The sequence below is a fragment of the Pseudomonas sp. PDM04 genome (genome assembly GCF_014851765.1).
GTDB lineage: Bacteria > Pseudomonadota > Gammaproteobacteria > Pseudomonadales > Pseudomonadaceae > Aquipseudomonas.
Window position 1 is genome coordinate 965,783 of the sequence record NZ_JACVAI010000002.1, and the last position, 115,343, is coordinate 1,081,125.

Below are 115,343 nucleotides of genomic sequence, written 5' to 3' on the forward strand. Positions count from 1 at the left end.
GTTACTACCAGGTGGGCAACACGACCCAGGGACTGGGCTGGGAGTTCTACCCGTACCCGGTCAGGCTCGACACCCTGCTGGCGGGCAACTCGGCGCAGATGGCCTATGAGCCGAACACGGTGCAATGGCTCACGCCAGCGCAAGCGCCTCGCCCGGATGCATTGTTCAACAAGACCGGCTCAACCAGCGGCTTCGGTGCGTATGTGGCGTATGTCCCGGGAAAACGGATCGGCATCGTGATCCTGGCCAACCGCAATTATCCGAATGCGGAGCGCGTCAGGATTGCTCATGCGGTGTTGGGTGCGTTGAGCCACTAGTCGGACACCGTGGGAACGCTCGCGATGGCCATGACAGTCGACCTGGTCGCGGCCTGTCACGCCACCATCGCCAGCAAGTCGGTGGCTCTCCCTCGGTAGCGCTGCGGCTCAATCGTCCGGCTGCTCGGGTGGCTTGGCCGGTTTCGCCGGCTTGGCGGGTTTGGCATTCTTGGCGCCCTTGGCCGGGGCGGGCTCGGCGGCTGGAGGTGCCGGTGGTGCGGCAGCCGCCGCTTCCTTCTCGGCCATTGGCATGGCGTCGATGGTGGCGAAGATTTTCTGCAGGTCCAGCGCCCTTGATTCTTCGCCCGAGCTTTCGAGTTTCTTCTCTCCGTCCTTGCCCACCAGAATCACTTTGGGCAACGGCCCTGCCCCCAGCTTCAGGGCACGGATCAGGGCCATCGTGTCCTGTTGGCCGATGTCCTTGCCATCCAGCTGGCCCGACATGTTCAGCACGCTGTACACCTTGATGTTGCGGTCGGCGATCCCTTGCTTGTTGGCCGGGTCTTCCAGCGATTTCTTCAGGCTGACCCACGTTGGGTCCACAGTGCTTTGGGCGATGACAATCAGCGGGCGGGCCAGGCCTTTGAAGACATCCAATGGCGAATCACCATCAGCGGCGAACAGGGGACCGGTGAAGGCCAGCAGGGTTGTCAGGGTCAGTGACCTGATGAGCATGCGCATCTCCTTTTGATATCCACGCTCTAATGATTGCGCATCGCGGCGATCGTTCCGGGTGACGCACCGCAATTGTGTTTCGCCATGTCCCAAGCTTAGGTCAGGGCAGTCAATGCGCAACAGGCTGGCGATACTGACAATCGGTGATTGCCCCACTGGCCTCTCCGATTTCATAATCGCCGTTCTTTCCGCTTCGCTTGAGGTGTTCGTCCGATGCGCAATTGATGCCGCCGTCCTTTTTGACGGTCCCGTCTTCATTTTTTCCCACGCCGTGGGGAAATGATCATTGGCATCCATTGAGAACACCCATGCCCCATTACTGCCTGACGCTGGACAGCGTTGCCTTTTCCCTGCCCGATGGCCGGGCCGTCTTCTCCGACCTTTGCATTGAATTCGATCAGCAAGCCACCGGCCTGGTAGGCCGCAACGGGGTCGGCAAGAGCCTGCTGGCACAGGTGCTGGCCGGTAAGCTCAAGCCCACCAGCGGCCGATGTTTGCGCGAAGGCTCTGTCCACTACCTGGCGCAGCAGATCGATCATCCGTCCGCCCTCAGCGTCGCCGGCCTGGCGGGTGTGGAACCGGTGCTGCAGGCACTGCAACGCATCGAAGCGGGCAGCATCGAGCCTGCGGACTTCGACCTCGTCGGTGATCGCTGGGATATCCGCCGGCGCCTGCAAGCCGAGCTGCAGGCCCATGGCCTTGGCCATCTCTCGCTGGAACAGCCCGTCCGTCATCTCAGTGGCGGCGAAGCCATGCGCGTGGCGCTGGTTGGTGCGTGGGTCGCCGACCCCGACCTGCTGATTCTCGATGAACCGACCAACCACCTCGATCATGCCAGTCGCCAGGCGTTCATGGCGCAATTGAGCCAATGGCCCAAAGGGTTGCTGGTGATCAGTCATGATCGGGCATTGCTGCGAAAGATGTCGCGCATCGTCGAACTGTCGACACTCGGCTTGCAGAGCTATGGCGGCAACTATGATTTTTATCGGCAGTGCAAGGCGCAGGAAAGTGAAAACGCCCTGCGGCAATTGCAACAGTGCAAGCACGAGCGCAAGCGTGGCGAGCGCGAGCTTGCCCAGCAGCGCGAACGACTGGAGCGTCGCCAGGCCCAGGGCAACCGAAACGCGCGCGAGGCCAATCAGGCGCCCATCCTGCTGGGCCGCCGCAAAGAGCAGAGCGAGCTCAGCCTGGGCAAATCCCGGGCCCAGGAGGCCGCCGCCCGCGAACAGATGAACCTGCGCGTGCGCCAGGCGGCGCAACAGGTCGAGCGCGACGCGGCCATTCGTTTGCATTCGCCCCGGGACCCCGCCTCAAATCGACGTCAGGTCGCCAGACTCGATGCGCTACGCCTGCCCTTCCGGCCCGCGGGCGTTGGTGCGATCAAGCTGACGATTGGCGGCGGACAGCGTATCGGCCTGGTCGGCGATAACGGCACTGGCAAATCCACCTTGCTGAAAGTTCTGGCCGGTCTGTTACCACCGCTGTCGGGCGCCTGTTCGGTGCAGGTGCCCTTCGCCTATCTGGATCAACAGTGCGCAACCCTGGACCCGCACAGATCGGTGCTCGAACAGATGCTCGACAGCAACCGCAGCCTCAGCGAAGGCGAATGGCGCACTCGCCTGGCGCACCTCGATCTGGACGCTGCAAAACTGCAACAACCCAGCGGCCTGCTCAGCGGTGGCGAACGCCTCAAGGCCGCCATGGCCTGTGTGCTGTACGCCGACGAACCGGCGCAATTGTTGCTGCTGGACGAACCCGGCAACCATCTGGACCTGGCTTCGCTGGACGCACTGGAAGCCATGCTCGGGCAATTCCAGGGCACGCTGATGATCGCTTCCCACGATGGTGACTTTCTCGAACGCTTGAAGCTCACCCATTACCTGCATCTACGCACCGACGGATGGGAATGGCAGCCCCTGTAGGTGCGGGCTTGCTCGCGAAAAACGCTCGGCCGATGCGGGCATCCGACAGCCCGCATCATCGTTGACGACCCTCGTCGGAACGCCGCCCGGAGCAGGTGCGCTCCCACCGGGAGCGACACCATCGTGTAATGTCCTGCCTGCGCCCCCCGTGCTGTCATGGTTGGGCGGGCAGTCGGACCTGTGACCCTACATGGCCGCGTCCCCAGGATGTCCCACGCTCCGAATGGAGCCATCGATTTGCGAGGCTAAAATGCTATTACCTCTGTCAACCTGGTCCGAGATCGAGCAATTTCTCGAACGCTCGCGCACCATCGTCATTCCCATCGGCTCGAATGAGCAGCACGGCCCGATCGGTTTGCTGGGCACCGACTGGATGTGCCCGGAGATCATCGCCCACCAGGCCCAGAGATCGGCGGATATTCTCATCGCCCCGACCTTCAATATCGGCATGGCCCAGCACCACCTCGGCTTCCCCGGGACCATTACCCTGCGCCCCTCGACCTTCATCGCCGCCATTGGCGACTGGACGCGCTCGCTGGTTGCCCACGGTTTCGAGAAAATCTTTTTCCTCAACGGCCATGGCGGCAACATTGCCTCGATCGAGGCCGCGTTCTCGGAGCTTTATGCCGAAGCCAGTTTCGCTCGCCGCCCGGCAGGGTTCTCGTTGAAGCTGTGTAACTGGTGGGACCTCGAAGGCGTTGCCGCGCTGGCCAACCAACAGTTCCCGACCGGCCACGGCATCCATGCCACCCCCTCCGAAATTGCCGTCACCCAGTGGGCCTACCCGGACTCGATCAAGTCGGCGCAGTACTCACCGCAGATTGCCAACTCCGGTCCGATCCGCGAAGCCCATGATTTCCGCGCACGCTTCCCCGATGGCCGGATGGGCTCGGACCCGGCCCAGGCGACGCCGGAAAAAGGCGGCCAACTGGTCATGCTGGCGGCACAAAGCCTGATTCGGGAACTGGATGCGTTCAGTCGTGAGCAACTTGCGCGCTAACGTCGACTGCACTGATCGGCGCCAGCTAACAAGCGCTAACACCGCATAACTGGTGATCCCGGCACTGAGGCATCACTCTTGAGCCTGACCACTGCACGCATGGCCACTGCGGCTTCCTGCCGTTGACCATGACCAGTTGAACCGATGGCTCAAGAGGGATCCGATCATGGCCAAACACTATTGCGGCAGCTGCCTGGACGGAGTCCACCGCCCGGGAAATGACGAACTGCGTGCATTGATGGCCGATGTCTTCGAAAATGACACGCCGGCATCCCTGCAACTGATCGCCACGGTGACGCCCTTGTTGCAGGCGTTTTTCGAGGGGCAGGTCCAGGCCGCCCGGGTCGGGCGCGACAGTGTCGAGCCCCTGGTTCAACAAGCGTTCATGGCGCTGCATCGACGCCGCGCCGACTACGATTCGAACACGCCCTTTCGCGCATGGCTGATTGAAAACGCCCGCGACACCCTGCTTGAGCACTTGCGCAGCCAGCGCGGCGAACAAGCCACCCCGCCTCTGGCCAGCCCACCTTCACTCGAACGTCATCCAGCCCCGCGGGCCATTTGAAGCCCCCCCGAATGCCATCCGCGCCTGCCAGGAAATGTCCATGATCCGCATCGAAAAGGTCCTCTACACCGGCCACACCCATACGACCGGGGGCCGTGAAGGGAGAGGACGCAGCCAGGACGGTCGTCTGGACCTCAAGCTGTCCGCGCCCGGAGCACCTGGCCAGGGCACGAATCCGGAACAGCTGTTTGCGGTTGGCTGGTCGGCCTGTTTTCTGGGGTCCTTGCGTCACGCTTGCAACGCTCGAAAAATACGCTTTCCGGTAAACGCCGCCGTCGATGCACAGATTGATCTGGTGCACGGTGAACAGGGGTTTTTCCTGCAAGCACGCCTGGCCGTCTCACTGCCTGACATAGCACCGGATATCGCCCGACAGCTTATCGATGCGGCCCACCAGAACTGCCCTTATTCCAAAGCCACCCGCAGCAACATCGACGTCGACATCGCCCTCGCCCTCGCCTGATCTTCCGCCGCGCCCCCCGCCCGCGCCATGCTCCGATCCGTCACGCCCGCCTGACGGTATTGGAGCACTTGAACGTTGAATCAAAACACCTATCATGCAGACTTGCGCGCGCCTTCTTTTGCAGCGAAAACACAGACCCTTTCAGAGAGCGTTCCTTGTGGAGTCCGTCCCAGACGATTTGCATGAATCCCTGAACCTGCAACTCGCCTTCGGGCCCTTCTGCGTCACACCGGGCAAGCGCCTGCTCACCAAAAACGGCAGCGCGGTGGACATTGGCGGGCGGGCCCTGGACTTGCTGATTGCGCTGCTCGAGCGCCCCGGTCGAGTGCTGTCCAAGCACGAGCTGATCAAACAGGTCTGGCCCAACATCGTGGTCTCCGAAGGCAGCCTGCGTTTTCACATGACCGGCTTGCGCAAGATCCTCGGCGATGGAGAAGACGGGGCGCGCTACATCTCCACGCAGGTAGGCGTCGGCTACGCCTTCGTCGCCCCTATCGAACGCCTGCAGTCCGATCCGCGCCTGACCACCCGCCCGGTTCTCCCGCACCGGGAACCAGGCAAGCGCCCGGTCAGTGGCGTCGGTGACCTGCCGGTGCGGGCCCGACTGGTCGGTCGCGACGAGGACGCGCAAATGCTCGTCGATCGTCTGCAGGAACCCAAGCTTTTCACCGTCGTCGGCCCCGGCGGGGTCGGCAAGACCAGCCTGGCGATCGAGGTCGGCCACCGGATCTGTGCCGGGCACGATGAACGCGTGCGCTTCATCGACCTCGCCCAGGTCGAAGACGCCACCCTGGTGACCTCGTCGCTGGCCGCTGCGCTGGGTATTTCCGTGCAGGCCGAAGATCCGCTGCACGTGCTGCTGGCGCATCTGCGGGAACGCAAGCGGGTATTGATCATCGACAACTGCGAGCACCTCATCGATGCCGTTTCGGCACTCGTCGAGCGGATCCGGGAGGCGGCGCCCGACGTCGCGCTGCTGGCCACCAGCCGCGAACCCCTGCGTGCCTTGGGCGAACATGTGCATTGGCTCAGTCCGCTGGGCTTTCCCGGTGAGTCACAGACGCTGGACGCCGACGAGTTGCTGGCGTTCCCGGCGGTGAAGCTGTTCGTCGAACGCGCCTCGTCGGGCAATGCGTCACTGCTGCTGGAACCCGGCGATGCGCAGCGGGTTGCCGACATGTGTCGACGTCTCGAGGGCATGGCGCTGCCAATCGAACTGGCGGCCATGCGTGTCGCCACGCACGGGGTACAAGCCACCCACGCACTGCTTGGAGAGCGGTTTTCCCTGGGCTGGTCAGGGCGGCGAACGGCGTTGCCACGCCACCAGACACTGCGCGCGATGCTCGACTGGAGCTACGCCCTGCTGTGCGCCAGCGAGCACCTCGTGTTTGATCGGCTGGCGATTTTCGTCGGGCCGTTTTCGCTTGAAGCCGCCTCACAGATTCTCGCTGACGGACACATCGACTCGGTCAGCGCCGCCGCAGCGCTGGATGAATTGGCGGCAAAGGGGCTGGTCGCCGTCGATCACAGCGACGCCATGGCGACCTATCGCCTGCTGGAGATGACCCGCGCCTATGCCCGGGAAAAACTCGCCGAACGCGGCGAGGCCGAGGCACATGCCCTGGCCTTCCGGCACGCCGCTTATTTCACCGGGCTGCTCGATCATCTGGGCACGACGCCCAGGGAGATTTATGAGCGCTGTTCGCGCCTCGCCAGCCAGCTGGGCAATATCAGGAGTGCGCTGGAGTGGAGTTTCGGCCCCCAGGGCGATCCGGGACTCGCGCTGCCATTGGCCGCAGCCAGTGCTCCCCTGTTCCTGCATTTCTCATTGATGGTCGAATGCCGGGCCTGGTGTTCCCGGGCAACCGAACTGCTGGAGCTGGGTTACTTCGGCACGCCGACTGAAATGGAATTGCAGGCCGCCCTGGGGTTGGTGCTGATGTTCACCCGTGGCAACAGCGAAGCCGCGCAAACAGCATTGCTGAGGGCGCTGGACATTGCCCAGGCACTTGGCGATCACTGGTCGCAACTGCGGGTGCTCGGGCGACTGCAGATATTTTCCGAACGCATTGGCGACTTCCCCTCGTCGCTGACCTGGGCCGAGAAAGCCGTGGACGTGAGCAACGAGATCGGCAAGCCCGAGGCCATCGCCGTGGCCGCCTCGTTGGCCGGCATTTGCCACCACCTGCTCGGCAATCAGCGTCTCGCTCGCCAGGAGCTGGAAAGATCTCTGCGCCACAGCTTGCCGTCCGAACGCAGCAGCACCGTTCATTACGGTTTCGACCATCGTAACCGCACCGGCCTGGCGCTGGCGCGCACGCTGTGGCTGCTGGGCTTTCCCGATCAGGCCCGGCAGTGGGCCGAGCAGGTCGAGGCCGAGGCTGCCGCACTGGATCACTCGGTGACCTATTGCATCGCCCTGGTCTGGACACTGTGCATCTACATCTGGACCGGCGATCTGGACAAGGCCGCGGCGAGTCTCGACACGTTCAGCAAAATTGCCGAGGCGAATGCCCTGGCGCCCTATGTCGCGGCAACCCTGGGCGTGCAAGGGGCCATTGCGATCCGCGCCGGGCAGCCAGGCAACGCGGTGGCCTTGCTCGAGGAAAGCCTGGCGCGCCTCCAGGGCATGCGTTACGAACTGCTGACCACCTCCTTCGAAATGTCACTGATCGAAGGCCTGGTGTTGAACGGCCAGCACGAAAAAGCGCTTGGGCAGGCCGAGCGCACCATCCACCATTGCCGCCAGAGTGGCGACGCTTATGCGCTCCCCGAACTGCTGCGCATCAAGGCGAACATTCTCAGGACCCTGGAGCCTGCCAACCCCGTCGTGAGCGAGAACATGCTCATGGAGTCGATCACGCTGAGCCGCCAGCAGGGCGCCCGATCCTGGGAACTGAGAACCTCGATGGACCTCGCTCGTCTGTGGCTGGAACAGGAAAAAACCGCGCAGGCCAGGGAGCTGCTGAGCGCCTGTCGCGAGCAGATGTGCGAGGGCCATGACAGCCTCGACAGGCGGCAGCTGGAAATACTCTGGCACAGCGTGCCGAAGTGATCGGCACGCCGACTCAATCGGCCTGAGGCGAAAGCTGCGCGACCTTTTTCACCAGGTCGGCCAGGGAGCGCGCCTTCATCTTGCGCATGACCTTGCCGCGATGGGCCTTGACCGTGATTTCGCTGATGCCCAGGTCCGAGGCGATGACCTTGTTCATGCACCCCGCCACGACCATGCCCAGGACCTCCTGCTCACGGGGGGTCAAGGTCGCGTGGGCCTCGCGCAAGACACGCAGGTCGCCCTCCCGGTCCAGTGCGACACGACTGCTCTGCAAGGCATCGGCGATGGCGGTGAGCAGGACTTCATCGTCGAACGGCTTGGTCAGGAACTCCACCGCCCCGGCCTTCATGGCCCGTACCGAGCGCGGCACATCGCCGTAACCGGTGATGAAGATGATCGGTATTCTCGGGCGGTCACCGGCGATCGCGTTCTGCAGGTCCAGCCCGTTGAAATCCGGCAGGTTGATATCGAGCACCAGGCAACTGGGCACCGGTGGTCGGGGGTGGGCGAGGAAAGCCTGTGCGGAGTCGAACAATTGCGCTCGCCACTGGGCGTGGCCGATCAGCAGTTCCAGCGACTCGCGCACGGAAACATCGTCGTCGACCACGAACACGATGGGCGTGCCTTGCGTCGCGGTGCTGGCCTGATCCGGGGCTGACAGGTTATTGGCATTCAACAGAGCAGTCTCCTCGTGGATTTGATCAGCGCTCAACTGACCGGCAACGCGGCGCTAAGGGCCTTGAGCAGTTCCGCCTCGCTGAACGGCTTCAGCAGGCAGTCCACCGCGCCCTGGCTCATCAGGAACGGGCGCTGCCCGGCATCGCCCAGCGCGGTGATGAAGATGATCGGGATCGTGTAACGCTGCGAGGCGAGCACCTTTTGCAACTCCGGACCGGACATGCCAGGCATGGCGACGTCCAGGATCAGGCACCGTGTCAGTTCAAGATACTCGGACGCCAGAAAGGCCTGTGCCGACGAAAAGGCCTGCACCGCAAAACCGAATTCCCTGAGCAGATCGGGCAACGCCTCGCGTACGGACTCGTCGTCGTCAACCACTGCTATGAGCAAAGGCTTGTCCATCAAAAACCCTCTCTGGTGTGATCACGGTCGCTTCCCGCGTCCGGCCTTGGGGTGTCGTTCATGCCGACGGCCTGTTCATGTCCCGGACGAAACGGGATCGAAAAACGAAAGGTCGCGCCGGGGCCGATCTCGTTGGCACGAGCCCACAGGCGACCGTCATGCCTATCGATGATCGAATGGCTGACCGACAACCCGATGCCCATGCCTGAGCGCTTGGTCGTATAGAACGCGTTGAACAGGCGCTCGGCGTCCTGTGGATCGAAACCGGCCCCGTTATCCCTCACTTCGAGAAAAACCTGATGGCCCTGTTGGCCGGTACTGACTTGCAGGTGCCGTGATCGGTCGGTGTTCGTATTCATCGCCTCGTTGGCATTGAGGATCAGGTTGAGGATGACCTGCTGCAACTGCACGCGATCGCCCCTGACCGTCGGCAGCCCGTCAGCGAATACAGGGTTGAGGATCACCCTGCCGCGCTGCAATTCGCCGAGCAACAGCGCAATCACCTCGCGCGCCGCTTCATTGAGGTCGACATCTTCCAGCGTGATGCTGTTCTTGGAGAACAACACCCGCAGGCGCTTGATGACATCGGCGGCACGGTTGCCGTCGCGAATGGTCCGCCGCGCCGTTTCCAGGGCACCCTCGACGTTCGGCGGGCTGGCACCGAGCATGCGCAGGCAAGTGCTGGCATTGGTGATGATACCGGCCAGGGGCTGATTGACCTCGTGGGCGATGGAAGCGGTCAATGCCCCCAGGCTCGCGACCCGCGCCAGGTGCGTCAGCTCCGAGCGAACCTCGCCGAGCGCGGTTTCGGAAAGACGTCGCTGGGTCACGTCCTGCAAGGCGGCGATGTACTCCAGGCCGCCGTCCTCATCCGGTATCGCGTGGGCCACCAGGTGCACATGCTTGATCGTGCCGTCCGGCAGTAGCAGGCGGTGTTCGTGCTCGAAGTCGCGACCTTTCTTGCGCTGGCTGCGGATCATCTCCTTGTAACTGGAGAGATCGTCCGGATGGATGCGGGTGTACAGCAGGTCGAACGTGGGCCTCACGCCGGGGTCCAGGTCGAGTATCCGATAGACTTCCTCGGACCAGGTGATGCCGTCCGAACCCACACGCCACGAAAACGTCCCGGTGGAGCTCAGCCGTTGGGCCTTGGCCAGGAACGCCTCGCTCTGGCGCAGCGCCGCCTCGCCGTGCGCCCGGTCGATGGCGATGCTGGCGAGGTGGGTGAACTGGGCAATCAGGTTTTGCTGCAAGGCATTGGGTACGCCCGGCTCGCGAAACAGCACGCAAAGGACGCCGGTCACATGGCCGTTGATGGAGGTCACGGGGGTTGACCAACTGGCCCGCAGGCCATGGGCCAATGCGCTGGCGCGCCAACGCGGCCAGCGCTGCTCACGGGTCAGGTCCTGGCAAATCACCTGTTCGTTGCGAATCGCCACCAGGGCGTTGGGACATCCGGCCGCGTCCACGGGGTGACCGTCGGGAGCGGGTATCAGGTCGGGCGGCAGATTCGGCGCTGCACCCGGCAGCAGGCGGGGCACGGCTTTGGGCACCCGATAGGAACCATTGGGGTCGACCTGCACGATGCTGCACACGCCGCCGTCGAAGCTCGCTTCAACCAGCCCGCACAGGGCTTCGAGTATGAGCCTGAGCGGGGTGCCACCGGCGATCAGTCCCAGCAGGTGTTTTTCTCCCCCCAGCAGCATCTCGGCACGCTTGCGATCTTCGATATCGGTGTTTTCCCCGTACCAGCGCACCACCCGCCCCCACTCGTCGTGCTGCGGTACCGCACGGACCAGGAACCAGCGGAAGACGCCATCGAAGCGGCGCAGGCGGGCCTCGAACTCTCCGGGCTGACCCGACGCCAGCACCCGCCGATAGGACGCCAGCACGTCGTGGTCATCCGGATGAATAGAGGCCATCCAGCCATCGCCGCAGGCCTCCTGCAGGGCGATGCCGGTGTAGTCGCACCAACGCTGGTTGAGAAAACTGACCTGCCCATCCGGCGCGGCACTCCAGACAAAACCGGGAACGGCGTTGATCAGGCTGCGAAAACGCGCTTCCGAGGCACTGATCTCGACCAGCGCCTGGGCGATCAATGCCTTGTCGCGTTTGTGTTCGTCGATGTCGACCGTGATCACCCACCAGCGGGCGATGCGACCACTGTCGTCGCGCATCGGAATGCCATTGGCAGCGAACCAGTGATAGGCACCGTCCGCACGGCGGATCCGCTGCTCCTCGTGAAACGGCTCGCCGGTTGTCACCGAATGCGTCCAGCTTTGCATGACCCGGGGCTTGTCGTCGGGGTGGATGATGTCACTGGTGGTCCAGCCCCTCAGCTCCTCGAGTGTGGTGCCCATGTATTGGAGGTTGTGATTGTTCACGTACTCCAGCTCTCCGTCGGGCGTCATCAGCGAAACCAGCGCGGGAATGCTGTCGATGAGCGTGCGCAGGTCGGGTTCGAGCGCAGGTGTGGCCGGGGTAGCGAGGCAGTGATCCTCGATGTCGGTGCACAGTCCACACCACTTGCCGCCCGCAGCGCCCGTCAGTGGGCTCACACGCAGGACGAAGCGACGATAGACGCCATCGGCGCGGCGCAAGCGCGCGCAGATGTCGCGGGGCTCGCCACTGGCGAGGATGGCGTGCCAGCGCTCTGACACCTGGGGACGGTCGTCGGGATGGAGGAATGACTGCCAGCCCGCGTCCATGGCCTCTTCGCGGGCACGCCCGGTGTAGCGGCACCAGTACTGGTTCACGTAGTCGACACGACCATCGGCGAGTGCGGTCCACGCCACACCCGGCAGCACATCGATGACGTGGTCGAGCTCGTTGTCCATACCGATCCTGTGTGTGCGGTCGCCATTTCGCGAGGATGCCCCCGCCGGCCATACGCCGCCTATCATACCTTGGTGTCGCATGCCGGCATCAGTGTAGCGGCGGGTGCGCACGTCGCCGGGACCGTCAGGGCAAGGCCCACTAACACCTTCGTGCAATTGAGACCGCGACGGACGATTTGGTGAGATGAAATTTCATCGAACATCCAAAAAGGAAATCGCCATGCCTGCTCCGACCGCCCCCGAGAATGTGCTCTACACCGCCAACGTCCATACCACCGGTGGCCGCGACGGTCACGCCCGCAGCCATGACGGACGTCTTGACATCTCGCTCTCCAGCCCAGGCTCTTCAGGGGCCGGCACCAACCCGGAGCAACTGTTCGCCGCCGGTTGGTCCGCCTGCTTCGAAGGCGCACTGCGCCTGGCCGCACGGCGCATGAGCATCAACCTGCCGCAGCCCGTCGCCATCGATGCACAAGTGGACCTGTGCTCGGCCGAGGGCAGTTACTTCCTGCAGGCGCGCCTGAATGTCAGCGTGCCGGGTGTGGATCGCGAATCCGCCCAGGCCCTGGTCGATGCCGCCCATGAAACCTGCCCGTATTCGAAGCTGTCGCGCAACAACATTGCCGTGCAGATCACCCTCGCCTGAGTGGCTGCAACCCATCCGAACCGGGCGGCCCGCGCCTGATCGCCCGGTACCGCCCCATGACCGTAGGGACCTGATGATGACCAAGCTGACAACCGCCGCCGGAGCCCCGGTGGTCGACAACAACAATTCACAAACGGCGGGCCCCAGGGGCCCGGTGTTACTGCAGGACGTGTGGCTGCTGGAAAAGCTCGCGCATTTTGACCGCGAAGTGATTCCAGAGCGACGCATGCATGCCAAGGGCTCGGGGGCCCACGGCACCTTCACCGTGACCCAAGACATCACCCGTTACACCAAGGCCAGACTGTTTTCCCACGTCGGCAAGACCACCGATATCTTTGTCCGGTTCTCGACCGTGGCGGGCGAACGTGGCGCCGCCGACGCCGAACGTGACATTCGCGGGTTTGCCATCAAGTTCTACACCGAGCAAGGCAACTGGGACCTGGTGGGCAACAACACGCCAGTGTTCTTCCTGCGCGACCCGCTGAAGTTTCCCGACCTCAATCACGCGGTCAAGCGCGACCCACGCACCAACCTGCGCAGCGCCAACAACAACTGGGACTTCTGGACCTTGCTGCCCGAAGCCCTGCATCAGGTCACCATCGTCATGAGTGACCGTGGCCTGCCGCAGTCCTATCGGCACATGCACGGCTTCGGCAGCCATACGTTCAGTTTCATCAGCCCGGACAACCAACGCTCGTGGGTCAAGTTCACCTGGAAAACCGAACAGGGCATCGCCAACCTCAGCGACGCCGAGGCCGGCGCCGTGATCGCTTGCGACCGGGAAAGCGCGCAACGGGACCTGTATGAAAGCATCGAGCAGGGAAATTTCCCACGCTGGAAACTGTTCGTGCAGGTGATGCCAGAGACGGACGCCGCCACGTACCCGATCAACCCGTTCGACCTGACGAAAGTCTGGCCCCATGCCGACTACCCGTTGATCGAAGTGGGCGTGCTGGAGCTCAACCGCAACCCCGACAACTACTTCGCCGACGTTGAGCAAGCGGCGTTCAATCCGGCCAACGTAGTGCCCGGCATCAGCTTCTCTCCGGACAAGATGTTGCAGGCGCGGCTGTTTTCCTATGGCGATGCCCAGCGCTATCGCGTCGGGGTCAACCATCACCAGATTCCGGTGAACGCGGCCCGCTGCCCGGTGCACAGCTACCATCGCGACGGGCAGATGCGCATCAATGCCAATGCCGGCAGTACCCTCGGGTACGAACCCAACAGTTACCAGGAATGGGTGGAACAACCGGACTTCCGTGAGCCGCCACTGGCCTTGCAGGGCAGCGCCGATCACTGGAATCACCGCGAAGACGACGACTATTTTTCCCAGCCGGGGGCGTTGTTCCGGTTGATGGACGCGGCGCAGAAACAGGTGCTGTTCGACAACACCGCACGCTCGATCCAGGGCGCCTCGGCACAGGTCAAGCAGCGCCATATCGACAACTGCACGGCGGCCGATCCGGAATATGGATCGGGTGTCGCGCGGGCCATCGAAGCGTTGGGCTGATACCAGACCGGTGCAACGAGCCTGCTCACGATGAAGACACTGCAGACACTTCACGGTGACTGTCGGATTGCATTCGCGAGCAGGCTCGCTCCCACAGTGGTTTTCGGGGCAAACACGGCGCTGCATCCGCCTTGACCTGTGTGGGTGCGTCAGTCGCGCGCCATGAACTCCCGGGGCGACTCGCCCATCAGGCGCCGGAACATGGCGCTGAAGGCGCTCTGGCTGCCATAGCCCAGGTCTCGGGCGATGCGGCTGATGGCGTGTCCCTTGTCGAGCCGGTCAATCGCCGTCGCCAGACGGACTTGCTGGACCCAATGACGAAAATTCAAGCCGGTCTCGTTTTGAAAAAGCCGGATCAGCGTGCGTGAACTGGCACCGACCCGGTCCGCCCAGTAATCCACCGAATGGGCTTGTTCGGGGTTCTCCAGGATGGCGCTGCAGACCGTGAGCAGCCGGCGATCCCGGGGCCATGGAATCTGCAGGGGCAGGGTTCGTGCGACGTCGAGTTCGCTGAGGATCAGGGCCACGACGTGAGCATTGCGCCCCTCCGACGGGTACTCGATCGACTGATCCGCCAGGGCCAGGATCAATTCACGCAGCAAGGGCGAGATTTCCACCACCTTGCAGCGATCACCGAAACGCTGCGCGGCCTCGGGTTCGATGTAGACCGAGCGCATCTTCACCGGGCTGAGCATGAGCTGGTCATGGACGATTTGCGCTGGAATCCACAACGCCCGTTTCGGCGGCAATACCCACAGCCCGGTCGGCGTCGCCACCCGCATCACCCCGCTCGACGCATACAGCAACTGCCCGTGCCGATGGGTATGCGGTTCGTTGTACTCGCCAGTGTGCTGATCGCGCACCAGCACGGTCATCAGGCGCGGCACGTTCTGGTAATCCAGGTAATTTTCGCTGCGCGGTGCCCGTGTTTCACCGTCGACAACGCGTCGTTCTGCTCGCTTCACTGGCGGGGCCTCCCGATGTCACTTTTGCGACAACACATGGCATATACCATTGATCTGCCGTTGTTAGCCTTGTTCCTGTTATTCCTGACGAGGCCGCACACATGGCACATTCCCCTGATTCTCCAGGCAACACACACAGCATGGCCGCGGTGATCGGCCTGCTGGTGCTGTCCCTCGCATTGCGCCCAGCGATCATATCGGTGGGACCGATTCTGCTGCTGATCCAGCAACACTTCCAGTTGAGCTACACCCAGGCCGCGCTGCTGACCTCCATTCCCGATGTCTGCATGGGACTCTTCGCCCTGATGGTGCCGGGGCTGGCCCGGCGCTTCGGCATCGACCGTTGCGTGGTGGTCGCGTTGTTGCTGCTGGGCATCGCCACCCTGTTGCGGGCGCTGTCACCCAATGCGGTTTTCCTGCTGGGCAGTACCTTCGTTGCCAGCGTCGGCATCGCCATCGCCGGCGCGATGACCGGAGGCTGGATCAAGACCCATTTCCCCCACCGGGCCGCGTTGTTCATGGGCATCTATGCCGCCGGACTGAGCGTCGGCGCCACGCTTGCCGCGGTCTTCAGTGCACCGATTGCCGAGCTGGCGCAGAGCTGGCGTGTCAGTGCCGGGTTCTGGAGCGTGCCGTGCCTGACCGCCGTGGCCAGCTGGATGTGGATGACCAGGACCTTCGCCACGCCCTCGCCGCTCTCGCCCTCACGCCCCCGTCCGGCGGCCCGCCTGCCATGGCGCCACCCGCAAGCCTGGTGGGTGGCGTTGAACTTCGGCGCCGGTCAATTCGTGGTCTACGCACTCTTCGCCTGGATGGCACCGGCCTCGACAGAAGCGGCCGTGTCGACATGGTCCCCTGGCACCTTGCTCGGGGTTTTCACCGCCGTGTTCGCCGTAGCCAGTGTCTGTGCCGGCATGCTTCCCGGCAAGGCGCATGATCGCCGAGGCCTGCTGGGGCTCTCGACATTGCTGGCGACACTGGGCGTCGCCGGGATGGCCTTCTTCCCCACAGGGCTGCCGATTCTTTACGTCGTCCTGGCAGCCATCGGCCTGGGCATGGGCTTTACCGTCGCCATGACCTTGCCGCTGGATAACGCCGCCAACGCGGAACAGGCCGGCTTGTGGACCGTGTTCATGTTGTTCGTTGGCTACCTGGTCGCAGCGCTTGGCCCGCTGCTGTTCGGTGCCTTGCGTGACTACAGCGGCCACTTCGGCCCGGCCTACACGCTGTTGTTTGGCGTATTGATCCTGATGCTGTGCATCACCCCGCTGCTCAAGCCAGCGGTCGAGCACACGCCTCAGGTCGCTGCGGCCTGAAACCTCTGACACCGCTGTGGGCAGGCAGCGAACCGGCCCACAGCGGCTGAACACGAGGACGATCAGGCCAGGTAGCCCCCATCGACCGTCAGGCTCGCACCGGTGACGAACGAAGCCTCCTCGCTGGCCAGGTAAGCGGCCATGCCGGCGATCTCGTCGGCATGACCCAGACGTCCCAGCGGCACCAGGCTGATGACGTGCTCCAGATAGGGCGCGTCAGCCGGGTTCATGTCGGTAGCGGTAGGACCGGGCTGAATGTTGTTGACCGTGATGCCCCGCGCGGCGAAGTCCAGGGCCAGGCCGCGGACCAGACCGGTCATCGCGGACTTGCTCATGGAGTAGCCGCTGGTGCCGGGGAAACCGGAACGCTCGCCGGCGACACTGCCGATCGTGATAATCCGGTCGCCACGGTTCATGACCTTGGAACAGGCCCGCGCGGCGATGTACGTGGCACGCACGTTGACAGCGTACAGCTCGTCGAGTGCCTCGACGGTGAAATCATCGACCGCGCCCAGCGCGAGTATGCCGGCGTTGTTCACCAGAATGTTCAACGCGCCCAGCTTCTGCACGGTAAAGCTGACGGCATGCTCGATGTCCTGGGCGAATTTGCTGTCGGCCCTGATGGCCAACGCCTTGCCCCCCTCGCCTTCGATGCTGGCGACCAGCGCCTGGGCTTTCTCTTCGGATGCCGAGTACGTGAAGGCGACGGCGGCGCCTTCCCTGGCCAGGCGGCGGACGATGGCGGCACCGATGCCGCGCGAACCGCCCGTGACCAATGCCGTCTTGCCGGTTAGACGCTGTGTGAGTGTGGACATATTCAATACCTGTGTGTGTATGGAAGGGAGGATCAATCCGGGCGGATTACAGGGAGGCGGAAGCCGCAGCGGCTTTTTCGATCATCCGGGCGACGGGCTCGGGGTTGGAAACCATCACCACGTGCGAGGCGCCATTGACCACTTCCACCCCTTTGGCCCCGGCGCGACGGGCCATGAAGGCCATGGCCTGCGGTGGAATGTTCTTGTCCTGGTCACCGTAGATGAACCAGGAAGACACCTTCTTCCATGCCGGTTCGCCGGACTTCTCATTCAATGCCGCGTCGGTGACCGGACGCTGGGTCGCCGCCATCAAGGCCGCCTCCGGTGCCGGCACATCGGCGGCGAACTGGTCGTGGAACTTGTCCTGCTGGATGTACAGGTCCTTGCCGCCATCGGCCAGGGTGACCGGCGCGGCAAGGGTCGGGCCAAGGGTGCTGCCGGGGAATTTTCCGGCCAGGCCGGCGACGGTTTCACCCGCCTCCGGCGCGAAGGCACTGACGTAGACCAGTGCCTTCACCGTGGGATGGCCGTTCGCCGCCGCGCTGATGACATTGCCGCCATAGGAATGGCCGACCAGTACCACCGGCGACTGGATGCTCGATAACAACGCGGAGACCGCCTCGCCATCGCTTTTCACGCTGCGCAGCGGGTTGGCGGCGGCCACCACGGTGAAGCCATCCTGCTCGAGGATCTTCACCACGCCGTTCCAGCTCGAGGCGTCGGCAAAGGCGCCGTGCACGAGCACGACGGTGGGCTTTTCAGGCTGGGCGACGGCGTGGGTGCCGACGATCAGGCTGGCGGTGATCGCCAGTGCGGTCATGACGCTTTTCATGGGTGAACCCCTTCGTCGTATGGTTTAGAAAGCCAGGCGGGTGAAGACGTAATCGTGGTTCTGCACGCGTGCCTGATGGCAGGCGAAGCAGGTCTGGTGCTGTGCCTCATCGGCCGGTTGGCCATTGACGAAGCGTCCGAACCCCCAGCCGCCGGTCGATGCGTATTTTTTCGAGTCCTTGACCATCACCTGAACGGTGGTCGCCGCACCGGGGATCGAGGCGGGCTCGAACTCCGCAGACTGCACGCGCTTCCAGGCCAGCTTGACCAGCACCGTGCCGTCGGGAAACGGCAGCGTCGACGCTTGATAAGCCTTGATCGCCTGCTCGTTGCCGAGCACCGCCCGCAGTTCTTCCAGGGGAGCGCCTTCCAGCGCCGGAGCGACCAATGGCCACTGGCGATAACCGTCGGGAAGTTTCACGCCGTAGATCGGTGAGGCGTCGCCGCTGTCGCCCAGGGCAACGCCGGTCGCGACCAGTGCCGCCGAGGCAATGGCGGTGGACAACACGGCCAGATAAGTGAGTTTCATCAGGGTTCTCCCTTGCGTCGCCGATCAGAGATGGTCGGCGTCGATGACGGCCTGGGCGAAGGCTTGCGGGGCCTCCTGCGGCAAGTTGTGACCTATGCCGCCTTCGATCAGGCGGTGCTCGTACTTGCCCGTGAAGCGTTTGGCATAGGCTTCGGCCGGTGGATGAGGCGCACCATTGGCATCGCCCTCCATCGTGATGGTCGGGACACCGATGGACGGGGCCTGGGCCAGTTTTTTCTCCAGCGCGTCGTACCGGGCCTCACCCTTGATCAGGCCCAGGCGCCAGCGATAGTTGAAGATCGACACGGCCACGTGATCGGGGTTTTGCAAAGCGGCGGCGCTACGGTCGTAGGTCGCGTCGTCGAACGCCCACTTGGGCGAAGCCAGTGTCCAGATCAGCCTGGCGAAATCGTGGGTGTTTTTTTCGTACCCCTGGCGACCGCGCTCGGTCGCGAAGTAGAACTGGTACCACCACTGCAATTCGGCAGCGGGCGGCAGGGGGGCCTTGCCGGCCTCCTGGCTGCCGATCAGGTAACCGCTGACCGCCACCAGCGCCTTGACCCGCTCCGGCCACAAGGCCGCCACGATGTCGGCGGTGCGTGCGCCCCAGTCATAGCCACCGAACACGGCCTGCTTGATGTGCAGCGCGTCCATGAAATCGATGACGTCCGTGGCCAGCGCCGCCGGCTGGCCGTTGCGAACGGTTTTGGCGGACAGGAACTGCGTGTCGCCGTAACCCCGCGCGTAGGGCACCAGAACCCGATAGCCCCGCTCTGCCAGAGCCGGCGCGACATCAGCGTAACTGTGGATATCGTAGGGCCAGCCATGCAGCAGGATGACCACCGGCCCGTCGGCCGGGCCCAGGTCGGCGTAGGCGACATCCAGCAGGCCGGCCTTGACATGCTTGAGCGGGCCGAGGGACGTGTGAGCGCCCGGCGTCAGGGTGCCGAGGGTGCCGGCGGCCACCTCGGCGGCATGGGCGGACGACGAGGTCAGCGTCAGGGCCCCGAGTTGCATGAAGGCCGCCGTCAGAACCGTGCAGGCAAAAAAACGCAGATGACGCGGGACAGCTTGAGGATTCAGCAGGATGCTCATGGTCATTCTCCGGGCGACGGCCCCATGGCCGTCGCGTGATCGATTGGTCATGCAGGGGCTTACGGGGCGGTGTTCGCGACCGCTTTGTTCGCTGCCGTGCGCAAAGGCCGGAACGCGGCACGCAGTTCTTCACTGAACAATTGCGGCTGTTCCCATGACGCGAAATGGCCGCCCTTGCTGACTTCGTTGAAATAGGCAAGCGAGGGATAGGCACGTTGTGCCCAGCTTTTCGGGGCACGGTAGATTTCGTGCGGGAACACCGTGATCGCCACCGGGACTTTGATCTCGGCGGTTTTCTGCGCCGCAGCGCTGAAGTTATTGTTGTTGTTCTCCCAGTAGAAACGGGAGGACAACGCGCCGGCGTTGGTCAGCCAGTACAGGCTGATGTCGTCGAGTATTTCGTCGCGGGTCAGGACGCGCTCGGGCTTGCCGTCGCTGTCGGTCCAGGCGGCGATCTTCTCGTACATCCACGCCGCCGTGCCGGCCGGAGAATCGGCCAGCAGATAACCAATGGTCTGCGGTCGAGTGACCATCATCGCGCCGTAGGCAGCGTTGCGCCCGAAGAAGGTGCTCAGCGAGTTGAAGGCGGTGCGTTCCGGATCGCCCAGTCCGCTCGGCGCCGGATCGCCGCTGAAGATCGGCTTGACCAGCTCCGGCGGTATGGTGGCCGGCATGTTCAGGTGGATGCCCAGTAATCCCGGCGGTGCCAGGCGGCCCAACGCATCGGAAACCACCGAACCATGATCGCCACCCTGGGAGACGTAATGGCTGTAGCCCAGGCGTTTCATCAACACATCCCAGGCCTTGGCCACCCGGTCCGGTCCCCACCCGAGCTCGGTCGGTTTACCGGAGAACCCATGGCCGGGAATCGACGGAATCACCACGTCGAAGGAATCTTCGATGCGACCGCCGTAAGCGGTGGGATCGGTCAACGGCCCGATGGTCTTGAGGAACTCGAATTGCGAACCCGGCCAGCCGTGAGTGAGGATCAGCGGCATGGCGTTGGGATTGCGCGAACGGACGTGGATGAACTGGATGTCGACGCCGTCAATCGTGGTCACGAACTCGGGCAAGGCATTGAGTTTCGCCTCGGCCTTGCGCCAGTCGTAGTCGCTGCCCCAATACTTCACCAGCGCCTGCACCTGGGCCAGTTGCACACCCTGGCTGACGTCGCTGACGGTCTCCTTGTCGGGCCAGCGGGTATCGGCGATGCGCTTGCGCAGGTCGGTCAGTTGCGCTTCATCGACGTGGATACGGTAGGGCCGAATGGCCTCCGATTGTGCCGATGCCGCATTGGCGGCCCATGCGCCACTGCTGCCGGCGAGCAGGGCAAGACCGAGCAGATGCAACCTGGCGGATGAAGCCAGGCAGCGGCGCCAGGTGAGAACGGACGAAACTGCAAGCATGTTCAATCTCCTTTGAGTAAGTGGCCTACAGGCGCAGCGCGAATGGCTGGAGCGGCTACCGGGCCGTGGCCACGGTCATTGCCTCACTCCAGCGCTCGCAGGCTTGATAAGACCACCCGCTTGCCCTCGGGACGATTGCACGTAGGTGTCGGTCGATACCTAAGTATCACTTGCCAGCCAATACCCCTGAATGGTGTCGTCAGCAGCGCGGAACGCGCCCGGGAGGGTGCGAGGTTGAACGTATCGACGTACAGGACAGCACTGGATGGATGGCCAATGAGTGGGGGCACGCTGTACGAGGGGATAAACGAAACGGCGCTGGCGGCCACTCGCTGGGCAGTGGTCGGCCTGTGCATGCTCTTCAACGTGGTCGATGGCATGAACGCTATGGTCATGGCCTTCACCGCAGCCAGCGTTTCGGCGCAATGGGGTTTGAACGGGGTCGAACTGGGGATGCTGCTCAGTGCCAGTCTGATCGGGATGGCCGGCGGCTCGCTGTTCGCCGCGCCGATGGCGGACCGCTACGGGCGTCGCCCCTTGCTGCTGGCCGGCCTGTCATTCAGCGGCCTGTGCATGCTGCTGTCCTTCTGGAGCCAGGGCCTGAGCGCGTTGATGCTGCTGCGCACCTTGACGGGCATTGGCCTGGGGGCGGTGCTGGTGGGGGCCAACGTGTTGACCCATGAGCATGCCAGTGCGCATCGACGCGGCCTGGCAATCGCCCTGCAATCACTGGCCTTCGCCCTCGGCGTAAGCCTGGGGGGCGTGCTGGCACACCTGTTCAATGAAAGCCTCGGCTGGCGCTACGTCTTTCTCGCAGGGGGGTTGATCACGTTCATCGTGACCTGCGCCGGCGTGCTGTGGCTGAGCGAATCGCAGGCGTTCCTGACGCTGCAGCAAGGGCGCCGCGACGCGCGACTGGCAGACGCCAGCCCCATACGTGAAAAGGAATTCGGGCAGTTGTTTGCGTCTGGTCAGTGGCGCCAGACCACGTCGCTGGCGCTGGCCTTCTTCCTCATCATGTTCTGTTTCTACTTCGTGATGAGCTGGACCCCGACACTGATGGTGCAGAACGGCTTTTCGCAGGAGCAAGGCGCAGCGGGCGGGATTCTGCTGAGCCTGGGCGGCATGCTCGGCGCCCTGTTGATGGGCCTGGGGGCGCATCGTTTCGGCGGCAATCGGCTGTTGCTGGGGTTTGTGCTGCTCAACAGCGTGCTGATGACGTTGCTGGTGCCGGCCACTGCCGTGCAAAGCCTGGCGGTGGCCATCGGTTTCAGCAGCGGGTTGTTGCTCAATGGCGCCATCGCCGCGCTGTTTACATTGGCGCCGCAGGCTTTCGCCGCGTCCATCCGCGGCCGTGGCGTCGGTCTGGTACTGGCAGGGGGGCGTTGCGGCGCGATCCTGTCGCCGCCCGTCGCCGGCCTGCTGTTGGATGCTCAGTGGAGCCCGCTGGGCCTGTTCAGCTTTTTTGCCGGCAGCCAAGTGTTGGCGGCACTGTTGATCTGGCGCGGCGCCCGGCCGAGCTCGACGAAACGAACCTAGAACGCCAGCTTGTACCCGATCAGCACCAGCATGGTCGCCAGGCACGGGCGCAGCCAGTCATCGGAGATGCGCCCGGTCAAGTGGCTGCCCAGGTAAATGCCCGGCAGCGAGCCCACCAGCAGGAAACCCAGCACCTGCCAGTCCATGTTGCCCATGCTGGCGTGACCAAGGCCTGCCACCAGGGTCAGCGGTACGGCGTGTGCGATTTCAGTGCCCACCAGGCGGCGGGTTGGCAACAGCGGGTAGAGGATGAACAACGCCACCGTGCCCAGGGCGCCGGCGCCAATCGAGGTCAGCGCCACCATGGTGCCGAGGACCAGGCCGGTGATCACGGTCAGTGCGTTCAAGCGCTGACCGCTGGGGTTGTAGTGGCCGCCGGCGCGTTTATGGGCGAAATCGAGCAGGCGTTTCTTGAAGAAAATCGCCAGCGCCGTGGCAAACAACACGAAGCCCAGCGCCTGCTTGATGACGGCGTTCATCGCCTCGGGCGAGGTTTGCAAGGTGCTGAGGAACCACAGGGTCAGCGCCACGGCCGGCACGCTGCCGAGGGTCAGCCAACCGGTAATGGCCCAGTCGATGTTCTTGTTCTTGCGATGAACCAGCACGCCACTGGATTTGGTAATCGCCGCGTACAACAAATCCGTGCCCACCGCCGTGGCCGGGTTGACGCCGAACCACAACAGGATCGGCGTCATCAGCGAACCACCCCCCACGCCGGTCATGCCGACGATGAAACCCACCACCAGGCCTGCCACGATTAAGCCGAAATCACCGAATTCCATCAAAACGCCCACGAAGCAGGAAAAAACTGGCCCGCAGGATAGCGATTTTTCTTATAACCACTTATATCGATGCGATCTATGTTTATTCCATAAACAATTTCCTGCGGGGTGATCACTGCACCGGCAGGAAATTCAGGAACAACAGGCTTTGCGCGTAGTTCAGGCCGATCCGCCGGTAACGTTCGTCCAGCATCTGGGTCAGCAGGTCGAGGCGCGCGACGATCTTGCCGAATTCCACGGCAAAACTCAGGTTGCTGCCCTCCTCCGAGATTTCGTTGGAAAACAACAAAGGCTGGCCATCGGCCGTTTGCCGCTGGCTCAGGATCCAGGTGGCTTTCTCGATGTTGCGCGCGGCGTTGTTGACGAAGGTCGGGTTGATCGCATCGGTCATGTAGAACTCCAGCCGGTTGCCGTGCGCGGTGACCAGCATGCTGCCGATGGCGTAGATGAAGGCGCCCACCCGGTCGCCGAGAAACTCCGGACTCATGGCATAACTCAGTGCCGCCAGGTCTTTCCTGCCACCCAGGGTCGGCAACGGTTGTTGCTGTTCGATGGCCAGGCGCACCTGTTTCCCGGCCGTACGGGCGTCGAGAAAACCGGATTTTTTCAGTTCCTGCGGGTTGCGCAGGTAGAGCTTGCCCATCAACAGATAGAGGCTCTCGAGGTTGTCGCGCATGGCCAGGGTGGCCATGCGGTCGACGCTGGTCTGGAGAAATTCCTGGGGCCTGCCCTCGCGGAACTGGCTGACGATGTCACGCCCTTGCTGCTGGCTGCACCCGGAAGTGAACAGCATCGACAGCAGGGCCAGCAGCAGGCAATGGCGGCGGGTAGGCACAACGCTGAGGGGTAAAACTCGGGCCATGGGGACGTGGACTTGGGCATGGGCCGGCGGTGGGGATCGCCGCAGGCTGGCCAAGGATAGAGCCGGGAATTACGAAAAAGTGCAGTGCCGGCAATTCACTCACTCAACCCTGAAAACACAATAGTCATACTTTATTAGTGCAAAACCATCAAAACCCGCTATAAATCCCCACACGTCGAATTTCCAATCGACTACTAGTATGACTACTTATCCAAAAACAACAAAAAGGAAGCTTGACCATGCTTCAATCCCGCTCTCCATTGTGCCTCCTTGGACTGTCACTGATGATCGCCACCCTCTCCGCCCAGGCTGCCGGCCTGTCCAGCGAACACAAAAACTTCGGTAAAACCCGCGACGGCACGCCCGTCGAGCAATACGTGCTGCGCAACAGCCACGGCATGCAGGCCACCGTGATCACTTACGGTGCGACCCTGCAGGCGCTGGAGGTGCCGGACAAGCACGGCAAGGTTGAAGACGTGGTGCTCGGTTTCGATGATGTGCGGGGTTATGAGACCGGCAAAGCGTACTTCGGCGCGACCATCGGACGCTTCGGCAATCGCCTGGCCAACGGCGCCTTCGAACTCGACGGCAAACGCTATCAGGTGCCGCAAAACGATGGTTCCAATGCGCTGCACGGCGGTCCGCAGGGTTTTGACAAGCATGTCTGGAAAGCCAGGCCGACCCAGGGCAAGGACTCGGTGGGTGTGACCCTGACGTACCGCTCGGCAGACGGTGAAATGGGTTTCCCCGGCAACCTGGAAACCGAGGTCACCTACAGCCTCAATGATCGCAACGAACTGCGCATCGATTACAAGGCTTCCACCGATAAACCCACGGTGCTCAACCTGACCAACCATAGCTACTTCAACCTGGCGGGTGCGGGCAACGGCGACGTGTTGCAACAGCTCGCGACCCTGCACGCCAGCCGTTACACCCCGGTCAACGGCACGTTGATCCCGACCGGCGAACTGGCACCGGTGGCCGGTACGCCGATGGATTTCACAAAGCCCACCGCCATCGGCAAGAACATCAAGGCCAACCATCCGCAACTGAAATTCGCCGAGCCGAAACAAGGCGGTTTCGACTTCAACTGGGTGCTGGATGCCAAGGGCGACCTGGGCAAGCTCGCCGCCGACGTCAGCGATCCGCAGTCCGGGCGCCGCCTGCAGCTCTATACCACCGAGCCCGGCGTGCAGTTCTACACCAGCAACTTCCTCGACGGTTCGGTCAAGGGCAAGGCGGGCAAGACCTACGCACACTGGAGCGCGTTCACCCTGGAAACCCAACATTATCCGGACGCGCCCAATCAGCCGGGTTTCCCGTCCACCCGCCTGGACCCAGGCAAGACCTATACCCAGAACACCGTGCTTAAATTCAGCGCCCAATAAGTCCGCCCGCCGCCAGCCCCTTCCGGGCCGGCGGCTAACGGCAAAGGGAACCCGTGGGCTATTCTGCTGCCAACTGGAATAGTCCTGGTGTTCAGTGGAGGTTTGCATGCGGGTTCTCGAATTGGCGGGCGTCAAGGTTCCCGTGATTGGCCAGGGCACCTGGCGCATGGGCGAAGATCCGGCCCGACACGCCGAAGAAGTCGCTGCATTGCGCCTTGGCATCGAACTGGGCATGACCCTGATCGACACCGCCGAGATGTACGCCGAAGGGGGCGCCGAGGAAGTGGTCGGCGAAGCGATTGCCGGGCGGCGCGACCAGGTGTTCCTCGTCAGCAAGGTCTACCCGCACAATGCCAGCCGCCGGGGTGTGCCCCAGGCCTGCGAACGCAGCCTGCGCCGGTTGAACACCGATTACCTTGACCTGTACCTGCTGCACTGGCGCGGCCAGTATCCCCTCGAAGAAACCGTCGAGGCCTTCGAACGTCTGCGCGAAGACGGCCGGATCGGCGCCTGGGGCGTGTCCAATTTCGACGTGGATGACTTGCAGGCACTCAACGCCCCGGCGTGCGCCACCAACCAGGTGCTGTACAACCTGGAGGAACGCGGCATCGAATTTGACCTGTTGCCAGCGTGCCAGCAGCATCGCCAGCCATTGATGGCATACTGTCCAATAGGCCAGGGCGGGCAATTGCTGGCCCACCCGACGCTGGCCCAAGTGGCCGCCCGTCACGCGGCGACCCCGGCGCAGGTAGCGCTGGCATGGATTCTGCGACAGGATGGCGTAATTGCCATCCCCAAGGCGGTTCGGCCCGAACACGTGCACCTGAATGCACAGGCCGCGCAATTGCAACTTGAGATCGGGGATCTGGAGGCGCTGGACCAAGCGTTTCGCGCGCCACAACGCAAACAGCGACTGGCCATGGTCTGAGCCATCGCGGTTCTGTCGGAGGGCTTCTCATGAGAAGCACCGATCAGCTCGATGCCTTCAATCTGCAGCGCTTTGTCCTGGCGCAGAACCCTGTGTTGCAGCGCGTGCACAACGAACTCGGCGCCGGCCACAAACGCAGTCACTGGATGTGGTTCATCTTTCCGCAGCTCGCCGGGTTGGGCGACAGCGAAATGTCCCGACGCTTCGCCATTCGCTCCAGCGATGAAGCCACGGCCTACCTCGACCATGCCCTGCTGGGTCCTCGGCTGCTGACCTGCACGCAACTCGTGCTGGATATCCGGGAACGTTCGATTGCCGAGGTGTTCGGTCATCCTGACGACCTGAAATTCCATTCATCGATGACCCTGTTCGCCCAGTTCACCCCGCAGGGCAGCCTGTACCACCAAGCGCTGGAGCGTTACTTCCATGGCATTCCGGATGAATGGACGCTGACACTGCTGGATTCAAAACAGGCCCAGTTGCCCCCCAACCAGGGTTGAGAAATCATCGTCGACAAAGGGCAGGATCGCGTCGGCCACCGGTTGCAATTGGCGCGTGACGTAGTGATCGTAGTCGATGGGCGCGTTGCGGATTTCCAGCGGCTCGGGGCCGGCAACGGTGATCACGTAGCTGATCCAGCCGCCATGCTGGTATTGCCGCGGCCGACCCTGTCGATCGTTGAAGTCGTCGGCGATCCGCGCCGCGCGAACATGCGGCGGCACATTGCGTTCATAGTCATCCAGGGTCCGGCGCAGACGCTTGCGGTAGACCAGCCGATCATCGAACTCGCCGGCCAGGGTCTTGCGCACATACTCGCGCACGTAGTCCCGATGGGGCTTGCGATGAAAGATCAGCGAGTACAGCTCCTGCTGGAACTGTCGGGCCAACAATGACCAGTCGGTGCGTACGGTTTCCAGCCCCTTGTAGACCATTTCGTCGCGGCCGTCGTCGCGCGTCACCAACCCGGCATAACGTTTCTTGCTGCCCTCCTCCGCCCCGCGGATGGTGGGCATCAGAAAGCGTTTGTAGTGGGTTTCGAACTGCAGTTCCAGGGCGCTGTGCAACCCGTATTGCTGCTGCACATGCTCGCGCCACCACTGGTTGACGTGATCGACCAGGGCGTGGCCGATCTGCGCCGCTTCCTGTTGGCCGTGGGCGCGGCGCAGCCAGACGAACGTCGAGTCGGTGTCGCCGTAGATCACCGTATGCCCCTGGGCTTCGATCAGTTGCCGGGTGCGCAACATGATTTCGTGCCCACGCAAAGTGATAGACGAGGCCAGCCGCGTGTCGAAGAAGCGGCAGCCGCTGGAACCGAGCACGCCGTAGAAGGCATTCATGATGATCTTCAGGGCCTGGGACAACGGCGCATTGTGCTCGCGCTTGGCGGTTTCGCGACCCTCGGCGACTCGCGCGACAATGGCCGGCAGGCAATGGCGGGTCCGGGAGAAACGCGCGCCGCGAAAGCCCGGCACCGACTCGCTGTCTTCGGGGTGCCTGAGCCCCTCGATCAATCCCACCGGGTCGATGAGGAACGTGCGGATGATCGACGGATAGAGGCTTTTGTAATCGAGGACCAGCACCGATTCGTACAGGCCCGGTTGCGAGTCCATGACAAACCCGCCGGGACTGGCCTGGGCCGGTTTGCTGCCCAGGTTCGGTGCCACGAACCCCTGGCGGTGCATCAGCGGCATGTACAGGTGAGTGAACGCCGCCACCGAGCCGCCGCTGCGATCGGCCGGCAGACCGGTGACACTGGCCCGCTCCAGCAGGAACGTGAGCAACTGGGTCTTGGCGAAAATCCGCGTGACCAGTTCGCAGTCCTTGAGGTTGTAGGTGGCCAGGGCCGGCTTGTCCTCGGCGAACATGCGATTGATTTCATCCATGCGCTGGTACGGCGTGCTGATCGCCTTGCCTTCGCCCAACAGGGTTTGCGCGACATTTTCCAGGCTGAAGGAGGGAAAACTCCAGGTCGCCGAGCGCAGGGACTCGATGCCATCGATGATCAACCGCCCCGCCGCTGAGGCGAAATAGTGGTTGCGGCTGCCGTGTTCGCGCCATTGCATCTCTTCGCCGCCACGCCCCAGCTTGAGCGGCACCCCCAGCCGTCGCGCATGTTCGTGCAGCACCCGCAGGTCGAACTGCACGACGTTCCAGCCGATGATCGCATCAGGGTCGTGCCGGGCGAACCATTCGTTGATTTTCTTCAGCAGCAGCGTGCGCGAATCGCAGTACTCGAGCTGGAAATCCACTGCACTGGCGTCGCCGTTAGGCGGGCCGAGCATATAGACCTGGCGTTCACCGCAGCCTTCCAGGGCAATGGAATACAGCTCGCCCTGGGCGGTGGTTTCGATGTCCAGGGACACCAGCCTGAGGCTCGGCCGATAATCGGGGTCCGCTTTCATCTGCGCGTCGAGCAGCAGGCCCTCGGCATCCGGCGTACCGCCGAAGACCACCGGCGCGGTGATGAAACGCTCCATCATGTAGCGTTCCGGAGGCCGTACATCACCTTCGAACATCTCGACGCCAGCCTTGCGCAGTGCGGTTTCCAGGCGCATCAACTGGCCGTGCTGGCGGCAATACAGGCCAAGCACCGGGCGGTGGTCGAAATCCTTCAGGGCCAGGGGCTTGAGCTCGACGTTTTTTTCGCCCAGCAGCACCGCTTCGGCCGGTTCGCGTTGCTCGGCCGCAATGAACGCCACCGACGGTTGAGGCGGCAGGCGAATGCGCCGGGGGCCGCTGTCGGTCGCCAGCCAGAATTCGACTTCCGTACCGTTCGGGGTGTCGCGCCAATGCCGGGTCAGGACGAAGCCCCGCTGTAAATCCACCACTGCAACCTCAATGTCGATCAGGAACGCAATTCTACGCGTCATTGCCGGGGATAGCGCCTCCGTCAAAGCGCCGCTCCCACGGGGTCAGGCAAGAAAAACCGCGAAATGACGTTTTTTGCACGTTATCTGCCGCTTTGCGCCTTGCTCTCGACGTCAGGGTCTACGATTCTTCAGGAACAACGACAACACCCGAGAAGCCACCATGAAAACCGTCGCCCAACTGCTCAAGTTGAAAGATCAGAAGAATCAGGAAGTGCACCAGATCAAACCCGACCACATGGTGCTCGAAGCGCTGATGAAAATGGCCGAGAAGAACGTCGGTGCCCTGCTGGTGGTGGAGAATGAGGAAGTACTGGGGATCATCAGTGAACGCGACTACGCGCGCAAACTGGTGCTGCACGGGCGCTCCTCGGTGGGCACGCCGGTGCGCGACATCATGGTGTCGCCGGTGATTACCGTGGACACCCACCAGACCGTCGATACCTGCCTGGGCATCATGTCCGACAAGCGCCTGCGCCACTTGCCGGTGGTGGAGAACGGCAAACTGATCGGCTTGCTGTCGATCGGCGACCTGGTCAAGGAAGCGATTGCGGAACAGGCGGAACTGATCCGGCAGCTGGAGCAGTACATTCGCGGGGAATAAGCCCTCCGCACCCCATTTCCACTGTGGGAGCGAGCCTGCTCGCGATGGACGGTCAGGCGATGCGGGCATTCAGGGAGCCAGCGTTATCGTTGGCGACCCATCGCGAGCAGGCTCGCTCCCACAGGGAATCAATGCCCGTTTCGTGTGAGTCAACCCGGCCAATGCCGGGCAAACACCGGCGCCAGGGTCGGGTGCCGGTCGATCCGCTCCAGCCAGGCGAAAAAACCCGGTCGGGCGCTGCGCAAATGCTCGCGGCTGCCGGCCCAGCGCGTCACCACCGCCGCCAGCACATCCAGTGCCCCGGGCGTTTCGTCCCCCAGGTACAACTCGCCGGAAAACTCATCGGCAAACACCTCCCAGCTCCAGTGCAGCCGCTCGCGGGCGCCGGTCACGAGGTTTTCCCGGGCCGCCTGATCGGCCACCGCCAACCAGCGCTCGGGGTAATCGATGATGCCGATGGCCGCGTAACAATTGCTGACGATGTACGCCAGGCCACGAATGGCCTGGTCGCGCTCGAGCGGTTTACTCGGCAACAGACCCGACTGGGGAAAGCTCAGCCCGAGATGGATCAGGATCGCCGCACTCTCGGTGAGGATGCTGCCATCGGGCAGTTGCAGGGTCGGGATCTGCTTGAGCGGGTTGAGTTTCTCCAGGGCGTGGGCGTCCTCGGTGGATTGCTCGACGTCGATGAAGCGGTACGCGATCTCGCAGAGTTCCAACGCGGCTTCGATGGCGGCGGCGCCGGAGTTGCGGTGTCCGTAGAGTTGATACATAAACACCTCCACTGTGGTGCTCTCTTTGTAGCAGCTGACTCCGGGCTTGCTGGAAAATTTCTTTTTTCAGCCCTGCATCCAAATGGCTTTCCGACGGGTAGTACCTGTAGCAGCCGTATTGGCTGCGCAGCGAATGACTCACTTACGGAGAGAATTTCATGAACGCCAGACAGCTGATGTGCCTTGCCGGTTTGTTCGCCGCTATTCCTGCGGCGTTTGCCCAGAACGGGCTGCCCGACAGTATCAAGGTGCCGGAGGGGCACAAGGTGGCAATGGAAACTACCGGAGTCGGTGAAATCACCTACGAATGCCGCGACAAGGCCAACGCCGCCGGGCAGACCGAGTGGTTCTTCGTCGGCCCCAAGGCGGTGCTCAATGATCGCAGTGGCAAACAGGTCGGTACCTACTTCGGCCCGCCCGCCACCTGGCAAGCAAAGGACGGCTCGACCGTCACCGGCACCCAACTGGCCGTCGCCCCGTCGAGCCCGGGCAACCTGCCTTATCAACTGGTCAAGGCCAATCCGGCCGAGGGCAAGGGTGCGATGAACGGCGTCAGTTACATCCAGCGCGTGGCACTCAAGGGCGGCGTGGCCCCGAGTACGGCATGCACGACGGCCAACAAAGGCCAGCGGGAAGTGGTGAAATACCAGGCGGACTACATTTTCTGGGCAGCCAGCTAAGCCCTGTGGGAGCGCTCCTGCCCGCGACTGCACTGGGTCGGTCAGCACAATGGTCATTGGCCCGTCGATTTCGCGAGCAGGTGCGTTCCCACACGATTCGGGTTTGTTTGCTAGATTGCATTGGATACCCACCGAACGACTGAGCGTTGTGCCCTTGCCTGACACCCTTTTCGACTATGAAGCCCACCTCCTCGCCTGTGGTCGGGGCGAGCGTCAGGCCCTGCGGGCTCTGTATGAGCAGGAAAGCCCTCGATTGCTCGGCGTGGCCAGGCGTCTGGTGCGTGACAACGCGCTGGCCGAAGACATCGTCCACGATGCGTTTATTAAAATCTGGGCCGGCGCGGCGCGTTTCGACCCGACGCGGGGAACGGCGCGGGGCTGGATGTACAGTGTGACGCGGCACCTGGCGCTGAATTTTCTCCGCGACAACAACCGCGAGATACAGGGCGATATCGACCTGTACCGCGATGCTGAAGCCTTCGATGCACAGGCTCACTCGTCACGCATTCATCGGTGCCTGGAGCAACTGGAACCGGCGCGGCGCGATTGCATCCTGCACGCCTACGTCGACGGTTACTCCCACGCGCAGATTTCACACAAGCTCGGCACACCACTGGGCACCGTCAAAGCCTGGATCAAACGCAGTCTGACCGCCTTGCGGGAGTGCATGGGATGACCACTCGACCTGTGGATGAGACCCCGGAGGAACGCGACGAACTGGCCAGCGAGTATGTGCTGGGCACGCTCTCGCCCGAACGACGCACCGAGGTTCAACAACGCCTGCGCGACGACAGCGCGTTGCGCACGGCGGTCGATGGCTGGGAACGTCGCCTGCTCGGCCTGACCGACCTGGCCGAGCCCGTGACCCCGTCGCCCACGCTGTGGCACCGCATCGAGCGCAGTCTCAACGCCTCGATGCCACGATCGGCAACCGCCGCGACCGCACCGCTTTCCTGGTGGAACCGGCTGGGATTATGGCGCGGGTTTGCCGGTGCCGGGCTGGCGGCGACGCTGGTGCTAGGTACGTTGCTGTTGACGCAAGCCACGGTCAAACCGACCTACCTGGTGGTGCTCGTCGCGCCGCAGGACAAAGCGCCAGGCTGGGTGATCCAGGCCAGCAACGCCAGGGAGATCCAGCTGATTCCTCTCGGGGTTGCGCAGGTTCCGGAAGACAAGGCCCTGGAGTTCTGGACCAAGGCCGAAGGCTGGCAAGGGCCGGTGTCCCTGGGCCTGGTCAAGCCTGGACAAACCCTGTCGGTGCCGCTGGACAAACTGCCACCGCTGCAGCCGGACCAGTTGTTCGAACTGACTCTGGAAAACCGCACCGGCTCGCCGATCGGCAAGCCGACCGGGCCGATTCAATTCATCGGTCGCGCGGTGAAGGTCATCTGAACCCCTTCCCTCGACGAACCATCAACCTCACGCGCAGGGAGTCTGCCAAATCATCACTGGCGTCGATGTTCAACATCACGTCAATGAAGTTCTCTTAAAAATTCCGGGGCGTAACATCACACCCATACCAACCCATAACACCCGGAGCACACCACCATGAAACGCCAAATCATCCTCAGCATCGTTCTCTCGGTACTCGCCGCTAACGCCTTCGCCGCCAAACCACCGCGCACCATGATCGCCGAAGGTGGTTCGGATCGTCTGATCGAACGCCGCGTCGCCGAAGGTGGTTCGGATCGTCTGATCGAACGCCGCGTTGCCGAAGGTGGTTCGGATCGTCTGATCGAACGTCGCGTTGCCGAAGGTGGTTCGGATCGTCTGATCGAACGCCGCGTTGCCGAAGGTGGTTCGGATCGTCTGATCGAACGTCGCGTTGCCGAAGGTGGTTCGGATCGTCTGATCGAACGCCGCGTGGCCGAAGGTGGTTCCGACCGTCTGATCGAACGCCGCGCCGTATGAAGCCTCGTTCCAGCGCAATACTCAACAAAAAGCCCGGCCTGATCAGCCGGGCTTTTTCGTGTGCAAGGGGTTACCTGTGGGAGCGAGCAGGCTCGCCGCCACAAAAAACCGGCCCTCGCTCACTTCCCCGCCCGCGCCGTGCAGCGCTGATAACGCTCGTCGACACGCTTGGCAAACCACGCCGTGGTGAGTTTGCGGGTGATTTTCGGGCTTTGCAGGACAATTCCCGGCAATACCGCCCGCGGTAACGCACGACCTTCGGCCTGCTCGGCCAGTTCGAACACCCGTCGATAGAGTTCGGTGTCCTCGAACTCAAGGCTTTTGCCCTTTTCCAGTTGATCGCGAATGGTCGGATGACGCATGTCCAGGCGTTTGCCAAGGGTCCGCACGGCCAACTCGGTGCTGCCGGGCATGATCGAGCCATAGCGCACTAGATCGCCATCCAGCGCCAGCGGGATGCCCGAAGCGCGGCTCAGCGCATTCTGAAACGCCGCATTACGGCTCGCGTACCACCCGGCGTTGAAATCGGCAAAGCGGTACAACGGCTGGGTGTAGCTCACCGGATAGCCGAGCAAGTGGGCGATGCCGAAATACATGCCGCCGCGACGGCTGAACACTTCACGGCGAATCGTGCCGTCGACCGGGTAGGGATAGTTGCGCGCCTGCCGTTCGGCGAACTCGATGCTGACCTGCATCGGGCCGCCGGTGTGCACCGGGTTGAAGCTGCCGAACAGCGTACGCCCCATGGGCACCATGCCGATGAAATCATCGAAAATCGCACTCAGCTCCTTTTCGCTGCGCGCGGCATTGAGCCGGTCGCTATAGCTTTTGCCGTTGCTGGAGCGCACCTGCAACGCAGCGCTCACCAGTAACCCGGGCACATGGACCTTGGCGGCGCGACGGTCGATTTCATCCCGGGCGATCTTGCCCAGGCCCGGCACCGGCGGATCCACTTGAAAGGTCGATTCCTGTTCGGTGACCGCGAGCACGGAACACAGGTTTTGCGTCGAAGGATCGATGCCCTGCGCGGCAAACGCGGCGTAGATGTCGGTGGCCCAGCCCTGGCGATCAGCGGTCCTGGCCGGCAGCAGGCGCACGATCTCGGCCTTGACTTCAGCGGGCGGCCGGGGCGCCACCGGCTGGGTGCGCTGGGTGCCGCAACCGGCCAGTAACAGCAGCGCCGCGATACCGGTGTTCAAGCGATTGACTTGCATGCTGCTCCTTCCAATCCGTTGAACCGGGTTAACCATACGACCAATGGCATGACGCATGCTATGACTGCAACGCGCCGCTGCCGTTCCTGAACGCGAGGCGCCCGACGGACTGCGCCTGCCCGTTGACCTCGACTGGACCATAATGGGGCGGACACACCAGGAGGCAGGCAGATGAACCGTAGCGACGTGTTGATCGTCGGCGCCGGTCCCACCGGGCTGGTACTGGCGCTGTGGCTGAGCAAGCTGAAGATTCGCGTGCGCATCATCGACAGGACCTCGGCCCCCGGCACCACGTCACGGGCGCTGGCCGTGCAGGCACGAACCCTGGAGTTGTATCGCCAGCTGGACCTCAGCGAGGCCGTGCTCAAGGGCGGCCATCGCGTGGCGGCGGCCAACTTCTGGGTCAAGGGTGAACCGGTCACGCGCCTGCCCCTGAGCAAGGTCGGCGAAGGCCTGACGCCGTACGCCTTCCTCGAAATCTTTCCCCAGGACGAGCACGAACGTTTGCTGATCGAACGCCTGGAAAGCTTCGGCGTGCGGGTCGAACGCAACACCTCGCTCGAGGGGTTCGAGGAAACCGGCGACACCCTGACCGCCCGGTTGCGCCTGCCCGATGGTCGCGAGGAAATCTGCCAGGCGTGTTACCTCGGCGGCTGCGACGGTGCCCGTTCGATCGTGCGCAAGACCCTGGACACCGGGTTTCCCGGCGGCACCTACCAGCAGGTATTCTACGTCGCCGACGTGCAGGCCAGCGGGCCGGCCCTCAATGGCGAGCTGCACCTGGACCTCGATGAAGCGGATTTCCTCGCCGTGTTCCCGCTGGCCGGCGAAGGTCGGGCGCGCCTGATCGGCACAGTGCGCGACGAGCGCGCCGAAGCTGTCGACACCCTGCAGTTCGAGGACGTCAGCCGCCGCGCCATCGACCACCTGAAAGTGCAGATCGAACGGGTCAACTGGTTCTCGACTTATCGCGTGCATCATCGGGTAGCCGAGCACTTTCGCAGCGGTCGCGTGTTCTTGCTGGGCGACGCCGCCCACGTGCACAGCCCGGCGGGCGGCCAGGGCATGAACACCGGCATTGGCGATGCCATCAACCTGGCCTGGAAACTGGCCGCCGTGCTGAACGGCAGCGCCACCGCGCAACTGCTCGACACCTACGAAACCGAACGCATCGCTTTCGCGCGCAAACTGGTCGCCACCACCGACCGGGTGTTCAGCTTCGTCACCGCCGAAGGGGGCGTGGCCGATCTGCTGCGCACGCGCCTGGCGCCGTTCCTGCTGCCGAAAATGGCGTCGTTCGCCACGACCCGCCAGTTCCTGTTTCGCACGGTGTCGCAGATCACCCTGAATTATCGCGGGATGCCGTTAAGCATCGGCAGCGCCGGACAGGTGCACGGTGGCGACCGGTTACCCTGGGCGCATGACGGTGAAGGGGATAATTTTGAAGCGCTGAAATGCCCGAACTGGCAGGTGCATGTGTATGGCGACACCAGCGACGAAATGATCACCTGGTGCAACGAACACCACCTGCCATTACACGTGTTCGACTGGCGACCGGCATTCGAAGCCGCCGGGCTTGGGCGCAACGGCTTTTACCTGCTGCGTCCGGACACCTACGTGGCGATCGCCGAAACCTGCTCGGACCCGAAGGTGATCGAGCGCTATTTCCGCGATCACGGAATCCGGCCGTTCATGGGGGCTTACTGACCTGACAAAAGGGGGGGAGACCTGAGAGGAGTCTGGCTGCCCCATCGCGAGCAGGCTCGCTCCCACGCAGACTGATCCCACACAGGTTCGGCCGTGTGTATCAGATCCCGGCCAGCGCCAGATCCATCGCGAAGTAGGTGAAGATCAGGTCAGCCCCTGCCCGCTTGATCGCCCCGAGGCTCTCGCGCACCACACGGTCTTCGTCGATCGCCCCGGCCTGGGCGCCGAACTTGATCATCGCGTACTCGCCACTCACCTGGTACGCCGACAGCGGCAGGTTCGAGGCCTCGCGGATGTCGCGGATGATGTCCAGGTAGGCACCGGCCGGCTTGACCATCAGCGCGTCGGCACCTTCCTGTTCGTCCAGCAGCGATTCACGCAGCGCTTCGCGGCGGTTCATCGGGTTCATCTGGTAGCTTTTGCGGTCGCCCTTGAGCGCGCTGCCACCGGCTTCACGGAACGGGCCGTAGAGCGCCGAGGCGAACTTGGTCGAATAGGCCATGATCGCGGTCTGGGTGAAGCCGGCGGCGTCCAGGGCCCGGCGAATCGCCTGGACCTGCCCGTCCATGGCCGCCGACGGCGCAATCACATCGGCCCCCGCACGCGCGGCCGCCACGGCCTGCTTGCCGAGGTTGATCAGCGTCTGGTCGTTGTCGACTTCATGGTTGTGCAGCACACCGCAGTGCCCGTGATCGGTGTACTCACAAAAGCAGGTGTCGGACATGACGATCATCTCCGGCACCGCGTCCTTGGCAATGCGCGACATGCGCGACACCAGGCCATTGTCGCTCCAGGTGTCGCTGCCCTGGCTGTCCAGATGGTGCGAGACACCGAAGGTCATCACCGACTTGATCCCGGCCCGGGCATATCGCTCGATCTCGCCGGCCAGCTTCGATTCCGGAATACGCATCACGCCGGGCATGCTCTTGATCGGCACGAAATCGTCGATTTCTTCCTCGACGAAGATCGGCAGCACCAGGTCGTTCAGGCTGAACTCGGTTTCCTGGAACAGGCTGCGCAGGCTCGCATTGCGGCGCAGACGGCGTGGACGTGCTTCGGGGAACTGGCTGGACATGAACATTCCTGGAAATCGGAGGATAAGACGAAAGTCGTAGGGGACGAGAGCTTATGCCCTATGGGGACGGATACAAACTTCAGCCGCGCAAAAAACCCTTACCACTTCAACAACAATTGTTCGGGAGCGATGGGGCGACGATTCGACTGGCTCGCGAAGGCAGTGGGTCAGTCACGGCATCGTGGACTGACACATCGCCTTCGCGAGCAGGCTCGCTCCCACAGGGCATGGCAGCGATGATCAGGAAACCGCCTTCGGAATTTCCAGCCCGCGCACCACCGCCGGCCGCGCCAGGAAACGCTCCAGCACCCGGGTCACGTTGGGGAAGTTGCCGATGCCCACCAGATCGCCCGCTTCATAGAAGCCGATCAGGTTACGCACCCACGGGAACGTGGCGATGTCGGCGATGGTGTAGCGATCGCCCATGATCCAGTCGCGCCCTTGCAGGCGGCCATCGAGGACTTTCAGCAGGCGTTTGCTTTCCTCGACGTAGCGGTCGCGCGGGCGTTTGTCCTCGTAGTCCTTGCCGGCAAACTTGTTGAAGAAACCGAGCTGGCCGAACATCGGTCCGATGCCCCCCATCTGGAACATCAGCCACTGGATCGTCTCGTAGCGAGCGGCCGCGTCCTGAGGCAGCAATTGCCCGCTCTTGTCCGCGAGGTAGATCAGGATCGCCCCGGACTCGAACAACGCCAGCGGCTTCTCGCCCGGACCGTGGGGGTCGAGGATCGCCGGGATCTTGTTGTTGGGGTTCAGCGAGAGAAATTCGGCGGACAACTGATCATTGTTTTCGAAACCCACCCGATGCGGCTCATAGGGCAGGCCGATCTCTTCGAGCATGATCGAGACCTTGACGCCATTGGGGGTCGGCAACGAGTAAAGCTGAATCCACTCAGGGTATTGAGCGGGCCATTTGCGGGTAATGGGAAACGCAGACAGATCAGTCATAGGTTTGGATCCACCAGAAGATTCAAAGCCACGATCATAGTGGCAACCGCCCCTTTTGGCGTATCAAATTCGCTGATAGGCAAGATCAGCGCAATCCAGGGGGCGTCGGCACCGACGCCGTGTACCCTGTCCATAAATTCGCAACATCCCGTCGATAATCTCTGCTGCAACCCGTCAGAGGATGTCGGTACCTTGTTGCGCTCTTCACCGGAATCGAACCAAACGGGCTTCAGTGGACTCTGAGTTTTGCCCTTTCGGACACGGACCGGCTTCACGACATGGAAAACACCCGACGCTGGGAGCTCGGTGTGCAAGGGTTTGTCAGCCTTAACCGAACGCGCTGAAGAAACGCCAAGCCCATGATGAACCCTTTGAAATACCTCCGACGCCTGAAGCCCCGTGCGTGGGTCCTGTTACCTTCGCTGCTGGCGGTCGGCGGTCTGTTCCTGTCGCTCGAGTCCAGCGAGAGCCGCGCCCAGCCCGTCAACGGCACCCAGACGCTGGTCTTCCTGCGCCACGCGGAAAAGCCTGAAGGCGGCCTGGGCCAGCTCAACTGCCAGGGCCTGAACCGCGCCATCGACCTGGCAACGCTGCTCCCGGAAAAATTCGGCAAGGCCAACTACGTGTTCGCTGCCAACCCGACGCGCAATGTCGAGGAAGGCGAACTGGACAATTCCTACAGCTACATTCGCCCGCTGATGACCATCAGCCCCAGCGCGATCAAGCTCGGCCTGCCGGTGAACATCGAGTATTCGGCCAACGACACCAGCGACCTGGCCGACGAACTGCTGAACAACAAGTACCACAACTCGGTGATCTACACCGCCTGGTCCCACGGCTACCTGCCCGAGCTGATTAACAAGGTCGCCGGCGAAGCCGTCGGCAAGAAACAGAACATCACCGATGACTGGGCCTCCAGCGACTTCGACTCGCTGTTCGTGCTGACTCTGACCTGGCGCAACGGCAAGGCCAGCCTGCAGAGCCACAGCTACAAGCAAGGCCTGGATAACGGCCAGGAAACCTGCCCGAGCTGATCAGCGCCGGCGTCCCATCCGCTGGCGGGCGCTTGAGGGACTGGGCTATCCTGCATGCCCACCTCATTTGCCGGAACATCACCATGCCTCTTTCAACTGCCGCCGCCCCCACCCGGGGCTGGTCGTTCTGGTGGAAACCCGCCCTGTTCATCCTGGTGGCCTGCATCGGCCTCTATTACGTCAAGTGGTCGCCCTACTACGTGAAAGCGTTCGTGGCGGCGGACAACCACAGCATCGGCGCCTCGATCCTCAACGATTCGCAGACCGCCCCCCTGGCCGCCGCGCTGGCTTACGCCAAGGTGTATTTCCTGGCGATCTGGAAAGCCGCGGTGCTGGCGGTGATTCTCGGCTCGCTGCTGCAAGTGCTGATCCCGCGAGACTGGCTGCTGCGTCTGTTCGGCCGTGCCGGTGTGGCCTCCACCGTGCGCGGCGGCCTGTTTGCCCTGCCGGGGATGATGTGCTCGTGCTGCGCGGCGCCGGTGGCCGCCAGCATGCGCCGCTCGAACGTGTCGGTCGGCGCGGCGCTGGCGTTCTGGATCGGCAACCCGGTGCTCAACCCGGCGACTCTGGTGTTCATGGGGTTCGTGCTGGGCTGGGGCTTCACCGCGATCCGCCTGGTGGCCGGGATTGTGCTGGTGTTCGGGGTGTCGCTGCTCGCCCAGCGCATCTCCGGCCCCGAGGCATTGCCGGAAGCGGCTGTCGAAGCGGTGGCCAACGTCAGCGAAAAAGACCCTCAGCCGTTCCTCGCGCGTTGGGGCAAAACCCTGTGGCAGCTGTTCTGGAGCACCATCCCGATCTACATCCTCGCCGTGCTGGTGCTGGGCGCGGTGCGGGTCTGGGTGTTTCCGCACCTTGACGGCGCCATGGCCAACGGCCTGTTGTGGCTGGTGCCGCTGGCGATCATCGGCACGTTGTTCGTAATCCCGACCGCAGCGGAAATCCCCATCGTGCAAACCATGATGACCCTGGGCATGGGCACCGCTCCGGCGGTGGCGCTGCTGATGACCCTGCCGAGCATCAGCCTGCCGTCGCTGCTGATGCTGCGCAAGGATTTCGACAGCCGGGTGCTGGTGAGCGTGGCGTTGATGACCATGGGCATCGGGGTGATCAGCGGGTTGGTCGGCGCGGCGCTGCTCTGAGGCTTTGCCGACGGTCATGGCCGCATCGCTCCCACACTGATCCGTAGCGTTCACACGATCAATGCGGGAGCGACGACTCGACCTGCTCGCGATGGAGCCTGCCGACTCGACACATCACCCTGCGCGCTGACGGCGCTCGCGCAAGTACTCGAACACCTCGTCCCTGCCGCCGGCGAATTCGATCCGCAGGCCTTTCTTCTCCCGCTGAAACGCATACATCGGGTCGTAGTACTCACGCAGCAAGCCCTCGATCCAGCCCCGGTGCAACGCCACCGTCCCGCTGCGGGCCTGCTCCGCCAGCGCGTCTTCCATGAGCACCAGCATCCGCCGATGACGCTCGCCGCCCAGGCGCTTCTGCACGTTGTTCAGGCTGGCCAGCAAGCGCTCGGCAAACAGCCCGAAGCCCTCTTCGCCATGCACGTCGATAAACTCGGCACACAGGTCCACCACGTAGTCGCGCAGGATCCGTTCGACCCGCCCTTCAAGGGTGTCCTCCAGCCAGACCATCGGGAACCGCTGCATGCCCTGGAACAGCGGCAACGGCAAGGCGCAGCTGCCGACCATGCGGCTCTCGTCTTCCAGCACGAACTGCTCGATACCGCAGCTGCGCTTTTTCAGCACGTCCACCGCCAGGCGGTTTTCAAAGTCGATGTTGGATGGCTGACCCGTGGCGCGCTTACCGAAACTGGAGCCACGGTGGTTGGCGTGGCCTTCCAGGTCCAGGCCGTTGCGCAGCTGCGTCAGCACTTCGGTCTTGCCGGTGCCGGTCATGCCGCCGAGCAAGACGAAATCACACTGGGCGACGGCCTGGTCAAGGGTCTGCAGCAGGAAGGTGCGCATGGCCTTATAGCCGCCACCGACCCGCGGGTAATCGATGCCCGCCTCGTCCTTCAGCCATTGCTGGACGATCTGCGAGCGCAAGCCGCCGCGAAAACAATACAAATAGCCGTCGGGATGCGCCCGGGCAAAATCGGCCCAGGCCTGGATACGCTCGGCCTTGATGGCCCCGGACACCAATTGGTGCCCCATCACGATCGCCGCCTGCTGCCCCTGCTCCTTGTAGCAGGTGCCGACGCGCTGCCGCTCGCTGTCGTTCATCAGGGGCAGGTTGACCACCCCCGGAAACGAACCCTTGATGAATTCGATCGGTGCCCGGGCATCCATCATGGGCCGGTCATTGAGGAACAGATCGCGGTAATCGGTGAACTGGGCGGACATCAGAACACCTCGACCGCGTGGGTCTGTCGCTCGACCAGTTCACCGATCGGCGCAAGGCTCAGGCCCAGTTCCGCAGCCACTTCAAGGAATGCTTCGTTGCCTTGCGGCGTCACCGCCACCAGCAGCCCGCCGCTGGTTTGCGGATCGCACAGCACACGCTTGTGCAGTTCCTGGAGGCGTCCGAGCTGACGGGCATAGCTGTCGAAATTGCGCAGCGTCCCTCCCGGCACGCAACCCTGGTCGAGGTAATACTCGACGCCCGGCAGGCGCGGCACGCGGTCGTACTCGATACGCGCCGTGAGGTGGCTGCCTTCGGCCATTTCCACCAGATGCCCGAGCAAGCCGAAACCGGTGACGTCGGTCATCGCGGTCACGCCGTCGAGCTTGCCGAAGCGGCTGCCGGGTTTGTTCAGGGTGCACATCCAGTCGCGGGCCAGGCCGATGTCGCCCTGGCGCAACTTGCCCTTCTTTTCAGCGGTCGTGAGGATGCCGATGCCCAAGGGTTTGGTGAGGTAGAGCAGGCAACCGGCCGTCGCCGTGTCATTGCGCTTCAGGTGGCGCTTTTCCACCAGGCCGGTCACGGCGAGGCCGAAGATCGGCTCCGGCGCGTCGATGGAATGGCCGCCGGCCAGGGGAATACCGGCGGCGTCACACACCGCACGCCCGCCGCGAATCACTTCCCGGGCAACTTCCGGTGCCAGCACATTCACCGGCCAGCCGAGGATCGCAATGGCCATCAACGGATCGCCGCCCATGGCGTAGATATCGCTGATGGCATTGGTGGCGGCGATGCGCCCGAAATCGAACGGGTCGTCGACGATCGGCATGAAGAAATCGGTGGTCGAGACCACGCCGCGCTCTTCATCGATCGAGTACACCGCCGCGTCATCGCGAGAGGCATTGCCGACCCACAGCCTGGGGTCCAGGTTCTGCGCCCCGCTGCCGGCCAGGATCACTTCCAGCACTTGTGGGGAAATCTTGCAGCCACAGCCAGCGCCATGGCTGTACTGGGTCAGGCGGATCGGTTCGCTCATGGGGCACCTCATCGGAACAATGGCGCCGATTCTAACAGAGCGTTGCCCGTGAGATTCGGCCGCCCGGGCGCGCGGTCGAGCAGCGGTCAAAAAAAACCGCCCTTGCGGGCGGTCAAGGTCCTTCACCTGTTCTCAGAAACCCATGCTGAAACTGATCGTCATCGCATGATCCCGGCTTTCTTTCGACACTTGCCCCGAGTAGCCGATTCCCAGTTTCCCGGCCTCACTGACCTGGAAGTCCACGCCCGCCTCCAGCACGGCGCTGTCTCTGGCGATCGGCACGCCCTGGGTGGTGAACGAAGCGCCGCCGTCGATGAAGGTCAGGTCGGCGTCCGGCTTGGTGTCGCCGAAGGCGTGACGCCAGCCGATGGCCGCACGCGGGGTGAACTGGCCACCGTTGGCCAGGGTGATGCGCTTGCCGGCGCGCAGGCCCACGGTGGAGAAGGTGATGTCCTGATCGGCATCGCCCTTGAGTCGCCCCACCCCGCCTTTCTCCTTGGCGGTGTCGCTGTCGTAATTGACGTAGGACAGACCGGCAAACGGTTCCAGGGCGACGCCCGCCGCCTCGACGGTGTACCCGACCTCGCCGAACACCTGGGCGCTGCGGGCATCGTAGTGCGCCTTCAAGCGGTCGTTGTAGGCGCCGACGCTGACATCGCGCTTGCTTTCGATGTCATGCCAGCTGTAGGCCGCGCCCAGGCGCACCGCCAACGCATCGAACTGCGAGTTCAGGTATGCCGCCAGGTGATAGCTCTCGATGGTGGCGTCCGAACGCCGATCACTGGCGTCGATATCGCTGCGGGTGTAGCCGGCGGCCATGCCGACGCGCCACTGATCGTCGAGCTGCTTGTCGGTGCCGAGCATGAAGCCGCTGAGGTTGCGATCGAGGCTGGCGCTGTTGCTGTCGCCATCCGATTCGCCCCAGGCGCCCAGCGCGCGCATCCAGCCGACCATTTCGCCGTGGCAGCCGCTGCTGCTCAGTTGGTTGTCGCTCGGCGCCAGTGCCCGACGCGGATCGTCGGCGGCGCTGCAGGACGGTTGGCGCATGCGGTCGTTGACGGCGTCGCGAATGTAGCGCGAATCCTCGAGGACGGCACTGGCGGTGCTGGCGTGGATTTCCCCGGACAGGTTGTCGAACGCAGCACGGGCACCACCGGTGCTGAGGTTGAGGATTTCATTCTGCAACGTGGCACCGGCCGCGCCGTTGTTCATCAACGCCAACGCGGTGCCGCTCTGGTTGCCGGTGGCGGCGACATCGACGAACGAGCTGCCATTGCGCGTGACCGCCAGGTTCAGCGCGTTGGCGTTGTAGGCCAGCAGCGTGTCGAAGAACGCGTATTGCGGCAGGTCGACGCTGCTGAAGGTGCCGGTCAGCCCGCCGCCGGCAGTGATCAGCGAATACACGGCGCTGCTGCTGAACGGGGCCAGGCTGCGCACCTGCAGGCTGCCACCGAGGCTCGCCGTGCCGCCGATCACCAGCGGTGTCGCCGTGGGCGAACTGACGGTCAACGCCAGCAGGCCGTCAGCGGCATTGGTCAGATTGCCGGTCACGCTCAAGGTCCCGGCCTCGGCGCCGGACGCAACCACGCCGTGGTTGACCACCCCACCGACGCTGCCGTTACCGCTGAGCCCCGCGCCATTGGCCACGGTCACCTGGCCGGCGAGCGATGCCCTCTCGGCCAGACTGCCGACCTGCAGCACGCCCTGGTCCACCGACACCGCACCGCTGAACGGGTGGTTGCCCGTCAGCAGCAACGTCCCGGCGCCGCGCTTGAGCAGGGTCCCGACACCGCTGAGCACCCCGTTGAAGCGACCGGCAAAATTCTGCTGGAACAACAGCCGTGCGTTGTTGAGGAAATTGCCCTGCAGGCTGGTGCTGTTCCCGACCAGCGTACCGCCACTGACCGTCGTGCCCCCGCTGTAGGTGTTGGCGCCGCTGAGGATCAGGGTGCCCGCATCGAGTTTTTCCAGGCCGCCACTGCCCACCAGCGGTGCGCTGATTTCCGTGGTCACGCCCGCGTTGACCCGCACCGGGGCAAGACTGCCGCCCACGCCATTGACCGGAGTCAGACTGCCACCGGCGCCGGCCACCAGGCTGTAGCCGTCGTCAAGAAATTGCAGGCCGGTGAAGCTCTGGTTGCCCACCACGGTCACCGTGCCGCCCTGCCCGCCGAAGATCGCGAACTGACCGTTCGACGCCAGCGCCTGGGTACCGGTCGGATCGGTCCAGACGGTGCCCGGACCCCATACGCCGCTGCCACCACCGATGGTGCCGTTGGGGTTGGTGTTGCCGCCATTCCAGAACTGCACGGTGCCCGGCGCGCCCTGCACCAGCAGATTGACCTGGTTGGCCAGCGCCGTTTGCAGAGTCAGGTTCGCCGCCGACACGGGCAGGCTGCCGTAGACCAGGCCGTTGTCCGTCAGGCTGCCGCCGTAACGGAACAGTTGATAGACCCCGGTGCCGAAGCCGCCCGCATTACTGATGTTCAGCGTGCCGTCGAGGATCAGGTCGCCGGCGACGTCGATCACCGTGGTCGAGCTGGCCGCAGCGCCCAGGCTGAAGTCCAGTTGGGTGCCCGAGGACAATGCCAGCGAACCGACCGACAACGGCGATGCGCCACTGCCACCGAGCAGCGTCGCGCCGCTCGCCAGTTGCACCGCCCCACTCAATTGCCCGCTGCCACCCAGTTTGGCACCGCTGGCAATCGACACATTGGCGCTGCTCAGGCTGCCGTCGACCCGCAACACGCCGACTTGTACATCGGTGTTGCCGGTGAAGCCGTTCTGACCGGTCAGCAGCAATTCGCCCGTACCGGTTTTGCTGAGCGTGCCAGTGCCGGTCAGGTTGCCGGTATAGCGGCCGTCGCTGTTCTGCTCGAAGGTCAGCGCCGCGTTGTTGACGATCGCCCCTTGCAGGCTGCTGGTATCGCCACGGGTAGTGCCCGCGTTCAGGGTGGTGCCGCCGCTGTAGGTGTTGGCGCCGCTGAGCAGCAGGTTGCCGCTGCCGTTTTTCACCAGGCTGCCGCTGCCGGTGATTGCGCCGATCAGGGTTGTGTCCTGAGTGCCGGCCAGGGTCAGCTGCGCGCCGAGGTTGATTGCGTTGGCCAGTTGCAGGGCCGACGTGCTGTCGAGGCTGCCATTGCCCAGGACACTCAACGCACCGCTGCCCAGCGCGCCGTTGTTGCCCAGCACGAGCGAGCCGCCCGTGAGCCGGGTCCCGCCGCTGTAAGTGTTGATGCCGTCGAGGGTCAGGCTGGAAGCGCCGGCCTTGATCAGGCTGCCAGCGCCGCTGACCGCACCGCCGAGGGTCATGGCATTGGAACCGGCAATCGTCAGTGCGCCGTTGAGCAGTACGCCGTTGGCGATGTTGACCGCTGTGTTGCTGTCCAGCGCGGTACCGTCAGCTGCGGTCAACAGCCCGGTGCCGAGGGCGGCGTTGTTGCCCAGCACCAGTTTGCCGCCGTTGAGCGCTGTGCCACCGGTGTAGCCGTTGGCGGCATTGAGCACCAGGGTCCCGGTGTCGTATTTGCCGAGGGTGCCGCTGCCATTGAGTGCCACGCCTATCGTGGCCGTTGCATTCGGATCGACCCGCACGCTGGCGTTGCCCAACGAGCCGTTGATCAGGTTGAGCGAACCGGCGCTGCCGTTCTGCAGGCTGTAGCCATCGCTGACGAATTGCAGACCGGTGATGCTTTGCGCGCCGTTCACCGTGACCGTGCCGGCGCTGCCCTGGAACACTGCGAAACTGTTGGCCCAGGCCTGGTTCAGCGTGCCATCGATGTTGGTCCAGTTGCTGGTGCCGCTGCCCCAGGTGCCGCTGCCGCCATCGATCGCGCCGTTGGCCACCAGTTGCCCGCCGTCCCAGAACTGCACGTTGACGCCGGGCGCGCTGACCAGCAGGTTGACCTGGTTGGCCAGCGCGGTTTGCAGTTGCAGCTCGCCGGGGGTGACGCTGCCCGGCACGCTGCCAATCAGCATGCCGTTGTCGGTCAGGCCACCGGTGTAGTTGATCAGGCGATACACGCCGCTGCCGAAGCCGCCGATGTCACTGACATTGAGTGTGCCGTCCAGGGTCAGGTTGCCGCCGACGTTGACCAGTGCATTGCCGCCACCGGACACCGGCGTGCCCAGACCGACGTCAAAGTTGGAATTGCCGTTGAACACCAGGGAACCCACCGACAAGGTGCTGCCGGTCACGCCCGCCAGATGCCCGCCGTCGGCCACCGTCACCGCGCCAGCCAATGTGCCGCTGCCGCCGAGGGTCGCGCCGCTGTTGACCAGCACATTGGCGCTGGCCAGCGAACCGTTGACCTGCAGGGTGCCGGCATTGACGTTGGTGTCACCGGTCAGGTCGCTGATGCCGCTCAGGGTCAGGGTGCCGGTGCCAAGTTTGGTCAGCCCGCCGTCACCGCTGAGGATGCCGGCGAAGGTGCTGCTGACGTTATTGCCACCCAGGCTCAATGTATTGCCGGTGCCCACCAGCGCGGTGCCGCTGCCGGTGAGGCTGGCCAGACTGCCCGAGGCGCCGAGGTTGAGTGCCGCGCCAGCGGCGAGATTGACCGTGGCGTCATTGCCCAGTGCTCCGGCGCTCAAGGTGGTGAGGCTGCCGGACTGCACGTCGAAGGTGCCGCTGAAGGTGTTGTTGCCAGCCAGAGTCACGTCGGCCAGACCATTTTTGGTCAGGGTGCCGGCGCCGGCGATCACACCGCCGAGGGTCAGGTTGTTGTTACCGGCCAGGCTCAGGTTGGCATTGACATTGAGGTTGTTGGCCAGCACCAGCGGCGCGCTGTTGTCCAGGGTCGAGGCCCCGGCGACGGTCAGGGCGCCGCTGCCCAGCGATCCGCCCGTTCCGAGGGTCAGGGTGCCCGCATTCAACGTGGTGCCGCCGGACCAGGTGTTGATGCCATTGAGGGTCAGGCTGGACGCGCCATTCTTGATCAGACCGCCCGTACCACTGACGCCGCCGCCAAGGGTCAGGTCATTGCTACCGGCGTTGGTGAGGTTGGCGTTGAGCACAACATTGTTGCCCAGGCTCAGCGCGCTGTTGCTGTCCAGGGTCGAAGCGCCGGCCACGGTGAGGTTGCCAAGGCCCAGTGCCGAATTGCTGCCGACGGTCAGGGTGCCCGCGTTGAGCGTGGTACCGCCCAGAAAGTTGTTGTTGCCATTCAGGGTCAGGTTGGCCGCACCATTCTTGGTCAGGCTGCCTGCGCCGTTGATCGCACCGGTCAACGTCAGGTCGTTGCTACCGACGATGCCGAGGTTGCCCGCCAGGTTGAGCGCATTGTTCACGCTGACTGCGGTGGCGCTGTCCAGCGTCGTGCCGTTCGCCGCGTTCAGCGTGCCCGAGCCCAGCGCCGAGTTCGACCCCAGAATCAACCCGCCGGCGTTCAAGGCGACCGGGCCGAGGAAGGCGTTGTTGCCGCCGAGGGTCAGGTTCGCTGCGCCGTTCTTGATCAGGCCACCGGTGCCGCCGATCACGCCGTTGAGGGTCAGCGCATTGCTGCCGAGCACCGTGAGGTTGCCATTGAGCGTCGCGGCATTGCCGAGGGTCACCGCCTGGTTGCTGTCCAGTTGCGTGCCGGCATTGGCGGTCAGCGCACCACTGCCCAGCGCGGTATTGCTACCGACAACGATCTTGCCGCCATCCAGTTGCGTCCCACCGCTGTAGGTATTGGCGCCGTTGAGCACCAGGGTGCCGCTGTCGAGTTTATTGAGAATGCCGCTGCCATCGATGTTGACGCCAACGGTCGCGGTCACGCCCGGGTCGACCCGAATCGCCGTGGTCCCGCCACTGCCGTTGACCGCCGTCAGTTGCCCCGCCGCGCCGTTGACCAGGTTGTAGCCGTCGGTGAGGAACTGCAGACCGGTGAACAACTGGGTGCCATTCACCGTCACCGTGCCGGCGGTGCCCTGAAACACCGCGAAATCGCCGGCCCACGGTTGGTTCACCAGGCCGTTGGCATCGGTCCAGTTGGTGCCGACCGCGCTCCAGGTGCCGCTGCCACCGTCGACGACGCCGTTGGCGATGGTCTGGCTGCCGTCCCAATAGCGGATGTTCGAGTTCGGTGCCGACACTTGAATGTTGATCTGGTTGGCAACGCCGGTCTGCACCACCAGGTCGCCGAGGGCATAGCCGATGGGCACGCTGGCGACATCCAGGCCCAGGTTGTTCAGGCTGCCGCTGTAGTTGAACAGGCGGTAGACACCGACACCGAAGCCGCCGGCATCGGTGACGTTGAGATTGCCGTCGAGGGTCAGGTTGCCGCCGATGTTCATCAGCGACGTGGTCGAAGGCGTGGCGAGGCTGACATCGACGTTGCTGCCGGCACCCAGTACCAACGCGCCGGCCGACAGTTGGTTGCCCGAAGACAACGCCAGATGCCCGCCACTGTTGACGTTGACCGTACCGATCGCCGAGCCGGTGCCGGTAAGGGTGCCGCCGGTGTTGACGTTGACCTGTGCACTGGCCAGCGAACCGCTGAGGTCCAGGGTGCCGCCGTTGATCGCGGTATTGCCGGTGAGGCCGCTGATGCCGGTCAGGTTCAGGGTGCCGCTGCCGACCTTGATCAGGCCGCCGCTGCCACTGAGGTCGCCATCGAAGGTGCTGGTGCTGCTCACGCCGCCGACCGTCAGGGTATTGCTGCCCACGATCAGCACACTGCCGCTGCCCGTCAGCGCGCCGAGGCTGGCATTGCTCGCCAGGTTGAGCCCGGCGCCGGCGCTGATGTTCACCCCGGACGCGTTGCCCAGCGCATCGCTGTTGAGCGTGGTGACACTGCCCGAGACGATGTTCAGCGCACCGGTGAAGGTATTGCTGCCGGCCAGGGTCAGGTCCGACAGGCCGTCCTTGGTCAGGCTGCCGGCGCCGTCGATCACGCCGTTCAGGCTCAGATCATTGTTGCCGGCCACGGTCAGCCCGGCGTTGAGGGTGATGGCATTGCCGATACCGAACGCGGCGCTGTTGTCCAGCGTCGCCGCGCCGCCGACGATCAATCCGCCGCTGCCCAGGCCGTTGGCGTTGCCCAGGGTCAGCGTGCCGGCGTTGAGCGTGGTGCCGCCGCTGAACGTGTTGTTGCCGTTGAGGGTCAGGTTGGCCGTGCCGTTCTTGATCAACTGGCCAGTGCCGCTGGTGACGCCACCGAGGGTCAGGTTCTGAGTGCCGCCGACGGTCAGTGCGGCGTTCAGGCCGATGGCGTTGCTCAGGCTGACCAACGGCGAGTTGCTGTCCAGGGTCGCCGCGCCGGCGACCGTCAGTGCTGCGGAACCCAATGCCGAACTGTTGCCGACGGTCAGGGTGCCGGCATTCAGGGTGGTGCCGCCGAGGAAGTTGTTGGCTGCATTGAGGATCAGGTTGGCCGCGCCGTTTTTCACCAGGCTGCCAGCACCGCCGATCAGGCCGGTCAGGACCAGGTCGGCGCTGCCGCCGACGTTGAGGGCACCGGCCAGGCTCAGCGCGTTATTCAGGCTGACGGCGGTGTTGGCATCCAGGGTGGTGTTGGCTGCGGCGTTCAACGTACCGGAACCGAGCGCGGTGTTGCTGCCGACAATCAGTTTTCCACTGTTGAGCGCCGTATTGCCCAGGTAACTGTTTGCGCCGTTCAGGGTCAGGTCGGCGGCGCCGTTCTTGACCAGTCCGCCGATACCGGCGACCACGCCCCCCAGGGTCAGCGCATTGCTGCCGCCCAGGGTCAGGGTGCCGCCGAGGTTGACGTTGTTGGCCAGGGTGGCCGCCGTGTTGGCGTCCAGCGTGGTGCCGTTCGACGCGTTCACCGAGCCCGTGCCGAGTGCGGTGTTGGAACCGACGATCAGCGTGCCGGCGTTCAGGGCGGTGGTGCCGGTGTAGGTGTTGCTGCCGTTGAGGGTCAGGCTGGATGCGCCGGTCTTTATCAGGCCATTGGCGCCACTGATCACGCCGCCGAGGGTCATCGCGTTGGCGCCGCCCGCCGTCAGGTTGGCGTTGAGGATGATGGCGTTGTTCAGGGTCACGGCCGCGGAGCTGTTGAGGGTGCCCGCACCTTCCACCGACAGGGCGCCGCTGCCCAGTGCGCCGCCGTTGGCGACGGTCAGGCTGCCGGCATTGAGCGTCGTGCCACCGGTGTAGGTGTTGACGCCCCCCAGCGTCAGGTTGGCCGCGCCATTCTTGACCAGTTGGCTGACGCCGCTGATCACGCCGCCGAGGGTCAGGCCGCTGCTGCCACCGATACCCAGGCTGTTGTTGAGGACGATGTTGTTGTTCAGGGTGACAGCGGTATTGCTGTCGAGCGTCGCCACACCGCCCACAGTGATGTTGCCGCTGCCCAGCGCGGCGGCATGCCCCGCCGTGACGGTCCCGGCGTTCAACGCCACGCCACCGAGGAACGTGTTGGCGCCGTTGAGAATCAGGTTGGCCGCACCGTTTTTGGTCAGGCCGCCACTGCCACTGACCACGCCGCCCAGGGTCAGGTTGGCGCTGCCGCCGACGTTCAGGTTGCCGCCGAGGCTGACCGCGTTGGTCAGCGCCACCGTGGTGCTGGCGTCGAGGGTGGTCCCAGCCGCCGTGGTCAATGCGCCGGTGCCCAGCGCCGTGTTGGAGCCGACCGACAGCGTCCCGGCATTCAGCGCGGTGCCGCCAGAAAACGTGTTGTTGCCGCTGAGGGACAGACTCGCGTTACCGTTCTTGATCAGATTCCCCACGCCACTGACGACCCCACTCAGGCCCAGCGCCTGAGTGCCGCCAAGGGTCAGTCCGCCCGCCAGCCCGACGGCGTTGGCCAGAGTCACCGCCGTGGTCGCATCCAGCGTAGTGCCGGCGGCGGCGCTCAGTGCGCCGGTGCCGAGCGCGGTGTTGCTGCCGACGAACAGGCTGCCGCCGTTGAGCAGGGTGTTGCCGGCGTAGGTGTTGTTGCCGCTCAGGCTCAGGGCGGCGGTGCCGGACTTGGTGATGCCACCGGTGCCGGACAGCACGCCGGCCAGGGTCAGGGCATTGCTGCCGAGCACGGTGAGGGCGCCGGTCATCGCAACATTGTTGCTCAGGGTCACGTTGGCGGTGCTGTCGAGAGCGGTGCCGGCGGCGGTGTTCAGCGCCCCGCTGCCCAGCGAGTTGTCATTGCTCACCCGCAAGCTGCCGGCGCTCAAGGTGGTGGTGCCGGTGTAAGCGGTATTGGCGCCAGCGAGGGTCAGGCTGCCGCTGCCGGTCTTGGTGATGCCGCTGCTGCCGCTGATCAAGCCGCCGAGGGTCAGAGCCCCTGTCCCGGTGGCGGTCATCGTGCCGCCCAGGCTGATCGCGTTGTTCAGGGTGATGGTGCCCGGCGCCGACAGGCTCGTCGCCCCGGTGAAGTTGATCGTGCCGGTGCTCAGCGCCAGGTTGTTGCCCAACTGCACCGTACCGCCGTTGAGCGTGGTATTGCCCAGGTAGGTGTTGGCGGCACTGAGGTTCAACTGGCCGGTGCCGGTCTTGACGAGGCCCCCGCTTCCGGAGATCACGCCACTCAGGGTCGTGCCATTGGTGCCCTGCACGGTCAAGCCAGCGGCGCCGAGCGAGACCTGGTTGCTGATGTTCAACCCGGCGTTGCTCGCCTCGATGGTCCCGCCGTTGGAGGTCAGCACGCCGCTGCCAAAGGTGGCGTTGTTGTTGAATCGGGCGATCCCCCCATTGAGCGTGGTGGAGCCGCTGACCAATGGCCCCTGCAAGGTCCAGGTGCCGCTGTTCACGGTCAGGTTGTTGAAGTTGACGTAAGTGGCGCTCGAAGCTGTGCCTGCGCTGCCTGTGCCACCGCCAATCCCCCCGGCATTTTGCAGGACCAGGCGGTTGTTGCCGCCGGCACCGCCGTCGACCTGCCCGGTGGGGGCGAACGTCAGGTTGATGTTGAGCAGGCCGCCAAGACCGACGCTGATCTGCACACCGTCTCCCACGTTGACCGTCGAGCCGGTGACGGCGGTGAAGGTGTTGGTGCTGCCCGCCCCCATCGACACGCCGCCGGTGATGGCACCGGCGTTGGTGAAGGTGTTGCCCGTCGCTGAGCTTTCGAAGGCGATCCGCCCGTTGATCACGCCGGTGCTGCTGTTGGTCATGTTGACCTGAGAGCCGCCGTAGATGCCGACCACCGGGGTATCGGCCAGGGTCACGCCGCCAATCGACAGGCCTGTCGAAGTGATGGTGCCGTGGTTGGTGATGTTGGTGGTGCCTGTCGCCGCGTTGTTCACGCCGATGGCCAGGCCGTCGATGCTGGTCAGGTTGAGCCCGAGCAGCGCGCCGGTCCCGCGTATGTACGCGCCGGCATTATTGACCACATTGACCAGGCTGACCCCACCGTTGCCGATGAACACGCCACCGCTGAGCAGTGAGATCGCGCCCAGAATCGCCGGATCGATGATGCCGGCGTTGTTCAGGCTGATGTTGACCCCGGTCAGGCTCAACACCCTGCCGCCGAGTGCCGCGTTCATTTGTGCAGCGCTGTCGACGTTCACCGTCAGGCCGTTGGCGGCGCTGCTGAAGTCATTGGGAAACAACGGCAGCCCCGGCAGCCCCGGCAATCCGGTGCAGGTCACCGTCGAGCCGGACACCGAGCAGGCGGCAAGCGCTTCGGGGCTCACTGCCCCGAACAACAACCCGGCGAGCCCCAGACGCACGGCGAAGCGAAGGGTGGAAAAACCTGTACCCGAGGCGATACCGAACCTTGCTTGCACGGCGGACTCCTTGTGGCCGAACCACTCTTCCATGAAGGCCGTACAGCAATGGCGGGCAACCGCCGATGCGAGATCCGAACTGCTACGACCGTAAATGCTGTTTCATTGTTGACACACGGTAGTAGAGGCGCCGCATCGGGACACACTCGAAATAGCGTTAATACTTTCCTACAGGAAGGCTCTGGGACGAGCAATTGCAGGGGTCTCGCCCAGAAAGGGGGAGCGAAAAAAAGGTGGGAGCGAGCCTGCTCGCGAAGGCGCTCGGTCAGTCAAAGGTGTTCTGGCCGACACAACACTATCGCGAGCAGGCTCGCTCCCACCTCACAGGATCAAGGCATCAGGATGACTTTGTCGCCACGGCCCTGATTGACCTCGGCGTAGCGCTCCAGTCCCTGTTCCAACGGCGATTCCACCAGGCCTTTGGGCAGCGGCAGAAGCGCCTGGTCGAAGAACCGGCCGAATTGATCGAGCATCGCTGCACACGCCTGTACGCCATACAGCAACGAGTTGATCCCCACTACCGAACCGCCCTTGCGGTACAGCGCCAGGGCCGGCAACTGCACCAGGCCATCCACCGGGGCGGCGATGATGGCGATGCGGCCGAAGGTGGCCAGCGCCGCGACGGAGGCCGGGAGCCAGAAACCGGTGGTGTCGAAGATCACCTCGGCGCCACCGCTGAACACCTCATTGACCTGGGCGCCCAGGTCCTCGGGTTTTTCCAGTTGCAGCGTCTGATACCCCTGAGCGTGCAAATCCTTGACCTGCTCCGGCCGACGCGCCGCCGCCAGCACCCGGGCGCCGCGCACCTTCGCCAGGGCCAGCGCGGCCGTGGCCACCGCCCCGCCGCCGATCACCAGCAAGCGGGTATCGGCCGTTACCAGGCTGCGCTCCAGCGCATCCCACGCCGTGGTATAGGGCACGCCGAGGCTGGCAGCCTGGGCGAAGCTCAAATGCGTAGGCTTGAGGGCGACACCGTTGGCCGGCAGCTTGACGAACTGCGCGTGGGAACCATCGGCGAAAAAGCCCAGCTCACGGCCCGTGCCCCAGACCTCCCGGCCCAGCAACGCCTGTGGTCCCTCGACCACGACCCCGGCGAAGTCACGACCGGGGATGCGCGGCAACGTGGTGTAGGGGAAACGTCCGAGCACGTTCTTCACATCGCTGGGGTTGAGACCGGCGGCCTTGATCTCGACCAGCACTTCATCGGCGCCGGGAACGGGGGTCGGCACCTCGACAAGGCGCAAGGCTGCGAGGTCACCGGTTTTATCGAACTGCAATGCTTTCATGGGTGTGTCCATCGAACAGGGAGAGGGAATTCAAGAGATCCAGCCAGCCACCAGCTGCCGACCCATCGGCCACAGTTTTTCACCGGCGAGCATGCCAAGCAGGCCGATCAGCGCGATGGCGGGCGGTGCGGGGGAACGAAAGTCCAGTGCGCCGTAAAGCAGGCCGACGCCCAGACCGATGACCAGCGAGATGAAGTAACTCATGGCAGACTCCGTGGGCCATTGGGGTAGGCGCACAGTCTAGGGAGGGGTCAGGGTGAGCACCGGCCATGTGCTTCTGAATTTCGGACAAACCGTTCGCCTGCCGATTCACTGCAGGAGCGAGCTTGCTCGCGAGCATCGCAAGAACACCGCTGGGTGTCAGGCTGCCAGCGTCATCGTTGACGACCCTCGCGAGCGCGCTCGCGCCGACAGGGCATCAGGGTATCGGCGCGGTCAGGATTGGTTCGCCGCAAACTGCGAAGGCGCGACGCCCAGTTCGCGGCGGAACATGTCGCTGAAGCTGCTGGGCGAATAACCCAGTTCCCGGGCGATGGTGCTGACGGCCACGCCCTGGATCAGCTCGGCTGCCGCGATGGCCAGTTGCACCTGACGACGCCACTCGGCGAAGCCCATGCCCAGGCCGTCCTTGAACAGCCGCGCCAGGGTGCGCACGCTGGCGCCGGCGTTTTCGGCGTGCTGTTCGAAGGGGATGTCCAGCGACGGTGCGGCCATGACGGCCTGGCACAGGTTCATCAGGCGCCGGTCGGAGTCGTCGGGCAAGGGGATTTTCAACCGCGAACGCCTGGCTCGTTGCAGTTCAAGCAGCGCCAGGCCGACCAGCGCCTCGTAATACTCCGGTGCACCGTCATCCCCCTGTTCCACCAGCCCGACAATCAGCTCGCGCAGCAGGCCGCCGACCTCGATCACCTGGACCGTGGCATCCAGGGTTGCCGCCAATGCCGGGCGCAGGTAGATGTTGCGCATCTGCAGGTCCGACACCACACGTATCCCATGAGGCACACCGGGAGGCAGCCACACGGCCCGTTGCGGCGGCACCACCAGGGCTTCGTGCGGGGTTTCGACCCACATCACCCCGCTCATCGCATACAGCAACTGGCCCCAGGCATGCTCGTGCGGCTCGATGTACAAGCCGCGCGGATAGGTGCGTGCCAGCGGTTGCACGGGCACATCGGTGTCGCTCAGGTCAGGGGGGGCGGCAAGGGCCATGGGCAGCAATCATTGGGCTTTCTGAAGCCTGCATGGTAACCAGCCGCACGCCCCGTCGCCACTCGCAGCCACCGTCTGACAATCCGACTGAATTTTCCGCGACCCGCACGATCCTTCTATTACTACAGGGAGGAATACGGGTTTTATGAACAACGCAAAACTTTTCGTGATTGAGTACACCCTTCATGGCGCCCCCAAGTCGTTCATTATCCGCCTGGACAAGATGGATAATGCCGAGGCCTGGCACTGGGCGAGCTGCGACGCCGGCGTGGGTCGGATTCCACGCTTTGGCCGGGAGAAGGTGCAAAAGACCAGCAAGCCGATGGCTGAAAAGTTCGGCGTGGAGAACGTCAAGTGGCGCCCGGCGAACTGATCGATGAAAGGTGATTCGAGCGATCGGTGATCCGCGCCTGAAACGGCGAGTGGAGCCTGAACAGGCTCCACTTTTTTATGCGTGGCCGCTAGCCATGGGCGCACTTGCAGCCTTTGCTCGAGCACGCCTCACCGTGCTCGTGATGCTTGGCGCAGGCTTCGCAGCAGTAGTGCTTGCCGTGGCGGGCAATGGGATGCGCGCCCAGTTTGCAGGAACATTTGGGGCAGTCGCAGGTACTTTCGCTATCGATCATGAGTCTGACTCCGTGGTGTGGTCGTCCGGTCTCGCGAATACGATCCGTCTTCTCAGTTTAGGAGTCGCTGCACGAAGCGGAGTTCAAGCGGTGCGGGTACTGCTGCGGTACATGAACACCAGCGCCAGTCCCAGCAACACCATCGCCAGGATCCGACTGCCCGACAGCTCGATCGACGGGTTGCCCAGCCAGCCGAAGTTGTCGATCAGCATGCCCATGCCCAGTTGCCCGACGATCACCGCCACCGTCGCCACGGCCGTACCGACCCGCGGCACCGCACCGACCATGACCATCATGTACACCACCCCGAACAACGCGCCGCTGAGTTGCCATTTCGGCACGTCGAGCAGGGTCACGGCATGGGCCGGTTCGAAGAACAGGATAAGCAACCCGGTGCTCACCGCGCCCACCACGAAGGTCAGCAGACTGCTGCGCAAAACACCGACGGTCTCGCCCAGGCGCCCGTTGATTGCGGCCTGCACGCTCAGCACCGCACCGGCGGCCACGACCACCACCAACAACATAATCAGATTCATCATCAACCCCGAGCGATCAGAACAAGTGCCGCGACAATCAACAGCAACGCCAGCCAGCGCTCACCGTTGACTTTCTTGCGGGTGGCGCCGAACCAGCCGAAATGGTCGATCAGCACGCTTTTGCCCACCTGGCCGGACAGGATCGCGATCATCGTCATGGCAATGCCGATGTGCGGCGTGGCCAGGGTCAGCACCACCACGTACATCGGTCCCAGGAAACCGCCGATCAACTGCCAGCGCGGCAGGTCGCCGAGGGCCGGCCCCTTTTGCGGGCCACTGAACAACAGCAACAGGAACAGAATCGCCGAGCCGACACCGAAGATGCTCAGGGTCGCCCACAGGTGACCGACCTGCCCGCCCAGCGGCCCGAGCAACCCGGCCTCCACGGACAGGCCCATACCGGCGAGGATGACCAGGGGCAACAGCAACAGGCGCAGCCCGGGTTTGGTTTTGGACGTCGTGACGACGCTGACGTCGTCGATTGAAGAAGATTGCATTTGCAAGGCACCTACCGTTGAAACAACGAAAACCCTGTGGGAGCGAGCCTGCTCGCGATAGCGGTGGGTCAGTCGATATCAATTCACCTGACAGACCGCTATCGCGAGCAGGCTCGCTCCCACAGGTTGTGCGCCATTATCCTGTGGTGTCGCTTTGCAATAAATGGGAGCATCCTGACAACACTTTTGCGCAACTCGCACAGCAGGATGAATCCATGCACGGCCTCAACGAACTGGGCTTCAAAGCCCTTCGACTGTTTGTCGCGGTACTCGACCACGGCAGTTTTTCCGAAGTCGCCCGTCGCGAAGGCCTGGCGCCGTCGTCGATTTCCCGGCAGATCCAGTTGATGGAGCAGGCGCTGAGCCAGCAATTGCTCTACCGCCATACCCGCGCAGTCACGCCCACCGAAGCCGGGCGCATGCTCGGGCATCATGCGCGGCTGGTGCTGGTACAACTGGAAGAAGCCGAGCAAGCCTTGCAGGAACAGCAAAGCGAACCCACGGGACTGGTCCGGCTCAACGCGCCGGTGGTGTTCGGGCAACGCCACCTGACTCCCTGGCTCGGGCGCCTGTGCGAGCGCTATCCGAAACTGCAACTGGATATCCAGCAGACCGACAGCTACATCGACCCGCTGCAGGAAGGCGCCGACCTGCTGTTCCGGATTGGCCCGCTGCACGATTCCAGCATGCAGGCTCGCATACTCGCGCCCCATCGCTTTCAGGTGGCGGCCAGCCCGGCCTACCTCGAACGCCATGGCACCCCGCAACACCCCGCCGACCTGGCGGCGCATCAATGCCTGGCCTACAAGGGCGTCACCGGCCAGCAGCGCTGGTTTTTCCGCCAGGGCCAGGGGGACTGGACGCCGTACTCGGTCAGGGGGCCGATCACCGGCAACCACGCCGACACCCTGACCCAGGCCGCCGAACAAGGCCTGGGGCTGGTGATGTTTCCGTCCTGGTTGATTGGCGAGGCGGTGCGCAACGGCACGCTGGTGCCTGTGCTGGGCAATTACCAGGTGTCCAACAGCCTGGAGCCGCAACAGATCGCCGTGCTCTGGCCAGGGAGCCGCCGGTTGTCGGTGAAGGTGCGCACGGTGATCGATTTCTTTGTCGAGTGCTTCGGGCCGGTGCCCTATTGGGAGAGGCCCTAGCTCAGGCACCCCATCCAAGGTGGGAGCGACGGTGCGACGACTCGCCTTGCTCGCTCCCACACAGGTCGCTTAGATGCGGAACTGCCCCACCAGGCTGCCCAGGCGCTGACCGAGGTCCGCCAGACTGCGGGACGTCTGCGCACCGAGCTGGGTTTCACCGGCGACGTTATCCACGGCCTCGGCGATCTGATGCACGCTGCGGTTGATCTCTTCGGCCACGGCGGTCTGCTCTTCGGCGGCGCTGGCGATCTGCGCGTTCATCGAGTTGATGGTGGCGATCAGTTGCGCCATGGTGTCCAGCGACGCCCCGGCTTCATTGGCCTGGGCCGAGGTGCCGTCGCCGGCCTCGCTGGAACGGCGCATCGCCTCCACCGCCGACTGGGTGCCGGCCTGCAAGCGGTCGATCATGCCCTGGATTTCCTGGGTACTGATCTGCGTGCGACTGGCCAGCGCACGGACCTCATCGGCCACCACCGCAAAACCACGCCCGGCTTCACCGGCACGGGCCGCTTCGATGGCGGCGTTGAGCGCCAGCAGGTTGGTCTGTTCGGCAATCGAACGAATCACCCCGAGCACACTGACAATCGATGCCACGTCCTTCTGCAGGCTGTCGAGGGACACCCCGCTGCTGCGGATGTCGTCGACCAGCGCATGGATCTTCACGATGCTGCCGGCCACCACGCGCTTGGCGGCCTGGCCTTCCTCGTCGGTCTGCTGGGCGGCGACGGCGGCGTTCTGCGCGCTCTTGGCCACTTCCTGGGCAGCCGCCGACATCTCATTGATCGCCGTGGCGACCTGATCGGTCTCGTGGCGCTGACGCTCCATCGCCTGATCCGAGCGATGGGCCTGGTCCGAGACCTGATGCACCAGCCCGGTCAGTTGCGACGTCATTTCGGTGATCTGGCGCACCAGGCCGTGGATCTTGTCGACGAAACGGTTGAACGAACCGGCGAGTTCGCCCAGTTCATCCTGGCTGGTGATGGTCAGGCGTCGGGTCAGGTCGCCCTCGCCGGCTGCGATGTCATCGAGGTTGGCTTTCATCAGGTGCAACGGCCGCAGGATGGTGTTGGCCAGCAGCATGCCCGCGGCGGCAATCACCAGCAGTACCACGGCGGCGATGCCGATGATGCTCAGCAATACGCCCTCCATGCGTTCCTTGACCTTGGCTTCGACCACCGCCACCTGCGCCTCGATACCGTCGAGGTTGACCGAGGTGCCGACCGCCATGTCCCATTTGGCCAGGTACTCGGTGTAGCCGAGTTTGGGCACCAGCACCGCATTGTTGCTGGGCAGTGGCGAGCTGTATTGCAGGTAGTGGGTGCCGTCCTTGGCGACCTGCACCAGGTCGCGGTTGACGTAGACGCCGTTCGGATCACGGTTGTCCTTGAAGCTCTTGCCCACGCCTTCGGGGCTGTTGGCCTTGAACAGGCGCACGGTGTTGGAGTCGTAGCCGAAGAAGTAGCCTTCCTTGTCGTAACTGATGTTCGACAGCAGCTTGATCACTTGCGCCCGCGCCGCGTCATCGCCTGGCGCGGCGGCGTCGTAGAGCGGCTTGATCGCCGTCATGGCCACGGCCACGTAGCTTTTCAGCGTGTCCTTGGCATTACTGAGCAAGCGTTCGCGCGTCTCCTCGACTTCCTTGCGCGCCTGTTCCTGCAGCACGAAAAACGTGGTAAGGCTGATGACCAGCGCAAAGAGCAACACCGGGAGAACGGCAAGGGACAGGACTTTAGCCTTCAGGCTCATGCGCATGACGGATCACTCTTTTGAATTTATTGGCGTGGTCAAAGGGTATAACGGCACGCCGGGTCAAAAGTTGAGTCAGGTCATGACTGTGAAGATCAGCGCCCCCCCTGTAGGAGCGAGCTTGCTCGCGAAGGTGGTCAACGATAACGCTGGACATCTGATACCCAGCGGTGGTCTTGCGTCCTTCGCGAGCAAGCTCGCTCCTACAGAAGAGTGGCGCGCTGGTCAGAGGACCATCGCGGCCACCCAGCCGAATGCCAGCAGCGGCAGGTTGTAATGCAGGAAGGTCGGGACCACGGTGTCCCAGATGTGGTGGTGCTGACCATCGATGTTCAGGCCGGAAGTCGGACCCAGCGTCGAGTCCGAAGCGGGTGAACCGGCGTCGCCCAAGGCTCCGGCGGTGCCGACGATGCACACGATGGCGATCGGGCTGAACCCCAGTTGCACGCACAGCGGCACGAAGATCGCGGCGAGGATGGGCACGGTGGAGAACGACGAACCGATGCCCATGGTCACCAGCAGGCCGACCAGCAACATCAACAACGCGCCGACGCCCTGGCTGTGCCCGATCCACGCCGCCGACGCTTCGACCAGCGTCTGCACCTGGCCGGTGGCTTTCATCACCTCGGCGAAACCCGAGGCGGCGATCATGATGAAACCGATCATCGCCATCATCTTCATGCCTTCGGTGAACAGATCGTCGGTCTCGCGCCACTTGACGATGCCCGACACCGAGAAGATCAGGAACCCCACCAGCGCGCCGATGATCATCGAGTCCAGCAACAGCTGGATGATGAAGGCCGCCGCGATGGCCACGCCGGCCACCATCAGGCTCAACGGGTTGTACGTGACCGCGACCTGCTCGACCTGTTCGATCCTGGCCAGATCGTAGACGCGTTTCTTGCGGTAACTGATAAAGGCGACCGCCAACCCCACCAGCATGCCCAGCGCCGGAATGCCCATGGCATGGGTGACGTTGATGCCGCTGATGTCCACGCCGCTGCGGGCCACGTTGGCCAGGAGGATTTCATTGAGAAAAATGTTGCCGAAACCCACCGGCAGGAACATGTACGGGGTGATCAGGCCGAACGTCATGACGCAGGCGATCAACCGGCGATCGAGTTGCAGCTTGGTCAGCACATACAACAGCGGCGGGACCAGCAACGGAATAAAAGCGATATGTATCGGCAGAATGTTCTGTGAAGCGATGGCCACCCCCCACAGCAAACCGATCAACAGCCATTTGACCTGGCGACCGCCCGTAGCGTGTTGTCGATCGACCATGGCCAGGGCCTTGTCCGCCAGCGCATGGGCCAGGCCGGATTTGGCAATCGCCACCGCGAAAGCGCCGAGCAAGGCGTAGGACAGCGCCACCGTCGCCCCACCGCCCAGGCCGCTGTTGAACGCCTTGAGAGTGGCGTCGATGCCCAGGCCGCCGCTCAGGCCACCGACCAGTGCGCCGACAATCAGCGCGATCACAACGTGCACGCGGGACAGGCTGAGTATCAGCATGACGCCGACCGCGGCAATTACAGCATTAATCATCGTTACCTCAAGGCAGGCGAAAAGCGTCCGGCCGGCAGTCTGCGATGAGCGGCCAGCGGATACGGAATCGGGTTTTATCAGAGGGCGGGCACTTTGCAGCAAGCGCGCACCGGCTGCAACCCTCAAGAAAGTCGATTGTGCGCCGCTATAGTGCAAAGTCTTGGATATTTATCGAATAAGGACAGCTCCATGTCACCGCGACAACTTTCCATCCAATGGAAAATCACCCTCCTCGCCGGCCTTTGCCTGGCGGGTATCGTGACCTTGCTGGTCGGGCTTTCGCTGTATCGCATGGAGCACAGCTCCGAGCTGGTGAAAGCCTCGAGCATGGAGATGCTGACCGAAGCGGCCCAGGCCCGTATCGAATCCCAGGGCGAGGTCCAGGCGCTGAGTATTCGCCGCCAGTTCATGGATGCCTATCAGTATGGCCATGGCTTTTCACGGCAGGTGCTGTTCCTGCGCGATCAGGCGGAAAAGCGCTTCCTCGATGCCTTCGACCTGCGTGAGGACCTGACCCGCCAGGTCAAGTCGGCGCTGCAGGCCAACCCGGACCTGCTGGGCCTGTCCCTGGTGTTCGAGCCCAATGCGCTGGACGGCAAGGACGAACTGTTCGCCGAGCAAGCGGAACTGGGCAGTAACGACAAGGGCCGCTTCGCGCTGTACTGGTCGCAACCGACACCCGGCAAGTTGACCTCGATGGCGCTGCCGGAAAGCGACATCTTCGACACCCGCACCGGGCCCAGCGGCGAGCCCGCCAACACCTGGTTCACCTGCCCGCGGACCTCGCTCAAACCCTGTGTGATCGAACCTTACTTCTACAAGATCGACGGCCAGGACGTGCTGATGACCAGCATCGTGTTCCCGTTGATGCTCAACGGCAAAGTCATCGCCTCACTGTCCGTGGACCTCAACCTCAACAGCCTGCAGGCGGTCAGTCAGGACGTGAGCAAGAAACTCTATGACGGCCAGACCCGCGTCAGCATCGTCAGCCCGGCCGGCCTGCTCGCCGGCTACAGCCCGGATGCCGGCAAGCTCGGCCAGCGCCTGGAGGCCGTGGACAAGACCAATGGCACCGAACTGACCCACCTGCTGGCGGCCAGCCGCACAACCACCAGCCTGCACAGCGAACATCAGTTGAAAGTGCTGTCGCCCTTCCAGGCGATCCCCGATGGCAAGCCCTGGGGCGTGTTGCTCGATGTGCCGGAAAAAGTCCTGGTCGGCCCGGCCGAAACGCTGAAGAAACAACTGGACGACAACAACACCACAGGCAGCCTGATTGAACTGGGCCTGGGCGTCCTCGCGGCGCTGATCGGTCTGGTGCTGGTGTGGTTGATGGCACGCAGCGTGACCCGACCGATCCTGGGCGTGGCGCACATGCTCGAAGACATCGCCAGCGGCGAAGGCGACCTGACCCGTCGGCTGGCCTACGACAAGCCGGATGAACTGGGCCAGTTGGCCGGCTGGTTCAACCGTTTTCTCGACAAGCTGCAACCGATCATCGCCGACGTCAAAAGCTCGGTACAGGACGCCCGCAACACGGCGGACCAATCCTCCGCCATCGCCACGCAAACCAGCGCCGGCATGGAACAGCAATACCGCCAGGTCGACCAGGTGGCGACCGCCTCCCACGAAATGAGCGCCACCGCCCAGGACGTCGCCCGCAGCGCGGCGCAGGCGGCACAGGCGGCCAGGGAGGCAGATCAGGCGACCCGTCGCGGATTGACGGTGATCGACCAGACCACCAGCAGCATCGATCACCTGGCCGACGACATGAGCGCCGCCATGGTGCAGGTCGAAGGGCTGGCGGCCAACAGCGAGAAAATCGGGTCGGTGCTGGAAGTGATACGTGCCATCGCCGAGCAGACCAACCTGCTGGCCCTCAACGCCGCCATCGAAGCGGCCCGCGCCGGTGAAGCCGGACGCGGTTTCGCCGTGGTCGCCGACGAAGTGCGCAACCTGGCGCAACGCACCCAGGCGTCGGTTGAAGAAACCCGTCTGGTGATCGAACAGCTGCAAAGCGGCACCCGGGATGTCGTGGGGTCGATGAACAACAGCCATCGCCAGGCCCAGGGCAGCGTCGAACAAGTCAGCCACGCCGTGACGGCGTTACGCCAGATCGGCGACGCGGTCACCGTGATCAGCGACATGAACCTGCAGATTGCGAGCGCCGCCGAACAGCAAAGCGCGGTCGCGGAAGAGATCAACAGCAACGTCGCGACGATTCGCGATGTCACCGAATCGCTGTCGGGGCAGGCCAATGAATCGGCCCGGGTGAGCCAGTCGCTCAATAGCCTGGCGAACCAGCAGCAGGGGTTGATGGACCAGTTCCGCGTCTGAAGTGCAAACCCGGAACACTGAGTGAGCCTGGCGATGGCGGTGGGTCAGTCGACGAAGAGGTCGACGGTACAGGCCTCATCGCGAGCAGGCTCGCTCCCACAGGGCTGACCGGTGGAGCGCAGATCAGCGTTCAGGCAGTTCGACGACCACCTTCAACCCGCCCCACTCGCTTTCCTCCAGCCGCAACACCCCGCCCCAGGTGTCGACGATGTCGCGCACGATCCCCAGGCCCAACCCGTGGCCGTCGGTCTGTTCGTCCAAGCGGGTGCCGCGGTTGAGCACCTGGTCTCGTCGGTCCTGGGGAATGCCGGGGCCGTCGTCTTCCACGTTCAGCGCAAATCCCGCCGCCGTCTCGACCACGCTCAAGCGCACCTCGGCGTCCGCCCACTTGCAGGCGTTGTCCAACAGATTGCCCAGCAGTTCCAGCACGTCCTCGCGGTCCCACGGCAATTGCAGACCCGCCGGAGCGCGATAACTCAGTTCGAGGTGCTCGCCGTGAATCATGTTCAGCGTGGCCAGTAGCCCCGGCAGCTCCCCATCGCAATCGAACAGCGCCCCCGGCAGTGCATCGCCGGACAGACGCGCACGGTTGAGCTCGCGGCCGAGTCGCTGCTGCACCTGTTCCAGTTGCGCCGTGAGCAGTTTGCGCAGCTCGGGGTGGGCATCGAGTTTTTCGCTGGAGGCCACGCTCAGCAACACCGCCAGCGGGGTCTTCAAGGCATGGCCGAGGTTGCCCAGGGCATTGCGCGACCGCTTGAGGCTGTCTTCGGTGTGGGCGAGCAAGTGGTTGATCTGCGCCACCAGCGGTTCGAGCTCCACCGGCACCTGGTCATCCAGCTGTGAGCGCTGGCCCTGCTGCAACTGCGCGATCTGCTCGCGGGCCCGCTCCAGTGGCCGCAGTGCACGGCGCACGGTGACCCGCTGCATCAGCAGAATCACCAGCAACCCGAACACCCCCAACGCCAGCCCCACTTGCTGCACGCGCTTGAAGCTGTCGCGCACCGGGGTGTAGTCCTGGGCGACGCTGATGGAAATCGACTGGCCCAGGCGCCGATAGTCCGAGCGCAACACCAGCAGTTGTTGCCCTTCCGGCCCCAGTTGCAGGTTGCTGTGCAGGCCGGGATGGTCGAGCCTCGGCAGCTCCTGGTCCCACAAGGAGCGGGAGCGCCAATGGCTGTCGGCAAAATCGATGCGGAAGTAATGCCCGGAAAAGGGTCGCTGATAGGCCGGCGACAGCCGCCGCTCATCCAGTTGCAAGCCTTGCGGCCCGCGCACCAGGGCGACCAGCAGGTTCTCGCTGTCGTTGCGCAGTCCGGCCTCGAGGTAGCGCTGCAAGCCTATTTCGAACAGCCACAGGCTGGTTTGCGCCAGCACCAGGCCGACGATCACCATCACGCTGATCAGCCCCAGGCTCAAGCGGCGCTGGATCGACCTCACTGCGCCTGGCCGCCGAACAGATAACCCTGGCCGCGCCGGGTTTCGATCACGCTGCGCCCGAGTTTGCGCCGCAAGTGGTTGACGTGGACTTCCAGCACGTTGGAGTCGCGCTCGGTTTCACCGTCATACAGGTGTTCGGCGAGGTGGCTCTTGGAAAGGATCTGCTCGGGGTGCAGCATGAAATAGCGCAGCAGGCGAAATTCCGCCGCCGTCAGTTGAATGTCGGCGCCGTCGCGGGTCACGCATTGGCGGCCTTCGTCCAGGTGCAGGCCCGCCGACTGCAACGTCGGTTGATTGACCTGGCCATGGGAGCGACGCAACAGCGCCTGGATGCGCAGGTGCAGCTCCTCGGGGTGAAAGGGCTTGCTCAGGTAATCGTCGGCACCGGCCTTGAGGCCTTCGATCCGCTCGGCCCAGGAACCGCGTGCCGTCAGGATCAACACTGGCGTGGCCAACCCGCCCGCGCGCCATTGCGTCAGCACCTCGAGCCCCGGCACACCCGGCAGGCCGAGGTCGAGGATGATCAGATCATAGGGTTCGCTGCTGCCCTGATACACCGCGTCGCGACCGTCGGCCAGCCAGTCCACGGCGTAACCCTGACGGTTGAGGCCGGCCAGCAACTCATCGGCCAGCGGCACATGGTCTTCCACCAAAAGCAAACGCATCGGTCAATCTTCCTCGTCTTTGAGTAACTGGCCCGTGCTGGCGTTGACGTCCAGCTCACGGACCACGCCTTCGGTGGTCAACAGCTCGACTTCATAAATGTAGACGTCGTGCTTCTCCTCGAGCTCGGCTTCCAGCAGTTTCGATCCGGGGTAGCGGTCCAGGGCCTGCTTCAACAATTGCTCGAGCGGCAGGATAACGCCCTGCTGGCGCAGGCGCAGGGCCTCGTCCTGGTCGAGGTCGCGGGCCAGCACCACCGAACAGAATGCCAGCAGCACCAGCGCCATGCGTGAAACCGAACACACCTTCATTACGTATCCTGATGATCCTTGAGCACCTGGCCGCTGACAGCGTCTAATTCCAGATCCCATTCAATGCCTTGCGGGTCGCGCAGCTCCACCTGATAGATGTACTTGCCGTACTCTTCTTCCAGCTCGGTTTCGGTGATGGTCGATCCGGGGTGTTTGGTCAGCGCGGTGGCGTTGAGCTTCTCGAAAGACACGATAGTACCAGCGTCGCGCAGTCGCAGGGCTTCGTCGGGGCCAAGGTCGCGGGCCTGGGCCATGCTCGCGGTCAGGCCGATGAGGGTGGCGGTCAACAGGGCAGTCAGGGTTTTCATGGGTGTCTCCGTATTTTTTTGCTGTTGCGTACGGCGCTACCTTAGCGAGGCGAACTTAATTGAAACTGAATGGCCATCATTGTCCGACGCCAACCGCTCCCACCCTGTTTTGAGTCGAATGATCACGCGCACGTTTATAATCCCCGCCTGCCCGACAGCGAGACCGGTATGACCGCCATCCACATCAAGTATCCCTCCCTGACCCTGAAGGCCGGCCCTCGTGCCTTCGCGCGCATTCGCGAGAACGGTTTGAACGCTGTCGACGTTGGCACGCTGCCCGGCGCTGCCGGTGGGCCCAAGGCGCTGGGAATTCAGGGGCTGGACCTGGCGCTGTTCGGTGAATGGCTGCCCGCCGCGCCCCGTGAACGTTCGCTGATCGGCGCCTCGGTGGGCTCCTGGCGTTTCGCCAGCGCCTGCCTGCCGGACGCCGCCGAAGGCCTGCGCCGCCTCGGGCATCTGTACACTGAGCAGCATTTCGCCAAGGGCGTGACCATGGCGCAGATCAGCGAAAGCTCCCGACGCATGCTCGACGACCTGCTGGACGGTCGTGACGCCACGATCCTCGACAATGCCCATTACCGCCTGAACATCATGGTCGTCAAAAGCCACGGCCTACTCGCCGACGATCACCGTGGGCGCCTTGGCCTGGGCCTCTCTTCGGTGATCGCCGACAACCTGCGCGGCCGGGCACGGTTGTCGCGGCACTTCGAGCGGCTGATCATCCACGACCCACGCCTGGCACCGCCGGTCAATGCATTGAACGATTTCCCGTCGCGCTTTATCGTCCTGAATGCCGCAAACCTGCGCCAGGCGCTGCTGGCATCGGGCTCGATCCCGATGGTGATGCAAGGCGTACGCGACTTGCCAGGCGCCGGCGCCGGAACCTTCCGCGACGGCGGCCTGCTGGACTATCACCTCGACCTGCCCTACAGCGGTGATGACATCGTGCTTTACCCGCACTTCACCGACCGGATCATCCCCGGCTGGTTCGACAAGACCCTGCCCTGGCGCCGCGCCTGCCCGGCGCGTCTGCAAAACGCCCTGTTGCTGGCGCCGTCCAGGGACTACCTGGCCCGCCTGCCCTACGGCAAACTGCCGGACCGCAACGACTTCAAACGCTTCATGGGCGATGCGCCGAGCCGGCGCAAATACTGGCGCACGGCGATGGATGAGAGCCGGCGCATGGGCGACGAATTCCTCGAGCTGGCGGCCAATGGTCGCCTTGGCGAACGCTTGCTGACCCTTTAGTCAGGATAAGCTGGTAAACTCGCCGCCTGCCCCTATCGCCGCGGCGATCGCCACCTGACAGAGCTGAAAACACCTGTGGAAATCTTCAAAGAATTTACCTTCGAATCCGCCCACCGCCTGCCCCACGTCCCGGACGGCCACAAGTGCGGGCGCCTGCACGGTCATTCGTTCAAGGTGGCGATTCACCTGAGCGGCGACCTCGATCCGCACACCGGCTGGATCCGTGATTTTTCCGAGATCAAGGCGATCTTCAAGCCGCTGTACGAGCGCCTGGACCACAACTATCTGAACGACATTCCCGGCCTGGAGAATCCGACCAGTGAAGTGCTGGCCAAGTGGATCTGGGGCGAGCTGAAGCCGTTGTTGCCGGAGCTGAGTGCGATACGGATTCATGAGACGTGTACGAGCGGCTGCATTTACCGCGGCGAGTAATGCGAACTCAAAAGCAGTTCGCGTCAGTTATATTGAGTATTCATATGGCGACGCCGAGCTTGCTCTGAGCTGAGCTGAGCTGAGTTTGGCCAAACGAACCTTTGATTACAGCCATTTGTTTTTCCGAGTACACCGGAAAAGATAATCCACAGTAATCCGCTATCTCACGGTCGGATGTTTCATTCTTACGTGTTTATGCATATTGGAATTGATGGAAAACCTCATCTCGCAATGTGGACATGAATATCTCCCCACTGCTTCATGCGTTTGCTTGTGTAATGCCAACCCTCTCATCTGAGCGAAAGCCTTACCACAAACATCACATACGAAGCTCTTCTCAGTAGTGTGTGTAAGCATATGTCTGGAGATGGCATTATTGTCAGACCCTCTAATTCCACACGTTGGGCAGACGAAAGACTTTGCGCGCTTTACACCCGAATGAGCACGTATATGCCTGTTTAGATTAGACTTTTGTGAAAATTCTGCAGAGCAAACATCGCATTTGAAAGGCTTCTCTTCAGTGTGAGATCTGATGTGAACTCTGAGCTTGTAAGGCGTGGAAAAAACTTTATTGCAAGTGGGGCATGCAGGTCGAGACGGTGCAGCAGCGTACGCTGACGAAGGACCGGCAACCGGAGACGCTGGGGCGGGGCCTGGCGAACTGGCGACGGTTGAGAGGGGGGCCAACCTGATTTCATCCAAGCCCGAAGGTTGGTCCTGATCCCCCACCAACCCCGCGAAAGAAAGCAAACCGTCGATAGAACCGATTGAACTCACAGAAGCCTGGGAGTCGATATCTCCCTCAATCAGCACATCAGGTAGCTCAACCCGTACAGCGGACGGAGCGGGGACTGGTGGAAGAAAGGCCTCCGGCCCTAACTCAATTGCTTGCGAGCGTTCCTCGCGCAGTGCAGTTCTCGAGCGTTTTTCTCCCCCCTTGTCAAAAAAATCCGCGAGCGTCTCTTTCATCCGCCCGTCCGCGTCCACATGGCCTACCGGCGAATTCCCCAAAAACCCATACAAATTCAACCCATCCACCTCCCCCGCCGGGTCCGGATTGATCCAGCGACTCAACCACGGCGCGTAGTAGCGAAAACCGTAGTAATACAGCCCCGTCGCATCCTTGGTTTTGCCCGAGTAACGAATGGTTTTGTAAGCGCCAGTCTGATCGCGATGATCCTCCCAAGCGGTGCCGCCAAACGGATAATAGGCTTCGCGGCTTTGCACGTTGGCCTGTTCGTCCAGTTCAAGCGTAACCGAGCCCAAATGGTCCGTGAATTGATAACGCAAGGGGTGTTCCGGGGCGCCAGGCCCGTGGAACCAGGTGACCCGGTTACGTCCGGCTTCGAGGTCGAGCATTTCGTATCGCTGGCCGGTCGGACGGCGGTGCAGCTCCAGGCCAGGCAGGTATCGAACTTCGGCGATCACCGTGGTGGCATGCGTCAGCGTTGTACGTACCTTGCGCGAGCGCTTGCCACCGCCGCCGTAGATGAAGCGCTCGGTGTCATCGGCTTCATTGTCCCGCACCACTGGCGACACGCTGGAAAGCTGATTGCGCAGATCCCAGGTCATGGATTGACCGGGTTGCAGGCATTGCAGGTTGCCGTTGGCGTCGAAATGACTGGAAAAATCCGCTGGTTGATCGTCTTCGATCAGGCTGCGGTTGCTGTCGGGTGCCACGGTCCAGCGGCGGGTGAACGACTGGGCACCGAGGTGACGCAGCTCGGTCATATTGCCGCCAGCGTCGTATTCGTATTCTTCTCGATAATTGAGCACCGCGCCGGCACTGGCCGCCTCCCAGCCCGTGGCGTTGATGAGCTGCCCTATGGTGTCGTAGCTGTAGGTGCGCAGTGGATCGATGCGTTGATTCTTGAAGTAACGAATCGGCAGTGCTTGATCGTCGATCTGCACAATGTTGCCAACCGGATTGACGCTGTAACGTAAATCCTGCAAGGGCTCGGCGTTTGGCAAGCCCGCGTTCAAGCGCTCCAACCGGCCATCACTCAATGCGTATTCCGCCTGAGTGATTACACCGTTGCCGGCAGTTTCACGCTCGACTTTGCCGCTGGGGTTGTAGCGAATGTCCCGCACCAGGCAGCGCTCAGTAGCCCCCATCGGTTTCAGCCAACCCTGAGTCAGTTGCCCGGCAACGGAATAACCGAATTGACGGCGATGCCCCCTGGCGTCAGTGAGGCTCAGTAAATCGCCAAGCGGCGAGTACGCCCATCGACTGGCCAAACCGGGTTCGGCTTCCAGCCAGTCATCCCGTGCGGCCGGGTCCAGCGGCCAGTCGGGCGGATCGAGACTTTTCAGGAAGTGGCTGATTTCAGATCGCGCCAGCCCGAGCAGATCGTACTCGGTCATGTACCGGGTCCCCGCCGGGTCGTCGTGGCGGATCAGTCGACCGCATTGGTTGCCGGCGCTCATCTCGACGGTCCCATACTCAAAGCGCTCCACCACCCGCGCCGCTTCCGCTTTCACCTGCTCCGTGACAGCCTGCACGCGCAAGGAGCTGTCGTACTCGATCTCCGCCCGACTGCCCCGGCCATCCCACCTCGCCCGAACGTCATCCGCCTGCCCGAACAGCAACAGATGCCAACCGGCATCGACACTGTCATTGCCCGACACCTTGCCGGACAAACTGAAACACTGGCTCAAGGCTGGCGCAGGCAACCGCGCATCCCACTGCTCGACTGGCCTGGCCACGGCGTCGAACACCTGACGCGTCAGCCTGGCCGCAGGCGCCTGCCCAACCTCCCCGCGCCAATACGCTACCCTGCGCACAGCCAGACCTCGCGGATCGATGACCGCCAGCGTAGGCGTTGCGTGATGCAGACCGAAGGTGTCCATGAATGCTGAATAGCATCCACTCCTGATCAACGTCTACTGTCACAAATAACAGGCATTCATCCTGTTGATCCAAAGCATCAAAAAAACTCGCGCAAAGGTATTTTCCCAAGGCCTATGCTTCTGCGTTTACACCCGCCAAAGGACGCGACCATGACTGACTGGCCACTGCCTCAGACCTATCGTTTCAACGGACATTGCGTTCGCTATGCGGTACGGGGCGACGGCCCGCCGCTGGTGTTCGTGCATGGCACACCCTTTTCTTCGTTCGTCTGGCACCGGATTGCACCCCACTTCATCACCTCGCATCGGGTGCATTACTTCGACCTGCTCGGTTACGGGCTGTCCGACAAACCGGTGGGCGATGTTTCCCTGGGTGTGCAAAACGAGTTGTTGGCGCAGTTGCTGGAGCATTGGGGCCTGGCGTGCCCGGACGTGGTGGCCCACGATTTCGGCGGGGCCACGGTGCTGCGCACGCATTTGCTCAACGGCAAGGATTACCGCAGCCTGACGCTGATCGATCCGGTGGCGTTGTCGCCCTGGGGATCGCCGTTCGTGCAGCATGTGCGCCAGCACGAAACGGCGTTCAGCGGTGTGCCCGATTACATTCAACGGGCGATCGTGCCGGCCTATGTCCGCGGGGCGATCAAGCGCGATATCGCCGATGAGGAACTCGCGCCGTACGTGCAGCCTTGGCTGGGTGATCAGGGACAGGCAGCGTTCTATCGGCAAATTGCCCAGATGGATCAGCGGTATACCGACGAAGTTGAAACGCTGTACCCAGGCATTCGCTGCCCGGTGCAGATTCTCTGGGGCGAGGACGACCAGTGGATTCCCATCGAACGAGGCCGCGCGCTCCAGCAGATGATTCCCGGGGCGCAGTTTCTGCCCGTCCCCCATGCCGGGCATCTGGTACAGGAGGATGCGCCCGAAGCGGTTGTCGCGGCGTTGATGCGGTTTTTACCCTCGTCCACTTCTTTCTGAAGAGGCCATTCCCCTGTGGGAGCAGGCTCGCTCCCACCTTTTAATCGCCCGTGATGAATGCCTCTGGCGAGGACAGCCGCCACCGGGATAACGTAGGGACACCGTGTGAACGCATGACAACAAGGACTCGCCCGATGCACATCATCAACGCCCGACTGCGCAACCAAGATGGCCTGCATGAATTGCACTTGGAAAACGGCCTGATCAGCAACATTTCCCGCCAGACCGAAGCGCCGACCCTGGGCCCCGATGACCTGGACGCCGGGGGCAACCTGGTGGTGCCGCCCTTCGTCGAACCGCACATTCACCTCGACGCCACGCTCACCGCCGGCGAACCGCGCTGGAACATGAGCGGCACGCTGTTCGAGGGGATCGAATGCTGGGGCGAGCGCAAGGCAACGATCACTGCGCAAGATACCAAAACCCGCGCCAAGCAAACCATCCAGGCCCTCGCCGCCCACGGCATCCAGCATGTGCGCACCCACGTCGATGTCACCGACCCGCAGCTCACCGCACTGCAGGCGATGCTTGAAGTGCGCGAGGAGAGTCGTCACCTGGTCGACATGCAAATCGTCGCGTTCCCCCAGGAGGGTATCGAATCGTACCGCGACGGCCGGGCGTTGATGGAGCAAGCGATCCGCCTCGGCGCCGACGTGGTCGGCGGGATTCCGCATTTCGAGTACACCCGCGACCAGGGCGTGAGCTCGGTGAAGTTCCTGATGGACCTGGCCGAACGCACCGGTTGCCTGGTGGACGTGCATTGCGACGAAACCGACGACCCGCATTCGCGCTTTCTCGAAGTGCTGGCCGAAGAGGCACGCAGCCGCGACATGGGTTCACGGGTCACGGCCAGTCACACCACGGCCATGGGTTCCTATGACAACGCCTACTGCGCCAAGCTGTTCCGGTTGCTCGGGCATTCGGGGATCAGTTTTGTCTCCTGCCCGACCGAAAGCATTCACCTGCAGGGCCGCTTCGACAACTTCCCGAAACGCCGTGGCGTGACCCGGGTCAATGAACTGCTCGAGGCGGGGATGAACGTGTGTTTTGGCCAGGACTCAATCGTCGACCCCTGGTATCCGCTGGGCAACGGCAACATCCTGCGGGTGCTTGAAGCCGGCCTGCATATTTGTCACATGCTCGGCTATCGCAACCTGCAAGGCGCCCTGGACCTGGTTACCGACAACAGCGCCAAGGCATTGAACCTGGGTGATCGCTACGGACTGGAGCGCGGGCGGCCGGCGAATCTGCTGATTCTGTCGGCGGACAGTGACTACGAGGTGATCCGCAGCCAGGGGCTGCCGCTGTATTCGGTGCGTGGCGGCAAGGTGTTGATGAAGCGGCAGATGCCGGCGGTGCAATGGGCTGACTGATCCGGGATTTGCGCTGGCCGCATCGCGAGCAGGCTCGCTCCCACACAGGACCTGTGTTGATCACACGTTCCCCTGTGGAAGTGGACGTGTGGTGCTCACACTCCCCCTGTGGGAGCGAGCCTGCTCGCGAAGGGACTTCGAGGTCACCCCATCAACCGAGCCGTTCCGAACAGGCTGACCCGGCTCAATGCTCCCTCCACTTCCTCCAGCAGAATCGGCGCCGTGCCGCCGGGCATGACCACCTTCACTTCGCCCGCCGTCACCCAGCCCACACGCCAGGCCGCACACGCCACGGCGCTGGCGCTGGTGCCGGATGACGCAGTCGGCCCTTCTCCGCGTTCGAACACCCGTGCCGCAATGCGCTGCTCTGATTCACGCATCGCCCATTGCAGGTTGATCCCCGCCGGACACGGGCGCCCCGCTCCAGTCGGCATGGCATAGGCAATCGTCGTCAGTCCTTCGGACAAAGCGCCCTGGCGCATGTGTTCATTGGCCGGCAAGGCATCGGCCTCGTCCACCAGGGTCACGCAATGCGGATTGCCCACCCGCACGAACTGGCTGCGCTGCCAGGCGGGATTCAGCGCCGACAACGGCTGCACATGACTGAGCACCCGAGCATTCAAGGTCACTTCGTCGGTCCCCAGGGCACTCACCGCCCCGGGCCCGAAGGCCGGTTTGCCCAGGTCCAGCCAGAAGCCCTGCACCTGCTCGACACGGGCGGCCTTCACCGAGGTTTCACCGGGCGAAGGCGTATCGGCCTTGTCGTGGTGCACCCTGAGCAAACAGGCTTGATCTGCTGGCAACAGCCCCTGGTCGCTGAGCGCCTGGGAAAAAATCGTCAAGCCGTTGCCACTGCGCTCGGCCAGGGTGCCGTCGGTGTTGACGATCAACAGGTCGAATGGCGGCGCGGATTGAAACGGACCGACCAGCAGTCCATCACTGCGATGGTGCTTGCTGCCGGGCGGTTGCGTGCCGGGCGCCCAGTTGCAGATGGCCTCGATGGCCGACGGTGCCCAGGTGGCGCGGGTCTGCGCCGCCAGGCTGGCCTGCTCCGGCAGATCGATCCCGGCACGGCGCAGCGCCTCCGGCGCCACCACCGCGTAAACATTGCCCCGCGCATCGTAAAACGGCGTCATCGCGCCTCCTGTCCACCGATCGAAAGACGACAACATATCGCGAAACGACGACTGGCTGTGCAAGGATGTCGCCCTGCCTGAACGCGAAACGCCCAGGACGCTGATCGAACCTCATGGGTCAGTCACGGTCCTTTGCGCACGCATTGTTTTTGCCAAGGATCGATATGAGCAGCCTCAACACCCAGACCCCCTTCGTACCCGGACGACTGCAACAGATGTCCACCCGCGTGGCCTTTTTCATCGCCGGGTTCGGGATTGCCGCGTGGGCGCCCCTGGTGCCTTACGCCAAGGCCCGTGCCGGGTTGGATGAAGGATCCCTCGGCTTGCTGTTGTTGTGCCTGGGCGTGGGCTCGATCCTGGCGATGCCGATGGCCGGGATGCTGTCCACCCGATTCGGTTGCCGCCGGGTCGCGGTGGGCGGAACGCTGCTGATCTGCGCCGCCCTGCCCCTGCTGGCCACGGTCTCGGCGGTTCCGGCGCTGATGGCGGCGTTGTTCATGTTCGGTGCCGGCCTGGGCACCGTGGATTCCACGGTGAACCTGCAAGCGGTGATCGTCGAGCGGGCCAGCGGCAAGACCATGATGTCGGGCTTCCACGGGCTGTTCAGCCTCGGCGGGATTGTCGGCGCGGCGGGCGTCAGCGCTTTGCTCGGCCTGGGCATTTCACCGTTGGGGGCGACGCTGGTGGTGGTGCTGGTATTGATCGCGGCACTGTTCAAGGCCGCCCCGCACATGCTGCCCTACGGCAGCGAAAGCTCCGGGCCGGCGTTCGCGGTGCCCCATGGCATCGTGTTGTTCATCGGCGGGATGTGCTTCATCGTGTTTCTGGCCGAGGGCGCGGCCCTCGACTGGAGCGCGGTGTTCCTGGTGCAGGAACGCGGCATCGCCACGGCCTATGCCGGCCTGGGGTATGCCGCGTTTGCACTGACCATGACCGTGGGGCGCCTGACCGGCGACACCCTGGTCCACCGCCTCGGGGCGACTCGGGTCATCGTGTGTGGCGGGCTGCTGGCGGCCGGTGGGCTGTTCCTGGCGACATTCGCACCGGACTGGGAAGTGGCATTGGTCGGCTATGCCATGCTCGGCGCAGGCTGCTCGAACATCGTGCCGGTGTTGTACACCGCCGTGGGCAAACAGACTGTCATGCCGGAAAGCATTGCGGTCCCGGCCATCACCACCCTCGGTTATGCAGGCATCCTGGCAGGGCCCGCAGTGATCGGCTTTATCGCCCACGGCAGCAGTTTGAGTTTTGCCTTTGGCCTGATGGCGCTGCTGCTGGTGGCCGTGGCGATTGGCGGGAAAGTGTTGAAGGTGTGAACGCCCGAAGCGCTCCTGTGGGACCGGGCCTCTCGCGAAAGCCGCCGACAGTCACTGTCTGCACGGCCATCATCGCAAGAGGCTCGCTCCCACAGGGAAGGGTCAAACACCCGCGAGCGATCAGAACCCGACGCTGGCCTGCACGAAGAACGTGCGCGGTGTGCCGACGTACATGCCCGCGTTGTTGTCGCTGGAACGAGTGAAGTATTGCTTGTCGAAGAGGTTTTTCACCCCGGCGCCCAGCTTCAGGTTGGACAATTGCGGACCGAAGTCATAACCACCGCGCACGTTCCAGGTCACGTAACCCGGAATGTCGCCGTAGCGACCGTCGGCGGTGCCTTCGGTGATGTAGTTGTTGGTGAAGCTGCCGTTGGCGTTCACTGCAACGCCGGGTGAACGCTGCCTGGATTGGGCGAAGGCATCGATGTTCCAGGTCCAGCGGTCGATGTCATAGCGCAGGCCGGCCGTCGCCACCTGGCGCGAATAGAACGGCAGGTCGCGGCCCTTGAAGCCCGGGATTTCCCCTTCATACACCGCACGAGTGTAGGTGATGCCCGCGTTGGCGGTCAGGCCGTCGAGCCGCGGGTCCAGGGCCGACATATCGTAATGCAGCGAAGCTTCGATGCCCTGGTGCGTGGTCGCCCCCAGGTTGGTCCAGCCCGCATCGTTGCTGATGTATTGCAGTTCCTTGTCGAAGTCGATGTAGAACAGCGTCACTTCACCGCCCCACACATCATCGTTGTAGCGCGTGCCGACCTCATAGGTCTTGGCCTTTTCCGGCTCCAGCCCGTTCGCCGTGCTGTCACCCGTCCCTCCCTGACCGAGCTGGAAATACTGCAGGCTGCCGAACGACGTTTCGTAGTTGGCGAACAGTTTCCACGCATCGGAGAGGTGATACATCACGCTCAACGCCGGCAGCGGCTCGTTGCTTTCGATGCTGCGATTCTTTTCCTGCACGCGTCTGCCGGCGGTATCCAGCACCGGGCGGTCGTGCCAGTCGGTGCTGATGTGTTCGAAACGGATGCCGGGAGTGAGGGTCCAGTTGCCGACATCGATCTTGTTATCGATGTACACCGAGTTGGCTTCCGTGCCACCGGTACGGTCCTGGTACACATGGCCATCGGAGCCTGGGGTCGCAACCGGCGTGTTGTTGACCAAGGCCAGACGACTGGCCTCTTCGTGCATGCCTTCCTTGAGGTAGCGATAACCGACGCTGACTTCCTGGGTGGTCGGGCCGACATCGAACACATGCGAGACCCGCGGTTCGATGCCGAAGGTGTAGTAGGTGCGCGGGAACGAGCCGATGGTTTTCTGATCGATGGCGGCGATGTTGCTGCCCCGGAAACTGTCGGAGTAGTAAGTCAGCACTTCAGCCTGGGTACGCTCGTCGATCTGCCGGAGCCACTTGAACGAGATGTCCTTGCGGCGCCCGCTGAAATTGTCGTTGTTGCGGTCGGACTGGAACGGGTTGGCGTCGTATTGCGCCTGGGTCAGGCCACCTGGCATGTCGGCGCTGGCGTCGTAGTAATGCAGGTTGAGGCTGAAATCGTCGACATCGGTCGGCGCCCAGTGGGTCTTGAGCAACACGTCGTCGATGTCGTTGCCGTTGTTGCGCTCGCGGTAACCGTTGCCGTTGACGCCCGAGTACAGCAGCGCCACACCGATGCCGTTGTCCGCAGTGCCGCCGGCAAATGCCGTGTCGATGTGTTTCCAGCCACCGTGCCGCGAGGTTTCCAGGGTGGTGCCGATCTCGGCGGAGGCCTTTTCCGGGATCGCCCGGGTCACGAAGTTGATCACACCGCCCACGTTCTGTGGCCCGTAGCGCACGGAACCGGCGCCGCGTACCACGTCGATGCTGTCCAGGTTACCCGAGGAAATCGGCGCCATGGACAACTGAGGCTGGCCGTACGGAGCGAAAGCGGCGGGAACGCCGTCGATCAGCACCGTGGAGCGTGGCGACAGGCGCGAGGTCAGGCCACGCACGCCGACGTTCAGAGAAATATCGCTGCCACCCGTCCCGTTGGCCTCCTGCACTTGTACGCCGGGCACACGCTTGAGCACGTCGCCCACGTTCATCGCGCCCTGCTCGACCATGGCCTCGCGGCGAATCACCGTGCGCGCGCCGGGGTGGTTCTGCACCACGGCGGCATCGGCGTCACCGAGCCAGTCACCCACCACCTTGATGTCGGTCACGCCCAGTTCCAGCGGGCCATTGGCCGCAGAAGTCGGCGCCGGCGTCAGGGTCACCGAGCCTTCGTCGATCTGGTATTCAAGGCCACTGCCCTGCAGCAACTGGCGCAGGGCCTGTTCCGGCGAGAGATTGCCGTCCACCGCCGGGGCCTGCTTGCCCGCCACCAGCTCCGGGCTGAAGAACACCTGCAGCGAGGTCTGCTGACCCAGCTCGCTCAGGGCCTGGCCCAGGGGTTGCGCCGCGATGTGAATGCTGTCGGCGGCAAATGCCTGGGGCAGTGCCACGTTGACTGCCAACGCGAGCGCCAGCGGCAACCAGGAAAATTTATTGTTTTTTGCAGTGGATTTTTTCACGTCGAACAGCGTCCTGTGAGCGCAAGAAAGTGCGTCTGTTAATGCAAACCAGTTGCAGTTGGACAAGAAGACGATGAACTCGAAAAAAACCTGAATTTATTTTGCAATTATTTCCTGGCTGCCATCGGCGTGGGTGCGCACGGCCACCGGCAGGATGTTTGGCAAGGCCTTGAGCAAGGCGTCGGTGTTGTCGGATTTGAACACGCTGGTCAGGCGCAAATGGCCGACCTTGTCGTTGCTGACAGTCAGCGGCCTGTCGCGATAGCGCGACACTTCCTCGACCACTTCGCTGAGACTGGCGTTGTCGAACACCAGTTTGCCGCTGCGCCAGGCGGTCAGCCGCGCCGCGTTGACCGCATAGGCCGGCGCCACGTTGCCGCGTGCATCGACCCGTGTACCGAGGCCGGCAGTGAGGCTGACGAAGGCGTCGTCGGGCGCCTCGCGCCCCTGGACCTTGACGGTGCCCTGCTCCACCACGACCCGGGTGTCGTGGGTGTCGCGCCGCACATCGAAGCGGGTGCCGGTGACCGTGACCTTGCCGCTGCCGGCCTCGACCACGAACGGCCGATCGCTGTCGTGCGCGACGTTGAACAGGGCCTCGCCTTCAGTCAGCTCGATGCGGCGATGATCTTTTTCAAAGCGCACCTGAAGGCGGCTGCGACTGTTCAGGTCAATCACCGAACCGTCCGGCAACGCCACATGACGGCGCTCGCCCAGCGCCGTCGAGTACTCGGCGGAGTAAGTCGCCGATTGATTCAAACCGCTGAACAGGCCCAGGCCGAGCGCCACCGCCAGGACACTGGCCGCCACCGCATAACGCACCAGCGGCCGACGCGGGTTGCGGGCCGGCGGTGCTTCGCACAAGGCTTGCAGACGCGCAGCGGGGAGCAGGTCTGCGGCGGACCACAGGCCCTGGAGCAATTGAAATTCGTCACGGTGCTGAGGGTGTTCGTTCAGCCAGCGCTCGAAATCCAGATGTTCCTCGATGGCCACGGCTGGCTCCCGCAGACGCACAAACCACCGCGCCGCCTCATCGCGAACCGTTGTTTGCCCGCACGCGCAATCACGGTTATCCATCATGGAAGTTCCTGTGTGGCTGGGGATGAAAAGGCACGGCCGATCATGAATGCAGTCCGTCGAGGCGGTCGCGCAGATGCCGCAAGGTGCGGATCATATACTTTTCCACCATGTTCTTGGACAGTCCCAGGCGTTCGGCGATTTCCGCCTGAGTCAGGCCTTCGATCTTCTGCCAGACGAACACCTTGCGACAATTGACCGGCAACTCGCTGAGCGCCCGCTCGATGGAATCAGCCAACTGGACCGCATGCATGAAATGCTCCGGGTCGCCGGACGACGACACACCGTGATCGATCGCCTCTGACTCCATGGCCCCCCGCCGGTCCTCACGCCGATAACCATCCACCGCGATGTTGCGGGCGGTCTGGTGCAGATACGCCCGGGGCTGCTGCACGGCCGCCGAATCGGACTCAAGCACCCGAACGAAGGTGTCGTGGGCCAGGTCCTCGGCCTGCTGACGATTTCTCAGGCGTCGGGTCCAGGTGCCAACCAACTCTTCGTAATGCTCGAAAAAGCCGTGTCTGCGGGGCAGCTTGGGGATCATTGCGGTGTGCTATGAAGACGGGGCGTGAATAGTAATGCTTCCTATTAACTGGAAGCAATGGCTACCGGACCAGCGCCGCGCGACCGGGTTTTATCCGCCAGAGCGGCGGGAAATGTTGATTTAGGCACGCAGCCAAAGGATTCTGGCAGGCATGCCAAAGCAGCCAGGCAGTGGCTGTAGCACAGTGCGGTAATGCCAGTCATCGGCTTTTGCCCGGGAACCCTTCCATGTTCAGCACCTTCGCCTCATTCAAAAGAAAACCGTTGGCCCGCCTTGCGCTGGCCATCACCCTCGGCACGCTGGGCCTGCCCGGCTGGATCGAGCAGGCCAGTGCCCACGGCGGTCATGCCGAAATGGTGCCGCTGCAATCGGAACTCGAAGCGTTCGGGGCCTCCGTCAAATGGGATGACTACGCCGACCTGTTCGTGATTGCCAAGGACGGCGTTTACCTCAAGGTCAAACCGGGCAGCAAGGTGGCGATGCTCAACGGCAAGCGCATGGAGCTGACCGTCCCGGTGGTGTTCAAGGGCAAGACCGCCTACATGTCTCGGGATTTCATCAATCAGGTCTTCCAGTCCGGCCTGGACAAGACCTTTGTCATCGAGACCCGCCCGAACCCGCTCAACCCGTTGAGCGCGGACGAAATCAACAGCGCGGTGAACATCGTCAAGCAATCGCCGCACTACCGGCCGGGCTTTCGCTTCACCGAAGTCTCGGTCAAGGAACCGCCGAAGGACCAGGTGTGGAATTTCGTCTACACCGGGCAGAACGTCACCCAGCCGCGCCAGGCCAACATCGTGGTGCTCGACGGCAAGCATGTGATCGAGGCCCTGGTCGACCTCGACAGCAAGACCCTGACCGCATGGAAAGCCGTCGAAGGCGCCCACGGCATGGTCCTGCTGGACGACTTCGCCACCGTGCAATCGGCCATCGAGGCCAGCCCCGATTACGCCCAGGCCCTGGCCAGGCGCGGCATCAACGATGTGAAGCAGGTGGTGGCCACGCCACTGACCGTCGGCTACTTCGACGGCAAGGACGGCCTGGCGCAGGACAAACGCCTGCTGAAAATCGTCAGCTACCTGAACACCGGCGATGGCAATTACTGGGCACACCCTATCGAGGGACTGGTGGCGGTGGTCGACCTGGAGCAGAAAAAGCTGATCAAGATCGAAGACGACGCGGTGATTCCGGTGCCGATGAAGCCGACGCCGTACGACGGGCGCGGGCGCAAGACGGCGTCGGTCAAGCCGTTGGAGATCATCGAGCCGGAGGGAAAAAACTACACCATCACCGGCAACAGCATTCATTGGCAGAACTGGGATTTCCACGTGCGCCTCGACTCCCGGGTCGGGCCGATCCTGTCCACCGTCACTTTTGACGACAAGGGCAGGAAACGCAAAGTCATGTACGAAGGTTCGCTGGGCGGCATGATCGTGCCTTACGGCGATCCCGACGGCGGCTGGTACTTCAAAGCGTACCTGGACTCGGGCGACTACGGCATGGGCACCCTGACGTCACCGATTGCGCGCGGCAAGGATGCACCGCAGAACGCCGTGCTGCTGGACGCGACCATCGCCGACTACACCGGCGCACCGACGTCCATCCCACGAGCCATGGCGGTGTTCGAACGCTACGCCGGTCCGGAATACAAACACCAGGAAATGGGCCAGCCCAACCTCAGCACCGAGCGCCGCGAACTGGTGGTGCGCTGGATCAGCACCGTCGGCAACTATGACTACATCTTCGACTGGGTCTTCCAGCAGAACGGCACCCTGGGCATCGATGCCGGCGCCACGGGGATCGAAGCGGTCAAGGGTGTGAAATCGAAAACCATGCACGAGGCCACGGCCAAGGAAGACACGCGCTACGGCACCCTGCTGGACCACAACATCGTCGGCACCACGCACCAGCACATCTACAACTTCCGTCTGGACATGGACGTGGACGGTGAAAACAACTCGCTGGTGGAAGTGAACCCGGTCATCGCCGCGAACGACCGTGGCGGGCCGCGGACCAGCACCATGCAGACCGAAACCCGGGTGGTGAGCAGCGAACAGCAGGCCGCGCAGAAGTTCGACCCGTCGACCATTCGCCTGCTGAGCAACCCGAGCAAGGAAAACAAGGTCGGCAACCCGGTTTCCTACCAGTTGATCCCGTATGCCGGCGGCACCCATCCGGTGGCCAGGGGCGCCAACTTCGGCAAGGACGAATGGCTCTATCACCGCCTGAGTTTCATGGATAAACAACTGTGGGTGACGCGCTACAACCCGGACGAAAAATACCCGGAAGGCAAATACCCGAACCGCTCCGACAAGGACTCGGGCCTGGGGCAGTTCACCCACGACGACCAGTCCATCGAGAACACCGACGACGTGGTCTGGCTGACCACCGGCACCACCCACGTCGCCCGGGCCGAAGAATGGCCGATCATGCCGACCGAGTGGGTGCACGTACTGCTCAAGCCATGGAACTTCTTCGACGAGACGCCGACGCTGAACCTTGCGAAATGAGCGCACGGTGGGAGCGAACTTGTTCGCTCCCACCGGTTACTCAGGCGTCACGCATGCTTCTTGCGGTACTCGCCCGGTGAAATGCCGAAGCGGGATTTGAACGCAGTCGAGAAATAGCTCGAATCGGAAAACCCCCACGAATACCCCAGCACCGACAACTTCTGTTCGGTGCGGGTCTGGCGCAAGGATTCGGCGCACAGGTCCAGTCGCCGGTTCTTGATGTAGCGCGCCACCACCAGGCCCTTGCGGGCAAACATCCGGTACAGGCCTCGCGTCGACATGCCAATCTCGCGGGCCAGCCATTCGGGGCACAGGGCTTCGGAGCGGATGTGCTCGTCAATGAAGCCCAGGGTCTTGCGGAACGTGCGCTCGTGCACATCCAGGCACTCGTCGCTGTGGCTGATGGCCGGACGCAGCAGACTGACGATGGCCTCCAGCGTCGCTTCGCTTTCGGCCTGGCTGAGGCTTTGCTGATGTGTCGCGTCGAGGATCAAGCGGTGCGACAGCAGCGCAATCGGCGAGGTCGCGGCAATCCGGTGGCCGCACTTGACCTGATTGAAACGCAGGGTCTGCTCGACCAGTTGCGAGGGCAGAATCAGCGACAACTGCCGCGAGTTCTCGCTGTACGTAAAGTCACTGGGGCGCGAGGCGTCGATCAGGGTGATGTCGCCGGCCGACAGCATCGCCCGGCTGTCGCCCTGGGCCATGCTCGCCGTACCGTCGAGCTGGAACACCGCGAAATACTTGCCGCCCTCGCCCGCCGCGACTTCCTGGGGCGTGCGATACAGCCGAGCCTGGCAGGCATCGACAAAACTGAGCTTCAGCGCGCCGTCCTGGTGCTCGCGGATCTGACCGGCAAACTCCTCGCCCAGGGGTTGGGCGCTGAAGGCGCCGCAAATCCGGTTGATCTGGTGAATCCACTGATCGAAACCATCACGGCGCTGTGCAATTGAAGAAATCATGTCGGGCCTCACGCAGGCTTGTTTTTATTATCTACGCCAATCCACGGGTTCTCCTGAACGGTGCCACTCCCAGAAAGCGAACGGGTTACTTGAGCCCGCCAAAACGTCGATAGAAGCTTTCGCCCACATCCGGCAACGGACCGTCGGCGGTTTCCAGGGCACTGTTCAACCATTCCTCGGCCTTGGCGTAGATCAGCCGATAGATATTGCGACACAACTGCCGGGCTGCCCGACCTTCCCAATCGCCGGGCAACAACTCGTCCGGTAACTGCGGGTCGCGCAACAGCAATTTACGGTATTCGTGAATAAGCAGGACACGTGCCAGGAAGCAGTCGGACGGCTGCAGGTTCTCCTGCTCGCGAAGCGCTTGCCAGAGCGGTCGGAACAACTGGATGAACTCGCTGTAATGGGCGGCCAGTTCCTCGATGTTCCAGCTCTCGCGCACCTGCAGGCGCAGGGCCTTGGAGGCCAGCACGTCCTGGGCGGTGGTTTCGAAAACGATGGTGTCTTCCTGGGCACCGAGGTCGAGCAGGGTCGCGTTGAGGTCCGAGCGATCGCTGCGCGGGCAGGCCAGCACCGCCGGCGAGATCGCACCAAAACCTTGCCATTCCAGTTCTTCACGCACCTGTTTGCGCTTGTCCTGGGTCAGCTGCGTCAGCATCACCAGGCACCAGGAGCCGTCCCATGCCGGAACGGTGGAGCTGTAGACCCGCTTGAACGCCTTGTCGAAACGTCGACGGCCGGTGCCGGTCAGGCTGTAGTAGCTGCGCCGCCCGACTTTCTCGGCCGTCAGCCAGCCTTCCTTGGTCAGGCGAAAAATCGAGGTGCGGATCAGTCGCTCATTGATGCCGATGGGTTCGAGCAGTTGAATCAGGCTGCCTAGCCACACAGTACCGCCGTGGGGCTCGATGGCATCCCCGTACAGCGTGATGATCAGGGAGCTGGCGCGGATCGGCGTCTGCTCCTGGAAACGGGTAATCAGTTGGTTCAAGGGTGTCAGGGACGACATGGGCGTACCGAGCGGAAAAAGAAAAGGAATATACCGAAAGCACGATCCCCTGTGGGAGCGAGCCTGCACGGGAAAGCGGTGTATCCGTCAGCCTCGATGTTCAATCGCAGACCGCTTCGCGAGCAGGCTCGCTCTCACAGGAGCTAAGGTGTTCATCAAGCACTGCCCTTGGGCCGCAAACCGCTGTCGCTGATGCGCGGGCGATCCGCTTCCGGCTCGGTCAACGGCTCGCAGGCTTGCATCTGCTCCAGGCAACGCCTGGCCAGCTGCTGATACTCGCGGGTGCCGGCCTGTTTCCAGGCCACTTCCTGGTCGCTGAGGGTGCGCTTGACACTGGCCGGCGCGCCCATGATCAACGACTGCTCGGGGCCCTCGAACCCGGCCTTGACGAAAGCGGCCGCCGAGACGAAGGAACGCGCACCGATGCACGCGTTGTCCATCACCACCGCATTCATCCCCACCAGTGCGTCGGCCCCGATCCGGCAACCATGCAGCACCGCACCATGGCCGATGTGGCCATTGCGTTCGACCACGGTGTCGCTGTCCGGGAAACCGTGCATCACGCAGGTGTCCTGCACGTTGGCGCCCTCCTCCAGGACGATCCGGCCGAAATCCCCGCGCAGGCTCGCCAACGGCCCGACGTAGCAATGCGGACCGACGATCACATCACCGATCAGGACGGCCGAGGGGTGCACATAGGCGGTCGGATCAACCACCGGGGTCAAGCCATCGAGGCTGTAGCAGGTCATGGGCGTGTTCCTTTCAGGGCATTTCACAAAGCGATGCCGATACAGGCTTATTTTGTATCACATCGCTTTTGATAGGACAAAGCCAAAAAATCGTATCACTTGTGAATCCCGCGCTCGCGCCGACGAAACCACCCCCTAAAAACAGGCTTAAACCCCAATAAACAAGCCAATCTACGGTTACAACGAACCCCATAAGCGTATCCATGAAAATCAGAATTTCGACCAATAAGACACATTAAATGAACTTTTTATTTGCATTTACGTATCACGTTGTAGGTATACTCGGGCAAAACCGGCCCCTATCGAGCCGATCCAACAATGAGCCGGCACTGCAGCCGAGCGTGCACCGTGAGGGCATCCGCCATGCCTCTAACCCTTGCCGTCGATTTCATCGAGCCGGGCGTTCGCCTGATCACCCTGCAACGTCCACAAGCGTTGAACGCACTGAACACCGAGTTGCTCGGCGAGCTGGCCGACGAACTGAACGCCGCCCAGGCTGACGCCGACACCCGCGTCGTGGTCCTGACCGGCAGCCGCAAGGCCTTCGCCGCCGGCGCCGACATCAAGGAAATGGCCGAGCGCAATCTGGTGGGCATCCTCGACGACCCGCGCCAGGCCTCCTGGCACACCATCACCCGCTTCAACAAACCGCTGATCGCCGCCGTCAACGGCTTCGCCCTCGGCGGTGGCTGCGAACTGGCGATGCACGCCGACATCATCATTGCCGGCGAAGACGCCCGTTTCGGTCAGCCGGAAATCAACCTGGGGATCATGCCCGGCGCCGGTGGCACCCAACGCCTGTTGCGCGCGGTCGGCAAATCCATGGCCATGCAGATGGTCCTGACCGGCGAACCGATCGACGCCCGCCACGCCCAGCGTGCCGGGCTGGTCAGCGAAGTGACGCAACCGGAACTCACCGTCGAGCGCGCCCTGCAGATCGCCCGCAGCATCGCCCGCAAAGCACCGCTGGCGGTGCGCCTGGCCAAGGAAGCGCTGCTCAAGGCGATGGACACCGACCTGGCCAGCGGCCTGCGCTTCGAGCGCCACGCCTTCACCGTGCTGGCCGGCACCCGCGACCGCGACGAAGGCATCGCGGCGTTCCAGGAAAAACGCACGCCGACCTTTACCGGCCAGTGACCACCGAATTCGAACGACCTCTCAGAGAGCGCCAAGACCATGACCTTCGAACACATCCTGTTTTCCATCGAGGCCGGCGTTGCCCTGCTCAGCCTCAATCGCCCGGACCAGCTCAACAGCTTCAACACACCGATGCATGGCGAAGTGAAAGAAGCGCTGAAACAGGTGCGGCAGAACCCGGAGGTGCGCGTGCTGTTGCTGACCGGTGAAGGTCGCGGTTTCTGCGCCGGGCAGGACCTCAGCGATCGCAACGTCGCACCCGGCAGCGCCGTGCCGGACCTGGGCGAGTCCATCGAGAAGTTCTACAACCCGCTGATCCGTCAACTGCGCGACCTGCCGCTGCCGGTGATCTGTGCGGTCAACGGCGTGGCGGCCGGTGCGGGCGCCAACATCCCCCTGGCCTGCGACCTGGTTCTGGCGGCACGCTCGGCAAGCTTCATCCAGGCCTTTTGCAAGATCGGCCTGATCCCCGATTCCGGTGGCACCTGGACCTTGCCGCGCCTGGTGGGCATGGCTCGGGCCAAGGCCCTGGCCCTGCTCGGCAACCGCCTGACGGCCGAGCAGGCCGAGCAATGGGGTTTGATCTACCGCGTCGTCGACGACGCCGCACTGCGCGAGGAAGCCCTGACCCTCGCCCGCCACCTGGCCACCCAGCCGACCTACGGCCTGGCATTGATCAAACGCAGCCTCAACGCCAGCCTGAGCAACAGCTTCGACGAACAGCTTGAACTGGAGCGGGACCTGCAACGTCTGGCCGGGCGCAGCGAGGATTACCGTGAAGGCGTCAGCGCCTTCATGGAAAAGCGCAGCCCACAGTTCAAGGGGCGCTGAGTCATGACGGCTCTGGATAACCACGCACGCATCGCGGTGATCGGCGCCGGGGCCATGGGCGCCGGCATTGCCCAGGTCGCGGCACAGGCCGGCCATGCCGTGCTGTTACTGGACAATCGCCCGGGTGCCGCCGCACAGGCCATCGAAGGCATTGACCGCCAATTGGGCAAACGCGTCGAAAACGGCAAGCTGTCCGCCGAATCGCGCAGCGCGACCGTCGCTCGCCTGCAAGCCGTGCAAGACATCGAAGCCTTGGCCGATTGCGCACTGATCATCGAAGCCATCGTCGAGAACCTTGAAGTCAAGCGCGCCCTGTTCCGCCAACTGGAAGAGATCTGCGGCGAACACTGCATCCTGGCCAGCAACACTTCCTCGTTGTCGATCACCAGCATCGCCGCGCAACTGCGCCACCCGCAACGCCTGCTCGGCCTGCACTTCTTCAACCCGGCGCCGGTCATGGCCCTGGTGGAAATCGTTTCCGGCCTGGCCAGCGATCCAGCCCTGGCGGCCTGCCTGTACGACACGGCCCGAGCCTGGGGCAAACAACCGGTGCACACCCGTTCGACGCCGGGGTTCATCGTCAACCGCGTGGCCCGGCCGTTCTACGCCGAAAGCCTGCGCCTGGTGCAGGAAGGCGCGGCCGACTGCCCGACACTCGACGCCCTGATGCGCGAGGCCGGCGGTTTTGCCATGGGCGCGTTCGAACTGACCGACCTGATCGGTCACGACGTCAACTATGCCGTGACCTGTTCGGTGTTCGACGCCTACTACGGCGACACGCGTTTCCTGCCTTCGCTGATCCAGAAAGAGCTGGTGGACGCCGGACGCTTGGGGCGCAAAAGCGGCCATGGCTTCTACCGCTACGCCGAAGGGGCGCAGCGCCCACAACCGGCCTCCGTCAGCAGTGATCGCAGCGTGAGCACCTGTGTGCTCGAAGGTGACCTGGGCATCGCCAACGGCTTGATCCCGCGCCTAGTGGAGCACGGCGTCGAGGTTATCCGGCGCGATGGCCAGGGCCTGTTGCGCACGGGCGATGCGGTGCTGGCCCTGAGCGACGGGCGCATGGCGTGCCAGCGGGCCAGGGAAGACGGCCTGCGCAATCTGATACTGCTGGACCTGGCCGGTGATTACACCAAGGCCAGACGACTGGCGATCAGTTGCGTCGCCGACATCGAACCTGCCGCTCTCGAACAGGGCATCGCGCTCTTGCAACAGGCCGGCTTCACCGTCAGCCGACTCAGTGACAGCCCGGCGCTGGCGGTGTTGCGCACCGTGGCCATGCTCGCCAACGAAGGCGCCGACGCGCTGCTGCATGGCGTGGCCTCTGCCGCCGACATCGATCTGGCGATGCGCGCCGGGGTCAACTACCCGCAAGGCCCACTGGCCTGGGCGGACAGCATCGGCCTGGCGCACATCCTCAAGGTCCTGGAAAACCTGCAAGCCAGTTATGGCGAAGAACGCTATCGACCGTCGTTGCTGTTACGCCGCCGCGTCGCCGAAGGGAGGACATTGCATGACCAACCATGAAGCCATGAACCTGGCCAGTGCTTGCGCGCAGGCGCTGTTCAAACGCGACACCGCCAGCCAGGCAATGGGCATGCGCCTGCTGTCTGCGGCGCCGGGCTGCGCCCGGGTGGGCATGAGTGTGCGCGCCGACATGCTCCAGGGCCACGGCACCTGCCACGGCGGCTACCTGTTCGCCCTCGCCGACTCGGCGTTTGCCTTCGCCTGCAACAGCTACAACGAGGCCACGGTGGCCATCGGTTGCAGCATCGATTACATCGCCCCGGCGCACCTGGGCGACACCCTCAATGCCGATTGTGTGGAGCAGAGCCGTTCCGGACGCACCGGCAACTACGACGTACGCATTGAAAACCAACTGGGCCAGCTGATCGCGCTGTTCCACGGCAAATCCTACAAAGTGCGCGGCACTGTGCTGACGCAGGAGACTCCCAATGAATGATGCCCTGATCATCGATGCGGTGCGCACCCCGATCGGCCGCTACGCCGGTGCCTTGAGCAGCGTGCGCGCCGACGACCTCGGCGCGGTGCCGCTGCGTGAACTGCTGCGCCGTCACCCGCAGGTCGACTGGAACAGCGTGGACGACGTGGTGTACGGCTGCGCCAACCAGGCCGGCGAAGACAACCGCAACGTTGCGCGCATGTCGGCGCTGCTGGCCGGGTTGCCGGTCAGCGTGCCGGGCACCACCCTCAATCGCCTGTGCGGTTCCGGGCTGGATGCCATCGGCAGCGCGGCGCGGGCGATCCGCTGTGGCGAGGCCGGCCTGATGCTGGTCGGCGGCGTCGAATCGATGTCCCGCGCGCCCCTGGTCATGGGCAAGGCCGAACAGGCGTTCTCCCGTGACGCACAGGCCTACGACACCACCATTGGCTGGCGCTTCGTCAATCCGCTGATGAAAAAGACCTACGGCATCGACTCCATGCCCGAGACCGCGGAGAACGTCGCCGAGCAGTTCAACATCTCCCGCGCCGACCAGGATGCCTTTGCTTTGCGCAGCCAGCAGCGCGCGGCCGCCGCCCAGGCCAGCGGACGTCTTGCCCGGGAAATCGTCGCGGTCGAGATTCCCCAGCGCAAAGGCCCGGCCAAGGTCGTCGAGCACGATGAACACCCCCGCGGCGACACCACGCTCGAGCAATTGCAGAAACTCGGCACGCCGTTTCGCGACGGTGGCAGCATCACCGCCGGCAACGCCTCCGGGGTGAACGATGGCGCCTGCGCGCTGCTGCTGGCCAGCCCGGCGATCGCCAGCCGCCACGGGCTGAAGGCGCGTGGCCGGGTGGTCGCCATGGCCACGGCCGGCGTCGAACCGCGCATCATGGGCATTGGTCCGGTGCCGGCCACGCGCAAGGTCCTGGAACTGGCCAATCTCAGCCTCGCCGACATGGACGTGATCGAACTCAACGAAGCCTTCGCCGCCCAGGGCCTGGCGGTGCTGCGCGAGTTGGGGCTGAGCGACAGCGACCCGCGGGTCAACCCGAACGGCGGCGCGATTGCCCTCGGCCACCCGCTGGGCATGAGCGGCGCACGGCTGGTGACCACGGCCCTGCACGAACTGGAGGAACGCCAGGGTCGCTACGCCTTGTGCACCATGTGCATCGGCGTTGGCCAGGGCATTGCGCTGATCATCGAGCGCCTGTCCGTCTAAAGAATCGCGATTCCCGGGGAGCCGAGAGGTATCCTTGGCGCATGCACTCAAAGCCCTGCTGCGGCGGGGCCGGAACACAAAAATAATTCGAGTGAAGTTATGAACATGCCAATTGCCAAAGCCGTGCTTGACCCTGTGCTGGACCCGCTGGAAACCGCCAGCATCGACGAGCTGCGTCAGCACCAGCTGGACCGTCTGCGCTGGTCCCTCAACCACGCCTACAATAACGTGCCGCTGTATCGTCAGCGCTTCGATGCCCTGGGTGTGCATCCCGACGACATCAAATCCCTGAAAGACCTGGCGCAGTTTCCGTTCACCACCAAGAACGACCTGCGCGACAACTACCCCTACGGCATGTTCGCCGTGCCGATGCACGACGTGGTGCGCCTGCACGCTTCCAGCGGCACCACCGGCAAACCGACCGTCGTCGGCTACACCCAGAACGACATCGACACCTGGGCCAATGTGGTTGCCCGCTCGATCCGCGCGGCGGGTGGCCGACGCGGCGACAAAGTGCATATTTCCTACGGCTACGGCCTGTTCACCGGCGGCCTGGGTGCGCATTACGGCGCCGAACGCCTGGGCTGCACGGTGATTCCGATGTCCGGCGGGCAGACGGAAAAACAGGTGCAACTGATCAAGGATTTCCAGCCGGACATCATCATGGTCACGCCGTCCTACATGCTCAACATCGCCGATGAACTCGAGCGCCAGGGCGTCGACCCACACAAACTGGCCCTGCGTCTGGGCATCTTCGGTGCCGAGCCGTGGACCGGCGAACTGCGCAGCGCCATCGAGCACCGCCTGGGCATTACCGCGCTGGACATCTACGGCCTCTCGGAAATCATGGGACCGGGTGTTGCCATGGAGTGCGCCGAGACCAAGGACGGGCCGACCCTCTGGGAAGACCACTTCTACCCGGAAATCATCGACCCGGTCACCGGTGAAGTGTTGCCCGACGGGCAGATGGGCGAACTGGTGTTCACCTCGCTGAGCAAGGAAGCCCTGCCGATGATCCGCTACCGCACCCGCGACCTGACGCGCCTGCTACCGGGCACCGCACGCCCGATGCGCCGCATCGACAAGATCACCGGGCGCAGCGACGACATGCTGATCATCCGTGGCGTCAACGTGTTCCCGACGCAGATCGAGGAACAGGTGCTGAAAGTCAAACAGCTTGCCGAGTGCTATGAGATCCATCTGTATCGCAACGGCAACCTGGACAGCGTCGACGTGCACGTCGAATTGAAGGCTGAGCATCAGCATTTGACCGATGACCAGCAGAAGGCGGTGTGCGGGGAATTGAGCAAGCACATCAAAACCTATATCGGGATCAGCTCGCGGATCGTGCTGCAGCCGTTCCACTCGATCAAGCGTTCCGAAGGCAAGGCCTGCCACGTGCTGGACAAACGCCCTAAAGCATGACTGCTGCACCCTTTTGAGCCCCGCTTTTGCGGGGCTTTTTTTTGGCTTGCTGACTGCCGCTCAAGGGGGATCAGGGTTGACTGGGAGGCCGTCATCGCGAGCAAGCCCGCTTACACAGGGAGTTGGGGAGTGTCGAGAAGTTGCAGCCACACAAGCTCCCATGGGAGCGAGCCTGCTCGCGATGGCTGAGTGTCAGGCAACAGCGATGCGACCAACCCATCTCATCCTGCAAAGCGATACAAAAAACAAATACGACACGTCATTTACTGTTTGATATTAATTTCTGTATCGCTTATAAAGTTCTCCATGCCCTCGATCAGATTCAAGGCGGGAGACCCCCATGTACGCACAGCTCGTAGAAACCGGTGTTAAGCGCATCAAGGACCTGTCGGAAATGTCCGAACAGGAACGCGCCTTCCAGGAAAAAATCGATTCGGAAATCAAGATCGAAGCCAAGAACTGGATGCCGGATGCCTATCGCCAGACGCTGATCCGGCAGATCTCGCAGCACGCTCACTCCGAAATCGTCGGCATGCTGCCCGAAGGCAACTGGGTCACCCGCGCCCCCACGCTCAAACGCAAACTGCAATTGATGGCGAAGATCCAGGACGAAGCCGGCCACGGCCTGTACCTGTACAGCGCCATGGAAACCCTGGGCGCCGATCGCGATGAGGAAATCGCCAAACTGCACAGCGGCAAGGCCAAGTACTCGAGCATCTTCAACTACCCGACGCTGAACTGGGCCGACATGGGTGCCGTGGGCTGGCTGGTGGATGGCGCGGCCATCGTCAATCAGGTGGTGCTGCAGCGCACCTCCTATGGCCCCTACTCCCGGGCGATGGTCCGGATCTGCAAGGAAGAGAGCTTCCACCAGCGCCAGGGCTACGAAATCCTCCTGACCATGATGCGCCACGGCAATCAGGCGCAAAAAGACATGGTCCAGGACGCGATCAACCGCCTGTGGTGGCCGGCGCTGATGATGTTCGGCCCCAGCGACGAACATTCGCCCAACAGCGCCCAGTCCATGGCCTGGAAGATCAAGCGCCAGAGCAACGACGAACTGCGCCAGCGCTTCATCGACCAGACCATCCCGCAACTGGAACTGCTGGGCTGCACCTGCCCCGACCCGGACCTAAAGTGGAACGCCGAGCGGGGCCACTACGACTTCGGCGAGATCCAGTGGAGCGAGTTCTACGAGGTGCTCAAGGGCAACGGCCCGTGCAACACCGAGCGCGTCGCTACCCGCCGCAAAGCCATTGAAGACGGTGCCTGGGTGCGCGAAGCCGCCGTTGCCCACGCCCGCAAAAAACAAAACAAGAACGCCGCCTGATCCGGCCACCTGATGTGGAGTAACTGAAATGTCCGAGTGGACCCTCTTCGAAGTCTTCGTGCGCAGTAAGCACGGCCTCAACCACAAGCATGTCGGCAGCGTGCATGCCGCCGACACCACCATGGCCATCGAGAACGCGCGCGAGCTCTACACCCGGCGCAGCGAAGGCGTGAGCCTGTGGGTGGTGCCATCAGCCCTGATCACCGCCTCGTCACCGGACGAAAAGGACCCGTTGTTCGATCCGTCGGACGACAAGGTCTATCGCCACGCCAGCTTCTACGAGTTGCCGGCTGAAGTCGGGCACATGTGAGGTCGACCATGAACAACAAGACCGATCTGATCGAATACCTGCTGCGCCTGGGCGACAGTGCCCTGATCCAGGGCCAGCGCCTGTGCCAGTGGTGCGGCAAGGCTCCGGCACTGGAAGAAGAACTGGCGCTGATGAACGTCGGCCTCGACCTCGTCGGCCAGGCGCGCCACTGGCTCGAGTACGCCGCCGAGCTGCTGGATGACGGCCGTGACGCCGATCACCTGGCGTTCCGCCGCGACGAGCGCGCCTATCGCAACCTGCTGTTGGTGGAGCAACCCAACGGCGACTACGCGGTGACCCTCCTCAAGCAGTTCCTCTATGACGCCTGGCACCTGCCGGTGCTCACGGGCCTGAGCCAGTCCAGCGATGAGCGCATCGCCGGGATCGCCGCCAAGGCCGTCAAGGAAGTCACCTATCACCTGCGCCGCTCCGGCGAATGGGTCGAACGCCTGGGCGATGGCACCGAGGAAAGCCACCGGCGCATGCTCGCGGCCATCCCTGAAGTCTGGCGCTTTACCGTTGAACTGATCGCCGCCGATGACAGCGAGCAACGACTGTGCGAAGCCGGCATCACCCCGGACATCGCCACGACCGCCGCTGCCTGGCAAGCCAACGTCGAAGCGATCTTCGCCAGCGCCACCCTGCCGGTGCCGACCGCGCCGAACTACTTCTACCTGGACGCGCGCAAAGGCCTGCACACCGAACACCTGGGCATCCTGCTGGCCGAAATGCAGTTCCTGCCCCGAGCGTACCCCGATGCAACCTGGTGAGCTGATCGCCAGCGACCTCGGGGCGCGGCCGGCACAACCGACCGACCTGGGCGCGGCCTGGGCGATCCTGTCCGAGGTCATGGACCCGGAGGTGCCGGTGGTCAGCGTGGTGGACCTGGGCATCGTCCGCGACCTGGACTGGCAGGCCGGGCATCTGCACGTGGTGGTCACGCCGACCTACTCCGGCTGCCCGGCGACCGAAGTGATCGAAAGCGACATCCGCGACGCACTGGAGCTCGCCGGTTTCAGGGCGCCGCAACTGGAACGCCGGCTGACCCCGGCGTGGACCACCGACTGGATCAGCGCCAGCGGCCGCGAACGCCTGCGCGCCTACGGCATCGCGCCGCCCGAGGGCAGCACCAGCAAGCGCAGCCTGCTCGGCGAAAGCCCGGTGATCCGCTGCCCGCAATGCGGCAGCGCCCACACCGAGGTGCTCAGCGAGTTCGGCTCCACGGCGTGCAAGGCCCTGTATCGCTGCGTCGAGTGCCGCGAACCGTTCGACTATTTCAAGTGCATCTGAGCGGCGCTCGGCCGTCCCAGTTGGAGAACAAGCATGAGCAAATTTCACAGCCTGACCATCAAGGACGTGCGCGCGGAAACCCGTGACGCGGTGTCCATTGCCTTCGAGATTCCGCAGGCATTGCAGGACAGCTTTCACTTCACCCAGGGCCAGCACCTGGTGATGCGCACCCTGCTGGACGGCGAGGAAGTACGCCGCTCCTATTCAATCTGCACCGGGGTCAATGACGGCGAACTGCGCATCGCAGTCAAGCGCGTCGCCGGCGGGCGTTTTTCCGCCTTCGCCAACGAGCAGCTGAAAGTCGGGCACAGCCTGGAAGTCATGCCGCCGGCCGGGCACTTCCATGTCGAGCTCGACCCGGCTCGTCATGGCCACTATCTGGCGGTCGCCGCCGGCAGCGGCATCACGCCGATCCTGTCGATCATCAAGACCACCCTGGAAACCGAACCGCACAGCCGCGTCACCCTGCTGTATGGCAATCGCTCCAGTTCCGGTGCGCTGTTTCGCGAACAGCTCGAAGACCTGAAGAACCGCTACCTGCAACGCCTGAACCTGATCTTCGTGTTCAGCCGCGAGCAGCAGGACGTCGACCTGTACAACGGTCGGATCAATGCCGAGAAATGCGAGCAACTGTTCAGCCGCTGGCTCGACGTCAAAGCCCTCGACGCCGCCTTCATCTGCGGCCCGCAGGAAATGACCGAGACCGTGCGCGACAGCCTCAAAGCCAAAGGCCTGGCGCCTGAACGCATCCATTTCGAGCTGTTCGCCGCCGCAGGCAGCCAGCAGAAACGCGAGGCCCGCGAAGCCGCCCGGCAAGTGGACGCCGCCGTCAGCCAGATCACCGTCATCAGCGACGGCCGCGCCCTGGCTTTCGACCTGCCGCGCAACAGCCAGAGCATCCTCGACGCCGGCAACGCCCAGGGCGCCGAATTGCCCTACTCGTGCAAGGCCGGCGTGTGCTCGACCTGCAAGTGCAAAGTCATCGAAGGCGAGGTGGAAATGGACAGCAACCACGCCCTGGAAGACTACGAAGTCGCCGCCGGCTATGTGCTGTCGTGCCAGGCGTTTCCGATCACCGACAAAGTGGTCCTGGATTTCGATCAGCTCTGAAACCCGCAGCGCTGTAAAAACTGTGGGAGCGAGCCTGCTCGCGATGCTCCCGAGATCGACGCGTTTATCCAGAAGGCACGCGTCATCGTTGACGACCATCGCGAGCAGGCTCGCTCCCACAGGGACCGCGCCGTTTCACCCCACAACAAAAACAACAACCGAGAGCGTGCCATGACCCCACAAGACATAGAACTCATCCGCCAGCACCCCGACTTCATCCAGTTGGTGCGCCGCAAACAGAAGCTCTACTGGTCGCTGTCGCTGATCATGCTGGTGATCTATTTCGGTTTTGTCCTGCTGGTGGCCTTCTCCCCCGCCACTCTCGGCCAGTCCCTGAAGGGCGGCGTGACGTCGGTGGGCATGCTGGTGGGCGTGGTGATGGTGCTGCTGGCGTTCGCCCTGACCGGCTTCTATGTCTATCGCGCCAACCACGTGATCGATCCGCTCAACGACAAACTCAAGCAGGAGTGCGCCCGATGAGTCGCCTCCTCGCGCTGTTCCTGCTGCCGCTGGCGGTGGTCACCGACCTGGCCGTTGCCGCCGAAGGCACGTCCCGCCCCTTGAACTGGAACGCCATCGGCATGTTCCTGGTGTTCGTGCTGTTCACCCTCGGCGTCACGCGCTGGGCGGCATTGCGCACCCGCTCGGCCAGCGACTTCTACACCGCTGGCGGTGGCATGAGCGGTTTCCAGAATGGCCTGGCGATTGCCGGCGACATGATCTCCGCCGCCTCGTTCCTCGGCATCTCCGCGATGATGTTCCTCAATGGCTACGACGGTTTGCTCTATGCCCTGGGCGTGCTGGCCGGCTGGCCGATCATCCTGTTCCTGATCGCCGAACGCCTGCGCAACCTGGGCAAGTACACCTTTGCCGACGTGGTCTCCTATCGCCTGGAACAGACCCCGGTGCGCCTGACCTCGGCCTTCGGCACGCTGACCGTGGCCCTGATGTACCTGGTGGCGCAGATGGTCGGCGCCGGCAAGCTGATCGAGTTGCTGTTCGGCATCGACTACCTCTACGCCGTGATGCTGGTCGGCGTGTTGATGGTGTTCTACGTGACCTTCGGCGGCATGCTCGCCACCACCTGGGTGCAGATCATCAAGGCGGTGATGCTGCTGTTCGGCACCAGCTTCATGGCGTTCATGGTGCTCAGGCATTTCGGTTTCAGCACCGAGGCGATGTTCGCCGGCGCCACCGCCGTGCACGCCAAGGGCACGGCAATCATGGCGCCCGGTGGCCTGCTGTCGAACCCGATCGATGCGATTTCCCTGGGGCTGGGCATGATGTTCGGCACCGCCGGCCTGCCGCACATCCTGATGCGTTTCTTCACCGTCAGCGATGCCAAGGAAGCGCGCAAAAGCGTGTTCTACGCCACGGGCTTCATCGGTTATTTCTACCTGCTGCTGATCGTCGTCGGCTTTGGCGCCATCGTCATGGTCGGCACCGAGCCGTCGTTCCGCGACGCCAGCGGCGCGATCATCGGCGGCGGCAACATGGTCGCCGTGCACCTGGCGCAAGCCGTGGGCGGCAACCTGTTCCTCGGTTTCATTTCGGCGGTGGCCTTCGCCACCATTCTCGCCGTGGTGGCCGGGCTGGCCCTGTCGGGCGCCTCGGCGGTGTCCCACGATTTGTATGCCTGCGTGATCCGCAAGGGCCAGGCCAGCGAACAGCAGGAAATGCGCATGTCACGCATCGCCACCCTGTGCATCGGCGTGCTGGCGATCATCCTCGGCCTGCTGTTCGAATCGCAGAACATCGCCTTCCTTTCCGGCCTGGTGCTGGCCATCGCGGCCTCGGTGAATTTCCCGGTGCTGTTCCTTTCGATGTACTGGAAAGGCCTGACCACCCGCGGCGCGGTGATGGGCAGCCTGATGGGGCTGGTCTCTGCCATCGTCCTGCTGGTGCTCAGCCCGGCGGTCTGGGTCAACGTCATGCATCACGACAAGGCCCTGTTCCCGTACTCGAACCCGGCACTGTTTTCCATGAGCCTGGCGTTCTTCAGCGCCTGGCTGTTCTCGGTCACCGACAGCTCGCCGCGAGCGGCGCTCGAACGCGGCCGCTACCTGGCGCAGTTCATCCGCTCGATGACCGGTATTGGCGCCTCGGGCGCCAGCAACCACTGATCCCCTGTTCGATAACACGGAGCAATCCTGATGTCCTCCTCACCTGTTTTGCACGCCCCTACCCTGCAAAGTTTCATCGCCGGTCGCTGGATCGGCCAACACGGCGCGCAGGTTCTGCGCAGCGCCATCGACGGGCACGAAATCGCCCGCACCCACGAAGAGCGTCCGGATTTCGCCGAAGCCATCGAACACGGCCGTCGCCAGGGCGTCAGCGGCCTGATGGCGCTGGACTTCCAGCAACGGGCCCAGCGCCTGAAGGCGCTGGCCCTGTACCTGAGCGAACGCAAGGAACAGCTCTACGCCATCTCCCACCACAGCGGTGCCACCCGCGCCGACAGCTGGATCGACATCGAGGGCGGCAACAGCACGCTGTTCACCTACGCCAGCCTCGGCTCCCGGGAGCTGCCGTCGGGCAACGTGGTCCACGAAGGCCCGGCGCTGCAACTGAGCAAGGCGGGCACCTTCGCCGGTACGCACATCCTGGTGCCGCGCGGCGGCGTGGCGGTGCACATCAATGCCTTCAACTTCCCGATCTGGGGCATGCTGGAGAAATTCGCGCCGAGCTTTCTCGCCGGCATGCCGTGCATCGTCAAACCGGCCAGCGCCACCAGCTACCTGACCGAAGCCGTGGTGCGCCTGATGGACGAGTCCGGCCTGTTGCCGGCGGGCAGCCTGCAACTGATCATCGGCGGCACCGGGGATCTGCTCGATCGCCTGCAAGGCCAGGACGTGGTGACCTTCACCGGTTCGGCCGACACCGCGGCCAAGCTGCGGGTCAACCCGAACCTGATTCGTCATTCGGTGCCGTTCACCGCCGAGGCCGATTCGCTGAACTGCGCGATCCTCGCCCCGGACGTCACCCCGGACGACGAAGAGTTCGAGCTGTTCATCAAGGAAGTCGCCCGGGAAATGACCACCAAGGCCGGGCAGAAATGCACCGCCATCCGCCGCGCCATCGTGCCGGCCAAACACCTGGATGCCGTGGCCGAACGCCTGCGTGAGCGCCTGGCCAGGGTGGTGGTCGGCGACCCGTCGGTGGAAGGCGTGCGCATGGGCGCACTGGCCTCCCACGATCAGCAGAAGGACGTGGCCGAGCGCCTGGAAACCCTGCTGCAGAGCAGCGACATGCTGTTCGGTGCCCGCGACGGCTTCGAGCCCCGTGGCGAAAACGTCAGCCAGGGCGCGTTCTTCGCCCCGACCCTGTTGCAGGCCCGTGACCCGCATGCCGAAGGCGGCGCCCATGACATCGAAGCGTTCGGCCCCGTCAGCACCTTGATGGCCTACGACGACCTGGATGAAGCACTGGCGCTGGCCGCACGCGGCAAGGGCAGCCTGGTCGCCAGCCTGGTGACCAAAGACCCGCAGGTGGCCGCCAAGGCCATTCCGGTGGCGGCGGCCCTGCACGGACGCCTGCTGGTGCTGGACCGCCACTGCGCCGGCGAATCCACCGGCCACGGTTCGCCATTGCCGCAACTCAAGCACGGCGGCCCGGGTCGTGCCGGCGGAGGTGAAGAACTCGGCGGTCTGCGTGCGGTGAAACACTACCTGCAACGCGCGGCGGTCCAGGGCTCGCCGACCATGCTGGCAGCGGTCACCGGGGAATACGTGCGCGGCGCGAACGTCATCGAGACCGAGGTGCACCCCTTCCGCCGGTACTTCCAGGACCTGCAGATCGGCGAATCCCTGCTGACCCACCGTCGCACCGTGACCGAGGCCGACCTGGTGAACTTCGGCTGCCTGTCCGGCGACCACTTCTACATGCACTTCGACGACATCGCGGCCAAGGAGTCGCAGTTCGGCAAGCGCATCGCCCACGGTTACTTCGTGCTGTCGGCGGCGGCCGGGCTGTTCGTTTCACCCGCGCCAGGACCGGTGCTGGCCAACTATGGCCTGGACACCCTGCGCTTCATCAACCCGGTGGGCATCGGCGACACCATCCAGGCGCGCCTGACCTGCAAACGCAAGATCGACCAGGGCAAGAAGAGCCCGCAGGGCATCCCGCAAGGCGTGGTGGCGTGGGACGTGGAAGTCACCAACCAGCTGGGCGAGTTGGTGGCCAGTTACGACATCCTGACCCTGGTGGTCAAGCGCGAGGACTGATTACGAGCTTGTGCCGAACCGGCTGGCCTCATCGCGGGCAAACCCGCTCCCACCCAAGCACCTGTGGGAGCGAGCCTGCTCGCGAGGGGCCATCAATGCCGGCGCAACCACTCGATAAACAGCGCAAACAACTCCGACTGCGAACCGACCTCCAGCTTCAGGTACAAATTCTTGCGGTGCATGCGCACCGTCTCCGGCGAGATGTTCAACTGGCTGGCCGTGGACTTCACCGAATGCCCTCGAAGCACCATGTGCGCCACTTCCCGCTCGCGCTCGGTGAGCACGTCGCTGCCGAAATGCTCGAATGCCGACTGCACCCGCTGCTTGAGATCGTCACGCCCGCCGGCTTCGTGATCAGCACGCTGCGGCAAGCCCCGCCGGCCAAACTCGGCGATGAGCTCGCGCACCAGAGGCTCGACGGCCCGCAACAGGTTCAGTTGTTCGACCCGCAGGCTCTGCCCGCCAAACCCCTGGAACAGGCTCACGGAAATCTGCGTGTCATGGCCGGTATCCACCAGGTAAAAACTGTCCTCGGAGCTGCCCGCCTTCAGGTAGTAGGTCTTGTAGTACTCGCTGTCGAAAAAGTGATCCGGGGCAATTTCCTCCAGGTGATAAAAGCCCTCGGCCAGGCCCTGCTCCACGGCCAGGCAAAACGGGTCGAGCAGGTAGCCCACGGAAAAATAGCGCTCCAGCAACGCCACCCGGTATTGCTCCGGGATGCCCTGCTGGTACAGCAACTGCGGCGCGCGGTCCCTGTGTTCGAGGCTGATCATCACCGACTCGATCGACACCAGGTGCCCGAACGCGCACGCCAGATGGTGCAGCGCGTCGGGCTCGTCGATATGGGCGAAGGCCTTGCGCAGCTCGCCATGCCATTTGTGCAAGGCGCCGAAGGGCAAGGCAATCAGTGTGTCGTCGTTGGGTTTGCTCATGCCCCGCAGTCTAGCGGGTGAACCGGGGCCCCGTAACCGGCGATCGCTCAAACTCATTGGCCGCCATACTGGCCGCTTTGTTCAAGCTCGGCCGCCACTTCAAGGATGCAGACGCGCAACGTCTCGACGATTTCATCCACCTGGGCGTGCGTCAGGATCAGCGGCGGCGACATCACGTTGAGGTGCATGATCGGCCGCACCAGCAGGCCCCGGGCCTGCGCACGGGAATGAATGCGCTCACCGATGTTGATCTCGTCGGCAAACAGCGCCTTGGTGCGCTTGTCGGCGACGAATTCCACGCAGGCCATCAACTTCTCGCATCGCACATCGCCCACCAGCGGCAGGTCGCTGAGGGTGGCCAGGCGCTGTTCCAGGTAGGTGCCGACCACCTCGACATGCGCCAGCAGATTTTCCCGCTCGATGATCTCGATGTTCTTCAACGCCGCCGTGCAGCACACCGGATGGCCGCTGTAGGTGAAGCCGTGGGTGAAGCAACGACCCTTGCCCGGCTCGGCAATGACTTTCCAGATTCGCTCGGAAAAAATGCAGGCGCCCAGCGGCAGGTACGCGGAAGTCAGACCCTTGGCCGTGGTGATGATGTCAGGCTGGACCTCGAACACATCGTAAGACGCGAAGAACTTGCCCAGGCGGCCGAAGGAGGTCACCACTTCATCGGCGACAAACAGAATGTCGTAGCGCTGGCAGACCTCCCACATGCGCTTGAGATAGCCCTTGGGCGGAATGATCACGCCGCCAGACCCCATGATCGGCTCGGCGAAGAAACCGGCGACCTTGTCGGCGCCGATGGCCCGGATCTTGTCTTCGAACTCCTGCACCAGGAACTCGAGGAACTGCGCTTCGTCCATCCCCGCCGGCGCGCGGTAGGGGTTGGGGTTCGAGACGTGATGAATCAGGTCGTTGGCGTAATCGAACTCCGGCACGCGGTCGGCGGCCTTGTTGCCGATCGACATGGTCAGCGTGGTCGAGCCGTGATAGGCGTTGAAGCGCGCGATGACATGCTTCTTGTCCGGTTTGCCACGGCAGTTCTGGTAGTACTGGATCAGCCGGTAGGCGGTGTCCACGGCAGTCGACCCGCCCGTGGTCAAAAACACATGGTCGAGGTCCCCCGGCGCCAGGCTGGCGAGTTTCTCGCACAACTGGATGGCGACGTTGTTGGACATGTCGGAAAACGGGTTCGAATAGGCCAGCTGCCGCACCTGGTCGGCAATGGCCAGTGCCATTTCCTCGCGGCCCAGGCCGATGTTGGTGCACCACATGCCGCCGACGGCATCGAGAAAGCGGTTGCCCTGGGTGTCGTAGATGTAGGCGCCGTCACCGGCCACGATGTTCAGCGAGCCCTGCTCGGCATGCTCGTCGAACATGTGATAGCCGTGCATGTAGTGCGCCTTGTCGGCCTTGACCAGCCGCGATGCATCGGCGGCGGACAGTACGTCATGAGTGGGAGTAGCCATACGAAAACCTCGAACCGAAGGGTTGAACGATCAGATCCCGCTTTTCACCGTGCTCCAGACCCGCGTGATGGCGCGCATATCCTTGGGGTCCTGGGTCTTTTGCGGAAACAGCCGCTGACGGGTTTCCTCATCGGGATAGATGGCGGGGTTGTTGCGCACATCGGCCTCCAGCAACGGCGTCGCGGCCGCGTTGCTGTTGGCGTAATGGATGTAATCCGTCACATCGGCCATCACCTGCGGCTTCATCAGAAAGTCGAGGAACTTGTGCGCGTTGGTCACATGCGGGGCATCGGCCGGGATGTACAGGTTGTCAAACCAGATCAGGGAGCCTTCCCGGGGAATGAAGTACGCCAGGTTGATCTTCAATTTGGCTTCTTCGGCGCGGGCCATGGCGGTCGCGTAGTCGCCGGACCAGGTCATGGCCATGCACACATCGCCGTTGGGCAGGCTGGTCAGGTAGTTGACCGAGTCGAACTTGCGAATGTAGGGCCGCACCGACAGCAGCAACTCCTGCGCCGCCTTCAGGTCCGCCGGCGCCGCACTGCGCGGGTCGCGCCCCAGGTACTTCAGGGCCAGGGGTATGACTTCGGTCGGGGCGTCCACCAGGGTGACGCCGCAGTCGGCGAAACGCGACACGATCTTCGGATCGAAGATCATCGCCAGCGACCCGATCGGCGCGTCGGGCATGCGCTCCCTGATCTTGTCGACGTTGTAGGTGATGCCGTTGCTGCCCCAGGTGTAAGGCGCGGAATACTGCATGCCGGCATCGAAGCCCTGCATGTCCTGCAGCACTTTGTCATCGAGGTTGGCCCAACCCGGCAGCAGTTTTTTATTCAGTGGCTGGAACACCCCGGCCTTGATCAGTGGCGGTGCCAGCGACGCATTGAGCACCACCAGGTCATAACCGGAGTGGCCGGTGAGCAACTTGGCCTGGACGGTTTCATAGGCGTCGAACGTGTCGTAGATGACCTTGATGCCGGTGGCTTTCTCGAAATCCGCCAGGGTGTTTTCACCGATGTAATCCGCCCAGTTGTAGAGCCTGAGGGTTTTACTGTCGTCCACCTCGGCGGCCTGGGCGTGGATCAGCAGGGAAACGAGAAAAAAGCTGGAAATCACTGTGAGGGCCTTGCGCATAGCAAATCCACCTTATCAAGCGAGTTCGGCTCTGGATGAGCAGGTGAATCCACTATTGGCGGATTCGACGCGAGGCGCCATACCCCGAATGGGTGTGTGCCCGCCCCCACAGGTGTCCGGGTTCCCTTGTGGGAGCGAGCCTGCTCCGGCCGGCGTTACGACAATGGTCGTTAACGATGACGCTAACAGTGGGGCGGTACGTCAGAAGGTCCATGTGGGGGCTCCAGGTTGTCCAACACACGATTGACCAACAATTCACCCAGCGCGGACAGTTGTTGAATAGCCAAAATCATATGGCGGCGCGGTCCTTCCAACTCACGAGCCAGATCGGTGGCCATGACGCTTAGGCATGCCAGGGTTTCTGAGGCATGACAGAGCATGGACTCGGTGTCGACGTCGGGTACGACAGCGAAGAAATGGCTGGCAGATCCAGGAAGGTTGTTATGGCGAAGGGGAACATTGACGAGCTGTTCGGTGACGGGTGGTGAAGTCTTTTTCATGACGGAGCTCCTTGCAAGGTAGAAAAATCGCCTGTCACTTGCTCTCAATCAAACTGACTGATGGTCGTACAGGACAGATGGGGGATTTATTCTTAAGAAAAACACAGTCAATTAATCAAATAAATATACATATGTCTAATTAAATGACACTCCTCCAATGCAATAAAACGCACTTATCAGCCAGCCACATTCAAACCTCTCCATTACTGTAGGATCGGAAACCAAATATTTGTAGGGCATTTCTTACATATATATACCAGCAACCGAACACATAATAAAAAATTCCCACACGCATCAGACCCATTGGAAAATTTTAATTTTTTACCCGAATCAACATGTGTAGGATGCGTCCAAAAAAGGGGCCAACAGTCACACTCGACCTCTAAGGCAACAGCAATAGATGGTAGAAATTCAATGCACAAAAAAGACAGAACAGAAAAACTTAAAAACAACATACGGTATCTTATCAAGAGCCGTGGCGAGACCCAGCTTTCGTTGTGCAATTCCAGTGGACTCACTCGGACAACCATCTACAACATACTGGAAGGAAGGGTTGTCCACGCCCAACAATCTACCGTAAGAAAAATATCTGATTTTTTTGGTGTCTCATATAAAGAGATCGAAACCATTGACTTTGAGGAAAAGGAAACAATAGAAAGCAGCCTCTCGCCAAATGGAAATATGAACCCCGCAGCAGTCCCGGTTATCAGAGAGCGTTTGTTAATTCAGAGCCTGAACAAAAAAATTGGTGAACTGACTATTGCCCACCCTCTGACTTATTACTTTGGCGCCGCCAGTAACGTCATCGGCGTGCTTCTCGAAAACGAGATCAGCGGAATGAATGAACCCGGAGATATTTTAATTGTAAAGAGAGGTTTGACCAATGGAAGCGGCATTAAACTGGGATACGAGAAAGCGACCAGCAAAATAATCTTGAGCGAAAGCACCCACTTCGATCAAGCACGCACCTGCATCGTTGGAGAAGTCATTGAGGAAAGATTCAATGGGAAACAGTAACGACCTCGATAACAGCAAATATAAACTGCTAGGCTTTGAAAAGCACAAAAATCTGGCCGTGCTCATGATAATTTCAACGGGAAAAATAATAAAAATAAAACTTGATGAGGTCTTACGAAGTGAAATAATTGACAACTTGAGCAAATCGGAAATAAAAAATATATACCGAAAATACTATTCTGACGGTGCGGCGTTAACCACCTATGAGATCAATGACCGGCACGAAAGGTCATGGATGATTTACGTCGTACTCAACTTGACTCTTTTTGCGCTGTATGTATTTACCAATATCGCCGCCACTAAACTTGTCTATATCCAACCGCTTGACATTGTCGTCACTCCTGGTGTGTTCCTTTATCCACTGACTTTTTTAGTGGTTGACATACTTAATGAATCTTACGGTATCAGGCTCGCGAGGCGAGCCATCCTGTTTTCTTTTGCGAGCAATGCGTTAATCGTGATGCTACTGAATGGCACCCGCTTCCTTCCCGGCCTGCATGGCTGGAATCTTGACGGTGCCTACAGTGATGTTATTACACATGTCTCTTCGGCATTGATAGCATCGTGTATTTCCTTTCTCCTTTCCGAATACGTGAACTCTTACCTTCTGTGCAGAATAAAAGAGCTTACCAACTCGAGATTCCTTTTCTTGCGGGTTTTCCTCAGCACTTTTTTCGCCGTGATCATTGACAGCTTCATTTTTTGCTTCATTGCCTTTCACGGAACAATGCAAAATGAAGAAATTTTGAAAATAGTTTACGTACAAATAGCTATAAAAATGTGCTTTGCCCTTTTCAATATCCTGCCCGCGTACGGCGCAAGATCGTTGATCAAAAAGTACATAATCGAAGCTAAAACGGCATAAAACACGAAGGAATGCAGTCCATCGGCACTCCTCCGGTAGCCGACTTCTATAATCCCAATTTGAATTTCATATGATCCATGGCCTCTGCCCTACCCTGCAAAAATCGACTCAATCCACCAGACCTTAAACCACACGCATCACAATCACCACACCCACTTCCCATCACTCCGTTATAGCAAGTCAACGTGTGATAACGAACCAGCTCAAATTGGTTGTGATATTCGGCCAACGCCCACGTCTCAGCCTTGTTCAGCCACATCAGTGGCGCTTCAATTCTCAAGTTGTAATCCATGCCCAACTTGACAGCATCGTTCAGCACGCTGACAAACTCATCACTACAATCAGGGTAACCCGAGCTCTCCGCTTCACTCACCCCTGTAATCACCGCTTCAGCACCCACTTGATAGGCGTAAATAGAAGCCAAGGTTAAAAACAGGATATTTCTGCCAGGTACGAAGGTAGCAGGTACCCCCGCCCTTGTGCTTCGTGCAATTGGAATGTTGTCACGCGTCAAGCTGCTAACGGCCAGTTCGTTAAGCAAAGAGGTGTCCAGCACTTTATGCACCTTCACACCCAGTCGCTTTGAAAGCTGTTGTGCAACGTCAATTTCCGCACGATGGCGTTGGCCATAATCGAATGTGAGGCAATGAACTTCATCGTACATCGGTAAGGCATGGATCAAGCACGTGGTGGAGTCTTGTCCACCGCTAAAGACGATAACGGCCTTTTTGTTCATGATTTGTTCTTCCTTGGGTAGCCGGGTGGTAACCGGGGCGTTGACCCTACCGGGAAGATAAGATTTTTGCTGTGGGAAGCTTCCCAAGTAGCTGTCTCCGATTTCTGTTTGTGTCATTTCGTTACTACATCGATGGACGTCAACAGTGACGCGGGCTGCCAGGACACCCGCGTGGGTCGGGCATTTTTCGCGAGCAAGCTCGCTCCTATAGGGGGCCCTGCAAAAAAAGACGCGCAGACGAGTTGCGGCTCGTCCACGCGTCAAAACGGGAAGCTTCAATACAGTTCTTTGTGGACGCGATGGGTGCTCGCCAGGTCGGCGACGAATGTCTGCGCCACCTCCTCGCTGAGGTGGCCAAAGGTCATGGCGATGTTGACCAGCGCCGCGTCAATGGCCCGTTCCAGGTTGCTTTTGTTGCCACAGACGTACAAATGCGCGCCCTGGTTGAGCAGTGCCCACAGGTAGGCGCCGTGTTCGAGCATGGCATCCTGCACGTAGTAGCGACTCTCGCCATCCCTCGAAAACGCCGTGACGAGCGTATCCAGTACCCCGCTGGTCTGCCATTTTTCCAGGCGTGACTGATAGAGGAAGTCCGACGCCCGACGGCGGTCGCCGAAGATCAGGCAGCTTTGCGCCGGGCTGTTCTGCTGCTCGATCTGCTCCAGCAGGGCTATCAACGGTGCGATGCCCGTGCCGGTCCCGATCATGATCACCGGGTGCTCGACCTGGCGTGGCAGGTGGAACGGCGGGTTGCTGCGCACAAACACCCGGGCCTCGGGATGCGGCCCGACCAGGTGCCCGGTGGCGGTGCCGGTACGCGAACGGCCAGCCATGTCATAGGCGACTTCACGGATGCACAGGTCCACGTAACCGGGGTTGTCGTGGGAGGCAATCGAATACGCCCGTGGCAGCACATCGGGCAGCCACTCGACCAGGTCTTCCACACTCAATTGGTCAGGCTCACAGAAATCATTGAGCACATCGAGCAGGTCCCGGCCATACAGGTAGGCCTCCAGCTCTTTGCGGTTGCAGACCTTCAACAGGCCTTTCAAGGTTTCATGCTGGCTGACCTTGGCGATATCGCGCAGCATCGACTTGCTCAGTTGGCGCAGCTCCTTGTCGGCGAGCAACCTGCGGGCATCGTCGCGGCCGAACCACTTACCCACTTGCACCAGCAGTTGCTCATCGTTGTGCGCCAGCACATAAAGGTTGTCGCCGGCGCGGTACTTGATGCCGCTGCCTTCGATGTCCAGACGCACCTGCCAGGCGTAAGGCGCCGTGCCATTGAGCCGGGTTCGCGAGATCACCCGCGCCGGCCAGGTGGCCTTTTCACCGTAGGCGGTGACTTGCAGATTCAAGGTGCTGCCGGCACGCCAGTCGCCCTTGAGCACCGCTTCGAGCGTGGCGCACCAGGTGTCGAAAAAGCCCTCGAAATCGGTGTCCGCGTCGACGCGATTGATCCAGGACTTGGCCTGTTTCTGCAGGAGCGTGGCGTCCAGCAGCTTGCTGTAGCCGCAGAACGTCGGGTAGGCGGTGTCGCCCAGGCCGAAGATTGCATAAGGCTGGTCGATCAACGATGCGAACTCGTTCAGTTGATCCATGAAGCAATCGGCATTGCCCGGGGGTTCGCCGTCACCGAAGGAGCTGCACACGATGATCAGCAGGTCCCGCGGGGTCAAGCTATCGAGCTTCAGGGCGTTGAGATCCTGCACGGCCAATTCGTACGGCTGCAAGCAAGGCAGACGCAACAGGCGTTGCGTCAACCCTCGGGCATTGCCGGACTCAGAGCCATAACCGATCACGATGCGTTCGATTAAAGCTGGCATGGCCGCTTACCTGTCGTAGTGTTCGTCGAAAGTTTCCTTGGAAAACTCCAGGCCTTCGAAGTCGCTCATCAGGTCGTTGATCACCCGGCGAATGCTGATGTACTCGACGATGTTGCCCTGCTCGTCGAACAGCGGCTGCACCGTGGTATCGACCACATACAGGCCGCCGCCCTTGCCCACGTTGGGGATCACGCCGGTCCAGATTTCGCCTTTCTTGATGGTGTCCCACATCTGCTTGTAGGTGCTCTTGGGCACGGCAGGATGGCGCACGAGGCTGTGCGGCTGGCCCACCAGCTCTTCACGGGTGTAACCGGTCAGCTTGCAGAACAGATCGTTGACGTAAGTGATGTTGCCTTGCAGGTCGGTGGTGGAGATCACCATGACGTTTTCCAGTGCGCTCAAGACTTTGGCGTTGATGGCTTGCATTGTGTTACCCCTCGATTGATTGAAAATGGCGACAGTGATTTCAGGTCTGGCCAACGCACCGCATTACTGCTTTTAGTCTTTATAAATCAATCAGTTAATATCACTGACTGCGGATGGCGCTGAGAAAAAAAGGATCCGATCCACGAGCGGATCCTAAAAAGGAGTTCGGGATGAAACGGCGCGGGCACCGGGCTCAGCTTTCCTGCGACTGCAGGCGCGAACCTTTGCGAGTCACCTGCTGGCCGGGTTCGAAACGGGCGTTGGGCGAACGAACGGTGCTGACGTCGCCCTGAGCGTCTTTCACTTCATAAGCGGTTTCTGTCAGGCCGGCCGCCTCCTGTACCGAGCTGCCGGCGAAGAACCCGGCACCGGCACCGATCAGCGCGCCGATCGGGCCGCCCACGGCGCCGACCATCAACCCGGTGACCACACCGGCACCTTTGCCGGCCGTGGTATCCGGCACTTCGCGAACCACTTGATCGGCCATGCACAAGGGGGAGAACAACAGGCAGAGGGTGAAGCTGAAGGGGATGGTACGAGTCATGATCAATTCCTGCTTGGGTTGGGGTTGCCCTAAGCACTCCATTAACCGTGCCAACTTTTTATTTCATATATTTCAGTAGCTTGAACAAACACGATGTCGATATGACAACAAGCAAATAAAGTCATTAAGACTACGCAATTGTCATTATGACTAGCCCTTGAGCGGTCAGGCAGCGGGTTGGGTCTTAAACGTCAGCAAACCTGCCAGCGCACCGCAGGCGAGCAACACTTCACCCAGTGCCTGGGCCCAGACCGCCAACATCAGCCCACCGCCCATCAACAGGTAATACAGCAAACCGAACAGCGCGCCGGCAGTTCCCAATCGATCGGTGTAACGGCCCAACGCAGTCCCCAGAATGTTCGGGATGGCCATGCCGAAAGCCAACACCACCGGCAGCATCGCCAACACGAACAGGACGCTGCCCTGAAGCAGCCATACGCCGATCCCGCCAGACAACGCCAACCCCGCCGCCAGGCGAATCAACTGTGAGCCGTCGAGGCCGCGCCGAAGCAGGCATTTGTTGAGCCAGGCGCCGAGACCTGAAGCCAGCGCCAGGATCACACCGCTGTAGCCGAACCACTGCGCGTTCAAGCCCAAGCGCTGAAACTCGAAAGGGCCCAGGCTGTAGTAGCTGAACAGGGCCACATTGAAAAGCGCCACCAGTGACGCCGACCGCCATATCTGCAGATCGCCCAGCATGCGCCCGAGCGTTTCGAACAAAGGCGGTATCGGCATTCGCTGCGGCCGTGTTTCCGGCAAGGCGAACAGGCAGCCCAGCGCCAACGCCGACGACAACAGCAACAGGCCCCCCGCCACACCCCGATAACCGAAGCCCTGGACCAGGCTCGCGCCGACGAACAGTCCAATCGCCGGACTGACCGCGAGCGCGATGCCGATCACCGAAAACACCTGTGCCAGGTCCGCGCCTTTGAACCGGTCGCGCAACACGGTCTGTGTCACCACCGAGCCCACTGCTGCACCGAACGCAGCCAGCGCCTGCGCGGCCAGCAACCCGTTGAAGGTGCTGACCCTCATCGCCAGTACCGAGGCCACCGCGTACAGGGCCAACCCCGACAGCATCGAAGGCCGCCGGCCGATCCGATCGCAGAGCAGGCCCCACGTCACCACGCCTGAGGCGAACGCCAGGAAAAATACCGACAGCATTCGCCCAGCGGTGTGTGGCCCGACGCAAAACACCTGGCCAATGTTGGTCAGCGCCGGGCTATAGAGGGTTTGCGCCAGCTGCGTGAACATCAGCAAGGCAATGGCCATTACCCGCAGTGGAGTGTGATTCGTCATGGCTTCGCTCTCAGAAAAAGAGAGCAGCCTAGTGGAGCACCAGCTGACGTATTATCGAAATCAGGACAATAAATCGATGAGATCGGACAAACATGGCTTGGCTGGATTCCCGCGCACGGTTCGACCCTGATGCGTTTACAGCACCGGTTATCGGTATCGCTGCCACGCTCGGCAATCACGATTCGGGCCTGCATCAACATCAGCGCGGCCAGCTGTTGTTCACCCGCCAGGGCTGTATGCGCATTACGCTGGCCCAGCAGTTATGCCTGCTGCCGCCTTCTCGCGCCGCGTGGATTCCGTCGGGAGTGCGTCACCGTGCCGTCATGCAACAGAGTGTCGACTACCGCTCGATCTACCTGACACCGGCCTTGTGCGCCGAGCTGCCGCAACACGTCTGCGTGATGGAAGTCAGCGCGTTGCTGCACGCGGTGTTGGAGCCAATGGCCTTCTGCGACTTCGACACGGATTGGCAGCAGGGCAAATTCTTTCATTTGCTGGGCCTGTGCCTCGGCGAAATTCGCGACGCTGCGCAGCAACCCATGCTGCTGCCGCTGCCGTGGGACAAACGCCTGGCACCGCTGCTCGAATCCCTCGATCGGTTGCCTCCCGAACTTCAGGCATTGCAAGCGCAAATAGGCGCCAGCGGCCGCACCATCGGCCGGATTTTCCAGCGCGAAACCGGCATGAGCTATCAGCAATGGCGACAACAGTGGCGGTTGATGCGAGCCATTGAATTGCTCGCGACCGGACGAACCATCAGTTACAGCGCTTTCGAATTGGGATTTGCCAGCGACAGCGCATTCATCGCGTTCTTCAAGGCCATGACCGGTGTCACTCCGGGCGCCTGGTTGAATTAGGCACCTGACCACTGGCGACAGAATTCAATTGCAAGCAAATATTACATACGTCATATTATGTGCGTAATGTATATCCGTTGCCAAAGGTATTCCCTGATGACCAGCATGCCCAGCCCTGAATCCGATCTCGCTGTTGCGGCGCGCGCGCCACGGTCACCCCTGCTCAAGCGCCTGGTTCTGCTGACGCTGGCCATGTCCGCACTGGTATTGGCTGGGTTGTACGCCGCGCACTGGTGGACGGCAGGCCGTTTCATCGAGGAAACCGACGACGCCTACATCGGCGGCGATGTGACGGTGATCGGGCCGAAGGTCGCCGGTTACATAGAAGAAGTGCTGGTCAGCGACAACCAGAGCGTGAAGCCGGCGATGTGCTGATTCGCCTCGATTCCCGCGACTACCGCGCCCACCTGGCCAAGGCCGAGGGTGCGGTCGCCGCCGAAGAAGCCTTGCTGGCCAATCTCGACGCCACAGAACAACTGCAACAGGCCGTGATCGGCCAGGCCCGCGCCGGGATCGAGGCTGCGGGTGCCGAAACCGCGCGCTCCCGGGATGACAACCTGCGCTACAAGAAGCTGGTGGGCAGCAATGCCGTTTCGGTGGAGAGCGCCCAGCGCGCCGACGCCACGTTCAAGACCGCCCAGGCCCTGAGTTCAAGGGCCCAGGCCGAACTGCTCGCCGCGCAACGGCAATTGAATGTGATCGAAACCCAGAAACAGCAGGCCCGGGCCGCGCTGATGCAGGCCCGGGCCGAACGTGACCTGGCGCAACTGAATGTCGGCTACACCGAACTGCGCGCGCCCATCGACGGCGTCATCGGCAACCGCCGTGCACGGGTCGGCGCGTATGCACAGGCCGGTTCGCAACAGTTGTCGGTGGTGCCCTCGAGCGGGCTGTGGGTCGATGCCAATTTCAAGGAAGATCAACTGGCGCACATGACCCCCGGCCAGCCGGTGGTGATCCGCGCCGACGTGCTTTCGGGGCAGCAATTCCACGGTCACCTCGACAGCCTTGCCCCCGCCAGTGGTTCCCAGTTCAGCGTGCTGCCACCGGAAAACGCCACCGGCAACTTCACCAAGATCGTCCAGCGGGTGCCGGTGCGTATCCGGCTCGATCCGGCGGACAGCCTGCTCGGCCACCTGCGTCCAGGGTTGTCGGTGACCGCCGAAGTGGACACGCGCCAGGCACCTGAATCCGCCGCCGTGGCCAGTGCGCCATGAGCCGCGCCCTCGCCGCTCCCGCCCAACCGTTCAACGCGGCGGACATGGCGACGGCGACCAAGGTGTTCGCCTTCGCCAGCATGTGCATCGGCATGTTCATTGCGCTGCTGGACATTCAGATTGTCTCGGCGTCATTGCGCGATATCGGCGGCGGGTTGTCAGCCGGGACGGATGAAACCGCATGGGTGCAGACCAGCTACCTGATCGCCGAAATCATCGTGATACCGTTGTCCGGCTGGCTGTCGCGCGTGTTTTCGACCCGCTGGCTGTTCTGCGCGTCCGCCGTGGGCTTCACCCTGGCCAGCCTGCTCTGCGGCGCGGCCTGGAACATCCAGAGCATGATCGCCTTCCGCGCACTGCAGGGGTTTCTGGGTGGGTCGATGATCCCCTTGGTGTTCACCACCGCGTTCTTTTTCTTCACCGGCAAGCAACGGGTCATCGCCGCCGCGACCATCGGCGCCGTCGCGTCACTGGCGCCGACCCTGGGGCCGGTGATCGGCGGCTGGATCACTGACGTGTCGTCGTGGCACTGGCTGTTCTACATCAACCTGGTGCCGGGTATCTTCGTCGCGGTGGCGGTGCCACTGCTGGTGAAAATCGATCAGCCGGAGCTGTCCCTGCTCAAGGGCGCCGACTACCTGAGCATGGTGTTCCTGGCGCTGTTTCTTGGCTGCCTGGAATACACCCTGGAAGAAGGTCCACGCTGGAACTGGTTCAGCGACCGCACGATACTGACGACGGCCTGGATCAGTGGCCTGGCGGGCCTGGCATTTATCGGTCGCACCCTGCACGTGGCCAATCCGATCGTCGATTTGCGCGCCCTGAAAGACCGCAACTTCGCCCTCGGCTGCTTCTTCTCATTCGTTACCGGAATCGGCCTGTTCGCCACGATTTACCTGACACCGCTGTTTCTCGGCCGGGTGCGTGGCTATGGCGCGCTGGACATTGGCCTGGCGGTTTTCTCCACCGGGGTGTTCCAGATCATGGCCATTCCGCTGTATGCCTTTCTGGCCAACCGCCTCGACCTGCGCTGGATCATGATGACCGGCCTGGGCCTGTTCGCGTTGTCGATGTGGGATTTCAGCCCGATCACCCATGACTGGGGCGCCAGGGAATTGATGCTGCCGCAAGCCCTGCGCGGGATTGCCCAGCAATTGGCCGTGCCGCCGGCGGTGACCCTGACCCTCGGCGGGCTGGCACCGGCTCGTCTCAAGCATGCCTCCGGGTTGTTCAACCTGATGCGAAACCTCGGGGGCGCCATTGGCATCGCTGCCTGCGCAACCATCCTCAACGACCGCACCAACCTGCACTTCACCCGGCTGGCGGAAAACCTCAACAGCAGCAACGAGGCCCTGAACCAGTGGCTGTCCCAGGTCGGCAACAACTTCGCCGCCCTGGGCCAGAGCGGCGACATCGGCGTCACCGCCAGCCTGCATCAGCTCTGGTTGCTGACCTACCGCGAAGCGCAGACGCAAACTTACGGCGACACCTTCCTGCTGATCGGCGCCTGCTTCGTCATCGCCACGGCGCTGGTGCCCTTGATGCGCAAGGTGCAACCACCGGCCGCGCCGAGTGCTGATGGGCATTGAGCGGACGATCAAGGCAACCATCCGCCTCTGACCTCACCGAGTACCGATGCACATCGGTACTTGGTTGACCCTCAAGCCTGAGGCATTTTGCGGAAGCCCACGGCCAGGCGGTTCCAGCTGTTGATGGTGGAAATCGCCACGGTCAGGTCGACCATTTCCTTGGGGCTGAACTGCGCAGCGACGTATTCGTAGACATCGTCCGGAGCGTGGGTCTGGCTGAGTTCGGTCAGGGACTCGGTCCACGCCAGCGCGGCGCGTTCGCGATCGCTGAAGAACGGCGCCTCACGCCAGGCCGTCACAGCGAACAGACGGCGCGTGGTTTCTCCGC

General features: G+C 62.9%; 97 protein-coding genes and 4 pseudogenes (2 of these 101 running past the window's edge). 50 read left to right on the top strand and 51 right to left on the bottom strand.

Translation table 11 applies throughout. The annotated features are described in order from the left end of the window. On the top strand, positions 1–317 hold the end of the coding sequence (gene ampC, locus IB249_RS11395) for a class C beta-lactamase (RefSeq protein ID WP_192304583.1). It extends 850 nt beyond the left edge of the window; only the last 317 of its 1,167 coding nucleotides appear in the window; its start codon lies off the left edge, out of view; the stop codon is at positions 315–317. 108 nt (positions 318–425) lie between these two features. Here ampC and IB249_RS11400 read toward each other — a convergent pair whose 3' ends face one another. Beyond that, on the bottom strand, positions 426–992 hold the full coding sequence (locus IB249_RS11400) for a DUF4174 domain-containing protein (protein ID WP_192304585.1): 567 nt from the start codon (positions 990–992) through the stop codon (positions 426–428). A gap of 308 nt (positions 993–1,300) precedes the next feature. Between IB249_RS11400 and IB249_RS11405 the strand changes: the two genes are divergently transcribed. From IB249_RS11405 to IB249_RS11425, 5 genes are all read left to right on the top strand, one after another. Next, positions 1,301–2,914 (top strand): ABC-F family ATP-binding cassette domain-containing protein, encoded by a 1,614-nt coding sequence (locus IB249_RS11405; RefSeq protein WP_192304587.1) that lies wholly within the window; start codon positions 1,301–1,303, stop codon positions 2,912–2,914. A 250-nt stretch (positions 2,915–3,164) separates the two neighbouring features. Continuing rightward, the gene (locus IB249_RS11410; RefSeq protein ID WP_192304589.1) at positions 3,165–3,914 is read left to right on the top strand and encodes a creatininase family protein; all 750 of its coding nucleotides are present in this window, start codon (positions 3,165–3,167) and stop codon (positions 3,912–3,914) included. Positions 3,915–4,080: 166 nt separating this feature from the next. Next, complete coding sequence (locus IB249_RS11415) at positions 4,081–4,479, top strand: sigma factor (protein WP_192304591.1); 399 nt, start codon at positions 4,081–4,083, stop codon at positions 4,477–4,479. 40 nt (positions 4,480–4,519) lie between these two features. Beyond that, positions 4,520–4,942, top strand: coding sequence for an organic hydroperoxide resistance protein (locus tag IB249_RS11420; RefSeq protein WP_192304593.1), 423 nt, complete (start codon positions 4,520–4,522; stop codon positions 4,940–4,942). Between the two features lie 157 nt (positions 4,943–5,099). Then, entirely contained in the window at positions 5,100–7,997 is a 2,898-nt protein-coding gene (locus IB249_RS11425) for an ATP-binding protein (RefSeq protein ID WP_192304595.1), read from the top strand. Positions 7,998–8,010: 13 nt separating this feature from the next. Here IB249_RS11425 and IB249_RS11430 read toward each other — a convergent pair whose 3' ends face one another. From IB249_RS11430 to IB249_RS11440, 3 genes are read right to left on the bottom strand one after another with little or no spacing between them, the layout of a single operon-like run. Continuing rightward, positions 8,011–8,673 (bottom strand): response regulator transcription factor, encoded by a 663-nt coding sequence (locus IB249_RS11430; RefSeq protein WP_192304597.1) that lies wholly within the window; start codon positions 8,671–8,673, stop codon positions 8,011–8,013. A gap of 32 nt (positions 8,674–8,705) precedes the next feature. Beyond that, positions 8,706–9,077: a response regulator gene (locus tag IB249_RS11435; protein ID WP_192304599.1), complete on the bottom strand. Its 372-nt coding sequence runs from the start codon at positions 9,075–9,077 to the stop codon at positions 8,706–8,708. After that, a complete protein-coding gene (locus IB249_RS11440; protein WP_225606900.1) occupies positions 9,077–11,914 on the bottom strand; it encodes a PAS domain-containing protein in 2,838 nt (945 codons plus the stop codon). Before IB249_RS11440 ends, IB249_RS11435 begins: the two co-directional genes overlap by 1 nt. 220 nt (positions 11,915–12,134) lie before the next feature. Here IB249_RS11440 and IB249_RS11445 point away from each other — a divergent pair, with 220 nt between their 5' ends. Together IB249_RS11445 and IB249_RS11450 are read left to right on the top strand one after the other, a co-directional pair. Then, positions 12,135–12,560: an organic hydroperoxide resistance protein gene (locus IB249_RS11445; RefSeq protein WP_192304602.1), complete on the top strand. Its 426-nt coding sequence runs from the start codon at positions 12,135–12,137 to the stop codon at positions 12,558–12,560. Positions 12,561–12,636: 76 nt separating this feature from the next. After that, positions 12,637–14,070 carry a catalase gene (locus IB249_RS11450; RefSeq protein WP_192304604.1) on the top strand — a complete coding sequence of 478 codons (1,434 nt, stop codon included), beginning with the start codon at positions 12,637–12,639 and terminating at the stop codon, positions 14,068–14,070. A gap of 149 nt (positions 14,071–14,219) precedes the next feature. On the opposite strand, the gene IB249_RS11455 is transcribed toward IB249_RS11450, so the two are convergent. After that, a complete protein-coding gene (locus IB249_RS11455) occupies positions 14,220–14,945 on the bottom strand; it encodes an AraC family transcriptional regulator (RefSeq protein ID WP_192304883.1) in 726 nt (241 codons plus the stop codon). A 191-nt stretch (positions 14,946–15,136) separates the two neighbouring features. Between IB249_RS11455 and IB249_RS11460 the strand changes: the two genes are divergently transcribed. Further along, positions 15,137–16,351 (top strand): CynX/NimT family MFS transporter, encoded by a 1,215-nt coding sequence (locus IB249_RS11460; protein ID WP_192304606.1) that lies wholly within the window; start codon positions 15,137–15,139, stop codon positions 16,349–16,351. Between the two features lie 62 nt (positions 16,352–16,413). Here the strand turns inward: IB249_RS11460 and IB249_RS11465 are convergent, their stop codons facing one another. The 5 genes from IB249_RS11465 to IB249_RS11485 are packed head-to-tail and all read right to left on the bottom strand — an operon-like array spanning position 16,414 to position 21,027. Then, entirely contained in the window at positions 16,414–17,166 is a 753-nt protein-coding gene (locus IB249_RS11465) for a 3-oxoacyl-ACP reductase family protein (RefSeq protein WP_192304608.1), read from the bottom strand. Positions 17,167–17,212: 46 nt separating this feature from the next. Beyond that, entirely contained in the window at positions 17,213–17,998 is a 786-nt protein-coding gene (locus IB249_RS11470) for an alpha/beta fold hydrolase (RefSeq protein ID WP_192304609.1), read from the bottom strand. Between the two features lie 24 nt (positions 17,999–18,022). Next, a complete protein-coding gene (locus IB249_RS11475; protein ID WP_192304611.1) occupies positions 18,023–18,526 on the bottom strand; it encodes a cytochrome P460 family protein in 504 nt (167 codons plus the stop codon). Positions 18,527–18,550: 24 nt separating this feature from the next. Next, complete coding sequence (locus IB249_RS11480; RefSeq protein WP_412547994.1) at positions 18,551–19,621, bottom strand: alpha/beta fold hydrolase; 1,071 nt, start codon at positions 19,619–19,621, stop codon at positions 18,551–18,553. A gap of 59 nt (positions 19,622–19,680) precedes the next feature. After that, positions 19,681–21,027: an epoxide hydrolase family protein gene (locus tag IB249_RS11485; protein WP_192304613.1), complete on the bottom strand. Its 1,347-nt coding sequence runs from the start codon at positions 21,025–21,027 to the stop codon at positions 19,681–19,683. A 276-nt stretch (positions 21,028–21,303) separates the two neighbouring features. Here IB249_RS11485 and IB249_RS11490 point away from each other — a divergent pair, with 276 nt between their 5' ends. Then, positions 21,304–22,566: an MFS transporter gene (locus IB249_RS11490; protein WP_192304614.1), complete on the top strand. Its 1,263-nt coding sequence runs from the start codon at positions 21,304–21,306 to the stop codon at positions 22,564–22,566. On the opposite strand, the gene IB249_RS11495 is transcribed toward IB249_RS11490, so the two are convergent. Together IB249_RS11495 and IB249_RS11500 are read right to left on the bottom strand one after the other, a co-directional pair. Beyond that, positions 22,563–23,348: a sulfite exporter TauE/SafE family protein gene (locus IB249_RS11495; RefSeq protein WP_192304616.1), complete on the bottom strand. Its 786-nt coding sequence runs from the start codon at positions 23,346–23,348 to the stop codon at positions 22,563–22,565. The two genes, IB249_RS11490 and IB249_RS11495, sit on opposite strands and share 4 nt — an antisense overlap. Positions 23,349–23,460: 112 nt before the next feature. Continuing rightward, a complete protein-coding gene (locus tag IB249_RS11500) occupies positions 23,461–24,210 on the bottom strand; it encodes a hypothetical protein (RefSeq protein ID WP_192304618.1) in 750 nt (249 codons plus the stop codon). A gap of 239 nt (positions 24,211–24,449) precedes the next feature. Here IB249_RS11500 and IB249_RS11505 point away from each other — a divergent pair, with 239 nt between their 5' ends. The 3 genes from IB249_RS11505 (at position 24,450) to IB249_RS11515 (ending at position 27,026) form a co-directional block, all read left to right on the top strand. Further along, entirely contained in the window at positions 24,450–25,598 is a 1,149-nt protein-coding gene (locus IB249_RS11505) for an aldose epimerase family protein (protein WP_192304620.1), read from the top strand. A 106-nt stretch (positions 25,599–25,704) separates the two neighbouring features. Next, on the top strand, positions 25,705–26,526 hold the full coding sequence (locus IB249_RS11510; protein ID WP_192304622.1) for an aldo/keto reductase: 822 nt from the start codon (positions 25,705–25,707) through the stop codon (positions 26,524–26,526). 29 nt (positions 26,527–26,555) lie between these two features. Continuing rightward, complete coding sequence (locus IB249_RS11515; protein ID WP_192304624.1) at positions 26,556–27,026, top strand: DUF1810 domain-containing protein; 471 nt, start codon at positions 26,556–26,558, stop codon at positions 27,024–27,026. Here IB249_RS11515 and IB249_RS11520 read toward each other — a convergent pair. After that, positions 26,991–29,351, bottom strand: a complete 2,361-nt coding sequence (locus tag IB249_RS11520; RefSeq protein WP_192304887.1) for a DNA polymerase II — start codon at positions 29,349–29,351, stop codon at positions 26,991–26,993. The two genes, IB249_RS11515 and IB249_RS11520, sit on opposite strands and share 36 nt — an antisense overlap. A gap of 205 nt (positions 29,352–29,556) precedes the next feature. Here IB249_RS11520 and IB249_RS11525 point away from each other — a divergent pair, with 205 nt between their 5' ends. Then, complete coding sequence (locus IB249_RS11525; protein ID WP_017339904.1) at positions 29,557–29,997, top strand: CBS domain-containing protein; 441 nt, start codon at positions 29,557–29,559, stop codon at positions 29,995–29,997. Between the two features lie 149 nt (positions 29,998–30,146). On the opposite strand, the gene IB249_RS11530 is transcribed toward IB249_RS11525, so the two are convergent. Continuing rightward, positions 30,147–30,770, bottom strand: a complete 624-nt coding sequence (locus IB249_RS11530) for a glutathione S-transferase (protein ID WP_192304626.1) — start codon at positions 30,768–30,770, stop codon at positions 30,147–30,149. A gap of 158 nt (positions 30,771–30,928) precedes the next feature. On the opposite strand from IB249_RS11530, the gene IB249_RS11535 reads away from it, so the two are divergent. From IB249_RS11535 to IB249_RS11550, 4 genes are all read left to right on the top strand, one after another. Next, on the top strand, positions 30,929–31,450 hold the full coding sequence (locus tag IB249_RS11535; protein ID WP_192304628.1) for a DUF3455 domain-containing protein: 522 nt from the start codon (positions 30,929–30,931) through the stop codon (positions 31,448–31,450). A 154-nt stretch (positions 31,451–31,604) separates the two neighbouring features. Beyond that, positions 31,605–32,126 carry a sigma-70 family RNA polymerase sigma factor gene (locus IB249_RS11540; RefSeq protein ID WP_225606902.1) on the top strand — a complete coding sequence of 174 codons (522 nt, stop codon included), beginning with the start codon at positions 31,605–31,607 and terminating at the stop codon, positions 32,124–32,126. Beyond that, entirely contained in the window at positions 32,123–32,842 is a 720-nt protein-coding gene (locus IB249_RS11545) for an anti-sigma factor domain-containing protein (RefSeq protein ID WP_192304632.1), read from the top strand. Before IB249_RS11540 ends, IB249_RS11545 begins: the two co-directional genes overlap by 4 nt. A gap of 156 nt (positions 32,843–32,998) precedes the next feature. Next, positions 32,999–33,361: a hypothetical protein gene (locus IB249_RS11550; protein WP_192304634.1), complete on the top strand. Its 363-nt coding sequence runs from the start codon at positions 32,999–33,001 to the stop codon at positions 33,359–33,361. Between the two features lie 119 nt (positions 33,362–33,480). On the opposite strand, the gene IB249_RS11555 is transcribed toward IB249_RS11550, so the two are convergent. Continuing rightward, entirely contained in the window at positions 33,481–34,575 is a 1,095-nt protein-coding gene (locus tag IB249_RS11555; RefSeq protein ID WP_192304636.1) for a DUF1615 domain-containing protein, read from the bottom strand. Between the two features lie 171 nt (positions 34,576–34,746). Between IB249_RS11555 and IB249_RS11560 the strand changes: the two genes are divergently transcribed. Next, positions 34,747–36,282: an FAD-dependent monooxygenase gene (locus IB249_RS11560; RefSeq protein WP_192304637.1), complete on the top strand. Its 1,536-nt coding sequence runs from the start codon at positions 34,747–34,749 to the stop codon at positions 36,280–36,282. 100 nt (positions 36,283–36,382) lie between these two features. On the opposite strand, the gene hemB is transcribed toward IB249_RS11560, so the two are convergent. After that, positions 36,383–37,357, bottom strand: a complete 975-nt coding sequence (hemB, locus tag IB249_RS11565) for a porphobilinogen synthase (RefSeq protein WP_192304640.1) — start codon at positions 37,355–37,357, stop codon at positions 36,383–36,385. Between the two features lie 240 nt (positions 37,358–37,597). Continuing rightward, positions 37,598–38,305 (bottom strand): glutathione binding-like protein, encoded by a 708-nt coding sequence (locus IB249_RS11570; RefSeq protein WP_192304642.1) that lies wholly within the window; start codon positions 38,303–38,305, stop codon positions 37,598–37,600. A 359-nt stretch (positions 38,306–38,664) separates the two neighbouring features. Between IB249_RS11570 and IB249_RS11575 the strand changes: the two genes are divergently transcribed. Together IB249_RS11575 and IB249_RS11580 are read left to right on the top strand one after the other, a co-directional pair. Further along, entirely contained in the window at positions 38,665–39,339 is a 675-nt protein-coding gene (locus IB249_RS11575) for a histidine phosphatase family protein (RefSeq protein WP_192304644.1), read from the top strand. Positions 39,340–39,422: 83 nt separating this feature from the next. Continuing rightward, a complete protein-coding gene (locus tag IB249_RS11580) occupies positions 39,423–40,478 on the top strand; it encodes a permease (protein ID WP_192304646.1) in 1,056 nt (351 codons plus the stop codon). A 114-nt stretch (positions 40,479–40,592) separates the two neighbouring features. On the opposite strand, the gene mnmH is transcribed toward IB249_RS11580, so the two are convergent. The 6 genes from mnmH to IB249_RS11610 all read right to left on the bottom strand — a co-directional run bounded on the left by mnmH (position 40,593) and on the right by IB249_RS11610 (position 55,890). Then, positions 40,593–41,696: a tRNA 2-selenouridine(34) synthase MnmH gene (mnmH, locus tag IB249_RS11585; RefSeq protein WP_192304648.1), complete on the bottom strand. Its 1,104-nt coding sequence runs from the start codon at positions 41,694–41,696 to the stop codon at positions 40,593–40,595. Beyond that, on the bottom strand, positions 41,696–42,730 hold the full coding sequence (gene selD, locus IB249_RS11590) for a selenide, water dikinase SelD (RefSeq protein ID WP_192304650.1): 1,035 nt from the start codon (positions 42,728–42,730) through the stop codon (positions 41,696–41,698). Before selD ends, mnmH begins: the two co-directional genes overlap by 1 nt. 132 nt (positions 42,731–42,862) lie before the next feature. Beyond that, complete coding sequence (locus IB249_RS11595) at positions 42,863–53,395, bottom strand: autotransporter-associated beta strand repeat-containing protein (protein WP_192304652.1); 10,533 nt, start codon at positions 53,393–53,395, stop codon at positions 42,863–42,865. Between the two features lie 329 nt (positions 53,396–53,724). Further along, positions 53,725–54,681, bottom strand: a complete 957-nt coding sequence (locus tag IB249_RS11600) for a quinone oxidoreductase family protein (protein WP_192304654.1) — start codon at positions 54,679–54,681, stop codon at positions 53,725–53,727. A 30-nt stretch (positions 54,682–54,711) separates the two neighbouring features. Further along, positions 54,712–54,885: a DUF1427 family protein gene (locus tag IB249_RS11605; RefSeq protein WP_192304656.1), complete on the bottom strand. Its 174-nt coding sequence runs from the start codon at positions 54,883–54,885 to the stop codon at positions 54,712–54,714. Positions 54,886–55,116: 231 nt separating this feature from the next. Further along, entirely contained in the window at positions 55,117–55,890 is a 774-nt protein-coding gene (locus tag IB249_RS11610) for an AraC family transcriptional regulator (RefSeq protein WP_192304658.1), read from the bottom strand. Between the two features lie 145 nt (positions 55,891–56,035). Here IB249_RS11610 and IB249_RS11615 point away from each other — a divergent pair, with 145 nt between their 5' ends. Continuing rightward, a complete protein-coding gene (locus IB249_RS11615) occupies positions 56,036–56,263 on the top strand; it encodes a DUF6555 family protein (RefSeq protein ID WP_008152143.1) in 228 nt (75 codons plus the stop codon). Between the two features lie 88 nt (positions 56,264–56,351). Here the strand turns inward: IB249_RS11615 and IB249_RS11620 are convergent, their stop codons facing one another. The 3 genes from IB249_RS11620 to IB249_RS11630 form a co-directional block, all read right to left on the bottom strand. Continuing rightward, complete coding sequence (locus tag IB249_RS11620; protein WP_192304660.1) at positions 56,352–56,516, bottom strand: metallothionein; 165 nt, start codon at positions 56,514–56,516, stop codon at positions 56,352–56,354. Between the two features lie 83 nt (positions 56,517–56,599). After that, positions 56,600–57,052, bottom strand: coding sequence for a DMT family transporter (locus IB249_RS11625; protein ID WP_192304662.1), 453 nt, complete (start codon positions 57,050–57,052; stop codon positions 56,600–56,602). Positions 57,053–57,054: 2 nt separating this feature from the next. Then, positions 57,055–57,549, bottom strand: coding sequence for a DMT family transporter (locus IB249_RS11630; protein ID WP_192304664.1), 495 nt, complete (start codon positions 57,547–57,549; stop codon positions 57,055–57,057). Between the two features lie 215 nt (positions 57,550–57,764). On the opposite strand from IB249_RS11630, the gene IB249_RS11635 reads away from it, so the two are divergent. Further along, the gene (locus IB249_RS11635) at positions 57,765–58,700 is read left to right on the top strand and encodes a LysR family transcriptional regulator (protein WP_192304665.1); all 936 of its coding nucleotides are present in this window, start codon (positions 57,765–57,767) and stop codon (positions 58,698–58,700) included. A 69-nt stretch (positions 58,701–58,769) separates the two neighbouring features. Here the strand turns inward: IB249_RS11635 and IB249_RS30115 are convergent, their stop codons facing one another. The 3 genes and pseudogenes from IB249_RS30115 to IB249_RS11645 form a co-directional block, all read right to left on the bottom strand. Beyond that, the gene (locus tag IB249_RS30115; protein ID WP_371051185.1) at positions 58,770–59,591 is read right to left on the bottom strand and encodes a methyl-accepting chemotaxis protein; all 822 of its coding nucleotides are present in this window, start codon (positions 59,589–59,591) and stop codon (positions 58,770–58,772) included. Positions 59,592–59,675: 84 nt separating this feature from the next. Continuing rightward, positions 59,676–60,452 (bottom strand): annotated as a pseudogene (locus IB249_RS30120) (cache domain-containing protein); the annotation flags it as partial. A gap of 219 nt (positions 60,453–60,671) precedes the next feature. Further along, the gene (locus tag IB249_RS11645) at positions 60,672–61,988 is read right to left on the bottom strand and encodes a Na+/H+ antiporter family protein (protein ID WP_192304890.1); all 1,317 of its coding nucleotides are present in this window, start codon (positions 61,986–61,988) and stop codon (positions 60,672–60,674) included. A 411-nt stretch (positions 61,989–62,399) separates the two neighbouring features. On the opposite strand from IB249_RS11645, the pseudogene IB249_RS30125 reads away from it, so the two are divergent. Beyond that, a pseudogene (locus IB249_RS30125) lies at positions 62,400–63,470 on the top strand (HAMP domain-containing protein); the annotation flags it as partial. A gap of 270 nt (positions 63,471–63,740) precedes the next feature. Beyond that, positions 63,741–64,328, top strand: a pseudogene (locus IB249_RS29765) (methyl-accepting chemotaxis protein); the annotation flags it as partial. Between the two features lie 123 nt (positions 64,329–64,451). Here IB249_RS29765 and IB249_RS11655 read toward each other — a convergent pair. Genes IB249_RS11655 through IB249_RS11670 form a run of 4 tightly spaced genes read right to left on the bottom strand, consistent with a single transcriptional unit; the run spans position 64,452 to position 67,047 of the window. Then, positions 64,452–65,765, bottom strand: coding sequence for an ATP-binding protein (locus tag IB249_RS11655; protein ID WP_192304671.1), 1,314 nt, complete (start codon positions 65,763–65,765; stop codon positions 64,452–64,454). Next, on the bottom strand, positions 65,762–66,430 hold the full coding sequence (locus tag IB249_RS11660; RefSeq protein WP_192304673.1) for a response regulator transcription factor: 669 nt from the start codon (positions 66,428–66,430) through the stop codon (positions 65,762–65,764). Before IB249_RS11660 ends, IB249_RS11655 begins: the two co-directional genes overlap by 4 nt. A 3-nt stretch (positions 66,431–66,433) precedes the next feature. Next, entirely contained in the window at positions 66,434–66,739 is a 306-nt protein-coding gene (locus tag IB249_RS11665; protein WP_192304675.1) for a PepSY domain-containing protein, read from the bottom strand. Next, the gene (locus tag IB249_RS11670; protein ID WP_192304677.1) at positions 66,739–67,047 is read right to left on the bottom strand and encodes a PepSY domain-containing protein; all 309 of its coding nucleotides are present in this window, start codon (positions 67,045–67,047) and stop codon (positions 66,739–66,741) included. Before IB249_RS11670 ends, IB249_RS11665 begins: the two co-directional genes overlap by 1 nt. 168 nt (positions 67,048–67,215) lie before the next feature. On the opposite strand from IB249_RS11670, the gene IB249_RS11675 reads away from it, so the two are divergent. Together IB249_RS11675 and queD are read left to right on the top strand one after the other, a co-directional pair. Then, entirely contained in the window at positions 67,216–68,295 is a 1,080-nt protein-coding gene (locus IB249_RS11675; RefSeq protein ID WP_192304679.1) for a patatin-like phospholipase family protein, read from the top strand. A 75-nt stretch (positions 68,296–68,370) separates the two neighbouring features. Further along, the gene (gene queD, locus IB249_RS11680) at positions 68,371–68,727 is read left to right on the top strand and encodes a 6-carboxytetrahydropterin synthase QueD (RefSeq protein ID WP_028621713.1); all 357 of its coding nucleotides are present in this window, start codon (positions 68,371–68,373) and stop codon (positions 68,725–68,727) included. Between the two features lie 159 nt (positions 68,728–68,886). Here the strand turns inward: queD and IB249_RS11685 are convergent, their stop codons facing one another. Continuing rightward, entirely contained in the window at positions 68,887–71,577 is a 2,691-nt protein-coding gene (locus tag IB249_RS11685; RefSeq protein WP_192304681.1) for a C2H2-type zinc finger protein, read from the bottom strand. Between the two features lie 150 nt (positions 71,578–71,727). Here IB249_RS11685 and IB249_RS11690 point away from each other — a divergent pair, with 150 nt between their 5' ends. Both IB249_RS11690 and codA read left to right on the top strand, forming a co-directional pair. Then, positions 71,728–72,558 (top strand): alpha/beta fold hydrolase, encoded by an 831-nt coding sequence (locus IB249_RS11690; RefSeq protein ID WP_192304683.1) that lies wholly within the window; start codon positions 71,728–71,730, stop codon positions 72,556–72,558. A gap of 134 nt (positions 72,559–72,692) precedes the next feature. Then, positions 72,693–73,931: a cytosine deaminase gene (codA, locus tag IB249_RS11695; protein WP_192304686.1), complete on the top strand. Its 1,239-nt coding sequence runs from the start codon at positions 72,693–72,695 to the stop codon at positions 73,929–73,931. 143 nt (positions 73,932–74,074) lie between these two features. Here codA and IB249_RS11700 read toward each other — a convergent pair whose 3' ends face one another. Further along, positions 74,075–75,067: a diaminopimelate epimerase gene (locus tag IB249_RS11700; RefSeq protein WP_192304688.1), complete on the bottom strand. Its 993-nt coding sequence runs from the start codon at positions 75,065–75,067 to the stop codon at positions 74,075–74,077. A gap of 164 nt (positions 75,068–75,231) precedes the next feature. Here IB249_RS11700 and IB249_RS11705 point away from each other — a divergent pair, with 164 nt between their 5' ends. Further along, positions 75,232–76,383, top strand: coding sequence for an MFS transporter (locus IB249_RS11705; protein WP_192304690.1), 1,152 nt, complete (start codon positions 75,232–75,234; stop codon positions 76,381–76,383). A gap of 120 nt (positions 76,384–76,503) precedes the next feature. Here the strand turns inward: IB249_RS11705 and IB249_RS11710 are convergent, their stop codons facing one another. The 3 genes from IB249_RS11710 to IB249_RS11720 form a co-directional block, all read right to left on the bottom strand. Next, positions 76,504–78,927 (bottom strand): TonB-dependent siderophore receptor, encoded by a 2,424-nt coding sequence (locus tag IB249_RS11710; RefSeq protein WP_192304692.1) that lies wholly within the window; start codon positions 78,925–78,927, stop codon positions 76,504–76,506. A 96-nt stretch (positions 78,928–79,023) separates the two neighbouring features. Further along, positions 79,024–80,007 (bottom strand): FecR family protein, encoded by a 984-nt coding sequence (locus IB249_RS11715; protein ID WP_192304694.1) that lies wholly within the window; start codon positions 80,005–80,007, stop codon positions 79,024–79,026. A gap of 40 nt (positions 80,008–80,047) precedes the next feature. Further along, the gene (locus tag IB249_RS11720) at positions 80,048–80,548 is read right to left on the bottom strand and encodes a sigma-70 family RNA polymerase sigma factor (RefSeq protein WP_192304696.1); all 501 of its coding nucleotides are present in this window, start codon (positions 80,546–80,548) and stop codon (positions 80,048–80,050) included. Between the two features lie 227 nt (positions 80,549–80,775). Between IB249_RS11720 and tynA the strand changes: the two genes are divergently transcribed. After that, positions 80,776–83,058, top strand: a complete 2,283-nt coding sequence (gene tynA, locus IB249_RS11725) for a primary-amine oxidase (protein ID WP_192304698.1) — start codon at positions 80,776–80,778, stop codon at positions 83,056–83,058. Positions 83,059–83,105: 47 nt separating this feature from the next. Here the strand turns inward: tynA and feaR are convergent, their stop codons facing one another. The 3 genes from feaR to paaY all read right to left on the bottom strand — a co-directional run bounded on the left by feaR (position 83,106) and on the right by paaY (position 85,778). Continuing rightward, positions 83,106–84,020, bottom strand: a complete 915-nt coding sequence (feaR, locus tag IB249_RS11730) for a transcriptional regulator FeaR (RefSeq protein ID WP_192304700.1) — start codon at positions 84,018–84,020, stop codon at positions 83,106–83,108. An 85-nt stretch (positions 84,021–84,105) separates the two neighbouring features. Then, complete coding sequence (gene paaX, locus IB249_RS11735) at positions 84,106–85,029, bottom strand: phenylacetic acid degradation operon negative regulatory protein PaaX (RefSeq protein ID WP_192304702.1); 924 nt, start codon at positions 85,027–85,029, stop codon at positions 84,106–84,108. A gap of 155 nt (positions 85,030–85,184) precedes the next feature. Further along, the gene (paaY, locus tag IB249_RS11740) at positions 85,185–85,778 is read right to left on the bottom strand and encodes a phenylacetic acid degradation protein PaaY (protein WP_192304704.1); all 594 of its coding nucleotides are present in this window, start codon (positions 85,776–85,778) and stop codon (positions 85,185–85,187) included. A 363-nt stretch (positions 85,779–86,141) separates the two neighbouring features. Between paaY and paaF the strand changes: the two genes are divergently transcribed. The 14 genes from paaF to paaZ all read left to right on the top strand — a co-directional run bounded on the left by paaF (position 86,142) and on the right by paaZ (position 100,601). Beyond that, positions 86,142–86,915 carry a 2,3-dehydroadipyl-CoA hydratase PaaF gene (gene paaF, locus IB249_RS11745; protein ID WP_192304706.1) on the top strand — a complete coding sequence of 258 codons (774 nt, stop codon included), beginning with the start codon at positions 86,142–86,144 and terminating at the stop codon, positions 86,913–86,915. 39 nt (positions 86,916–86,954) lie between these two features. After that, on the top strand, positions 86,955–87,746 hold the full coding sequence (gene paaG, locus IB249_RS11750; protein ID WP_192304708.1) for a 2-(1,2-epoxy-1,2-dihydrophenyl)acetyl-CoA isomerase PaaG: 792 nt from the start codon (positions 86,955–86,957) through the stop codon (positions 87,744–87,746). Between the two features lie 3 nt (positions 87,747–87,749). Further along, positions 87,750–89,273, top strand: a complete 1,524-nt coding sequence (paaH, locus tag IB249_RS11755; protein ID WP_192304710.1) for a 3-hydroxyacyl-CoA dehydrogenase PaaH — start codon at positions 87,750–87,752, stop codon at positions 89,271–89,273. Further along, a complete protein-coding gene (gene paaI, locus IB249_RS11760; protein ID WP_192304712.1) occupies positions 89,260–89,709 on the top strand; it encodes a hydroxyphenylacetyl-CoA thioesterase PaaI in 450 nt (149 codons plus the stop codon). Before paaH ends, paaI begins: the two co-directional genes overlap by 14 nt. Then, positions 89,702–90,913 (top strand): 3-oxoadipyl-CoA thiolase, encoded by a 1,212-nt coding sequence (pcaF, locus tag IB249_RS11765; RefSeq protein WP_192304714.1) that lies wholly within the window; start codon positions 89,702–89,704, stop codon positions 90,911–90,913. Before paaI ends, pcaF begins: the two co-directional genes overlap by 8 nt. A 99-nt stretch (positions 90,914–91,012) precedes the next feature. Beyond that, a complete protein-coding gene (gene paaK, locus IB249_RS11770; protein WP_192304716.1) occupies positions 91,013–92,338 on the top strand; it encodes a phenylacetate--CoA ligase PaaK in 1,326 nt (441 codons plus the stop codon). Positions 92,339–92,678: 340 nt separating this feature from the next. Beyond that, the gene (gene paaA / locus IB249_RS11775; RefSeq protein WP_192304718.1) at positions 92,679–93,668 is read left to right on the top strand and encodes a 1,2-phenylacetyl-CoA epoxidase subunit PaaA; all 990 of its coding nucleotides are present in this window, start codon (positions 92,679–92,681) and stop codon (positions 93,666–93,668) included. A gap of 28 nt (positions 93,669–93,696) precedes the next feature. Then, a complete protein-coding gene (paaB, locus tag IB249_RS11780) occupies positions 93,697–93,978 on the top strand; it encodes a 1,2-phenylacetyl-CoA epoxidase subunit PaaB (RefSeq protein WP_007943393.1) in 282 nt (93 codons plus the stop codon). A gap of 8 nt (positions 93,979–93,986) precedes the next feature. Continuing rightward, a complete protein-coding gene (gene paaC, locus IB249_RS11785; protein ID WP_192304720.1) occupies positions 93,987–94,748 on the top strand; it encodes a 1,2-phenylacetyl-CoA epoxidase subunit PaaC in 762 nt (253 codons plus the stop codon). Further along, positions 94,735–95,268 (top strand): 1,2-phenylacetyl-CoA epoxidase subunit PaaD, encoded by a 534-nt coding sequence (gene paaD, locus IB249_RS11790; protein ID WP_192304722.1) that lies wholly within the window; start codon positions 94,735–94,737, stop codon positions 95,266–95,268. The genes paaC and paaD overlap by 14 nt, the downstream gene beginning before the upstream one ends. Before the next feature lie 33 nt (positions 95,269–95,301). Continuing rightward, the gene (gene paaE, locus IB249_RS11795) at positions 95,302–96,378 is read left to right on the top strand and encodes a 1,2-phenylacetyl-CoA epoxidase subunit PaaE (protein ID WP_192304723.1); all 1,077 of its coding nucleotides are present in this window, start codon (positions 95,302–95,304) and stop codon (positions 96,376–96,378) included. A gap of 171 nt (positions 96,379–96,549) precedes the next feature. After that, positions 96,550–96,858 (top strand): DUF485 domain-containing protein, encoded by a 309-nt coding sequence (locus IB249_RS11800; protein WP_192304725.1) that lies wholly within the window; start codon positions 96,550–96,552, stop codon positions 96,856–96,858. Beyond that, positions 96,855–98,501 (top strand): cation acetate symporter, encoded by a 1,647-nt coding sequence (locus IB249_RS11805; protein ID WP_192304727.1) that lies wholly within the window; start codon positions 96,855–96,857, stop codon positions 98,499–98,501. The genes IB249_RS11800 and IB249_RS11805 overlap by 4 nt, the downstream gene beginning before the upstream one ends. 30 nt (positions 98,502–98,531) lie before the next feature. Then, a complete protein-coding gene (gene paaZ, locus IB249_RS11810) occupies positions 98,532–100,601 on the top strand; it encodes a phenylacetic acid degradation bifunctional protein PaaZ (RefSeq protein ID WP_192304729.1) in 2,070 nt (689 codons plus the stop codon). 92 nt (positions 100,602–100,693) lie between these two features. Here the strand turns inward: paaZ and IB249_RS11815 are convergent, their stop codons facing one another. From IB249_RS11815 to IB249_RS11830, 4 genes are all read right to left on the bottom strand, one after another. Continuing rightward, positions 100,694–101,533, bottom strand: coding sequence for a LuxR family transcriptional regulator (locus IB249_RS11815; RefSeq protein WP_225606904.1), 840 nt, complete (start codon positions 101,531–101,533; stop codon positions 100,694–100,696). Positions 101,534–101,586: 53 nt separating this feature from the next. Continuing rightward, positions 101,587–103,005, bottom strand: a complete 1,419-nt coding sequence (locus IB249_RS11820; RefSeq protein ID WP_192304733.1) for an aminotransferase — start codon at positions 103,003–103,005, stop codon at positions 101,587–101,589. 30 nt (positions 103,006–103,035) lie between these two features. After that, positions 103,036–104,139, bottom strand: a complete 1,104-nt coding sequence (locus IB249_RS11825; RefSeq protein WP_192304735.1) for a polyamine ABC transporter substrate-binding protein — start codon at positions 104,137–104,139, stop codon at positions 103,036–103,038. Between the two features lie 182 nt (positions 104,140–104,321). Continuing rightward, positions 104,322–104,639: a DUF6124 family protein gene (locus IB249_RS11830; RefSeq protein ID WP_192304737.1), complete on the bottom strand. Its 318-nt coding sequence runs from the start codon at positions 104,637–104,639 to the stop codon at positions 104,322–104,324. A 414-nt stretch (positions 104,640–105,053) separates the two neighbouring features. On the opposite strand from IB249_RS11830, the gene IB249_RS11835 reads away from it, so the two are divergent. Continuing rightward, the gene (locus tag IB249_RS11835; RefSeq protein ID WP_192304739.1) at positions 105,054–105,656 is read left to right on the top strand and encodes a helix-turn-helix transcriptional regulator; all 603 of its coding nucleotides are present in this window, start codon (positions 105,054–105,056) and stop codon (positions 105,654–105,656) included. Next, complete coding sequence (locus IB249_RS11840; protein WP_192304741.1) at positions 105,643–106,521, top strand: queuosine precursor transporter; 879 nt, start codon at positions 105,643–105,645, stop codon at positions 106,519–106,521. Before IB249_RS11835 ends, IB249_RS11840 begins: the two co-directional genes overlap by 14 nt. 46 nt (positions 106,522–106,567) lie before the next feature. Here IB249_RS11840 and queC read toward each other — a convergent pair whose 3' ends face one another. From queC to IB249_RS11865, 5 genes are all read right to left on the bottom strand, one after another. After that, the gene (queC, locus tag IB249_RS11845; protein WP_192304743.1) at positions 106,568–107,257 is read right to left on the bottom strand and encodes a 7-cyano-7-deazaguanine synthase QueC; all 690 of its coding nucleotides are present in this window, start codon (positions 107,255–107,257) and stop codon (positions 106,568–106,570) included. 275 nt (positions 107,258–107,532) lie between these two features. Continuing rightward, on the bottom strand, positions 107,533–109,083 hold the full coding sequence (locus IB249_RS11850; RefSeq protein WP_192304745.1) for a sulfite reductase flavoprotein subunit alpha: 1,551 nt from the start codon (positions 109,081–109,083) through the stop codon (positions 107,533–107,535). Between the two features lie 6 nt (positions 109,084–109,089). Next, positions 109,090–109,509 (bottom strand): PAS domain-containing protein, encoded by a 420-nt coding sequence (locus IB249_RS11855; RefSeq protein ID WP_192304747.1) that lies wholly within the window; start codon positions 109,507–109,509, stop codon positions 109,090–109,092. 193 nt (positions 109,510–109,702) lie between these two features. Then, complete coding sequence (locus IB249_RS11860; protein ID WP_192304749.1) at positions 109,703–110,053, bottom strand: hypothetical protein; 351 nt, start codon at positions 110,051–110,053, stop codon at positions 109,703–109,705. A gap of 165 nt (positions 110,054–110,218) precedes the next feature. Beyond that, positions 110,219–111,352 (bottom strand): MFS transporter, encoded by a 1,134-nt coding sequence (locus tag IB249_RS11865; protein ID WP_192304750.1) that lies wholly within the window; start codon positions 111,350–111,352, stop codon positions 110,219–110,221. Between the two features lie 92 nt (positions 111,353–111,444). Between IB249_RS11865 and IB249_RS11870 the strand changes: the two genes are divergently transcribed. From IB249_RS11870 to IB249_RS11880, 3 genes and pseudogenes are all read left to right on the top strand, one after another. Further along, positions 111,445–112,209, top strand: coding sequence for an AraC family transcriptional regulator (locus IB249_RS11870; protein ID WP_192304753.1), 765 nt, complete (start codon positions 111,445–111,447; stop codon positions 112,207–112,209). A gap of 96 nt (positions 112,210–112,305) precedes the next feature. Continuing rightward, a pseudogene (locus tag IB249_RS11875) lies at positions 112,306–113,426 on the top strand (HlyD family secretion protein). Beyond that, positions 113,423–115,015 (top strand): DHA2 family efflux MFS transporter permease subunit, encoded by a 1,593-nt coding sequence (locus IB249_RS11880; RefSeq protein WP_192304755.1) that lies wholly within the window; start codon positions 113,423–113,425, stop codon positions 115,013–115,015. Before IB249_RS11875 ends, IB249_RS11880 begins: the two are co-directional and overlap by 4 nt. Positions 115,016–115,086: 71 nt before the next feature. On the opposite strand, the gene IB249_RS11885 is transcribed toward IB249_RS11880, so the two are convergent. Next, positions 115,087–115,343: the 3' portion of a carboxymuconolactone decarboxylase family protein gene (locus tag IB249_RS11885; RefSeq protein ID WP_192304757.1), read on the bottom strand. The gene runs 184 nt beyond the window's last position; 257 of the gene's 441 nt are visible here — the last part of the coding sequence; its start codon lies beyond the right edge, outside the window — the gene reads right to left on this strand; its stop codon occupies positions 115,087–115,089.

Excerpts from the sequence above, each read along its gene's own strand:
- IB249_RS11440 (WP_225606900.1), bottom strand. The coding sequence starts at position 11,914 with ATGGACAACGAGCTCGACCACGTCATCGATGTGCTGCCGGGTGTGGCG.
- IB249_RS11720 (WP_192304696.1), bottom strand. The coding sequence starts at position 80,548 with ATGATCCCCAAGCTGCCCCGCAGACACGGCTTTTTCGAGCATTACGAA.
- IB249_RS11880 (WP_192304755.1), top strand. The coding sequence starts at position 113,423 with ATGAGCCGCGCCCTCGCCGCTCCCGCCCAACCGTTCAACGCGGCGGAC.
- paaX (WP_192304702.1), bottom strand. The coding sequence starts at position 85,029 with ATGTCGTCCCTGACACCCTTGAACCAACTGATTACCCGTTTCCAGGAG.
- IB249_RS11690 (WP_192304683.1), top strand. The coding sequence starts at position 71,728 with ATGACTGACTGGCCACTGCCTCAGACCTATCGTTTCAACGGACATTGC.
- IB249_RS11510 (WP_192304622.1), top strand. The coding sequence starts at position 25,705 with ATGCGGGTTCTCGAATTGGCGGGCGTCAAGGTTCCCGTGATTGGCCAG.
- IB249_RS11515 (WP_192304624.1), top strand. The coding sequence starts at position 26,556 with ATGAGAAGCACCGATCAGCTCGATGCCTTCAATCTGCAGCGCTTTGTC.
- IB249_RS11405 (WP_192304587.1), top strand. The coding sequence starts at position 1,301 with ATGCCCCATTACTGCCTGACGCTGGACAGCGTTGCCTTTTCCCTGCCC.
- IB249_RS11480 (WP_412547994.1), bottom strand. The coding sequence starts at position 19,621 with ATGAGCATCCTGCTGAATCCTCAAGCTGTCCCGCGTCATCTGCGTTTT.
- IB249_RS30115 (WP_371051185.1), bottom strand. The coding sequence starts at position 59,591 with ATGACGTCGCAACTGACCGGGCTGGTGCATCAGGTCTCGGACCAGGCC.
- selD (WP_192304650.1), bottom strand. The coding sequence starts at position 42,730 with ATGAGCGAACCGATCCGCCTGACCCAGTACAGCCATGGCGCTGGCTGT.
- IB249_RS11580 (WP_192304646.1), top strand. The coding sequence starts at position 39,423 with ATGCCTCTTTCAACTGCCGCCGCCCCCACCCGGGGCTGGTCGTTCTGG.
- IB249_RS11815 (WP_225606904.1), bottom strand. The coding sequence starts at position 101,533 with ATGAGCAAACCCAACGACGACACACTGATTGCCTTGCCCTTCGGCGCC.
- IB249_RS11840 (WP_192304741.1), top strand. The coding sequence starts at position 105,643 with ATGGGAAACAGTAACGACCTCGATAACAGCAAATATAAACTGCTAGGC.
- IB249_RS11415 (WP_192304591.1), top strand. The coding sequence starts at position 4,081 with ATGGCCAAACACTATTGCGGCAGCTGCCTGGACGGAGTCCACCGCCCG.
- IB249_RS11850 (WP_192304745.1), bottom strand. The coding sequence starts at position 109,083 with ATGCCAGCTTTAATCGAACGCATCGTGATCGGTTATGGCTCTGAGTCC.
- IB249_RS11450 (WP_192304604.1), top strand. The coding sequence starts at position 12,637 with ATGACCAAGCTGACAACCGCCGCCGGAGCCCCGGTGGTCGACAACAAC.
- pcaF (WP_192304714.1), top strand. The coding sequence starts at position 89,702 with ATGAATGATGCCCTGATCATCGATGCGGTGCGCACCCCGATCGGCCGC.
- IB249_RS11465 (WP_192304608.1), bottom strand. The coding sequence starts at position 17,166 with ATGTCCACACTCACACAGCGTCTAACCGGCAAGACGGCATTGGTCACG.
- IB249_RS11495 (WP_192304616.1), bottom strand. The coding sequence starts at position 23,348 with ATGGAATTCGGTGATTTCGGCTTAATCGTGGCAGGCCTGGTGGTGGGT.
- mnmH (WP_192304648.1), bottom strand. The coding sequence starts at position 41,696 with ATGTCCGCCCAGTTCACCGATTACCGCGATCTGTTCCTCAATGACCGG.
- paaB (WP_007943393.1), top strand. The coding sequence starts at position 93,697 with ATGTCCGAGTGGACCCTCTTCGAAGTCTTCGTGCGCAGTAAGCACGGC.
- IB249_RS11685 (WP_192304681.1), bottom strand. The coding sequence starts at position 71,577 with ATGGACACCTTCGGTCTGCATCACGCAACGCCTACGCTGGCGGTCATC.
- paaG (WP_192304708.1), top strand. The coding sequence starts at position 86,955 with ATGACCTTCGAACACATCCTGTTTTCCATCGAGGCCGGCGTTGCCCTG.
- paaD (WP_192304722.1), top strand. The coding sequence starts at position 94,735 with ATGCAACCTGGTGAGCTGATCGCCAGCGACCTCGGGGCGCGGCCGGCA.
- IB249_RS11615 (WP_008152143.1), top strand. The coding sequence starts at position 56,036 with ATGAACAACGCAAAACTTTTCGTGATTGAGTACACCCTTCATGGCGCC.
- IB249_RS11445 (WP_192304602.1), top strand. The coding sequence starts at position 12,135 with ATGCCTGCTCCGACCGCCCCCGAGAATGTGCTCTACACCGCCAACGTC.
- IB249_RS11560 (WP_192304637.1), top strand. The coding sequence starts at position 34,747 with ATGAACCGTAGCGACGTGTTGATCGTCGGCGCCGGTCCCACCGGGCTG.
- IB249_RS11630 (WP_192304664.1), bottom strand. The coding sequence starts at position 57,549 with ATGCAATCTTCTTCAATCGACGACGTCAGCGTCGTCACGACGTCCAAA.
- IB249_RS11705 (WP_192304690.1), top strand. The coding sequence starts at position 75,232 with ATGAGCAGCCTCAACACCCAGACCCCCTTCGTACCCGGACGACTGCAA.
- paaE (WP_192304723.1), top strand. The coding sequence starts at position 95,302 with ATGAGCAAATTTCACAGCCTGACCATCAAGGACGTGCGCGCGGAAACC.
- paaY (WP_192304704.1), bottom strand. The coding sequence starts at position 85,778 with ATGACCTGCTACAGCCTCGATGGCTTGACCCCGGTGGTTGATCCGACC.
- IB249_RS11400 (WP_192304585.1), bottom strand. The coding sequence starts at position 992 with ATGCTCATCAGGTCACTGACCCTGACAACCCTGCTGGCCTTCACCGGT.
- IB249_RS11830 (WP_192304737.1), bottom strand. The coding sequence starts at position 104,639 with ATGAAAAAGACTTCACCACCCGTCACCGAACAGCTCGTCAATGTTCCC.
- IB249_RS11610 (WP_192304658.1), bottom strand. The coding sequence starts at position 55,890 with ATGGCCCTTGCCGCCCCCCCTGACCTGAGCGACACCGATGTGCCCGTG.
- IB249_RS11825 (WP_192304735.1), bottom strand. The coding sequence starts at position 104,139 with ATGCGCAAGGCCCTCACAGTGATTTCCAGCTTTTTTCTCGTTTCCCTG.
- IB249_RS11555 (WP_192304636.1), bottom strand. The coding sequence starts at position 34,575 with ATGCAAGTCAATCGCTTGAACACCGGTATCGCGGCGCTGCTGTTACTG.
- IB249_RS11410 (WP_192304589.1), top strand. The coding sequence starts at position 3,165 with ATGCTATTACCTCTGTCAACCTGGTCCGAGATCGAGCAATTTCTCGAA.
- IB249_RS11620 (WP_192304660.1), bottom strand. The coding sequence starts at position 56,516 with ATGATCGATAGCGAAAGTACCTGCGACTGCCCCAAATGTTCCTGCAAA.
- IB249_RS11545 (WP_192304632.1), top strand. The coding sequence starts at position 32,123 with ATGACCACTCGACCTGTGGATGAGACCCCGGAGGAACGCGACGAACTG.
- IB249_RS11855 (WP_192304747.1), bottom strand. The coding sequence starts at position 109,509 with ATGCAAGCCATCAACGCCAAAGTCTTGAGCGCACTGGAAAACGTCATG.
- IB249_RS11570 (WP_192304642.1), bottom strand. The coding sequence starts at position 38,305 with ATGACTGATCTGTCTGCGTTTCCCATTACCCGCAAATGGCCCGCTCAA.
- IB249_RS11525 (WP_017339904.1), top strand. The coding sequence starts at position 29,557 with ATGAAAACCGTCGCCCAACTGCTCAAGTTGAAAGATCAGAAGAATCAG.
- IB249_RS11455 (WP_192304883.1), bottom strand. The coding sequence starts at position 14,945 with ATGACCGTGCTGGTGCGCGATCAGCACACTGGCGAGTACAACGAACCG.
- IB249_RS11475 (WP_192304611.1), bottom strand. The coding sequence starts at position 18,526 with ATGAAACTCACTTATCTGGCCGTGTTGTCCACCGCCATTGCCTCGGCG.
- paaI (WP_192304712.1), top strand. The coding sequence starts at position 89,260 with ATGACCAACCATGAAGCCATGAACCTGGCCAGTGCTTGCGCGCAGGCG.
- IB249_RS11805 (WP_192304727.1), top strand. The coding sequence starts at position 96,855 with ATGAGTCGCCTCCTCGCGCTGTTCCTGCTGCCGCTGGCGGTGGTCACC.
- codA (WP_192304686.1), top strand. The coding sequence starts at position 72,693 with ATGCACATCATCAACGCCCGACTGCGCAACCAAGATGGCCTGCATGAA.
- IB249_RS11860 (WP_192304749.1), bottom strand. The coding sequence starts at position 110,053 with ATGACTCGTACCATCCCCTTCAGCTTCACCCTCTGCCTGTTGTTCTCC.
- IB249_RS11870 (WP_192304753.1), top strand. The coding sequence starts at position 111,445 with ATGGCTTGGCTGGATTCCCGCGCACGGTTCGACCCTGATGCGTTTACA.
- IB249_RS11700 (WP_192304688.1), bottom strand. The coding sequence starts at position 75,067 with ATGACGCCGTTTTACGATGCGCGGGGCAATGTTTACGCGGTGGTGGCG.
- IB249_RS11800 (WP_192304725.1), top strand. The coding sequence starts at position 96,550 with ATGACCCCACAAGACATAGAACTCATCCGCCAGCACCCCGACTTCATC.
- IB249_RS11435 (WP_192304599.1), bottom strand. The coding sequence starts at position 9,077 with ATGGACAAGCCTTTGCTCATAGCAGTGGTTGACGACGACGAGTCCGTA.
- IB249_RS11670 (WP_192304677.1), bottom strand. The coding sequence starts at position 67,047 with ATGAAAACCCTGACTGCCCTGTTGACCGCCACCCTCATCGGCCTGACC.
- paaH (WP_192304710.1), top strand. The coding sequence starts at position 87,750 with ATGACGGCTCTGGATAACCACGCACGCATCGCGGTGATCGGCGCCGGG.
- IB249_RS11460 (WP_192304606.1), top strand. The coding sequence starts at position 15,137 with ATGGCACATTCCCCTGATTCTCCAGGCAACACACACAGCATGGCCGCG.
- feaR (WP_192304700.1), bottom strand. The coding sequence starts at position 84,020 with ATGATTTCTTCAATTGCACAGCGCCGTGATGGTTTCGATCAGTGGATT.
- IB249_RS11550 (WP_192304634.1), top strand. The coding sequence starts at position 32,999 with ATGAAACGCCAAATCATCCTCAGCATCGTTCTCTCGGTACTCGCCGCT.
- IB249_RS11420 (WP_192304593.1), top strand. The coding sequence starts at position 4,520 with ATGATCCGCATCGAAAAGGTCCTCTACACCGGCCACACCCATACGACC.
- IB249_RS11485 (WP_192304613.1), bottom strand. The coding sequence starts at position 21,027 with ATGCTTGCAGTTTCGTCCGTTCTCACCTGGCGCCGCTGCCTGGCTTCA.
- paaC (WP_192304720.1), top strand. The coding sequence starts at position 93,987 with ATGAACAACAAGACCGATCTGATCGAATACCTGCTGCGCCTGGGCGAC.
- IB249_RS11675 (WP_192304679.1), top strand. The coding sequence starts at position 67,216 with ATGACCGCCATCCACATCAAGTATCCCTCCCTGACCCTGAAGGCCGGC.
- IB249_RS11820 (WP_192304733.1), bottom strand. The coding sequence starts at position 103,005 with ATGGCTACTCCCACTCATGACGTACTGTCCGCCGCCGATGCATCGCGG.
- IB249_RS11575 (WP_192304644.1), top strand. The coding sequence starts at position 38,665 with ATGATGAACCCTTTGAAATACCTCCGACGCCTGAAGCCCCGTGCGTGG.
- paaZ (WP_192304729.1), top strand. The coding sequence starts at position 98,532 with ATGTCCTCCTCACCTGTTTTGCACGCCCCTACCCTGCAAAGTTTCATC.
- IB249_RS11530 (WP_192304626.1), bottom strand. The coding sequence starts at position 30,770 with ATGTATCAACTCTACGGACACCGCAACTCCGGCGCCGCCGCCATCGAA.
- queC (WP_192304743.1), bottom strand. The coding sequence starts at position 107,257 with ATGAACAAAAAGGCCGTTATCGTCTTTAGCGGTGGACAAGACTCCACC.
- IB249_RS11635 (WP_192304665.1), top strand. The coding sequence starts at position 57,765 with ATGCACGGCCTCAACGAACTGGGCTTCAAAGCCCTTCGACTGTTTGTC.
- IB249_RS11660 (WP_192304673.1), bottom strand. The coding sequence starts at position 66,430 with ATGCGTTTGCTTTTGGTGGAAGACCATGTGCCGCTGGCCGATGAGTTG.
- IB249_RS11470 (WP_192304609.1), bottom strand. The coding sequence starts at position 17,998 with ATGAAAAGCGTCATGACCGCACTGGCGATCACCGCCAGCCTGATCGTC.
- paaF (WP_192304706.1), top strand. The coding sequence starts at position 86,142 with ATGCCTCTAACCCTTGCCGTCGATTTCATCGAGCCGGGCGTTCGCCTG.
- hemB (WP_192304640.1), bottom strand. The coding sequence starts at position 37,357 with ATGTCCAGCCAGTTCCCCGAAGCACGTCCACGCCGTCTGCGCCGCAAT.
- IB249_RS11865 (WP_192304750.1), bottom strand. The coding sequence starts at position 111,352 with ATGACGAATCACACTCCACTGCGGGTAATGGCCATTGCCTTGCTGATG.
- IB249_RS11600 (WP_192304654.1), bottom strand. The coding sequence starts at position 54,681 with ATGAAAGCATTGCAGTTCGATAAAACCGGTGACCTCGCAGCCTTGCGC.
- IB249_RS11625 (WP_192304662.1), bottom strand. The coding sequence starts at position 57,052 with ATGAATCTGATTATGTTGTTGGTGGTGGTCGTGGCCGCCGGTGCGGTG.
- IB249_RS11835 (WP_192304739.1), top strand. The coding sequence starts at position 105,054 with ATGCACAAAAAAGACAGAACAGAAAAACTTAAAAACAACATACGGTAT.
- IB249_RS11505 (WP_192304620.1), top strand. The coding sequence starts at position 24,450 with ATGCTTCAATCCCGCTCTCCATTGTGCCTCCTTGGACTGTCACTGATG.
- IB249_RS11715 (WP_192304694.1), bottom strand. The coding sequence starts at position 80,007 with ATGATGGATAACCGTGATTGCGCGTGCGGGCAAACAACGGTTCGCGAT.
- IB249_RS11605 (WP_192304656.1), bottom strand. The coding sequence starts at position 54,885 with ATGAGTTACTTCATCTCGCTGGTCATCGGTCTGGGCGTCGGCCTGCTT.
- paaK (WP_192304716.1), top strand. The coding sequence starts at position 91,013 with ATGAACATGCCAATTGCCAAAGCCGTGCTTGACCCTGTGCTGGACCCG.
- IB249_RS11665 (WP_192304675.1), bottom strand. The coding sequence starts at position 66,739 with ATGAAGGTGTGTTCGGTTTCACGCATGGCGCTGGTGCTGCTGGCATTC.
- tynA (WP_192304698.1), top strand. The coding sequence starts at position 80,776 with ATGTTCAGCACCTTCGCCTCATTCAAAAGAAAACCGTTGGCCCGCCTT.
- IB249_RS11490 (WP_192304614.1), top strand. The coding sequence starts at position 21,304 with ATGAGTGGGGGCACGCTGTACGAGGGGATAAACGAAACGGCGCTGGCG.
- IB249_RS11535 (WP_192304628.1), top strand. The coding sequence starts at position 30,929 with ATGAACGCCAGACAGCTGATGTGCCTTGCCGGTTTGTTCGCCGCTATT.
- IB249_RS11500 (WP_192304618.1), bottom strand. The coding sequence starts at position 24,210 with ATGGCCCGAGTTTTACCCCTCAGCGTTGTGCCTACCCGCCGCCATTGC.
- paaA (WP_192304718.1), top strand. The coding sequence starts at position 92,679 with ATGTACGCACAGCTCGTAGAAACCGGTGTTAAGCGCATCAAGGACCTG.